The organism is Streptomyces sp. ISL-10 (genome assembly GCF_018614575.1).
Classification (GTDB): Bacteria; Actinomycetota; Actinomycetes; order Streptomycetales; family Streptomycetaceae; genus Streptomyces.
Genome location: NZ_JAGGOJ010000011.1, coordinates 452,390 through 567,732, shown reverse-complemented (window position 1 = coordinate 567,732; position 115,343 = coordinate 452,390). Strand labels below are relative to the sequence as shown.

Annotated in this window: 101 protein-coding genes, 1 pseudogene and 1 riboswitch (1 of these 103 cut by a window edge); of the genes and pseudogenes, 37 read left to right on the top strand and 65 right to left on the bottom strand. The window is 71.9% G+C overall.

The window, feature by feature from the left end:
• A protein-coding gene (locus J7E88_RS15200; RefSeq protein ID WP_308307502.1) for an SDR family oxidoreductase crosses the window boundary here: on the bottom strand, positions 1-369 show its 5' end (the start). Its footprint begins 447 nt before the window's first position; the window shows 369 of its 816 coding nt (coding positions 1-369); it begins with the start codon at positions 367-369; the stop codon falls past the left edge of the window.
• 44 nt (positions 370-413) lie between these two features.
• On the opposite strand from J7E88_RS15200, the gene J7E88_RS15195 reads away from it, so the two are divergent.
• A complete protein-coding gene (locus J7E88_RS15195; RefSeq protein WP_215181129.1) occupies positions 414-1,559 on the top strand; it encodes an acyl-CoA dehydrogenase family protein in 1,146 nt (381 codons plus the stop codon).
• Positions 1,559-2,542 carry an acyl-CoA dehydrogenase family protein gene (locus J7E88_RS15190; RefSeq protein ID WP_215181127.1) on the top strand — a complete coding sequence of 328 codons (984 nt, stop codon included), beginning with the start codon at positions 1,559-1,561 and terminating at the stop codon, positions 2,540-2,542. Before J7E88_RS15195 ends, J7E88_RS15190 begins: the two co-directional genes overlap by 1 nt.
• An 8-nt stretch (positions 2,543-2,550) precedes the next feature.
• Here the strand turns inward: J7E88_RS15190 and J7E88_RS15185 are convergent, their stop codons facing one another.
• The 6 genes from J7E88_RS15185 to J7E88_RS15160 all read right to left on the bottom strand — a co-directional run bounded on the left by J7E88_RS15185 (position 2,551) and on the right by J7E88_RS15160 (position 12,115).
• Complete coding sequence (locus J7E88_RS15185; RefSeq protein WP_215181125.1) at positions 2,551-3,024, bottom strand: pyridoxamine 5'-phosphate oxidase family protein; 474 nt, start codon at positions 3,022-3,024, stop codon at positions 2,551-2,553.
• Positions 3,025-3,195: 171 nt separating this feature from the next.
• Positions 3,196-3,771 (bottom strand): HutD family protein, encoded by a 576-nt coding sequence (locus J7E88_RS15180; protein ID WP_251022698.1) that lies wholly within the window; start codon positions 3,769-3,771, stop codon positions 3,196-3,198.
• A 2-nt stretch (positions 3,772-3,773) separates the two neighbouring features.
• The gene (locus tag J7E88_RS15175) at positions 3,774-4,490 is read right to left on the bottom strand and encodes a VWA domain-containing protein (RefSeq protein ID WP_215181121.1); all 717 of its coding nucleotides are present in this window, start codon (positions 4,488-4,490) and stop codon (positions 3,774-3,776) included.
• 373 nt (positions 4,491-4,863) lie between these two features.
• Complete coding sequence (locus tag J7E88_RS15170) at positions 4,864-6,324, bottom strand: glutamate synthase subunit beta (RefSeq protein ID WP_215181119.1); 1,461 nt, start codon at positions 6,322-6,324, stop codon at positions 4,864-4,866.
• Positions 6,317-10,876: a glutamate synthase large subunit gene (gene gltB, locus J7E88_RS15165; RefSeq protein WP_215181117.1), complete on the bottom strand. Its 4,560-nt coding sequence runs from the start codon at positions 10,874-10,876 to the stop codon at positions 6,317-6,319. Before gltB ends, J7E88_RS15170 begins: the two co-directional genes overlap by 8 nt.
• Before the next feature lie 510 nt (positions 10,877-11,386).
• The gene (locus J7E88_RS15160) at positions 11,387-12,115 is read right to left on the bottom strand and encodes a VIT1/CCC1 transporter family protein (RefSeq protein ID WP_215181115.1); all 729 of its coding nucleotides are present in this window, start codon (positions 12,113-12,115) and stop codon (positions 11,387-11,389) included.
• Positions 12,116-12,332: 217 nt separating this feature from the next.
• Between J7E88_RS15160 and J7E88_RS15155 the strand changes: the two genes are divergently transcribed.
• The 7 genes from J7E88_RS15155 (at position 12,333) to J7E88_RS15125 (ending at position 20,409) form a co-directional block, all read left to right on the top strand.
• Positions 12,333-13,385 (top strand): ADP-ribosylglycohydrolase family protein, encoded by a 1,053-nt coding sequence (locus tag J7E88_RS15155; protein ID WP_251022582.1) that lies wholly within the window; start codon positions 12,333-12,335, stop codon positions 13,383-13,385.
• The gene (locus J7E88_RS15150) at positions 13,382-14,593 is read left to right on the top strand and encodes an ADP-ribosylglycohydrolase family protein (protein ID WP_215181113.1); all 1,212 of its coding nucleotides are present in this window, start codon (positions 13,382-13,384) and stop codon (positions 14,591-14,593) included. The genes J7E88_RS15155 and J7E88_RS15150 overlap by 4 nt, the downstream gene beginning before the upstream one ends.
• A 75-nt stretch (positions 14,594-14,668) precedes the next feature.
• Positions 14,669-15,895 carry an ADP-ribosylglycohydrolase family protein gene (locus tag J7E88_RS15145; RefSeq protein WP_215181111.1) on the top strand — a complete coding sequence of 409 codons (1,227 nt, stop codon included), beginning with the start codon at positions 14,669-14,671 and terminating at the stop codon, positions 15,893-15,895.
• Complete coding sequence (locus tag J7E88_RS15140) at positions 15,892-17,514, top strand: ADP-ribosylglycohydrolase family protein (protein ID WP_215181109.1); 1,623 nt, start codon at positions 15,892-15,894, stop codon at positions 17,512-17,514. Before J7E88_RS15145 ends, J7E88_RS15140 begins: the two co-directional genes overlap by 4 nt.
• Positions 17,511-18,398, top strand: a complete 888-nt coding sequence (gene rbsK, locus J7E88_RS15135; protein WP_215181107.1) for a ribokinase — start codon at positions 17,511-17,513, stop codon at positions 18,396-18,398. Before J7E88_RS15140 ends, rbsK begins: the two co-directional genes overlap by 4 nt.
• Complete coding sequence (locus tag J7E88_RS15130) at positions 18,395-19,609, top strand: CaiB/BaiF CoA-transferase family protein (protein WP_215181105.1); 1,215 nt, start codon at positions 18,395-18,397, stop codon at positions 19,607-19,609. The genes rbsK and J7E88_RS15130 overlap by 4 nt, the downstream gene beginning before the upstream one ends.
• The gene (locus tag J7E88_RS15125) at positions 19,606-20,409 is read left to right on the top strand and encodes a CoA ester lyase (protein ID WP_215181103.1); all 804 of its coding nucleotides are present in this window, start codon (positions 19,606-19,608) and stop codon (positions 20,407-20,409) included. Before J7E88_RS15130 ends, J7E88_RS15125 begins: the two co-directional genes overlap by 4 nt.
• Positions 20,410-20,626: 217 nt before the next feature.
• Here J7E88_RS15125 and lgt read toward each other — a convergent pair whose 3' ends face one another.
• The 11 genes from lgt to hisI form a co-directional block, all read right to left on the bottom strand.
• Positions 20,627-21,595: a prolipoprotein diacylglyceryl transferase gene (gene lgt, locus J7E88_RS15120; protein ID WP_215181101.1), complete on the bottom strand. Its 969-nt coding sequence runs from the start codon at positions 21,593-21,595 to the stop codon at positions 20,627-20,629.
• A 126-nt stretch (positions 21,596-21,721) separates the two neighbouring features.
• Entirely contained in the window at positions 21,722-22,570 is an 849-nt protein-coding gene (locus tag J7E88_RS15115; RefSeq protein ID WP_308307501.1) for a thioredoxin domain-containing protein, read from the bottom strand.
• A gap of 63 nt (positions 22,571-22,633) precedes the next feature.
• On the bottom strand, positions 22,634-23,449 hold the full coding sequence (gene trpA, locus J7E88_RS15110; RefSeq protein WP_215181097.1) for a tryptophan synthase subunit alpha: 816 nt from the start codon (positions 23,447-23,449) through the stop codon (positions 22,634-22,636).
• The gene (gene trpB / locus J7E88_RS15105; RefSeq protein ID WP_215181095.1) at positions 23,446-24,738 is read right to left on the bottom strand and encodes a tryptophan synthase subunit beta; all 1,293 of its coding nucleotides are present in this window, start codon (positions 24,736-24,738) and stop codon (positions 23,446-23,448) included. Before trpB ends, trpA begins: the two co-directional genes overlap by 4 nt.
• A gap of 228 nt (positions 24,739-24,966) precedes the next feature.
• The gene (gene trpM, locus J7E88_RS37055; protein WP_308307500.1) at positions 24,967-25,206 is read right to left on the bottom strand and encodes a tryptophan biosynthesis modulator TrpM; all 240 of its coding nucleotides are present in this window, start codon (positions 25,204-25,206) and stop codon (positions 24,967-24,969) included.
• Positions 25,207-25,213: 7 nt separating this feature from the next.
• Complete coding sequence (gene trpC, locus J7E88_RS15100) at positions 25,214-26,023, bottom strand: indole-3-glycerol phosphate synthase TrpC (RefSeq protein ID WP_215181093.1); 810 nt, start codon at positions 26,021-26,023, stop codon at positions 25,214-25,216.
• Between the two features lie 112 nt (positions 26,024-26,135).
• Positions 26,136-26,570, bottom strand: a complete 435-nt coding sequence (locus J7E88_RS35900) for a DUF2752 domain-containing protein (protein ID WP_308307499.1) — start codon at positions 26,568-26,570, stop codon at positions 26,136-26,138.
• 844 nt (positions 26,571-27,414) lie between these two features.
• Positions 27,415-27,669 carry an HGxxPAAW family protein gene (locus tag J7E88_RS15090; protein WP_215181089.1) on the bottom strand — a complete coding sequence of 85 codons (255 nt, stop codon included), beginning with the start codon at positions 27,667-27,669 and terminating at the stop codon, positions 27,415-27,417.
• A gap of 103 nt (positions 27,670-27,772) precedes the next feature.
• Positions 27,773-28,414 (bottom strand): TIGR02234 family membrane protein, encoded by a 642-nt coding sequence (locus tag J7E88_RS15085; RefSeq protein WP_215181087.1) that lies wholly within the window; start codon positions 28,412-28,414, stop codon positions 27,773-27,775.
• A 14-nt stretch (positions 28,415-28,428) separates the two neighbouring features.
• The gene (locus J7E88_RS15080; protein ID WP_215181085.1) at positions 28,429-29,925 is read right to left on the bottom strand and encodes an anthranilate synthase component I; all 1,497 of its coding nucleotides are present in this window, start codon (positions 29,923-29,925) and stop codon (positions 28,429-28,431) included.
• 11 nt (positions 29,926-29,936) lie between these two features.
• Positions 29,937-30,320, bottom strand: a complete 384-nt coding sequence (hisI, locus tag J7E88_RS15075; RefSeq protein ID WP_215181547.1) for a phosphoribosyl-AMP cyclohydrolase — start codon at positions 30,318-30,320, stop codon at positions 29,937-29,939.
• Between the two features lie 117 nt (positions 30,321-30,437).
• On the opposite strand from hisI, the gene J7E88_RS15070 reads away from it, so the two are divergent.
• Positions 30,438-31,070 (top strand): TIGR03085 family metal-binding protein, encoded by a 633-nt coding sequence (locus J7E88_RS15070; protein ID WP_215181083.1) that lies wholly within the window; start codon positions 30,438-30,440, stop codon positions 31,068-31,070.
• A 408-nt stretch (positions 31,071-31,478) separates the two neighbouring features.
• Here the strand turns inward: J7E88_RS15070 and J7E88_RS35895 are convergent.
• The 11 genes and pseudogenes from J7E88_RS35895 to hisD all read right to left on the bottom strand — a co-directional run.
• A pseudogene (locus J7E88_RS35895) lies at positions 31,479-31,577 on the bottom strand (hypothetical protein); the annotation flags it as partial.
• Positions 31,577-31,879 carry a hypothetical protein gene (locus J7E88_RS15065; protein WP_251022580.1) on the bottom strand — a complete coding sequence of 101 codons (303 nt, stop codon included), beginning with the start codon at positions 31,877-31,879 and terminating at the stop codon, positions 31,577-31,579. The gene J7E88_RS15065 and the pseudogene J7E88_RS35895, both read right to left, overlap by 1 nt.
• A 111-nt stretch (positions 31,880-31,990) precedes the next feature.
• Positions 31,991-33,511, bottom strand: coding sequence for a PucR family transcriptional regulator (locus J7E88_RS15060; RefSeq protein WP_215181081.1), 1,521 nt, complete (start codon positions 33,509-33,511; stop codon positions 31,991-31,993).
• Between the two features lie 603 nt (positions 33,512-34,114).
• Positions 34,115-34,870, bottom strand: coding sequence for an imidazole glycerol phosphate synthase subunit HisF (gene hisF / locus J7E88_RS15055; protein WP_215181079.1), 756 nt, complete (start codon positions 34,868-34,870; stop codon positions 34,115-34,117).
• Positions 34,867-35,265: a RidA family protein gene (locus tag J7E88_RS15050; RefSeq protein ID WP_215181077.1), complete on the bottom strand. Its 399-nt coding sequence runs from the start codon at positions 35,263-35,265 to the stop codon at positions 34,867-34,869. The genes hisF and J7E88_RS15050 overlap by 4 nt, the downstream gene beginning before the upstream one ends.
• Positions 35,262-35,987 (bottom strand): bifunctional 1-(5-phosphoribosyl)-5-((5-phosphoribosylamino)methylideneamino)imidazole-4-carboxamide isomerase/phosphoribosylanthranilate isomerase PriA, encoded by a 726-nt coding sequence (priA, locus tag J7E88_RS15045; protein WP_215181075.1) that lies wholly within the window; start codon positions 35,985-35,987, stop codon positions 35,262-35,264. Before priA ends, J7E88_RS15050 begins: the two co-directional genes overlap by 4 nt.
• Positions 35,987-36,628, bottom strand: a complete 642-nt coding sequence (hisH, locus tag J7E88_RS15040) for an imidazole glycerol phosphate synthase subunit HisH (RefSeq protein ID WP_215181074.1) — start codon at positions 36,626-36,628, stop codon at positions 35,987-35,989. Before hisH ends, priA begins: the two co-directional genes overlap by 1 nt.
• Complete coding sequence (locus tag J7E88_RS15035) at positions 36,625-36,792, bottom strand: hypothetical protein (RefSeq protein ID WP_215181072.1); 168 nt, start codon at positions 36,790-36,792, stop codon at positions 36,625-36,627. Before J7E88_RS15035 ends, hisH begins: the two co-directional genes overlap by 4 nt.
• 2 nt (positions 36,793-36,794) lie before the next feature.
• A complete protein-coding gene (gene hisB / locus J7E88_RS15030) occupies positions 36,795-37,388 on the bottom strand; it encodes an imidazoleglycerol-phosphate dehydratase HisB (protein WP_177148749.1) in 594 nt (197 codons plus the stop codon).
• Positions 37,385-38,500 (bottom strand): histidinol-phosphate transaminase, encoded by a 1,116-nt coding sequence (locus tag J7E88_RS15025; RefSeq protein WP_215181070.1) that lies wholly within the window; start codon positions 38,498-38,500, stop codon positions 37,385-37,387. Before J7E88_RS15025 ends, hisB begins: the two co-directional genes overlap by 4 nt.
• Entirely contained in the window at positions 38,497-39,819 is a 1,323-nt protein-coding gene (gene hisD / locus J7E88_RS15020; RefSeq protein ID WP_215181068.1) for a histidinol dehydrogenase, read from the bottom strand. The genes J7E88_RS15025 and hisD overlap by 4 nt, the downstream gene beginning before the upstream one ends.
• Before the next feature lie 203 nt (positions 39,820-40,022).
• On the opposite strand from hisD, the gene J7E88_RS15015 reads away from it, so the two are divergent.
• The 4 genes from J7E88_RS15015 (at position 40,023) to ybaK (ending at position 44,041) form a co-directional block, all read left to right on the top strand.
• Positions 40,023-41,624, top strand: a complete 1,602-nt coding sequence (locus J7E88_RS15015; protein WP_215181066.1) for an oxidoreductase — start codon at positions 40,023-40,025, stop codon at positions 41,622-41,624.
• A gap of 130 nt (positions 41,625-41,754) precedes the next feature.
• The gene (locus tag J7E88_RS15010) at positions 41,755-42,780 is read left to right on the top strand and encodes a hypothetical protein (protein WP_215181064.1); all 1,026 of its coding nucleotides are present in this window, start codon (positions 41,755-41,757) and stop codon (positions 42,778-42,780) included.
• A 5-nt stretch (positions 42,781-42,785) separates the two neighbouring features.
• Positions 42,786-43,526 carry an LON peptidase substrate-binding domain-containing protein gene (locus J7E88_RS15005; RefSeq protein WP_215181061.1) on the top strand — a complete coding sequence of 247 codons (741 nt, stop codon included), beginning with the start codon at positions 42,786-42,788 and terminating at the stop codon, positions 43,524-43,526.
• A gap of 17 nt (positions 43,527-43,543) precedes the next feature.
• Positions 43,544-44,041 carry a Cys-tRNA(Pro) deacylase gene (ybaK, locus tag J7E88_RS15000; protein ID WP_215181059.1) on the top strand — a complete coding sequence of 166 codons (498 nt, stop codon included), beginning with the start codon at positions 43,544-43,546 and terminating at the stop codon, positions 44,039-44,041.
• Positions 44,042-44,452: 411 nt separating this feature from the next.
• Here ybaK and J7E88_RS14995 read toward each other — a convergent pair whose 3' ends face one another.
• The 4 genes from J7E88_RS14995 to J7E88_RS14980 are packed head-to-tail and all read right to left on the bottom strand — an operon-like array spanning position 44,453 to position 48,258.
• Positions 44,453-45,124 (bottom strand): ABC transporter permease, encoded by a 672-nt coding sequence (locus J7E88_RS14995; protein ID WP_215181057.1) that lies wholly within the window; start codon positions 45,122-45,124, stop codon positions 44,453-44,455.
• A 34-nt stretch (positions 45,125-45,158) separates the two neighbouring features.
• Positions 45,159-45,980, bottom strand: a complete 822-nt coding sequence (locus J7E88_RS14990; RefSeq protein WP_215181055.1) for an ABC transporter permease — start codon at positions 45,978-45,980, stop codon at positions 45,159-45,161.
• Complete coding sequence (locus tag J7E88_RS14985; protein ID WP_215181545.1) at positions 45,977-46,951, bottom strand: ABC transporter ATP-binding protein; 975 nt, start codon at positions 46,949-46,951, stop codon at positions 45,977-45,979. The genes J7E88_RS14990 and J7E88_RS14985 overlap by 4 nt, the downstream gene beginning before the upstream one ends.
• A 20-nt stretch (positions 46,952-46,971) precedes the next feature.
• A complete protein-coding gene (locus J7E88_RS14980; protein WP_215181053.1) occupies positions 46,972-48,258 on the bottom strand; it encodes an NYN domain-containing protein in 1,287 nt (428 codons plus the stop codon).
• A gap of 304 nt (positions 48,259-48,562) precedes the next feature.
• Between J7E88_RS14980 and J7E88_RS14975 the strand changes: the two genes are divergently transcribed.
• Complete coding sequence (locus J7E88_RS14975) at positions 48,563-48,733, top strand: hypothetical protein (RefSeq protein WP_215181051.1); 171 nt, start codon at positions 48,563-48,565, stop codon at positions 48,731-48,733.
• A 108-nt stretch (positions 48,734-48,841) separates the two neighbouring features.
• Here the strand turns inward: J7E88_RS14975 and dnaE are convergent, their stop codons facing one another.
• On the bottom strand, positions 48,842-52,381 hold the full coding sequence (gene dnaE, locus J7E88_RS14970; RefSeq protein ID WP_215181049.1) for a DNA polymerase III subunit alpha: 3,540 nt from the start codon (positions 52,379-52,381) through the stop codon (positions 48,842-48,844).
• A 221-nt stretch (positions 52,382-52,602) separates the two neighbouring features.
• Between dnaE and J7E88_RS14965 the strand changes: the two genes are divergently transcribed.
• The 5 genes from J7E88_RS14965 to J7E88_RS14945 all read left to right on the top strand — a co-directional run bounded on the left by J7E88_RS14965 (position 52,603) and on the right by J7E88_RS14945 (position 58,679).
• Positions 52,603-53,967 carry a DUF2252 domain-containing protein gene (locus J7E88_RS14965; RefSeq protein WP_215181047.1) on the top strand — a complete coding sequence of 455 codons (1,365 nt, stop codon included), beginning with the start codon at positions 52,603-52,605 and terminating at the stop codon, positions 53,965-53,967.
• 86 nt (positions 53,968-54,053) lie between these two features.
• Entirely contained in the window at positions 54,054-54,746 is a 693-nt protein-coding gene (locus tag J7E88_RS14960; protein ID WP_215181045.1) for a hypothetical protein, read from the top strand.
• A gap of 65 nt (positions 54,747-54,811) precedes the next feature.
• Entirely contained in the window at positions 54,812-55,627 is an 816-nt protein-coding gene (locus J7E88_RS14955) for a DsbA family protein (protein ID WP_215181043.1), read from the top strand.
• 101 nt (positions 55,628-55,728) lie between these two features.
• Complete coding sequence (locus J7E88_RS14950; protein ID WP_215181041.1) at positions 55,729-57,375, top strand: alkaline phosphatase; 1,647 nt, start codon at positions 55,729-55,731, stop codon at positions 57,373-57,375.
• A 296-nt stretch (positions 57,376-57,671) separates the two neighbouring features.
• Positions 57,672-58,679: a zinc metalloprotease gene (locus J7E88_RS14945; RefSeq protein WP_251022578.1), complete on the top strand. Its 1,008-nt coding sequence runs from the start codon at positions 57,672-57,674 to the stop codon at positions 58,677-58,679.
• A gap of 183 nt (positions 58,680-58,862) precedes the next feature.
• Here the strand turns inward: J7E88_RS14945 and J7E88_RS14940 are convergent, their stop codons facing one another.
• A complete protein-coding gene (locus J7E88_RS14940) occupies positions 58,863-59,432 on the bottom strand; it encodes a dienelactone hydrolase family protein (RefSeq protein WP_215181038.1) in 570 nt (189 codons plus the stop codon).
• Positions 59,433-59,505: 73 nt separating this feature from the next.
• On the opposite strand from J7E88_RS14940, the gene J7E88_RS14935 reads away from it, so the two are divergent.
• Positions 59,506-60,636, top strand: a complete 1,131-nt coding sequence (locus tag J7E88_RS14935) for a mechanosensitive ion channel family protein (RefSeq protein ID WP_215181036.1) — start codon at positions 59,506-59,508, stop codon at positions 60,634-60,636.
• A 58-nt stretch (positions 60,637-60,694) separates the two neighbouring features.
• Positions 60,695-61,213, top strand: coding sequence for a cyclopropane-fatty-acyl-phospholipid synthase family protein (locus J7E88_RS14930; protein WP_215181034.1), 519 nt, complete (start codon positions 60,695-60,697; stop codon positions 61,211-61,213).
• 253 nt (positions 61,214-61,466) lie between these two features.
• Here J7E88_RS14930 and J7E88_RS14925 read toward each other — a convergent pair whose 3' ends face one another.
• The 5 genes from J7E88_RS14925 to J7E88_RS14905 all read right to left on the bottom strand — a co-directional run bounded on the left by J7E88_RS14925 (position 61,467) and on the right by J7E88_RS14905 (position 66,649).
• Positions 61,467-63,053: a Na+/H+ antiporter gene (locus J7E88_RS14925; RefSeq protein WP_215181032.1), complete on the bottom strand. Its 1,587-nt coding sequence runs from the start codon at positions 63,051-63,053 to the stop codon at positions 61,467-61,469.
• Between the two features lie 122 nt (positions 63,054-63,175).
• A complete protein-coding gene (locus tag J7E88_RS14920) occupies positions 63,176-63,655 on the bottom strand; it encodes a GNAT family N-acetyltransferase (RefSeq protein ID WP_215181030.1) in 480 nt (159 codons plus the stop codon).
• Positions 63,652-64,593 carry an RluA family pseudouridine synthase gene (locus J7E88_RS14915; protein WP_215181028.1) on the bottom strand — a complete coding sequence of 314 codons (942 nt, stop codon included), beginning with the start codon at positions 64,591-64,593 and terminating at the stop codon, positions 63,652-63,654. The genes J7E88_RS14920 and J7E88_RS14915 overlap by 4 nt, the downstream gene beginning before the upstream one ends.
• A 17-nt stretch (positions 64,594-64,610) precedes the next feature.
• Complete coding sequence (lspA, locus tag J7E88_RS14910) at positions 64,611-65,171, bottom strand: signal peptidase II (protein ID WP_215181026.1); 561 nt, start codon at positions 65,169-65,171, stop codon at positions 64,611-64,613.
• Positions 65,172-65,230: 59 nt separating this feature from the next.
• A complete protein-coding gene (locus J7E88_RS14905) occupies positions 65,231-66,649 on the bottom strand; it encodes a TraR/DksA family transcriptional regulator (RefSeq protein ID WP_215181024.1) in 1,419 nt (472 codons plus the stop codon).
• Positions 66,650-67,206: 557 nt separating this feature from the next.
• Here J7E88_RS14905 and ileS point away from each other — a divergent pair.
• On the top strand, positions 67,207-70,350 hold the full coding sequence (gene ileS, locus J7E88_RS14900; protein ID WP_215181022.1) for an isoleucine--tRNA ligase: 3,144 nt from the start codon (positions 67,207-67,209) through the stop codon (positions 70,348-70,350).
• Between the two features lie 816 nt (positions 70,351-71,166).
• Here ileS and J7E88_RS14895 read toward each other — a convergent pair.
• The 16 genes from J7E88_RS14895 to rsmH all read right to left on the bottom strand — a co-directional run bounded on the left by J7E88_RS14895 (position 71,167) and on the right by rsmH (position 89,410).
• Entirely contained in the window at positions 71,167-72,252 is a 1,086-nt protein-coding gene (locus tag J7E88_RS14895) for a DivIVA domain-containing protein (RefSeq protein WP_215181019.1), read from the bottom strand.
• 49 nt (positions 72,253-72,301) lie between these two features.
• The gene (locus J7E88_RS14890; RefSeq protein WP_215181017.1) at positions 72,302-72,598 is read right to left on the bottom strand and encodes a YggT family protein; all 297 of its coding nucleotides are present in this window, start codon (positions 72,596-72,598) and stop codon (positions 72,302-72,304) included.
• Positions 72,599-72,666: 68 nt separating this feature from the next.
• Positions 72,667-73,272 (bottom strand): cell division protein SepF, encoded by a 606-nt coding sequence (locus J7E88_RS14885; RefSeq protein WP_215181015.1) that lies wholly within the window; start codon positions 73,270-73,272, stop codon positions 72,667-72,669.
• A 124-nt stretch (positions 73,273-73,396) separates the two neighbouring features.
• Positions 73,397-74,116 (bottom strand): YggS family pyridoxal phosphate-dependent enzyme, encoded by a 720-nt coding sequence (locus J7E88_RS14880; protein WP_215181013.1) that lies wholly within the window; start codon positions 74,114-74,116, stop codon positions 73,397-73,399.
• A complete protein-coding gene (pgeF, locus tag J7E88_RS14875) occupies positions 74,113-74,895 on the bottom strand; it encodes a peptidoglycan editing factor PgeF (protein WP_215181003.1) in 783 nt (260 codons plus the stop codon). The genes J7E88_RS14880 and pgeF overlap by 4 nt, the downstream gene beginning before the upstream one ends.
• On the bottom strand, positions 74,892-76,097 hold the full coding sequence (gene ftsZ, locus J7E88_RS14870; protein ID WP_215181001.1) for a cell division protein FtsZ: 1,206 nt from the start codon (positions 76,095-76,097) through the stop codon (positions 74,892-74,894). Before ftsZ ends, pgeF begins: the two co-directional genes overlap by 4 nt.
• Before the next feature lie 285 nt (positions 76,098-76,382).
• A complete protein-coding gene (locus tag J7E88_RS14865) occupies positions 76,383-77,198 on the bottom strand; it encodes an FtsQ-type POTRA domain-containing protein (protein ID WP_215180998.1) in 816 nt (271 codons plus the stop codon).
• 13 nt (positions 77,199-77,211) lie between these two features.
• The gene (murG, locus tag J7E88_RS14860; protein WP_215180997.1) at positions 77,212-78,306 is read right to left on the bottom strand and encodes an undecaprenyldiphospho-muramoylpentapeptide beta-N-acetylglucosaminyltransferase; all 1,095 of its coding nucleotides are present in this window, start codon (positions 78,304-78,306) and stop codon (positions 77,212-77,214) included.
• Positions 78,307-78,312: 6 nt separating this feature from the next.
• On the bottom strand, positions 78,313-79,632 hold the full coding sequence (gene ftsW, locus J7E88_RS14855) for a putative lipid II flippase FtsW (RefSeq protein ID WP_374196281.1): 1,320 nt from the start codon (positions 79,630-79,632) through the stop codon (positions 78,313-78,315).
• A 449-nt stretch (positions 79,633-80,081) separates the two neighbouring features.
• Positions 80,082-81,494: a UDP-N-acetylmuramoyl-L-alanine--D-glutamate ligase gene (gene murD, locus J7E88_RS14850; protein ID WP_215180995.1), complete on the bottom strand. Its 1,413-nt coding sequence runs from the start codon at positions 81,492-81,494 to the stop codon at positions 80,082-80,084.
• On the bottom strand, positions 81,491-82,561 hold the full coding sequence (gene mraY, locus J7E88_RS14845; RefSeq protein ID WP_215180993.1) for a phospho-N-acetylmuramoyl-pentapeptide-transferase: 1,071 nt from the start codon (positions 82,559-82,561) through the stop codon (positions 81,491-81,493). The genes murD and mraY overlap by 4 nt, the downstream gene beginning before the upstream one ends.
• Positions 82,558-83,985 carry a UDP-N-acetylmuramoyl-tripeptide--D-alanyl-D-alanine ligase gene (gene murF, locus J7E88_RS14840; RefSeq protein ID WP_215180991.1) on the bottom strand — a complete coding sequence of 476 codons (1,428 nt, stop codon included), beginning with the start codon at positions 83,983-83,985 and terminating at the stop codon, positions 82,558-82,560. The genes mraY and murF overlap by 4 nt, the downstream gene beginning before the upstream one ends.
• A gap of 4 nt (positions 83,986-83,989) precedes the next feature.
• Positions 83,990-85,693, bottom strand: coding sequence for a UDP-N-acetylmuramoyl-L-alanyl-D-glutamate--2,6-diaminopimelate ligase (locus J7E88_RS14835; RefSeq protein WP_215180989.1), 1,704 nt, complete (start codon positions 85,691-85,693; stop codon positions 83,990-83,992).
• Between the two features lie 15 nt (positions 85,694-85,708).
• Positions 85,709-87,676 (bottom strand): penicillin-binding protein 2, encoded by a 1,968-nt coding sequence (locus J7E88_RS14830; RefSeq protein ID WP_215180987.1) that lies wholly within the window; start codon positions 87,674-87,676, stop codon positions 85,709-85,711.
• Positions 87,677-87,680: 4 nt separating this feature from the next.
• A complete protein-coding gene (locus J7E88_RS14825) occupies positions 87,681-88,292 on the bottom strand; it encodes a septum formation initiator family protein (protein ID WP_251022577.1) in 612 nt (203 codons plus the stop codon).
• A gap of 161 nt (positions 88,293-88,453) precedes the next feature.
• Positions 88,454-89,410, bottom strand: a complete 957-nt coding sequence (rsmH, locus tag J7E88_RS14820; RefSeq protein WP_215180985.1) for a 16S rRNA (cytosine(1402)-N(4))-methyltransferase RsmH — start codon at positions 89,408-89,410, stop codon at positions 88,454-88,456.
• A gap of 281 nt (positions 89,411-89,691) precedes the next feature.
• On the opposite strand from rsmH, the gene J7E88_RS14815 reads away from it, so the two are divergent.
• The 4 genes from J7E88_RS14815 (at position 89,692) to J7E88_RS14800 (ending at position 95,400) form a co-directional block, all read left to right on the top strand.
• Complete coding sequence (locus J7E88_RS14815; protein WP_215180982.1) at positions 89,692-90,237, top strand: carbonic anhydrase; 546 nt, start codon at positions 89,692-89,694, stop codon at positions 90,235-90,237.
• A gap of 200 nt (positions 90,238-90,437) precedes the next feature.
• Positions 90,438-91,484 carry a MoxR family ATPase gene (locus J7E88_RS14810; protein ID WP_215180981.1) on the top strand — a complete coding sequence of 349 codons (1,047 nt, stop codon included), beginning with the start codon at positions 90,438-90,440 and terminating at the stop codon, positions 91,482-91,484.
• Complete coding sequence (locus tag J7E88_RS14805) at positions 91,484-92,857, top strand: DUF58 domain-containing protein (RefSeq protein ID WP_215180979.1); 1,374 nt, start codon at positions 91,484-91,486, stop codon at positions 92,855-92,857. Before J7E88_RS14810 ends, J7E88_RS14805 begins: the two co-directional genes overlap by 1 nt.
• The gene (locus tag J7E88_RS14800) at positions 92,854-95,400 is read left to right on the top strand and encodes a DUF3488 and transglutaminase-like domain-containing protein (RefSeq protein WP_215180977.1); all 2,547 of its coding nucleotides are present in this window, start codon (positions 92,854-92,856) and stop codon (positions 95,398-95,400) included. Before J7E88_RS14805 ends, J7E88_RS14800 begins: the two co-directional genes overlap by 4 nt.
• Positions 95,401-96,299: 899 nt before the next feature.
• On the opposite strand, the gene J7E88_RS14795 is transcribed toward J7E88_RS14800, so the two are convergent.
• The 3 genes from J7E88_RS14795 to J7E88_RS14785 all read right to left on the bottom strand — a co-directional run bounded on the left by J7E88_RS14795 (position 96,300) and on the right by J7E88_RS14785 (position 98,386).
• Entirely contained in the window at positions 96,300-96,701 is a 402-nt protein-coding gene (locus J7E88_RS14795) for a DUF3040 domain-containing protein (protein WP_215180975.1), read from the bottom strand.
• Positions 96,702-96,948: 247 nt separating this feature from the next.
• The gene (locus tag J7E88_RS14790) at positions 96,949-97,737 is read right to left on the bottom strand and encodes a class I SAM-dependent methyltransferase (RefSeq protein ID WP_374196275.1); all 789 of its coding nucleotides are present in this window, start codon (positions 97,735-97,737) and stop codon (positions 96,949-96,951) included.
• A gap of 79 nt (positions 97,738-97,816) precedes the next feature.
• Positions 97,817-98,386, bottom strand: a complete 570-nt coding sequence (locus tag J7E88_RS14785) for an SAV_6107 family HEPN domain-containing protein (protein WP_215180973.1) — start codon at positions 98,384-98,386, stop codon at positions 97,817-97,819.
• Between the two features lie 201 nt (positions 98,387-98,587).
• On the opposite strand from J7E88_RS14785, the gene J7E88_RS14780 reads away from it, so the two are divergent.
• The 5 genes from J7E88_RS14780 (at position 98,588) to J7E88_RS14760 (ending at position 104,813) form a co-directional block, all read left to right on the top strand.
• Positions 98,588-99,568, top strand: a complete 981-nt coding sequence (locus J7E88_RS14780) for an ATP-binding cassette domain-containing protein (RefSeq protein ID WP_308307498.1) — start codon at positions 98,588-98,590, stop codon at positions 99,566-99,568.
• Entirely contained in the window at positions 99,540-101,627 is a 2,088-nt protein-coding gene (locus J7E88_RS14775; protein WP_215180971.1) for a YhgE/Pip domain-containing protein, read from the top strand. The genes J7E88_RS14780 and J7E88_RS14775 overlap by 29 nt, the downstream gene beginning before the upstream one ends.
• Positions 101,628-101,655: 28 nt before the next feature.
• Positions 101,656-102,270, top strand: a complete 615-nt coding sequence (locus J7E88_RS14770) for a TetR/AcrR family transcriptional regulator (protein WP_215180969.1) — start codon at positions 101,656-101,658, stop codon at positions 102,268-102,270.
• Between the two features lie 383 nt (positions 102,271-102,653).
• A complete protein-coding gene (locus J7E88_RS14765; RefSeq protein ID WP_215180967.1) occupies positions 102,654-103,286 on the top strand; it encodes a DUF4126 domain-containing protein in 633 nt (210 codons plus the stop codon).
• Between the two features lie 30 nt (positions 103,287-103,316).
• Positions 103,317-104,813, top strand: coding sequence for an NAD(P)/FAD-dependent oxidoreductase (locus J7E88_RS14760; protein WP_215180965.1), 1,497 nt, complete (start codon positions 103,317-103,319; stop codon positions 104,811-104,813).
• Positions 104,814-105,036: 223 nt separating this feature from the next.
• Here J7E88_RS14760 and J7E88_RS14755 read toward each other — a convergent pair whose 3' ends face one another.
• From J7E88_RS14755 to J7E88_RS14730, 6 genes are all read right to left on the bottom strand, one after another.
• Positions 105,037-105,927 (bottom strand): hypothetical protein, encoded by an 891-nt coding sequence (locus tag J7E88_RS14755; protein ID WP_215180963.1) that lies wholly within the window; start codon positions 105,925-105,927, stop codon positions 105,037-105,039.
• A 51-nt stretch (positions 105,928-105,978) separates the two neighbouring features.
• Positions 105,979-106,896 carry a methylenetetrahydrofolate reductase [NAD(P)H] gene (gene metF, locus J7E88_RS14750; protein WP_215180961.1) on the bottom strand — a complete coding sequence of 306 codons (918 nt, stop codon included), beginning with the start codon at positions 106,894-106,896 and terminating at the stop codon, positions 105,979-105,981.
• Positions 106,897-107,043: 147 nt separating this feature from the next.
• Positions 107,044-107,694 (bottom strand): thiamine phosphate synthase, encoded by a 651-nt coding sequence (thiE, locus tag J7E88_RS14745; protein WP_215180959.1) that lies wholly within the window; start codon positions 107,692-107,694, stop codon positions 107,044-107,046.
• A 103-nt stretch (positions 107,695-107,797) separates the two neighbouring features.
• Positions 107,798-108,163 (bottom strand): Rv2175c family DNA-binding protein, encoded by a 366-nt coding sequence (locus tag J7E88_RS14740; RefSeq protein ID WP_177152789.1) that lies wholly within the window; start codon positions 108,161-108,163, stop codon positions 107,798-107,800.
• Positions 108,164-108,207: 44 nt separating this feature from the next.
• Complete coding sequence (locus J7E88_RS14735) at positions 108,208-109,446, bottom strand: FAD-dependent oxidoreductase (RefSeq protein ID WP_215180957.1); 1,239 nt, start codon at positions 109,444-109,446, stop codon at positions 108,208-108,210.
• Between the two features lie 9 nt (positions 109,447-109,455).
• Positions 109,456-109,815, bottom strand: coding sequence for a hypothetical protein (locus tag J7E88_RS14730; protein ID WP_215180955.1), 360 nt, complete (start codon positions 109,813-109,815; stop codon positions 109,456-109,458).
• An 84-nt stretch (positions 109,816-109,899) separates the two neighbouring features.
• A riboswitch (TPP riboswitch) is annotated at positions 109,900-110,012 on the top strand.
• Here J7E88_RS14730 and thiO point away from each other — a divergent pair.
• From thiO to J7E88_RS14705, 5 genes are all read left to right on the top strand, one after another.
• On the top strand, positions 110,010-111,194 hold the full coding sequence (gene thiO / locus J7E88_RS14725) for a glycine oxidase ThiO (protein WP_215180953.1): 1,185 nt from the start codon (positions 110,010-110,012) through the stop codon (positions 111,192-111,194). Its footprint overlaps the riboswitch before it by 3 nt.
• On the top strand, positions 111,191-111,391 hold the full coding sequence (thiS, locus tag J7E88_RS14720) for a sulfur carrier protein ThiS (RefSeq protein ID WP_215180951.1): 201 nt from the start codon (positions 111,191-111,193) through the stop codon (positions 111,389-111,391). Before thiO ends, thiS begins: the two co-directional genes overlap by 4 nt.
• Before the next feature lie 5 nt (positions 111,392-111,396).
• On the top strand, positions 111,397-112,191 hold the full coding sequence (locus J7E88_RS14715) for a thiazole synthase (RefSeq protein ID WP_215180949.1): 795 nt from the start codon (positions 111,397-111,399) through the stop codon (positions 112,189-112,191).
• A gap of 309 nt (positions 112,192-112,500) precedes the next feature.
• A complete protein-coding gene (pknB, locus tag J7E88_RS14710) occupies positions 112,501-114,435 on the top strand; it encodes a Stk1 family PASTA domain-containing Ser/Thr kinase (RefSeq protein ID WP_215180947.1) in 1,935 nt (644 codons plus the stop codon).
• A gap of 5 nt (positions 114,436-114,440) precedes the next feature.
• Positions 114,441-115,319 (top strand): deoxyribonuclease IV, encoded by an 879-nt coding sequence (locus J7E88_RS14705; protein ID WP_215180945.1) that lies wholly within the window; start codon positions 114,441-114,443, stop codon positions 115,317-115,319.
• Positions 115,320-115,343: the final 24 nt, after the last annotated feature.

Here is a 115,343-nt window from a genome sequence, read left to right as displayed (position 1 = left end):
GGCGAGCGTGGCGGTGCCGCCGAGCCCGGCGTTGTTGACGACGACGTCGAGCCCGCCGTGCAGCCGGACCGCGGTGTCGAACAGTTGCCGGACCTGGTCCTCCCGGGTGACGTCGCAGGGCAGCGCGGCGACCGCACCCGGGCCGAACTCGGCGGCGAGGGCGGCCTCGGTCTCCTCCAGGCGGCGGGCGTGGGCGTCGGAGAGAAGGACGCGGGCGCCCTCCTCCAGGAATCTGCGCGCGGCAGCCCCGCCGATCCCGGCGCCCGCGGCGGCCGTGATGACGGCGGTACGCCCCTTCAGCAGGCCGTGACCGGGTTCGTACCGCGGCCGGGAGGCGTCGATCCGCGCCTGTGCCCTGTTGTCCGTCACATCCGCACGTTAACCTACCAAACACTTGTTAGGGAAGGAGTCCGATGGATCTCGATCTCTCCCCGGCCGACGCGGAGTTGCGCGCCGAGGCACGAGCGTGGCTCGCCGAGCACGTCCCCGCCTCGCCCCTTCCCTCGCTGGAGACGCGGGAGGGTTTCGCGGCGCATCGCGCATGGGAGACACGGCTCGCGGAGGGCCGCTGGTCGGCGGTCTCCTGGCCCGAGCGGTACGGCGGGCGCGGCGCGGACGTCACCGGCTGGCTGCTCTTCGAGGAGGAGTACTGGGCAGCGGGCGCGCCGGGCCGGGTCTCGCAGAACGGCATCGCGCTGCTCGCCCCCACCCTCCTCGCCCACGGCACCGAGGAGCAGCGGGCCCGCGTCCTGCCGCCGACAGCACGCGGCGAGATCGTGTGGGCGCAGGCCTGGTCCGAGCCCGAGGCGGGCTCGGACCTCGCCTCCCTCCGGGCTCGCGCGGTGCGCACGGACGGCGGCTGGCTGCTCTCGGGCACCAAGACGTGGTCGTCGCGGGCCGCGTTCGCGGACCGCGCGTTCGGCCTCTTCCGCACCGATCCGGCCGCGGCGAGGCCTCATCAGGGCATGACGTATCTGATGTTCGACCTGTCGGCGCCCGGGGTGGGCGTCCGGCCGATCGGGCGCCTCGACGGCAAGCCCGCCTTCGCGGAACTCCTCCTCGACGACGTCTTCGTCCCGGACGAGGACGTGATCGGCGAGCCGGGCCGGGGGTGGCGGATCGCGATGTCCACGACGGGCGACGAGCGCGGTCTGACGTTGCGCTCACCGGGCCGTTTCCTCGCCGCCGCCGACCGGCTGGTGCGGCAGTGGCGCGCGTCGGCCGACCCGGCGGACACGGCGCTGCGGGACCGGGTCGCGGATGCGGTCATCGGCGCACGCGCCTACCAGCTCTTCGCCTTCGCCGCCGCGTCCCGCCTCGCCGAGGGCGGCGGACTCGGGGCGGAGTCCAGCCTGAACAAGGTCTTCTGGTCGCAGTACGACATCGCCCTGCACGAGACGGCGCTCGACCTCCTCGGCCCCGACGGGGAACTGCGCGACACCCCATGGGCCGAGGGCCATGTCTTCTCACTGGCCGGCCCGATCTACGCCGGTACGAACGAGATCCAGCGCGACATCATCGCCGAGCGGCTGCTCGGCCTGCCGAAGGGCCGCCGCTGATGCGTTTTCTGCCGACCGCCGAGCAGCAGGCCTTCACCCGGTCGCTGGACGCCCTGCTGTCGGCCGCCGACGTGCCCGCCGTCGCCCGCGCGTGGGCGGCGGGCGACAGCACGCCGGGCACGGCGCTCTGGGCACGGCTCGCGGAGGCGGGCGTGTTCGGGCTCGCGGCACCGCAGGCGTACGACGGTGCCGGCCCGCTGACCGCCGAACTCGCTCTGGTATTCGTCGAGTTGGGCAGGCACGCGATGCCCGGTCCGGTGGTCGAGACGGTGGCGGCGGCCGCGTTGCTCGGCAGGCTCGCCGACCTGGGTGACGCCTCGGCCGCGAAGCTGCTGCTGCCCCGGCTGGTGTCGGGTGAGGAGATCGCCACGCTCGTGCTCGCCGGTCACGGCCCGTACGCCCTGGACCCGGACGCGGCGTCCGTGCTCCTGACCGTCGACGGCGCCGGTGTGCTGCGCACCGCAGGCCGGCACGGTCCGCTGCGGATCTCCGCGGACCCCGTACGGCGACTCGCCCTGCCCGAGGCCGGCGGTGCGGTGCTCGCCGAGGGCCCGCAGGTCACGCGGGCAGCGGCGTACGCGGCCGATGTCGCCGCCCTCGTGACCGCGGCCCAGTCACTCGGCACCGGGCTGGCGCTGCTGGAACGCACCGTGGCGTATGTGAAGCAGCGCAGGCAGTTCGGGGTGGCGGTCGGGTCCTTCCAGGCGGTGGGCCACCGGCTCGCGGACACCCTGATCGGGCTGGAGTTCGCGCGTCCTGTGCTCTTCGGGGCCGCGCTGTCGATGAGCCGGGCGGACATCGCGGCGGCGAAGGTGGCAGCGGGTGAGGCCGCGTACGCCGCGGCGCTCGCCGCGCTGCACCTGCACGGCGCGATCGGATACACCGACGAGCCGGACCTCGCGCTGTGGCTGCGCAAGGCCCGCCCGCTGCGGGACGCGTGGGGCAGCCCGTCGCTCTGCCGGGCCCGGCTGCTGTCCGGCTGAGTCGCCGGTCAGCGTCGCCGGACGGTTCTGACCTCCGTGCCCGGACGCCAGGACCGCACGACCAGCTCATCGCCTTCGACGCAGGTCCTCACCACCTCGGCCGGCTCGGTCCGGAAAAGGTGGAAGGGCTCGGGCGGCTCGACGGCGGCCACGAAACGCGCGAGTTCCTCGGGGTCGGTCACCTCGATCGCGCGCCCGGAGACGCGTACGTCACCACCGTCCATGGAATCGTCCGCGCCCGGATTCGTGTGCAGGGCGAAGCGCGGATCGCGCCGGAGGTCCCGGGCCTTGAGGGAGTTCGGCATCATGCCGAGCCACAGCTCACCGAAGCGGAAATTCACCTCCAGGCCGGTCAGGCGGGGCGACCCGTCCTTGCGGAGGGTCGCGAGGACGTGGTGCCTGTACCGCTCGAAGCGGTGCTGGACGATCTCGGCGAAGGCGGGCTCTGCGGTCCGGAACGCGGACCATGGGGCGAAGGTCATGACACCAGCCAATCGCGAAAGCCGGACATCCGCTGTCGGGCTTCCTCGGATGGCGCCGGCCGGCGGACATGATCCGGTGGACAGCAGCGCAGGCCGCCGGCGCCTCGCCATCGGCCGGGGTCCTCGCAGACGCCCGCTCGCGAAGAGGGGCGGGCTCGGGGCCGCCGCGGCTCAGGCCTCCCGGAGGCGGATCGTGACCAGAGCCGCGTCTCCGTCGGTCGCCAGCACGACCGCGTGGCCGTCCAGCACCGCCGCGTCGTACCGCTCGAGCGTGACGCGCCCGGCGCCGGGGCTCATCGCCTCCAGCACCGTCGTGCCCCGCAGGGCGACGGCCACGACGACCGAGCGGTCGGGAACGACCACGGGCAGTCGGCCGCGTACGACCGAGGTCATGACGACGGCGCGGTCCCGGTTGTGCATGACGTTGAAGTTGACCACCGGGCCGCCGAGCAGCCGGCCTTCGGTGGCGCGGTCGCCGGGGAAGTCGCGCGGCACGAAGCGCTCGTCGACGACGAGCCGCTCGCCGCCCACGGTGAGTTCCATGCCGCGCCCCTCCACCACGGTGAGAGTGCGGTCCACGGCGGGGAACGCGGAGAAGGGCCCGTCATCGGCGACTTCGGCGAGACTGATCCGCCAGTCGAAGGCATCCATCGGCGCGCCCTCGGGCGAGGCGGCGATCTCCCTGGTCACACCGCCGCCGTTCTTCCACGGCACCGCCACCCGGCCGGCCGCCCGCAACAGCCGCATCGTCACCGGACGATGCCCTGGGCGCGTGCGGCGGCGAGCCACTGGGGGAACTCCCCGAGCAGCCGGTCGTACAGCTCGGCATCCGGCACCTGGCGCGGGTCGAGCCCGGCGTGGAAGAAACCGGCGTTGTCGACGGGACGCCTGGCGGGTACGGCGAGTTCGTCGAGCTTGCGCAGGAAGTCGAACTGCGAGCTGCGCTTGTTTCCGAAGCCGACGAACTGCCAGAAGAGCGGCAGCTTCGCCGCCTTGCAGAGGTAGCGTTCCGCGGCGAGCTTGTTGATGGGGCCGCCGTCCGTCTGGAAGACGACAAGAGCGGGGGCGGTCGAGCCGCTGTCCGTGTAGTGGTCGATGACGGCGTCCATCGCCAGGTGATAGCTGGTCTTCCCCATGTGCCCGAGGCCCGAGACGATCTCGTCGATCCGGCCGTGGTGGTTCTCCAGCGCGATGTCGGTGACCGCGTCGACGTCGGTGGAGAAGAACACGACGGGCACGGTGCCGTCGTCGTCGAGGTTGGCCGACAGCCCGAGGACACGATCGGCGAGTGCCTGGACGCTGCCGTCCTTGTAGTAGTCCTTCATCGACCCGGAGTAGTCGACGACGAGATAGACGGCGGCGCGCTGCCCGTGCAGTCCATGCTTTTGAAGGGAGACGCCCGCGGTCTTGTAGAGGCTCACGAGCGCGGGGGCGCTGCGCTCGAGCTTCTGGAGGCTGACGGGCATGCGGGCTCCGTTTCGTCGGACCGGGTGGGCGCCGGTTTGAACGATATCCCGCGGCGGCAGTCACGAACGGGCCGCTGCGGCGGGTGCGAACCGGCCGATGCGCGGGGCTTGTTCCCCGCCCCGCCCCTTCCCGAAACCGGGCTTCGCCCCGGATCCCGGGTACCGCGCACCGCGCGGTGTCCTCAATCTCCGGACGGGCTGCAAAGCAGACTCGCCGGCGTGTGAGGCGTGGGGGTGCGGGGGCCGGAACCCCCGGAACACCGCGTGCAACGCCCGCACCCGAACGCACCACGGCGCCTGCCATGGTCCGGTCGGGGACAAGGCAGGCGCCGTGTTCAGTTCCGTACGCCGTTGTACGGGACGTATCAGGGGGTCAGACCGTCAGTGCGCGGTCCGTCGGGCGGATCGGGGCCGGCAGTTCGCTGGCGCCCGTCAGGTAGCGGTCCACTCCTCGCGCCGCCGAGCGGCCCTCGGCGATCGCCCACACGATGAGCGACTGGCCGCGGCCGGCGTCGCCCGCGACGAACACGCCGTCGACGTTCGTCGCGTAGTCCGCGTCCCGCGCGATGTTGCCGCGCTCGTCGAGCTCCAGGCCGAACTGGTCGACCAGGCCGTTGGACCGGTCCGTGCCCGTGAAGCCCATCGCGAGCGTGACCAGCTGCGCGGGGATCTTCCGCTCGGTCCCGGGCTTCTGGGTCAGCTTGCCGTCGACGAACTCCACCTCCACGAGGTGGAGGAACTGGACGTTGCCGTCCTCGTCGCCCTCGAAGTGGGTGGTGGAGACCGAGTAGACCCGCTCGCCGCCCTCCTCGTGCGCGGAGGTGACCTTGTAGAGCATCGGGAACGTCGGCCACGGCTGGCCGGCGGACCGCTCCTCGCCCGGACGCGGCATGATCTCCAGCTGCGTGACGGAGGCGGCGCCCTGGCGGTGGGCCGTGCCGACGCAGTCCGCGCCGGTGTCACCGCCGCCGATGACGACGACGTGCTTGCCCTCGGCGGTGATCGGAGGCGCGATGAAGTCGCCCTCCTGCACCTTGTTGGCGAGCGGCAGGTACTCCATCGCGAAGTGGATGCCCTTGAGCTCGCGGCCCGGGACCGGCAGGTCGCGCGAGATCGTCGCACCGGCGGCGATGACCACCGCGTCGTACCGGCGCCGCAGCTTCGCGGCGTCGATGTCGCGGCCGATCTCGACCTCCGTACGGAACTTGGTGCCCTCCGCGCGCATCTGCTCGATGCGCCGGTTGATGTGCACCTTCTCCATCTTGAACTCGGGGATGCCGTAGCGCAGCAGACCGCCGATGCGGTCGGCGCGCTCGTACACGGCGACCGTGTGGCCGGCCCGGGTCAGCTGCTGGGCGGCGGCGAGACCGGCCGGACCCGAGCCGATGACGGCGACGGTCTTGCCGGACAGGCGCTCGGGCGGCTGCGGGGTGACGTCACCGGTCTCCCACGCCTTGTCGATGATGGAGACCTCGACGTTCTTGATGGTGACGGCGGGCTGGTTGATGCCCAGCACGCACGCCGCCTCACAGGGAGCGGGGCACAGGCGGCCGGTGAACTCCGGGAAGTTGTTGGTCGCGTGCAGCCGCTCGGACGCCGCCGACCAGTCCTCGCGGTAGGCGTAGTCGTTCCACTCGGGAATGAGGTTTCCGAGCGGGCAGCCGTTGTGGCAGAACGGGATGCCGCAGTCCATGCACCGGCCGGCCTGCTTGCTGATGATCGGCAGCAGGGAGCCGGGCTGGTAGACCTCGTTCCAGTCCTTGACGCGCTCCTCGACGGGACGGGTCTTGGCGACCTCGCGCCCGGTGGTCAGGAAGCCCTTGGGGTCAGCCATTGGTCGCCGCCTCCATCATCTTCTCGGTGGTCTCCTGCTCGGAGAGACCGGCGAGCTCAGCGGCGTCCTTGGCGGCGAGCACTGCCTTGTACGTGGTCGGGATGATCTTGCTGAAACGGGCCGCGTTCACGGACCAGTCGGCGAGAAGCTTCTCGGCGACGGTGGAGCCGGTCTCCTCGTGGTGGCGGCGCACGACATCGTGCAGCCACTGCTCGTCGGCGTCGGACAGGGCCTCGATCGCCTCCAGGTTGCCGGAGTTGACGTTGTCCCGGTCGAGGTCGATCACGTACGCGATGCCGCCGGACATACCGGCCGCGAAGTTGCGGCCCGTCTCGCCGAGGACGACCGCGTGGCCGCCGGTCATGTACTCGCAGCCGTGGTCGCCCACGCCTTCGGAGACGACGGTGGCACCCGAGTTGCGGACGCAGAAGCGTTCGCCGGTGCGGCCGCGCAGGAAGATCTCGCCGCCGGTCGCGCCGTAGGCGATCGTGTTGCCGGCGATGGTCGAGTACTCGGCGAGGTGGTCGGCGCCGCGGTCCGGGCGGACGACGATCCGGCCGCCGGACAGGCCCTTGCCGACGTAGTCGTTGGCGTCGCCCTCCAGGCGGAGCGTGATGCCGCGCGGCACGAAGGCGCCGAAGGACTGGCCGGCGGAGCCGGTGAAGGTGATGTCGATGGTGTCGTCCGACAGTCCGGCGCCGCCGAACTTCTTCGTCACCTCGTGGCCCAGCATCGTGCCGACGGTGCGGTTGATGTTGCGGATCGCGACCTGGGCGCGCACGGGCTGTGCGTCCTCGGCGGTGGCCGCGCCCAGCGCCTCGGCGGCGAGCTCGATGAGCTCGTTGTCGAGGGCCTTCTCCAGACCGTGGTCCTGCTCGACGACCTGGTGGCGCACGGCGCCCTCGGGCAGCTCGGGCACGTGGAAGAGCGGGGCGAGGTCGAGGCCCTGGGCCTTCCAGTGACCGACGGCCCGCTCGGTGTCGAGGAGCTCGGCGTGGCCGACGGCCTCCTCGATACTGCGGAAGCCCAGCTCGGCGAGGATCTCGCGGACCTCCTCGGCGATGAACTGGAAGAAGTTCACGACGAACTCGGCCTTGCCGGAGAACCGCTCCCGCAGCACCGGGTTCTGCGTGGCGATGCCGACCGGGCAGGTGTCCAGGTGGCAGACACGCATCATGACGCAGCCGGAGACGACGAGCGGCGCGGTCGCGAAACCGAACTCCTCGGCGCCCAGCAGCGCCGCGATGACGACGTCGCGGCCGGTCTTCAGCTGCCCGTCCGTCTGCACGACGATCCGGTCGCGCAGGCCGTTGAGCAGCAGCGTCTGCTGGGTCTCGGCGAGACCGAGCTCCCACGGGCCGCCCGCGTGCTTGAGCGACGTGAGCGGGGACGCGCCCGTTCCGCCGTCGTGGCCGGAGATGAGGACGACATCGGCGTGCGCCTTGGAGACACCCGCGGCGACCGTGCCGACTCCGACCTCGGACACCAGCTTCACGTGGATACGCGCGGCCGGGTTCGCGTTCTTGAGGTCGTGGATCAGCTGGGCCAGGTCCTCGATGGAGTAGATGTCGTGGTGCGGCGGCGGGGAGATCAGGCCCACGCCCGGCGTCGAGTGACGCGTCTTGGCCACCCACGGGTAGACCTTGTGGCCGGGCAGCTGGCCGCCCTCGCCGGGCTTGGCGCCCTGGGCCATCTTGATCTGGATGTCGTCCGCGTTGACCAGGTACTCGCTGGTGACGCCGAAGCGGCCGGAGGCGACCTGCTTGATGGAGGAGCGGCGCTCGGGGTCGTAGAGACGCTCCGGGTCCTCGCCGCCCTCACCGGTGTTGGACTTGGCGCCCAGCTGGTTCATGGCGATCGCGAGGGTCTCGTGCGCCTCCTTGGAGATGGAGCCGTACGACATGGCGCCGGTGGAGAAGCGCTTGACGATCTCGGAGACGGGCTCGACCTCGTCGATGGAGATCGGCTCGCGGCCGGACTTGAAGCCGAAGAGGCCGCGCAGGGTCATCAGCCGCTCGGACTGCTCGTTCACGCGGTCCGTGTACTTCTTGAAGATGTCGTACCGCTTGGAGCGCGTGGCGTGCTGCAGGCGGAAGACCGTCTCGGGGTCGAACAGGTGCGGCTCGCCCTCGCGGCGCCACTGGTACTCGCCGCCGATCTCCAGCGCACGGTGCGCGGAGGGGACGCCGGAGGCCGGGTAGGCCTTGGCGTGACGGGCGGCGACTTCCTTGGCGACGACGTCGAGACCGGCGCCGCCGATCTTGGTGGCGGTGCCGTTGAAGTACTTCTCGACGAACGCCTCGTCCAGGCCGACGGCCTCGAAGACCTGCGCGCCGCGGTAGGAGGCGACCGTGGAGATGCCCATCTTGGACATGACCTTGAGGACGCCCTTGCCGAGGGCGTAGATCAGGTTGCGGATGGCCTGCTCGGGCTCCAGGCCCTCGATGAACGTGCCGGCGCGGACCAGGTCCTCGACGGACTCCATCGCCAGGTACGGGTTGACGGCGGCGGCGCCGTAGCCGATGAGCAGCGCGACGTGGTGGACCTCGCGCACGTCACCGGCCTCGACCAGCAGGCCCACCTGGGTGCGCTGCTTGGTGCGGATGAGGTGGTGGTGCACGGCCGAGGTGAGCAGCAGCGACGGGATCGGCGCGTGTTCGGCGTCCGAGTGCCGGTCGGAGAGCACGATCAGGCGCGCGCCGTTCTCGATGGCGGCGTCGGCCTCGGCGCAGATCTCCTCGATCCGGGCGGCCAGCGCGTCGCCGCCGCCGGAGACCCGGTAGAGGCCGGCGAGCGTGGCGGCCGTCATGCCGGGCATGTCGCCGTCGGCGTTGATGTGGATGAGCTTGGCCAGCTCGTCGTTGTCGATCACCGGGAAGGGCAGGGTGACGCTGCGGCAGGACGCGGCGGTCGGCTCCAGCAGGTTGCCCTGGGGGCCGAGCGAGGAGTGCAGCGAGGTGACGAGCTCCTCGCGGATGGCGTCCAGCGGCGGGTTGGTGACCTGCGCGAACAGCTGGGTGAAGTAGTCGAAGAGCAGCCGCGGCCGCTCGGAGAGCGCGGCGATCGGCGAGTCGGTGCCCATCGAGCCGAGCGGCTCGCCACCGGTGCGGGCCATCGGCGCCAGGATGACGCGCAGCTCCTCCTCGGTGTAGCCGAAGGTCTGCTGGCGGCGGGTGACCGAGGCGTGGGTGTGGACGATGTGCTCGCGCTCGGGCAGGTCCTCGAGCTCGATCTCGCCGGTCTCCAGCCACTCGGCGTACGGAGCCTCGGCGGCGAGGGCGGACTTGATCTCGTCGTCCTCGATGATGCGGTGCTCGGCGGTGTCGACGAGGAACATCTTGCCGGGCTGGAGCCGGCCCTTGCGGACGACCTTGGCGGGGTCGATGTCGAGGACGCCGACCTCGGAGGAGAGGACGACGAGACCGTCGTCGGTGACCCAGTAGCGGCCGGGGCGCAGTCCGTTGCGGTCGAGGACCGCGCCGACCTGGGTGCCGTCGGTGAAGGTGACGCAGGCCGGGCCGTCCCAGGGCTCCATCATCGTGGAGTGGTACTGGTAGAAAGCGCGCCGGGCCGGGTCCATCGAGTCGTGGTTCTCCCACGCCTCGGGGACCATCATCAGCACGGAGTGCGGCAGCGAACGCCCGCCGAGGTGCAGCAGCTCCAGGACCTCGTCGAAGGAGGCGGAGTCGGACGCGTCGGGGGTGCAGACCGGGAAGATCCGGTCCAAGGCGCCCTCGCCGAAGAGTCCGGTCGCGAGCTGGGACTCACGGGCGCGCATCCAGTTGCGGTTGCCCTTGACCGTGTTGATCTCGCCGTTGTGCGCGACGAACCGGTACGGGTGGGCCAGCGGCCAGCTCGGGAACGTGTTCGTGGAGAACCGGGAGTGCACGAGCGCGACGGCGGTGGCGCAGCGGCGGTCGGACAGGTCCGGGAAGAAGGGCTCCAGCTGTCCGGTGGTCAGCATGCCCTTGTAGACAATCGTGCGGGCGGAGAGGGAGGGGAAGTACACCCCTGCCTCGCGCTCGGAGCGCTTGCGCAGCACGAAGGCCTTGCGGTCCAGCGCGATGCCGCGGCTCCTGCCGTCGGCCACGAAGAGCTGGCGGAAGGCGGGCATGGTGGCCCGGGCGCCGTTGCCGAGGAGGTCGGGCGTGACGGGGACCTCGCGCCAGCCGAGGACGTTCAGGCCCTCTTCGGCGGCGATCGTCTCGATCCGCGAGACGGCCTGTGCGGAGCCGTCGGCGGGAAGGAAGGCGATGCCGACGGCGTACGAACCGGCGTCGGGAAGGTCGAATCCGGCGACCTCGCGCAGGAACGCGTCCGGCACCTGCATCAGGATGCCGGCGCCGTCGCCGGAGTCGGGCTCGGAGCCGGTGGCGCCGCGGTGTTCGAGGTTCCGCAGTACGGTCAGCGCCTGCTCGACCAGCTCATGGCTGGCTACACCGGTGAGGGTGGCCACGAACCCGACACCGCAGGCGTCGTGTTCGTTACGGGGGTCGTACATCCCCTGGGGGGCGGGGCGACCGTCCATGGGCGACCAGGCGTCGGAACGCATCGGCTCTCCCGTCGTCGTCGTGGCATGTGCAGTGCCGAGGGACGACGTTGGCCCTCCGCGAAATTTCGTGCAGGTTACATGATGGAGTGCTTCTCGGAAAGCGGATAGCTCATTCCAGCATGCGGACACCGCGCCAAGCGGTGAAGGGTGGGTCACAGCCGAACAGACCGGCGGATCGGGATTCGGAGGACCATCGCAGGAGCGGGCTTCGTTGCCCGCAGCGCCTACGGCTCATGCCCGGTGATTACGGCGTCGAAACCGCCGGGTAACGGCTACTTATGTTGTGCCTTGCATAGTGTCTCATCCCGACCCCGATCCGAGGAGAGGACGTACGTCACAGGGTCGCCGACACAGCCCCGAAACGCCAGCGCGGGTCTTCGAAACGTCCCCGCACCGGCCCTGGACGCGCGTCCCCGCACCGGCCCTGGACGCGCGACCGCACCCGCCCTCGACGCGCCACCGCACCGGCCCTGGACCAGGACCGGTGCGGAATCCGGGGCAGAGTCCCCGTCAGACGGCGGCGCCGATGAGCATGCCCAGACCGTACGTGACGGCCGCCGCGGCCCCGCCCAGCGCGAACTGACGCAGCCCGCTGAACCACCAGCTGCGAGCCGTGACCCTGGCCACCAGCGCGCCGCAGGCGAAAAGACCGACCAGGGCGAGCAGCACGGCCGGCCACAGGGCGGTGGCGCCCAGGAGGTACGGCAGGACCGGCAGCAGCGCGCCGAGCGCGAACGAACCGAAGGAGGAGACGGCGGCGACGGCGGGCGAAGGCAGATCGTCGGGATCGATGCCGAGCTCCTCGCGGGCGTGGATCTCCAGCGCCTGCTCCGGATCCCGGGAGAGCTGCATGGCCACCTCACGGGCGAGCGGGGGCTCGACGCCACGGGCGACGTAGAGCGCGGCGAGCTCCTCCATCTCGTCCACCGGGTGCTTGCGCAACTCCCGCCGCTCGACGTCCAGTTCGGCTTGGACGAGCTCGCGCTGCGAGGCGACGGAGGTGTACTCGCCCGCCGCCATGGAGAACGCGCCGGCCGCGAGTCCCGCCAGTCCCGTGATCACGACGGTCTGCGGCGAGACGGCACCGCCCGCAACGCCGGTCATCAGGGCGAGGTTGGAAACGAGCCCGTCCATCGCACCGAACACCGCAGGGCGCAGCCAGCCGCCGTTCACATCACGGTGGGTGTGGTTGTCACGGTGCGCCTCGTGAAGCGCGGCCTCGGTTTCGATGATGGACACAGCTATCCCCTTTCCAGCAGCGGCACCCGGCGGGCCCGCTCCCCCTCGATCCCTCGAAAATACGCACCACGTAAGGGGCGCGCCAGCAAGGCAGGCCGTACTTACCTACCAGGGAGCGGTGCAGCGAGCCGGGTGACAGAAACGTTTCTTTGGCTGTTTCGCGGGCGGCGCGTGGCACATATCCGGGAACAGGCTCGCGCGCGCGAAAGGGCCCCTCATGGAGTTGCTGACCGAGACGTCCACAGCCTCGGCGTCCGGGGAACGGACGCCCGCCGCCGACGCCCTCCCCCGCGCCGCGGACGTCCACGACCGGGCGAGGGGCGCGCTGCTCGGCCTCGCGGTCGGCGACGCGCTCGGCGCGCCCGCCGAGAACCTGCGGCCCTCCGAGATCCGCCGCCGCTGGGGCCGTATCGAGGGCTTCGTCAGCGACGATCCCGCGGGGACGGACGACACCGAGTACGCGATCTTCTCGGGCCTGCTCCTCGCCCGGCACGGTTCAAAGCTGACCGTCGCGCATGTCGAGTCGGCGTGGCACGAGTGGATCGCGGACCTGGACGAGGGCCCCTTCCGCGGCGCGGGCTTCAGCGAGCGCGGCACGCTGGAGAACCTCCGCCGCGGCCTCGCCGCCCCGATCTCGGCGCAGCACCGGCACGCATGGAGCGACGGCCTGGCGATGCGGGCGGCCCCGTTCGGCGTCTTCGCGGCCGGGCAGCCGGAGGAGGCAGCCCGGCTGGTGACGATCGACGGCAGCGTCAGCCACGACGGCGAGGGCATCTACGGCGGCCGCGCGGTCGCGGCCGGGGTCGCGGCGGCGATGGGCGGCGCGGGGCCGGCCGGGGTGATCGGCGCGGCGCTGTCGGTGGTGCCGATGGACTCGTGGACGGCCCGCTCGATGCGCCGCGCGGTGGTGGCGGCGGGCCGCGCCTACCCGGACGTCCTCACCATGGAACGCGCGATCCGCTCGACCGTGGTGATCGGCGGCTATCCCTGGACGGACCTGGCACCGGAGGCGGTGGGTCTGGCCTTCGGCGCGTTCGCGGCGGCCCGCGGAGACTTCCGCGGCTCGGTGCTCACGGCGGTGAACATGGGCCGCGACGCGGACACGACCGCGGCGGTGGCGGGGGCGCTGTCGGGAGCGGTGTCCGGGGCGCGGGCGATCCCGGACGCATGGGCGTCGGCGATCGGCCCGGTCCGCGGCAGCTGCCTCCCGTCGATGCGCGGCCACCACGTCCTGGACGTGGCCACGCTCCTGACCCCCATCCCGCGATGACGCCCCCACCCCCCGAGGGCCTGCCCACGACCGACGCGACCCCTCCCCACGCGCCCCCGCCCCAGGAGACCGGGGCCGGGCCTCCTGCCCGTACGAAGGCGACGCCACCGGGCCCGGAACGGGCGGTCGAGGGGCTGCTGCTCGGGCTCGCCGCAGGCGACGCCGCCGGCTGGCCCGCCGCGCGGCATCGCGCCGGCCGCATGCCCGAGTGGACCCGGCGGCTCACCCGGGAGCTCGACACCTTCGCCGAGCACAACGCCACCACCACCCTCCCCGTGCCCATCGCCCTCAACCAGCCCCCGGAACCCCTCCGGCTCGGTCCGTCCGACGACGCCGAGTGGGCCGCGTTCGCCGCCGGGACCGTGCTCACCGCCTCCGGCGACCACTTCCGCGGCCTCGCACCCGGCCGCCGGGTGCGCGCCGCCGTGGACCTGGCCTGGAACTCCCTCGCCAGCCAGGTCGCCGCGGCCGCCGACCGCGCCCCCGAGGTCGAGTCCGCCGTGCTCCCCCTGCGCGCCCGCATCTCCGTACGCGCCGGACTGGGCAACCTCGCGACCGGGCTGCGCCCGCCCGCCACCGGCCACGACAATCCGCACTACTTCGACGACGCGGCCTGCGTACGGGCCGCCGTACTCGCCGTCGTGCATCCCGGCGACCCGGCCGCGGCCGCCGAACTCGCCGAGTTCGACGCCCGCTACACCCAGGACGGCGACGGAGTGCACGGCGCGCGTGCCATGGCCGCCGCCGTGGCCGCGGCGCTCGGCGGCGCGTCCGTCGACGACACCGTCGAGACCGCACTGGCCCAGCTTCCCGAGTCCACGGAGATCGGCCGCAACGCGCGCCACGCCGTCGCACTCGCCCGCGGCGCCGAAGGGGCGTTCGAGCTTGTGCCCCTGCTGGAGCATCAGATCGTCGACCACGTGTACAGCTACGGCATCGCCGCAGCCGAGACCGTCCCCATCGCACTCGCCGTCACCATCGCCGCCCGCGGCCGGGTCGCCGAGGCGGTGCCCGCGGCCGCGTGTCTCTCCCGGGTCGCCGACTCCGCGCCCGCGCTGGCCGGCGCGCTGACCGGCGTCCTCGGCGGCGGCGACGCCGTGCCCGGCACCTGGCGCGAGTCCTGCCGCATCCTCGCGGGCTGCGCCCTGCCCCATCTCGCCGGGACGGACCTCGTCGACCTCGCCGGCCTGCTCGCGGACACGCTGTAGGGCAGCCGAGGGGCCACGGTCGAATCCGGGCGCGCGGTACGCCGTCAACCGCCACCCCAAGGGAACAATCGGGGCATGACGACAGCGACGGCGAACACGGCGGCGAGCGCGGCGAGCACGACGAACACGTCGACGGCAGAGCGTACGACTCCCCCGCCCCCCTCACTCGACGACCGCTTCCGGGGCAGCCTCGTGGGCGCCGCCGTCGGCGACGCTCTCGGCGGCCCCGTCGAGGGCTACACACCGGAACAGATCGTCGAGCGGCACGGCGGCCGCGTCGAAGGCATCGTCGGCCCCTGGAACGGCGACGAATGGCGCACCGCGCGCCCGCTCGCCCCTTACCACAAGGGCAACGGCCACATCACCGACGACACGTTGATGACCCATGCCCTGGTCCGCGTCTACGCCACCGTCCGCGACCATCTGGACGCCTACGCCGTCGCCGACCACCTCGTCCCGGACCTGATCTCCAACACCCGCTGGATCCCCGAACTGGAGGCAGAGGCCCTCCCCCTGCACCGGGTCTTCCTGGCCGAGAAGTGGATCGTCCACCGCCTGTACTACGGGCACAACGACCCGCGCGAGGCGGGCGTCGGCAACATCGTCAACTGCGGTGCCGCGATGTACATGGCACCGGTCGGCCTCGTCAACGCCGCCGACCCGACGGCCGCGTACCACGAGGCCCTCGACATCGCCGGCGCGCACCAGTCCTCGTACGGCCGCGAGGCGGCCGGCGTCTTCGCGGCGGCGGTCGCCGCGGCCTGCCTTCCTCAGTCGACGCCCGCCACCGTGGTGGACGCGGCGCTCGCCCTCGCCAAGGACGGCACACAGGCCGCGATCGAGGCCGTCGCCGAAGCGGCCGCCCATCACTCGGACTTCGAGTCCGCGCTCGGCCCGCTGCGGGCCGCGGTGGCACCGTTCGACACGGTCGGTCCCGACTACCGCGCCCCGTCGCTGGGGGCGCGGCGGCCCTCGCGACTGCACTCGATCGAGGAGTTGCCCATCGCCCTCGGCATGCTGCTGGTCGGTGACGGCGACTTCCGGCGTACGGTCCTGTCCTGCGTCAACTACGGGCGCGACTGCGACTCGATCGCGACGATGGCCGGAGCGATCGTGGGAGCCCTGCACGGCGAGGGGGCCGTACCGCAGGAGTGGACGGAGCGGGTTGCCGAGGCGAGCCGGGTCGATCTGCGCGCGCCCGCCGTGGAGCTGACGGCCGTGGCGCGGGAGATCCACGCCCGGGACCTGGCGCGCCGCCGCGCCCACGAGGCGGCGTTCGCCGAGCTGACGGACGCCCGATGACCAGCCTGTTGCGCCTGACCTGGGTGCAGCCGGAGGACCTCGTCGGCCACGAGCTCCGGCAGGCGGAGCAGGACGGCCGCGACGCTACGGCCGTGCGCGACCGCTGGCTGGCCGCCGGCGGCAGATACGCCCCGCCCCGCGCGGGCGCTTCCCCGGATCCGCCGCGCCCGGAGCTGCGGGCGCTCGCCGAAGAGCTGCTCGACGAACTGGCCGCGCTGTCCTCCCCGTTGGCAGCCGACGAGCCGACGGACTGGCCGTCGATCGTCGCGGCCTGCCCTCAGTGGCCGTCGCCCCCGCGGCACGGCCCTGACCGCCACCGGGCCCCGGCCGCCGACCCGGGCCCCGGGGCCCGGGACAGCGCGCCCCCTGCCGCGAGCGCCGTGCGGTCGGCGCCGGCCGTCGCACACGGCCGTCCGGGCGACCCGGCGCCCGCCGAACGCCTGTCGTCGCCCGCGGAGCCGCATTCCCCGCAGTGGGAACCGGATGTCCACGCTCACGGCACGCGGCTCGCGGCCGCCGGGCCCGAGGGGCGCATTCCCGGCGCGTCCCGGCCCCCTGACGAGTCCCTGCTGCACGCCCTGCATGCCGCATGGCTCGGCCGTGCCGTCGGGTGCCTGCTCGGCAAGCCCGTCGAGAAGCTGCCCCTCCAGGCCATCCGCGCCATCGGCCGCGCCACCGGGAACTGGCCCCCCACCGCCTACTTCACGGCCAAGGGCCTGCCTGCCGAACTCGCCGCCGCCCACCCGTGGAACCGGCGCAGCGCAGCCACGTCGCTCGCCGAGAACATCGACGGCATGCCCGAGGACGACGACCTGAACTATCCCCTCCTCGCCCTCGTCCTCCTCCAGCGCCACGGCCGTGCGTTCACCACAGCGCAGGTCGGCGCCCTGTGGCTGGACGAACTCCCCGCCGGGCGGACCTTCACCGCCGAACGCATCGCCTACCGCAACCTCCTCTCCGGCATCGAGCCCCCGCTCACCGCCACCCATCGCAACCCCTTCCGCGAATGGATCGGCGCCTCGATCCGGGCCGACCTGCACGGCTGGACCAACCCCGGCGATCCGGCCGCCGCGGCCGAGCAGGCTTACCGCGACGCCGTGCTCACCCACACCGCGAACGGCGTCTACAGCGCGATGTTCACCGCCGGCGCCATCGCGACGGCGGCCGGCGGCACCACCGATGTGCACGAGGCGATCGCCACCGGCCTGACCGTCGTACCGACCGGCTCCCGCCTCGCCCGCGCCGTACGCTTCGGCGTCGAAGCGGCCCGCTCGGAGGCCGACTTCGACCGCGCCGTCGACCGCGTGCACGCCGCCTACGGCGCGTACCACTGGGTGCACGCCCTGCCCAACGCCGCCCTGCTCGCCGCCGCACTCACCCATGCCGACGGCGACTTCACCGGCACCGTCTGCCGTGCCGTCTCCGGCGGGCTCGACACCGACTCGGGCGGTGCGACGGCCGGTTCGCTCGCCGGGCTGCTGGCCGGCCACCCCGGGAGGCTGCCGGACCACTGGACGGCCCCGCTGAAGAACCGGCTGTCCACCTCCGTCGCCGGATTCGACGGCGCCGGCTTCGACACCCTGGCCCGTCTCACGCTGAAGGAGGCACTCCGCCCATGACCGGCATCGTGGTGCTCGGCAGCACCAACATGGACCTCGTCGCCTATGTCGCGCACGCCCCCGAGCGCGGAGAGACCGTCACGGGACGGGAGTTCCGTACGGTCCCCGGTGGCAAGGGCGCGAACCAGGCCGTGGCCGCCGCCCGCGCGGGCGGTGACGTCACCATGATCGGCGCCGTGGGGTCCGACGACTTCGGCGCCGTGCTCCGTCACACCCTCGACGCGTCGGGCGTCGACACCGATCTGCTGCGCACCGCGGAAGGCCCCTCCGGCACCGCGCACATCGTCGTCGACGACGAGGGCGGGAACTCCATCGTCGTCATCCCCGGCGCCAACGGCACCGTGACCGGTCTGTCACCCGGCGACGAAGCCCTCATCGCCACCGCCGACCTCCTCCTGCTACAGCTCGAACTGCCGCTCAGCGCCGTGCTCAACGGCGCCGAGGCCGCTCACCGGCATGCCGTACGCACCGTGCTCACCCCCTCTCCCGCGCAGCCACTGCCGCCCGAACTCCTCGCCGTCACCGGCCTGCTGGTCCCCAACGAGCACGAGGCGGCCACCCTCACCGGAGTCGCCGACCCGCACGGCGCGGCCGAAGCCCTGCTGCGACAGGTCCCCGAAGTCGTCATCACCCTCGGCGCCGCGGGCTGTCTGTACGCCGCCCGCGACACCGAACCCGTCACCGTGCCCGCACCCCAGGTCGCCGCCGTGGACACCACCGCGGCCGGCGACACCTTCGTCGGCACCCTCGCCGTCGCCCTCGGGGAAGGAAAACCGGTCCCCGAGGCCCTGGCGTGGGCCTCCACCGCCGCCGCCCTGTCCGTCCAACGCCCAGGAGCGTCCACCTCCATGCCCTACCGCCCCGAGATCGACGCCGCCTCATGACCCCCTCTCCCACGCCGGACACCCCGCCCGCCCCCCTGACCGGACTCCGCGTCCTCGACCTCGCGACCCTCTTCGCCGGTCCGCTGTGCGCCACCCTGCTCGGCGACTTCGGCGCCGAGGTCATCAAGGTCGAGCACCCCACCCGCCCCGATCCGTCCCGCGGCCACGGGCCCGCCAAGGACGGCGTCGGGCTGTGGTGGAAGGTCCTCGGCCGCAACAAGCGCAATGTCACCCTCGATCTGTCCACACCCGGCGGCCGGGCCACGCTGCTGCGCCTCGCGACGACGGCCGACGTGGTCGTCGAGAACTTCCGCCCGGGCACCCTGGAGAAGTGGGGCCTCGGCTGGGAGGAGCTGAGCGCGGCCAACCCCCGTCTCGTCCTCACCCGGATCACGGGCTTCGGCCAGTTCGGGCCGTACTCGCAGCGGCCCGGGTTCGGGACGCTCGCGGAGGCGATGAGCGGATTCGCCGCCGCCACCGGCGAGCCCGAAGGCCCGCCCACCCTGCCGCCCTTCGGTCTCGCCGACTCCGTCGCCGCGCTCGCCACCGCCTACGCCGTGATGACCGCGCTCGCCGCCCGCACCACCACCGGCCGGGGCCAGGTGGTCGACATGGCGATCATCGAACCCATCCTCGCCGTACTCGGACCGCAACTGCTCTGGTACGACCAGCTCGGCTACGTCCAGCCGCGCACCGGCAACCGGTCCCGCAACAACGCTCCCCGCAACATCTACCGCACGGCCGACGGCAGTTGGCTCGCCGTCTCCACCTCCGCCCAGTCCGTCGCCGAACGGGTGATGCACCTGGTCGGCCGCCCCGAGCTGATCGACGAGCCCTGGTTCGCCACCGGCCACGGCCGCGCCGAGCACGCCGACCTGCTCGACGAGGCGGTCGGCGGATGGATCGCACAGCACACCCGCACCGACGCCGTGGCCGCGTTCGAAAAAGCCGAGGCGGCGATCGCTCCGGTCTACGACGTCCGCGACATCGTCGCCGACCCCCAGTACCAGGCGCTCGGGACGATCACCGAGGTCCCCGACCCCGAGCTGGGCCCGCTGCGCATGCAGAACGTCCTCTTCCGGCTCTCCGAGACTCCTGGCGCCATCCGCTGGGCCGGCCGCCCGCACGGCGCCGACACCGAAGAGGTGCTCTCCGAACTGGGTCTCACCCCGGCCGACATCGCCGCACTGCGCACCGAAGGAGCTCTATGACCTTCCCCCTGACCTGGCTCTATGCCCCCGGTGACCGCCCCGACGTCGTGCACAAGGCCATTGCCTCCGGCGCCGACGTCGTCATCGTCGACCTCGAGGACGCGGTGGCCCAGGGCCGCAAGGAATACGCTCTTGCCGCCACGGCCGAACTGCTCTCCTCCCACCTGCCCCTGCCGGTCCATGTCCGCATCAACTCCCCCCTGGACATCGAGACCCTCACAGGGCTGCCAGGTCTGACAGCGCTGCGTGTTCCCAAGGTCGCATACGCCACTGACATTCAGCAGATCGCGGCCGCGGCACCGGGCGTCCCCTTGTACGCGCTGCTGGAGTCGGCGCTCGCGGTCGAGCACGCTTACGCCATCGCCACCGCCCACAACGCCGTCCGAGGCATCGCCCTCGGCGAGTCCGATCTCCGCGCCGACCTGGGCGTGCGCGGCGACACCGGTCTCGACTGGCCGCGCACCCGCACGGTGGTCGCGGCCCGTGCGGCCGGGCTGGCGCCGCCGACGCAGTCCGTGTTCCCCGACATCCTCGACCTCGACGCGCTGCACGCGTCGTGCGCCCACGGCCGCTCCATCGGCTTCCTCGGCCGCGCGGCCATCCATCCCCGTCAGCTGCCGGTCATCGAGCGCGCCTACCGGCCGACTCCGCAGGAGATCGAAGCCGCCGAGGAGATCGTGAAGGCGGCCGCCGAGGACGAGGGCGCGATGGCCCTGCCGGACGGACGGTTCGTCGATGCGGCGGTCGTGGCGGCCGCACAGCGCACGCTCGACCTCGCCGCACGGGACTGGGAGCCCTGACACCCACCGCGCCCCGCCCGCTGCGCCCGCCACGCGGTGCGGCCGCACCGGGCAGCCGGCCCGGCAGGTGCGGACTCTGCGGCCCGCACGAGCCGGGCCCCCGGGAGTCGGAGCCTCAGGAGTCCGAGGCCGGTGCTTCGGGCCCGGGGACTCCGCTCCCGATACGCGAAGACCGCCGGAGGCGTCGCCTCCGGCGGTCTTCGCCACGGTTCTGCCCTCAGCCCTTGTCTGCCGATCTGGCGTCCCCGTCGGCGTCGGTGGCCGCATCGGGGTCGTGGGCCGCATCGGCAGCCGCGGCGCCGACGTCGTCGGTGTTCTCGGAGCTCTCCGCCTTCTCGGCGCTCTCGTCCCCGGCCTTCTTGGCGAGGTCCACCGCCGCGGGCTCCACGATCGCCTCACGGCCCGGGCGCAGCCGGGCCGAGACGACCATGTACACCACGGCCAGCAGGAAGACCACGATCGAGGTCCATACGTTCAGCCGCAGGCCCAGCACGTGATGCGCCTCGTCGACCCGCATGTACTCGATCCAGCCGCGGCCCACGCAGTAGGCGGCGACGTAGAGCGCGAACGCCCGGCCGTGGCCCAGCTTGAAGCGGCGGTCGGCCCAGATCACGAGCAGCGCGACGCCGATGCACCACAGGGACTCGTAGAGGAACGTCGGGTGGTAGAGGCCGGCCTCCCGGTTCGGGCCCTCGGTGATCTTCAGGGCCCAGGGCAGGTCGGTGGGCTTGCCGTAGAGCTCCTGGTTGAACCAGTTGCCCCAGCGGCCGATGGCCTGGGCGAAGGCGACCGCGGGGGCGAGGGCGTCGGCCCAGGCCGGAAGCGGAATACCCCGGCGGCGGCAGCCGATCCAGGCACCGACCGCGCCCAGCGCGATCGCCCCCCAGATACCGAGGCCGCCCTCCCAGATCTTGAATGCGTCGACCCAGTTCTCACCCTCGCTGAAGTACAGCTGGTAGTCGGTGATCACGTGGTAGAGCCGGCCGCCGACGAGGCCGAAGGGCACGGCCCAGACAGCGATGTCGGCGACGGTGCCGGCCTTGCCGCCCCGGGCGACCCAGCGCTTGTTGCCGTACCAGACGGCTACGAAGACGCCGATGATGATGCAGAAGGCATAGCCGCGCAGCGGGAGCGGTCCAAGATGGATCACTCCGGTCGACGGGCTGGGAATGTAGGCGATGTCCATGGCAGCCCCGACGCTACCGTGCCGGGTGGGACGTACGACAACCCACCCGGCAACGTCTGGGTAACAGGCCCCGGCCCCCGGCCGTCGCGCAACAAAGCGGACGCCGTGCCGGGGAAGCGGCGGTTGTCAGGACGACGACGCGCCCGCGGACCCGCCGACGCCCGCCGCGGGCCGCTGGGTGCCGGGCTTCTTGCCCTTGTTGGCCTCCTCGACCCACTTCTTGAAGTTGGCCACGGAGATCTGCTCCTTGCCCTTCGCCGGGAAGATCGACTCGCCGTTGAGCTGCACCGTCGGCGTGCCACCGAAGCCGCCTTTCTGGAACGCCTCGTTGGACTTCTTGACCCAGCCGTCGTGCCTGCCGCCCTCGACGCAGCTGCGGAAGGCGGGCGTGTCGAGGCCCTCGACCTCGCCGGCGAGGTCGATGAGTCTGTTGTTGTCCGCGAAGGCGTCGTCCGGCTCGGGCGGCTGATTCATGAAGAGCACGTCGTGGTATTCGGGGAACTTGCCGGCGTCCTGGGCGCAGGCCGCCGCGTTCGCCGCGCGCAGGGAGCCGCTGCCGCCCATGTTGCCGTCGATGAGGGTGGCGAGGTGGTACTCGGTCTTGATCTTGCCGGCCTTCTCCAGCTCGTGGATCGTCTCCCGCAGGGCGTTCTCGAACTGGGCGCAGGCCGGGCAGCGGAAGTCCTCCCACACCGTGAGGGTGGAGGGCGCATCGCTCGCGCCGACCGGGATCGCGAGCTGCTCCTCGCCCTCCGCCCCGCTCGGCGCCGAGAGCGGTCCGGTCTCCGACGCGCCGTCCCCGTCCTTGCCGGTGTTCGCCGCGATCAGGCCGACCACGGCGGCCAGGCCGAGGACTCCGACGACGGCCGCCGCCACGATCAGGGTCCGCCGGCGCTTCTCGCGCGCCTGGTCCCGCTTCCGTTCCTGCTGGAGCCGCTCGCGTGCGGTCCGCTTTCGTTCTTCGTTCTCGCTCACAATCCGCAAACGAACCGGGGAGGCGTCAGCACGCCTCCCCGGTCCCACATCCACCCGTACGAGCTACGCGCCGCCGCGCACACCCCGGGCAAGATCGCCCGCCAGTTCCCGTACGGCGTCGACGGCCGCGGCCTCGTCCGGGGCGTCGAGCATGCGCTTGACGAAGGCGGAGCCGACGATCACGCCGTCGGCGAACGAGGCGACCTCGGCCGCCTGGGCCGGGTTGGACACACCGAGTCCGACGCACACGGGCAGGTCCGTGGTGGCACGCGTGCGCGCCACCAGGTCCTGGGCCTGGGCGCCGACCGACTCACGCGTGCCCGTGACGCCCATCAGGGAGGCCGCGTAGACGAAGCCGGAACCGGCGGCCGTGATCTTGGCGAGCCGCTCGTCCCTGCTGCTCGGAGCGACGACGAAGACGGTGGCGAGACCGTGCTTCTCGGCGTGCTCCCTCCACAGGCCCGCCTCCTCGAACGGCAGGTCGGGCAGGATGCACCCGGCGCCGCCCGCGTCGGCGAGCTCGGCGGTGAACCGCTCGACGCCGTACCGGTCGATCGGATTCCAGTACGTCATCACCAGCACCGGCTTGCCCGTGGCCGCATGGGCCTCGCGGACCGTGCGCATCACATCGGCGATCCGGACGCCGCCGCGCAGGGCGATGTCGTCGGCGGTCTGGATGACCGGCCCGTCGAGGACGGGGTCGCTGTGCGGCAGTCCGACCTCGACGACGTCGGCGCCGCCGTCGAAGGCTGCCTTGACGGCCTCGATACCGAGGTCGACGGTCGGGAAACCGGCGGGCAGGTAGGCGATGAGCGCGGCCCGGCCCTCGTTCCTCGCCGCCGCGAGCGTGTCGCTCAGAAGCTGGATGGTGCCGCTCACTTCGCGTCCCCCTGGATCTCGGCGGCGCCGTCGTCGGCGGAGGCGTCGGCCTCGACCCGGGCGTCGGTGTCGTACAGCCCGAAGTAACGGGCGGCGGTGTCCATGTCCTTGTCGCCGCGGCCGGACAGATTGACCACGATCAGTCCGTCCTTGCCGAGCTCGCGGCCGACCTCGAGTGCACCGGCCAGCGCGTGCGCCGACTCGATGGCCGGGATGATGCCCTCGGTGCGGGACAGCAGGCGCAGCGCCTGCATGGCGGCGTCGTCGGTGACCGCGCGGTACTCGCCGCGGCCGGTGTCCTTGAGGTACGAGTGCTCGGGGCCGATGCCCGGGTAGTCGAGCCCGGCCGAGATGGAGTACGGCTCGGTGATCTGGCCCTCGTCGTCCTGGAGGACGTAGGAACGCGAGCCGTGCAGGATGCCGGGCTCGCCCGCGGTGAGGGTGGCCGCGTGCTCCCCGGTCTCGATGCCGTGTCCGGCGGGCTCGCAGCCGATCAGGCGGACGCCCGTGTCCGGGATGAAGGCGTGGAAGAGCCCGATCGCGTTCGACCCGCCGCCGACGCAGGCGACGGCGGCGTCCGGGAGGCGCCCGGCGCGCTCCAGGATCTGGCGCCTGGTCTCGACGCCGATGACGCGGTGGAAGTCGCGGACCATGGCGGGGAAGGGGTGCGGGCCGGCGACGGTGCCGAAGAGGTAGTGGGTGTGGTCGACGTTGGCGACCCAGTCGCGGAACGCCTCGTTGATGGCGTCCTTGAGGGTACGGCTGCCGGACTGCACGGCGACGACCTCGGCGCCGAGCATCCGCATGCGGGCGACGTTGAGTGCCTGCCGCCGGGTGTCGATCTCACCCATGTAGATGGTGCATTCGAGCCCGAACAGCGCGCAGGCGGTGGCCGTGGCCACACCGTGCTGACCGGCGCCGGTCTCGGCGATGACCCGCGTCTTGCCCATGCGCTTGGTGAGAAGGGCCTGGCCCAGCACATTGTTGATCTTGTGCGAGCCGGTGTGGTTGAGGTCCTCGCGCTTGAGGAAGAGGCGCGCTCCGCCGGCGTGCTCGGCGAACCGGGACACCTCGGTGAGGGCGCTGGGGCGGCCGGTGTAGTTGACCATGAGTTCGCCGAGTTCGGCGGCGAAGGCGGGATCCGACTTGGCCTTCTCGTACTCGACCGCGACCTCGTCGACGGCGGCGACGAGGGCTTCGGGGATGAACTTTCCGCCGAAGTCACCGAAGTAGCCCGCGGGGCTGGGGACCTGACCCTCGGGGTCGGGGATGAAGTAGTCGCTGGACATGGCGACGATGCTCCTTGTTTCAGGGCGTTTCAGGGCGGGGCCCCGGATGTGGGTGTGCAGGACGTCGGGCGTGCCGCGCACCGTCGCAGACCTTCCCACCCCGCACCTTCCGGCTGCCCTCGAGTGCCGGCGGGGCTCCGGCAGGGAGCCCGTCCGGTGATCGAGAACCGGCCGGTGGCGGTACGGGTCCGGGGCGAGGCCCCGGGAAGAGCATGGGAGGGAAACGGCCTAGCGGCCGGCGCGCGCCGCGGCGCGCCATCGCATCCCGTTGACCTGTCCCGGCTCGTCGCCGATGACGTAACGCACCCGCCGCCCGTGCACCCGCCGCGCCGGCGCCCGGCAGCCGCGCGGTCGGCAGCCGCGGGCCAGGCGTGCGTACGGGCCGCACGCCGGTGTGGCCGTCGCCGCGGGCACGCCGACGGGACCCGGGCGCGAGCCCGGGGTGGGTCCGCGGCGGACGGCGGTCATGCTGTGGTCAGCCCCGCCCGTGCCGCAGCGCGGGATGGGCACCCGCCGCCACCAGGTCGGCGACCGCCGATTTGGGGTCGCGGCCGGTGACGAGGGACTCGCCGACGAGCACGGCGTCCGCGCCCGCGTTGGCGTAGGCGATCAGGTCGTGCGGGCCGCGCACACCCGACTCGGCGACCTTGACGATGTGCGCCGGGATCTCGGGGGCGACCCGCTCGAACGTGGAGCGGTCGACCTTGAGCGTCTTCAGGTCCCGGGCGTTGACACCGATGATCTTCGCGCCCGCGTCCACGGCGCGCTCGACCTCGTCCTCGTCGTGCACCTCGACCAGCGGGGTGAGGCCGATGGACTCGGCACGCTCGATCAGGGAGACCAGGGCCTCCTGCTCCAGCGCGGCGACGATCAAAAGCGCCAGGTCGGCGCCGTACGCGCGCGCCTCCCACAACTGGTACGCGGAGACGATGAAGTCCTTGCGCAGCACCGGGATGTCGACCCTGGCCCGGACGGCCTCGAGGTCGGCGAGCGATCCGCCGAAGCGGCGCTGCTCGGTGAGCACGGAGATGACGGCCGCGCCGCCCGCCTCGTAGTCGGCGGCGAGCCCCGCCGGGTCGGCGATCGCGGCGAGCGCGCCCTTGGAGGGGCTGGAGCGCTTCACCTCGCAGATCACCGTGACGCCCTCACCGCGCAGTGCGGCGACGCCGTCCTTGGCCGCGGGAGCCTTGGCGGCGCGCTCCTTGAGCTCGTCGAGGCTGACGCGCGCCTGCCGCTCTTCCATGTCGGCGCGCACACCTTCGATGATCTCGTCGAGCACACTCACGCGAGCGGCCCCCTTCCGGGAGGGTGATGGTTGAGGATCAGCCAACTCGATGGTATCCGCAGGAGCGCCCAGGGTGCTCATCCGGTCGGCCGCTGTCCCACTACCTGGGACTTCATGGGGCGAGCGCGGATCCGAACGGCAGGTTCCGCACCACGCTGAAGGCGAGCAGGACGCTGCCCACGGCCCACCACCAGCCGGGGGTGAGACCGATGCGCAGCGGGCGGCTCTGTACGGAGCGAGCCAGCCACACGACCCATACGACGGCGAAAACGGCGTAGCCGGCGACGGCGGCGGCGTTGGCTCCGAGGGCGGTGGCCAGATCGCCGTGGATGAAGGCGTGGGCGCTGCGGAGGCCGCCGCAGCCGGGGCAGTAGATGCCGGTGAAGCGGAGGAGGGGGCAGACGGGGTAATGGCCGGGCTCGTTGGGGTCGATGGTGCCGACGTAGGCGAAGGCGGCGGCGACGCCACCGAGCGCCGCGAGGGGCGCGGCGACCCGCCGCGCGATCCCACGGTGTCGCGCGCCGCCGCCCACGCCCGCTGCGTCCACCCCGTCCCGGACGGCCCACCCACGCGCCGACCCATCAGGCGCTGCGCCCCTGTGCGGTGTGGCGGGCGCGTGTGGCGTGTCGGTGGCTGCGCATGCCCGCGGCGGGGAGGGCGTGTGTGGCGTGTCGGTCGCTGCGGCTGCCCGCGGCGTACCGGGCTCAGCAGCCGGCTGCGGCGGCGCGGCGATCTCCTGGCCCTCCGGCCCCTGGGTGGCCGAATGGGCGTGCGGGGCGCCCGGCGCAGCGGCGCTCCCGACCGGGGTACCTGCGCTCCTCTGCGGCATGCCCGGCGCTGGGGCCGCCTGTCGCGTGGCGGCGACAGCGCCCTGGAGCGGCGTGCCCGGCGCAGCGGCCGCCTGCGGCGTCGCAGGCCGCCGGACCGGCGTGGCGATCTCCTGGCCCTTGGGCCCCCGCGGGGCCGAATGGGCGGGCGGCGGCATGGGCCGGTCGGAAGCAGTCGGACCGACGGGGGCCGCGGGCGTGCCCGGCGGCGCAGCGGCCGCGGGCGGCGAGCCGGACATAGCGCCCGCCTGCGGCGTCGCAGGCCGCCGGACCGGCGTGGCGATCTCCTGGCCCTTGGGCCCCCGCGGGGCCGAATGGGCGGGCGGCGGCATGGGCCGGTCGGAAGCGGTCGGACCGACGGGGGCCGCGGGCGTGACCGGCGGCGCAGCGGCCGCGGGCGGCGGGGCAGACGCAGCGGCGGCCCCGTGCAGCGGCCCCGGCTCGGCAGGGCGGGGCGTGGGGCGGGGCATGGCGGTCATGGCGTGATTCTGCACCGTTGCAGCAGAACGGCGCAGCCCGGTCGTGTCCGTGCTGCGCCGTCTCGTGGGTCGGGTCGTCACCGCGTCACGCGGTCGCCCTCTCCCGTGCGGCGGCACGCTCCCGGGCCTCGACCACGTCCTGCGGCTCCTTCGGCGTGCCGAAGCCGGCCATCTTCATGGCGCCGCCCGCGATCGCGCCGATCACGATCAGGGCCGAACCGGCCCAGAAGCCGACCGGGCTGTTCGCCACCATGAAGACGCCTGCGACGCAGAAGCCGATGAACGAGATGGTGACACCGGTCCAGGCGGCCGGGGTGTGTCCGTGGCTGCTGCCCGCCATGAGTTGCTCCTCGTTTCTGATGCGCTGTCGTGAGCTGGTGCTCGTGCTGAGCCGGACGCTCGCTGTCATTGTCCCGTACGGCAACAGGCGTGATGAGCTGGGGTCACCCTTCGCGCGTCGGGTCCTCGCCGCGGTCCAGGGCCTTCCAGAGGTCCTCGGGCCGGTCGGGGTCCACCACGGCCGCCTTGCGGGGACGGGGCGTCCCGTCGCGCTCGTAGCGGCCGGACATGGTCGGCCACTGCCTGCCGTACCGCAGGGCCAGGGCTCCCGCGAGCAGGATCAACACCCCGCCGGCGACGGTGACATACGGCCAGGCCGTGTGTGTGAGCGCCTCGACCGTCGCGCCGGCGTCGCCCGTGGTCCGCGCCGCCTTCTCGTCGAGCGCGGCGCTGTCGGACGCACCCAGCAGCGCGGCCAGCGTCGCACCCGCGCCGCTGAGGGCCAGCAGCCCGGAGACGACGACGCGACCGCCGTTGCGCACGGCGAAGACGGCGACGAGCGCGGCGAGGCCGACGATCGCGAGGGCGGTGGGCACGCCCGTGACGTCCCCGCCCTTCGCGTCGAGCGCGACGGTTCCGCCGCCGACCGAGGCGTGCCCCTCGGCCCAGATCCGGCCGGCGGCGAGCAGGACGACGGTCGCTCCGGCGGCGCCGAGGAGCAGGGCCGCGGCGAGGCTGCGGCGGCCGCCGCTCGTGGCGGCCGGCGGGGCCGCCGCGCGGGACTGGGGTACGGGTACGGCACTCACGCGTCCACTATCCCTTACCGCCCCGCGGCGTCGTTCAGGCGGTTGGCGGTGTGGACGGCACGCAGCACCGCCGCCGCCTTGTTGCGGCACTCGGTGTCCTCGGCGACCGGGTCGGAGTCGGCGACGACACCCGCTCCGGCCTGGACGTACGCCGTGCCGTCGCGCAGCAGCGCCGTCCTGATGGCGATGGCGGTGTCGGAGTCTCCGGCGAAGTCCAGGTAGCCGACGGCACCGCCGTACAGTCCGCGCCGCGAAGGCTCCAGCTCGTCGATGATCTGCATCGCGCGGGGCTTGGGCGCACCGGACAGGGTTCCCGCGGGGAAGCAGGCGGTGAGGACGTCGAAGGCGGTCCGGCCTTCGGCGACCCTGCCGGTCACCGTGGAGACGATGTGCATGACGTGGGAGTACCGCTCGATCGACATGAAGTCGACGACCTCGACGCTGCCGGGTTCGCAGACACGGCCGAGGTCGTTGCGGCCGAGGTCGACGAGCATCAGGTGCTCGGCGCGTTCCTTGGGGTCGGCGAGCAGTTCCTCGGCGAGGTCGTGGTCCTCCTGCGGGGTGGCACCGCGCGGGCGGGTGCCGGCGATCGGGTGGAGCATGGCCTGCCCGTCCTCGACCTTGACCAGCGCCTCGGGGCTGGAGCCGACGACGTCGAAGCCGTCGAAGCGGAAGAGGTACATGTACGGCGAGGGGTTGGTGGCCCGCAGCACCCGGTAGACGTCCAGCGCGCCGGCCGTGCACGGCGTCTCGAACCGCTGCGAGGGCACGACCTGGAACGCCTCGCCGGCCCGGATGCGCTCCTTGATGTCCTCGACGGCGTCCTGATAGTCCCGGCCTCCCCACAGCGCGGAGAACTCGGGCAGCTCCGAGGGCGGCAGTGCGGCGGGCGCGGAGACGAGCGGCCGGGCGAGGTCCGCCTCCATGGCGTCGAGGCGGGCGACGGCGTCCGCGTACGCCTCGTCGACCCCGGTGTCGAGGCAGTTGTGGTTGATCGCGTTGGCGATCAGCAGGACGCTGCCGTCCCAGTGGTCCATGACCGCGAGGTCCGAGGTGAGCAGCATGGTGAGCTCGGGCAGCCGCAGGTCGTCGCGTTCGCCGGGGCCGATCTTCTCGAGCCTGCGGACGATGTCGTACCCGAGGTAGCCGACCATGCCGCCGGTGAAGGGGGGCATGGCGGATGCGAGGTCACGCGGAGTGTGCAGGGTCTGGACAGTCTCGCGCAGGGCGGTGAGCGGGTCACCGCTGGTGGGGACGCCGACGGGCGGGCCCCCGAGCCAGTGCGCCTCGCCGTCGCGCACGGTCAGTGTGGCGTCGGAGCGCACGCCGATGAACGAGTAGCGCGACCAGGAGCGGCCGTTCTCCGCCGACTCCAGGAGGAACGTGCCGGGGCGCTCGGCGGCGAGCTTGCGGTAGAGCCCGACCGGCGTGTCGCCGTCCGCCAGCAGGCGGCGGCTGACGGGGATGACACGACGGTCGGCGGCCAGCTTGCGGAAGGTCTCGAGATCCATGGCGGCAGACCCTACTCGCCGAGCGACAGGGCATCGGCGTCGAACAGGACGTCGGCGTCGAAGCAGGTCCGGGCGCCGGTGTGGCAGGCGGCGCCGACCTGGTCGACCTTGACGAGCACGGTGTCGGCGTCGCAGTCCAGGGCGACCGACTTCACGTGCTGCACATGGCCGGAGGTGTCACCCTTGACCCAGTACTCCTGGCGGCTGCGGGACCAGTAGGTGCAGCGGCCGGTGGTCAGGGTGCGGTGCAGTGCCTCGTCGTCCATCCAGCCGAGCATCAGCACCTCACCGGTGTCGTACTGCTGGGCGATGGCGGGCAGGAGGCCGTCGGCGCTGCGCTTGAGGCGGGCGGCGACGGCGGGATCGAGGGCACTCGCGGGGACACTGCTGGTCATGCGCCCATTGTGCCGTGCCGGGGGACGGCCCGGACGGTGCGTCCACTGTGCGGACCCGGCCGGGCGGTGGGTGTCTCCACTGGGCGGACCCGGCTGAGCGGCCGTACGCTGGCGGGCATGTCGACCCATGCGAAGCGTGAACGACTTCTCCTCGCCGATCTGTTGGAGGCCGCGGGGCCTGATGCTCCGACCCTGTGCGACGGCTGGACGACGCGAGAGCTGGCGGCGCACGTGGTGATGCGCGAGCACCGGCCCGACGCCGCGGGCGGGATTCTGCTCAGGGCGCTCAGGGACCGTGCGGAGCGGATCCAGGCGGAGTTCGCCGCGAAGCCGTACGAGGAGCTGGTCCAGCTGATCCGTACGGGACCGCCGCGGATGTCCCCGTACGCCATCAAGCAGGTCGACGAGGCGGCGAACACGATCGAGTTCTTCGTCCACGCCGAGGACGTGCGGCGGGCGCAGCCCGACTGGGCGCCGCGCGATCTGGACAAGGTGTTCGAGAACGTCCTGTGGTCGCGTCTGGAGAAGGGCGCGCGGCTGCTGGGGCGCAGGTCGCCGGTGGGCCTGGTGCTGCGCAGGCCGAATGGGCAGACGGCGGTGGCGCACCGCGGGACGCCGGTGGTGACGGTGACCGGGGAGCCCGGCGAGCTGACGTTCTTCGCCTTCGGACGCCAGGACGCGTCGCGGGTGGACCTGGAGGGCGACAAGGACGCGATCGCGCGGGCGCGTGAGGCGAAGCTGGGGATCTGAGGTCCGGGGGCGGCAGGGACGATGAACATCGTGCGCACCCTGGAGCGCGTGCAGAGCCCGCGCTCCAGGGTGAGGTCGTCGTAGAGGGCAGGCACGACGTCCGCGATCTGGGGGGGCGCGCATCCGGGCCGTGGCCGCCAGGTGGCCGGGTCGGTTGCGTGCAGCACGGCCAGGGCCTCGGCGACATCCTCGGCGCACACCGCCCTGGCGGACGGGGCCAGCAGGCGCCAGGTGCGGAGGCGGCCCTCCGTTCCGAGCGGCCGAGATCGTCCGGGTGGTACCGGGCCCGCGCATCGTCCCCTCGTGGCCGTCGGCCGCCGCGCGGCATACACCGCACGGCTCCGGGCGCCCGGCGGTGGCCAGTTGGACCACCAGCAACGGGAGGAGGACGACCAGGGTGGCGACGCCGAGGGCCCGGCGCACGGACGCGTCGCCGAGGCGGGCGGAGACGAAGTCGCCCAGCGTGTACACGCCGTCCTGGCGCAGTGGACGTGCCAGGAGCAGCATCACCAGGGCGAGAGAGGCCACGGTCGCGCACGCGAAGAGGACGCCGTCCTGCCCGTGAGGGCCACCGAGCCGGTGGTGCTGAGCAGCGTCGCCGCCGAGACGTAGTCACCGGAGACGGCCAGCCCGCCGCCGACCGGGCCGAGGGCCGCCCCGCCGGCGTAGAAGTGGTCGGGGTCGTCCTCGTCGGCGGCCGCCAGGCTGCACAGCAGAAGCGAGACGGCGACGAAGGCGAGAAAGACGACAAGGGCGAGGGAGGGGCCTTCGCCGCCCGGAGCGAGGGCCAGAGGTACGAGGGAATGCATGACGCCCAGGCCACCAGGGCCACGGCGGCGCGTACAGCGGTCCGCGGATCTCCGGTGCCGGAGCACAGGCGGAAGCGGCGCGGGCCTGTGCCCCGGCACAGGGCGGATCTGTCAGGTCGTCAGCAGGCGTGCGGCCGTGAGCGCGAGAGACACTTCGACCGCGTCGGACGGCCGGGACAGCGACCGGCCGGTGAGCTGCTCGAAGCGCCGCAGCCGGTTGAGCACCGTGTTGCGGTGGCAGTACAGGAGCTTCGCGGCGCGCTGCGCGGAGCCGTCGGACCTTAACCACGCGGTGAGGGTCTCGACGAGGAGTTGGCGGTCGGCGGGGTCGATGCCGCCGAGCGGACCCAGTACGCGGTCGGCCAGTGCCCTGCCGAGGTTCGGCGAGGTGACGACGAGCGCGGCGGGCAGGTGCTCGTCGAGGAGGACGACACCGCCGTCACGCGGACAGGCGCGCAGCGCGATCTCCGCGTAGCCGCGGGCCTCCCCCACGGCGGCGAGACCGGTGACGGCCGGACTGATGCCGACCCGGACGCCGGGCGGCACGTCCAGGCGCGCGGCCAGCTCGGCGGGTGTGGTGGGCGCGCCCGTCCCGGTGCGACGCGGCGGCTCCGGACGGGCGAGTTCGCCGTGCTCCGCCTCCGCGCCCAGGCGCCTGTCCATGTGCCGGCGCCCGTCCGGGTGCGGGTGGCTGCCCGTGTCCGGGTGCCCGTCCGGGTCCGGGCGGGTGTCCCTGCGCGCGGGGCTGTCCGTGTCCGGGTGCCCGTCCGCGGCCCAGGGCCCGTCCGTGCACACGCTCGCGTCCACGGCCGGGTGTCCATGCCCGCCCAGATGCCGGTCCGTGTCGGAGTCCGCGTCCAGGAGGACGATCGCCAGTTCGCCGTCCTCCGACGCGTGCCACAGGGCGCGGGTGCCGGCCGGCAGCGCCGGCGGGGCGTGGACGGCCGGCGCGCCGGGAGAGACGGCGACCACCGCGTACCGACCGGCCTCCGGCAGGGCCAGGGTCGCGGCGACCTCGGGGAGGTCGGTGATGCGGGTGGCGCCCTCCAGCAGTGCCTCGGTCATCAGCCGCACCCTGTTCTCCCTCCGCCATGCCAGCTGCCGTTCCGTCTGGTGGTACGCCTCGGCGACCAGGCGGCAGTGCTCGTCGACGAAGGTCCACACGTCCGCCGCCACGTGCACGAGCAGCCGCATGTCCTCCGGGTGACGGCGCGCGGTCTCGTCCACGAGCCCCTGCCACACCATGGCGCCGCCGAGGCGGAAGGCGTGCAGCAGCGCGTCGAGCGGCATGCCCTGCTCGGCCCGCGATGCGCCGATCCGCCGGGAGATCAGCCGCGCCGCCTCCCGCATCTCGCGTGGCCGGATCATCGACTCGATGCTGTGCCGCAGCGACAGGTGGACCTCCTGCCACACCCCCGAGGCATCGGCATCGATCATCGCGCGGTACGCCGGTTCCTGCTCGCGCAGCTCCGCCACCAGGCTGCTGGTGAGGCCGGCCAGGTCGTCGAGGAGGACCTGCGCGGCCCGGTGCAGGGCGGCGAGTGCCTCGGCGTCGACGAGCGAGCGTGAACGCTGCGGTGCGGCGGAGGGCGCGGGCAGGGCTCTGACGCGCGAACGCAGGACGTGCGGCATGGCGGCCTCCAGGGGAGTCGGTTGGCTCCGGTGCGGCGGTCGGGGGCAGGCCGTGCCCCGGATCTTCCTGACGTCCGCAGAATGACATACCGCCCGGTCGGTACCCCAGGGGTATGCGACATTTTCCGCATCACGGTCTAGCAACGCATCTGCGTCGATCGCCCCCATCGGAGATGCCGCGCCTCCCCGGCGACGGTCTCGCGCCCGATGCCTGCCAGGTCACGCCTGACAGGCCGGGCAGGCCGTGACAGGCCGGGTGGGCCGGGCAGGCCGGGCAGGCCGTGACAGGCCGGGTGGGCCGGGGCAGCGGACCACGGGGGTCGTGGCGCCCGCCGGATGGGCCAGGCGCGGCAGGCTCCCGCACGGCCCCTCGATCACCGCCGCCGGGCACCGCCGCCGGCAGTCCGTGCACGGCGGCGGCTCGGTGCGCGGGGGCCGTTCCCACCGCGCGTGCGGTGCAGGAAGGGCGGCACGCAGCAGCGGGCGAGGGAAGCGGACCCGTCCACCCGGGGCGCACACGTCGCCCGCCCGCTCCGCGGGGCCGATGCTCTCCGGGTCGACACCGACCCGAGCAGCGGCCCTCGGGAGCAGGGAGCCGCTGCCTCAGCGCACCGGGTGGCCCGCCGCCCGCAGTGTTTCCTTGACCTGCGAGATCCGCAGATCGCCGAAGTGGAACACGGAGGCGGCGAGCACCGCGTCCGCGCCCGCCTCGACGGCCGGCGGGAAGTGGGCCAGCCTGCCGGCGCCGCCGGAGGCGATCACCGGGACCGTGACGTGCTTGCGCACGGCCGCGATCATCTCGGTGTCGTAGCCGTCCTTGGTGCCGTCGGCGTCCATCGAGTTGAGCAGGATCTCGCCGGCGCCCAGCTCGGCGGCCCGGTGCGCCCACTCGACGGCGTCGATGCCGGTGCCCTTGCGGCCGCCGTGCGTCGTGACCTCGAACGAGCCCGACGCGGTCCGCCGGGCGTCGACCGAGAGCACCAGCACCTGGCGGCCGAACCGCTCGGCGATCTCGCGGATCAGCTCCGGCCGGGCGATCGCCGCGGTGTTGACGCCGACCTTGTCGGCGCCTGCCCGCAGCAGCTTGTCGACGTCCTCGGCGCTGCGCACGCCACCGCCGACGGTGAGCGGGATGAAGACCTGCTCGGCGGTGCGGCGCACCACGTCGTATGTCGTCTCCCGGTTCCCGGACGAGGCGGTGATGTCGAGGAATGTGAGCTCGTCGGCGCCCTCGGCGTCGTACAGCTTGGCCATCTCGACAGGGTCGCCCGCGTCGCGCAGGTTCTGGAAGTTGACGCCCTTGACGACCCGGCCGGCGTCGACGTCCAGGCAGGGGATCACTCGGACCGCGAGGGTCATTCCGCACCTCCTCGGTACGCCTCGACCTCCACCTCGACGACCAGCGAGGGGTCGACGAAGCCGGAGACGATCAGCATCGACGCGGCCGGACGGACCTCGCCGAACCACTCCTTGTGTGCGCGGCCCACTTCATCTATATCCCGGGCGTGAGTGATGTACATACGTGTGCGGACCACGTCCTCGGCTCCGAGGCCGAGTTCTTTGAGTGCGTCGACGGCCACCCCGAAGGCGGTCATCGTCTGCTCGAACGGGCCGCCCGCGGAGATCTCGCCGCCGACGATGGATGTGCAGCCGGAGACCAGGACCAGGCCGTTCGGCAGCTGGACGGCGCGGGAGTAGCCGAAGGACTCCTCCCACGGACCGCCCGAGCCGACCCGGCGTACGGCGTCGGTCATGCGGACACCGCCGCGAGTGCCTCTTCGAGGGTGAACGCCTTGGCGTAGAGCGCCTTTCCGACGATCGCGCCCTCGACGCCCTCGGGCACCAGCGAGGCCAGCGCCCGCAGGTCGTCGAGGGAGGAGACGCCGCCGGAGGCGACGACGGGCTTGTCGGTCGCGGCGCACACGTTGCGCAGCAGCTCCAGGTTGGGGCCCTGGAGCGTGCCGTCCTTGGCGATGTCGGTGACGACGTACCGGGCGCAGCCCTCGGAGTCGAGGCGGGCCAGGGTCTCGTACAGGTCGCCGCCGTCGCGGGTCCAGCCGCGGCCGCGCAGCGTGGTGCCCCGCACGTCGAGGCCGACGGCGATCCGGTCGCCGTACCGGGCGATGACCTTGGCGACCCACTCGGGGGTCTCCAGCGCGGCGGTGCCCAGGTTGACGCGGCGGCAGCCGGTGGCGAGCGCGGCCTCGAGCGAGGCGTCGTCGCGGATGCCGCCGGACAGCTCGACCTTGATGTCCATGGCCCCGGCGACCTCGGCGATCAGGTCACGGTTGTCGCCGGTGCCGAAGGCGGCGTCCAGGTCGACGAGGTGCAACCACTCGGCGCCCGCGCGCTGCCAGGTGAGGGCGGCCTCCAGCGGGGAGCCGTACGAGGTCTCCGTACCGGACTCGCCATGCACGAGCCGGACGGCCTGGCCGTCGCGGACGTCGACTGCGGGGAGGAGTTCAAGCTTCGGCATCAGAGCGTCTCGATCCAGTTGGTCAGCAGCTGGGCGCCGGCGTCGCCGGACTTCTCGGGGTGGAACTGGGTGGCCCACAGCGCGCCGTTCTCGACGGCGGCGACGAAGGGCTCGCCGTGCGTGGCCCAGGTCACCTTCGGTGCGCGCAGGGCGGCGTTGGTGACCTCGAAGTTCCACTCGTTCACCGCGTAGGAGTGCACGAAGTAGAACCGCTCGTCGGCACCGACTCCGGCGAAGAGCTCGCTGTCCGCGGGCGCGTCGACGGTGTTCCAGCCCATGTGGGGAACGACCGGGGCCTTCAGCGGGCCGACGGTGCCGGGCCACTCGTCGAGACCCTCGGTCTCGACGCCGTGCTCGATGCCACGGGCGAACAGGATCTGCATGCCGACGCAGATGCCCATGACGGGCCGGCCGCCGGACAGTCTGCGGTCGACGACCCATTCGCCGCGGGCCTTCTTCAGCCCGTCCATGCAGGCGGAGAAGGCGCCGACGCCGGGGACGAGCAGTCCGTCGGCGTTCATGGCCTTGTCGTAGTCACGCGTGATCTCGACGTCGGCGCCGACCCGCGCGAGCGCGCGCTCGGCGGAGCGGACGTTGCCGAAGCCGTAGTCGAAGACGACGACCTTCTTCTGTGGGCTCATACCCAGATCCCCTGAATCCGCAGGACGCCGGCTACCAGGCACATCGCGGAGGCTGAGGCCAGCAGCACGATGGGACCCTTGGGCATCTTCTGCTTGGAGAAGGAGTAGACACCGCCGGCGAGGAACAGCCCGACGACGATGAGGATGGTGGACAGGCCGGTCATGCTCAGAGGGCGCCCTTCGTGGACGGCAGGATGCCGGCGGCGCGCGGGTCGCGCTCCGAGGCGTAGCGCAGGGCGCGGGCGAGGGCCTTGAACTGGCACTCGACGATGTGGTGCGCGTTGCGCCCGTACGGGACGTGGACGTGCAGAGCTATCTGCGCCTGGGCGACGAAGGACTCCAGGATGTGACGGGTCATCGTCGTGTCGTAGGTGCCGATCATCGGCGCCATGTTCTCCGGCTCGGTGTGCACCAGGTACGGGCGGCCGGAGAGGTCCACCGTGACCTGCGCGAGGGACTCGTCCAGGGGCACGGTGCAGTTGCCGAAGCGGTAGATGCCGACCTTGTCGCCGAGGGCCTGCTTGAAGGCGGCGCCGAGCGCGAGCGCGGTGTCCTCGATGGTGTGGTGGGTGTCGATGTGCAGGTCGCCGTCGGTCTTGACGGTCAGGTCGAACAGGCCGTGCCTGCCGAGCTGGTCCAGCATGTGGTCGAAGAAGCCGACGCCGGTGGCGACGTCGACCTTGCCGGTGCCGTCGAGGTCGATCTCGACGACGACCGAGGTCTCCTTGGTGGTGCGCTCGACCCGTCCAGTGCGGCTCATGAGCTCTGCTCCTTCTTCAGTGCGCGAACCGCATCGAGGAACGCGTCGTTCTCTTCGGGCGTGCCGGCGGTGACCCGCAGCCAGCCCGGTACGCCGTTGTCACGGACCAGGACACCCCGGTCGAGGATCTGCTGCCACATCGCAGGGGCATCGTCGAAGCGTCCGAACTGCACGAAGTTGGCGTCGGACTCCGTGACCTCGTAGCCGATGGCGCGCAGTTCGTCGACCAGCCGGTCCCGTTCGGTCTTCAGCTGCTCGACGTACCCGAGCAGCGTATCGGTGTGCTCCAGGGCGGCCAGCGCGGTGGCCTGGGTGACGGCCGACAGGTGGTACGGCAGGCGTACCAGCTGGACGGCGTCGACCACGGCGGGGTGCGCGGCCAGGTAGCCGAGGCGCAGCCCGGCGGCGCCGAATGCCTTCGACATGGTCCGCGAGACCACAAGGTTGGGCCGGCCCTCGATCAGCGGCAGCAGCGAGGGGTGGTGGCTGAACTCCACGTACGCCTCGTCCACCACGACCAGGGACGGCTTGGCCGCCTGCGCGGCCTCGTACAGCGCGATGACGGTGCCCGCGTCGACGGCGGTGCCCGTCGGGTTGTTGGGCGTGGTGACGAACACGACGTCCGGGCGGAGCTCGGCGACGGCTGCCTCGGCCGCGGCGACGTCGACGGTGAAGTCGGCGTTGCGCGGGCCGGAGATCCAGCCGGTGCCGGTGCTGCGGGAGATCAGGCCGTGCATGGAGTACGACGGCTCGAAGCCGATGGCGGTCCTGCCCGGTCCGGCGAAGGTCTGCAGCAACTGCTGGATGACCTCGTTGGAACCGTTGGCGGCCCAGACGTTGGCGGCCGACACCTGGTGGCCGGTCGTCCGGGTGAGGTAGGCGGCGAGCTCGGTGCGCAGCTCGACCGCGTCCCGGTCGGGGTAGCGGTTGAGGCCCCGTGCGGCGTCGCGCACGCGCTCCGCGATGCGCTCGACGAGCGGCTCGGGCAGCGGATAGGGGTTCTCGTTGGTGTTCAGCCGGACGGGGACGTCGAGCTGGGGCGCCCCGTAAGGGGACTTGCCGCGCAGCTCGTCCCGGATCGGCAGGTCGTCGATTCCGATGTCCCCGGTCACTGTCCCGGCACCTTCCAGCCGAACCGTGCCTTCATCGCGGCGCCGTGCGCGGGGAGGTCCTCCGCCTCGGCGAGCGTGACGACGTGGTGGGTGACCTCGGCGAGCGCGTCGCGTGTGTAGTCCACGATGTGGATGCCGCGCAGGAACGACTGCACGGACAGACCCGAGGAGTGGCAGGCGCAGCCGCCGGTCGGCAGGACGTGGTTGGAGCCGGCGGCGTAGTCGCCGAGGGACACCGGCGCCCAGGGGCCGACGAAGATCGCGCCGGCGTTGCGGACCCGGGCCGCGACATCGGCGGCGTCGGCGGTCTGGATCTCCAGGTGCTCGGCGCCGTAGGCGTCGACGACCTTGAGGCCGTCGTCCAGGCCGCCTACCAGGACGATCGCGGACTGCCGGCCGGCGAGGGCGGGCTTGATCCGGTCCTCGACATGCTTGGTGGCGGCGACCTGCGGCACCAGCTCGCGCTCGACCGCGGCGGCGAGCTCCTCGGAGTCGGTGACGAGCACGGCCGCGGCCAGCGGGTCGTGCTCGGCCTGGCTGATCAGGTCGGCGGCCACATGTACGGGGTCGGCGGTCGAGTCGGCGAGGATCGCGATCTCGGTGGGGCCGGCTTCCGCGTCGATGCCGATGCGGCCGGTGAAGTACCGCTTGGCGGCGGCGACCCAGATGTTGCCGGGGCCGGTGACCATGTTCGCCGGGGGGCAGGACTCGGTGCCGTACGCGAACATCGCGACGGCGGTGGCGCCGCCGACCGCGTACACCTCGTGGACGCCGAGCAGGGCGCAGGCCGCGAGGATCGTGGGGTGCGGAAGGCCGTTGAACTCCTTCTGCGCGGGGGACGCGAGCGCGATGGAGACGACACCGGCCTCCTGCGCGGGCACCACGTTCATGATCACGGAGGACGGGTAGACGGAGCGGCCGCCGGGTGCGTAGAGCCCGACCCGGTCGACGGGGACCCACTTCTCGGTGACGGTGCCGCCGGGGACGACCTGGGTGGTGTGATCCTTGCGGCGCTGCGCGCGGTGGACGATCCTGGCGCGCCGGATCGACTCCTCCAGCGCGGCCCTGACCTCGGCGTCGAGCTCGTCCAGCGCCCTGGTCAGGGCTGCGGCGGGCACGCGCACCTGGTCGAGGGTGACGCCGTCGAATTTCTCCGTGTACTCGATCAGCGCCGCGTCGCCACGATGATGCACGTCCTCGCAGATCGGCCGCACCTTCTCCAGGGCGGCCGCCACGTCGAATTCGGCACGGGGCAGCAGGTCGCGCAGAGCGCCACCCTCGGGGAGGGTGTCGCCGCGCAGATCGATTCGAGAGATCACGTGGTCAATTCTCTCAGACCGGATCCGGCGGTTGTGTTCTGTATCAGTGGCTGATACAGACGCGGCCGTCACCAGGCCCCCACCCCTCCCGGAGGCCGAAAACAGCCACCTCAGATCATCTCCGGCCGACTATCACCACTAGCGTTCAGGCCGTCACGCAGCGGGAAGAACAGCTGTACGAGCCAATGAGCGGAGGGGCGGCAGTGACGGAGCCGCTTGACGACGGGCCTCCGGAGGGACTGAGCCCGACCGAACTGCACATGTGGAACGCCTTCAGAAATGGAAGCACGCACGACCTCAGCGACATCGATCCCCTGCTGAACGATCCTTTCTCGCCCCGCCCCTGGGGTCCCGAGCGCAGCGTCCGAGCCTCCATCCTGGCGCGGCTGCTGCTGAACGGGCCCTCGGCGCGGCCCGGCCGTGTCGCGGCGCTCAAGCTGCGCGGCGTCCAGATCACCGGCACCCTCAAGCTCGCCGGCGGCAGCATCGGCCCCTACGTCGAGCTCAACAGCTGCCGATTCGAGAACGAGCTGCTGATGCCGGAGGCGCACTTCACGACCGTGCGCCTGGTCAGCTGCGCGATTCCGCGCATCGAGGCGGCCCGGCTGCGCACGGAGGGCGATCTGCACCTGCCGCGCTGCCGGGTGGAGCACGGCATCCGGCTCACCGACGCGCAGATCGGCACGGACCTGCTGATCAACCAGATCCATGTGCGGCCGGACCGCCGCGGGCGCGCCATCACCGCGGACGGCATGTCGGTCGCCCAGGACTTACAGGCCGAACTGATCGAGACCTACGGCGAGTTCAGTCTGCGCGGCGCGAAGATCGGGGTCTCGCTCAGTCTGCGCGGCAGCCGGCTGCGGGCCGCGGCGGAGCGGCGCGCGCTGAACGCCCCGCAGCTGAGCGTGGAGCGCACGCTGTACATGACGGGCGCATGGGTGAGCGTCGCCACCGGCAACCAGGGCGCCACTCCCCCGTTCGGGATCACCGCCCAAGGGGTGCCGGTGCGCGGCTCGCGGCTGCAGCCCTTCGAGTGCTACGGCGGGGTGCGCCTGGACGACGGGCGGTTCGGTGACGCGGTCGATCTCAACGGCGCGCGGTTCGGCTTGAGTCCGCACGAGGAGCTGTCGCTGCGCCGGATCACGACACCGGAACTGCGGTTCAACGCGGAGCGTCCCGAGGAGGGCCGGGTCGTGCTGAACGGCGCCAAGGTGGTGACGCTGATCGACCTGGCGGCGAGCTGGCCGGGGCCGGGCGGCCTGGCGATGGGCGGCTTCGTCTACGAGAACCTTGTCCCTTACGAGGAGTTCCCGCTGTCGCGCCGGCTGGAGTGGGTGGCATCGGCGACGCCGGAGTACTCCCCGGAGCCGTACGAACGTCTCGCGATGGTGCTGCGCAACAGCGGTGAGGACGCGGACGCGCGTGAGGTGCTGCTGGCCAAGCAGCGCAGGCGGCGCGAGACGCTGCCGCTGGCCGCGAAGCTGTGGGGGTATCTCCAGGACTGGACCGTGGCGTACGGCTACCGGCCGGGGCGGGCGGCGCTGTGGATGGCCGTGCTGTGGGCGGCGGGCACGATCGCCTTCTCCCAGGTCGGTCCGGATCCGATCAAGAAGGACGAGCATCCGGAATGGAATCCCGCTCTGTATGCGCTGGATCTGCTCATTCCGGTGATCAATCTCGGCCAGGACGGCTACTGGCGACTTGACGGGCACTGGCAATGGGCTTCGGCGGCACTGGTGCTTCTCGGGTGGATTCTGGCGACCACGGTGGCAGCGGGCGCGTCGCGTCTGCTGCGCCGCGGCTGAGGCGCCGAGCTCTCTTTGCGACGCGCCTCGACTCGCCTTTACGATCTCTTGACCCGCGCACGGACAACCTTTCCGCCGCTACCAAAGATTCACAGGTGGCTACTGGCGCGGCGCTCACCTGCGGTTTTCAATGGTCCGCACCATGTCTTTCCTTCGCGCCCTGACCCGTACCGCGCGCATGATCCGTCATACGCCCCGGCTGTCCGAAGGCCTTGTGCCCGATGACGCGGTACTGCTCGACGCCCCCGACGAGCGGCTCGGTCCCGCGCTCGTCGCGGCCGCCGAGGGCGAGTACGAGGGAGCGGCGAAACTGCTGGCGACCACCCGGGAATCGGCCGAATGGGAGAACCGCGACCGATACGTGTCGCGGCTCGCGGCCTTCGCCCGCAATCGCGACGAGTGGCTCGCCGGCTGGCTCGGCGCCGCGCCCCGCGACGCGGACGCGCTGCTCGTGAAGGCGCAGCTCGCGCTCGCGCGGGCGTGGGAGTCGCCGGCGCGCGCCGAGCGGCTGCGGGAGGTCGGTCCGCTGATCGACGCGGCGGCGGACGCCGAACCGAGCGACCCGGTGCCGTGGCGCATCGCACTGGACCACGCGCGGGGAACCCATGCCACGCACACGGCCTTCGAGTCCCTGTGGGAACGGGCCATCCGCCGGTCGTCGCACCACTACGGCTGCCATGTGGCGGCCCTGCAGTATCTGTCCGCCCAGTGGTACGGCTCGCACCGCGAGTGCTTCGACTTCGCCGAGCAGGCGGCCGCCGACGCGCTGCCCGGTTCGCTGATCCAGGCGCTCCCCGTCCGGGCGGCGTTCGCCCAGCTGCTCGCCTCTGAGCCGACGACGTCGGTGCAGGACGACCGGATCGACGCGGCGGCGGACCTCGCGATCTCGCTGTCCGCCGACTACGCGGCGGGCGACCCCTGGCCGGCCGAGGTCCGCAACACGCTCACCTACGTGCTCATGGCGCGAGGGCGATGGGCGGACGCGCTGGCGCAGTTCCGGCTGATCGGCCCGTACGCCACCTCCTTCCCCTGGACCTCGGTGACGGACGACCCGCTGGGGCAGTTCCTGCGGGCCCGCGACGGGGCGTGCGTAGAGGTCGCGTACACGATGCCGCTGTGCGGGCGCGGGGGCCGATCCGGCGCCCATTACTCTTGACCCCTGTGACCACCGCTCGCCTCCCCCTCTTCCCGCTGAACTCGGTGCTGTTCCCTGGGCTCGTACTGCCCCTGAACATCTTCGAGGAGCGTTACCGCGCCATGATGCGCGAACTGTTGAAGACGGACGAGGAGGAGCCGAGGCGCTTCGCCGTCGTCGCCATCCGGGACGGACGGGAGGTCGCGCCCACCGCGCCCGGCATGCCGGACCCGACGACCGTCATGGAGCGCGGCCCCGCGGCCGGCTTCGGACCCGACCCGATCCAGGCGTTCCACCAGGTGGGCTGCATCGCCGACGCGGCAACGATCCGGGAGCGGGCGGACGGCAGCTTCGAGGTCCTGGCGACCGGGACGACGCGGGTGAAGCTGCTGTCCGTGGACGCGAGCGGCCCGTTCCTGACGGCGGAGTTCGAGGAGATCCCCGAGGAGCCGGGTGACGGGGCCGGCGCGCTCGCGGAGGGTGTGCTGCGGGCCTTCCGCACCTACCAGCAGCGACTGGCGGGCGCGCGCGAGCGGACGCTGTCGACGGGCACGGAGCTGCCGGACGAGCCGTCGGTGGTCTCCTATCTGGTCGCCGCGGCGGCGGTGCTGGACACCCCCGCGAAGCAGCGGCTGCTCCAGGCGCCGGACACGGCGACGCGGCTGCGAGAGGAACTGAAGCTGCTGCGAACGGAGACGGCTGTACTGCGCCATCTCCCGTCGCTGCCGATGGTCGACCTGACCCGGCAGCCGACGAGCCCCAACTGACGGGAGGGACCGCCCACATGGCGAAGAAGCAGAAGAAGCAGTCGGGAGGCACGCCCGCGACGGTGGCCCTGACGGCCGCGGGCACGCCGTTCACGCTGCACGCGTACGACCACGATCCGTCGACGCCGTCGTACGGCGAGGAGGCGGCGGAGGCACTCGGCGTCTCGCCCGACCGCGTCTTCAAGACCCTCGTCGCGGACGTGGACGGCACCCTGACGGTGGCGGTGGTCCCGGTCGCGGGCCAGCTCGACCTGAAGGCACTGGCGGCGGCGGTGGGCGGCAAGCGGGCGACGATGGCGGACCCGGCGGCGGCGGAACGCACGACGGGCTACGTACGCGGCGGCATCTCGCCCCTCGGCCAGCGCAAGCGCCTGCCGACGGTCCTGGACGCGTCGGCGGCGCAGCACGACTCGATCTGCATCTCGGCGGGCCGCCGCGGCCTGGAGGTCGAACTGTCCCCGGAGTCCCTCGCCGCCCTGACATCGGCGACCATGGCCCCGATCGGCCGCGCGTAGCGCCCGGGGGCCGCGGTTACCAGGGGCGGGGTTGCCGGGGGCGCGCTCCGATGGACCGCGCGCAGCGGCTGGAGGCCGCGGTTACCGGCAGCTCGCTGCGATCGACCGCGCCAAGCGGCTGCGGGCCGCTGCTACCGACAACTCACTCCCATCAGCCGCACCCAGCGGCCGGAGGGCCGCCGGTACCGGGATGCTCCGCTCCGGCCGTGCCCGGAGAGCGCAACGCCCCCGTCGGGGCTCCGCCCCGAACCCCGCGCCTCAATCGCCGGCGGGGCTGGATTCCGCGCAGCGAAAATCCAGCCCGTCCGGCGATTGAGGACACCGCGCGAACCGCGGTACGGAGCCCGGTACGGGGCCGGAGGTACGGGGCCGGGCAGAGCCCGGTACGGGAAGGGGCGGGGTGGGGGAAGGTCACGCCTGCCAGGGACCGTGCGACTCCCACTCCGGCTCCGGGTCCCGCGGCCCGAACAGGGCCGTCAGACCCAGGTGGACCGCCGACGCCGACAGCGGCCACGCCAACAGCGCGTTCTTCGCGCCCAGTTCCAGGTACGCGTCGAACGTGACGCCCTCGCCCACCTCGCGCGCGTGTTCCACCACGTCGGTCGTCGGGCCGAACCAGACGCCGACGCCCCAGCCGAGCAGCGAAGCCAGCACGCCGCCGAGCGCGAGCGCCACCACCAGGACGATGCCGCCGGTGCGGCGGTACAGGAAAACGGCCGCCGCGCTCAGCGCGCCCAGCCCGGCCGCCAGCAGAGCAAACGTTCCGTCTGCGCCGATGGCCTCCTCGCCCTCCGTGTCCTTGAGGAAGACCCCGTTGTCGTGGGAGACGAGCGGCACCCGCGGCGCCAGCCACAGCCACAGCAGCCCGAGCGCCACACCGAGCACCGTCACGGCCACCAGCACCACGGCGCCGTCCCGGAGGTCCTTGCGCAGCTCGTCCGTGTTCCGGCCGTCCTTCTCGCCCGGTCCGTCGCCGGTCCAGGTCGCACCCGCGGGGACAGGGCCCGAGGACGGCGACTGCCAGGGGTTGTCGCCCGAGGGCTGCTCGTTCGGCTGGTGGGGAGGCGTCAGCGGTGCGGTCACACCGCCATCGTGCCAGGCCCGCCCGAGTGACGCCTCACCGGACTGCCGCCCGCCGGTACGCCCACGTCGCCGCGGCCAGCGACACCACTCCGACGACCGCGCAGACCGCGAGATCGAGGCCGACCGCGGCCCAGTCGGGACGCGCGTCGAAGGTACGGGCCAGCGCTTCGACCCCGTAGGTGGAGGGCAGCAGGTCGCGGGCGTACCCGATCGGTGCCGGCAGCCGGTCCGCCGGGAGCACGCCGAGCAGCAGCGCCGCCGACATGCCCAGCTGGCCGAGCAGCGTCGCCAGCTCCTGGCGCGGCGCGAGCAGGCCGAGGGCCGCGCCCAGTCCGGCCAGGGCCGCGCCGGACAGCGGGATCACCGCGGCGAGGACCCACAGGTGCGTCAGCGGCAGCTGGAAGAGCACGCTGCCCGCGACCGCCGTCACCACGGTGCCCGGCACGGTGAAGGAGGCGTACGCCGCTGCCGCGCCCAGCACCACGGCGGCGGGCGGCACCGGCAGCGTGGCGTAGTGGTCGAGGCCGCCGCCGGCGCGCAGCTGCCCGAAGTACTGGGCGAGCAGATTCAGCGCGACGAAGGCGACGACGAGCACGCTCGCGCCGGCGACGACCGCCTTCGCCTCCGTTCCGCCGTCGACGACCCCGCGCATCAGGACCATGATCCCGACGGACTGGAAGGTCGCCACGAACAGCAGCGGGATCCGGGCGACCCGCGCCCGGGACAGCTGCGCCCGGTACACGGCGGCGAGCGCCGGCAGCAGCCGTGCCCGCGGCGCGAGCGGTGCGGGCGCGTGCCCGGTGACGGGCGCCGCCCCGCTCGTGGTCCTCGCCGACTCGGCGGAGATGATGCTCACGCCTTGACCAGCCCCTTCGTCGTGTTCCCGCCGAGTGCCAAGTACACGTCCTCCAGACTCGGGGTGGCCAGCGTGAAGTCGTCGAGCGCAGCGAACGCCGCACCGCCCGTCACCGCGGCGACCGCCGCCCGCGCCTCCTCCGGCCCCAGCCGCAGCACCCACCGACGGCCGGACTCCTGGGCGACACCGCGCAGTGCCGCGACCTCGGGGACGTCCAGCGGCGCCCGCTCGCGCCACACCAGTTCCACGCGGACCTCGCCTGCGACCCGCTCCTTCAGTCCGGAGGGCGAGTCGCAGGCGATGACACGGCCGCGGTCGAGCACGGCGACACGGTCGAGGACGGTCTCGGCCTCGATGACGTTGTGGGTGACGAGGAGCACGGTCGCGCCGTGCTCGGCGCGCCTGCGGTCGACCGCCGCCCACACGGCACGCCGCGCGACGGGGTCCATACCGGTCGTCGGTTCGTCCAGGATCAGGACCGGCCGCTCGCCCACGAGGGTCGCCGCGAAACAGGCGAGCCGCCGCTGACCGCCGGACAGTTTCTTGAGGGGGCGCGCGGCGAGTGCGGTGAGTCCGAGCTCGTCCAGGACTGCGTCCCGTTCGTGCCGCGCCTGCCGGACGGTCAGCCCGCGCAGCCGCCCGGTGGTCTCGGCGGCGAGGGCGACGGTCAGTTCGTCGAGGGCGGTGGACTCCTGGCCGAGGTAGCCGATCAGCCGGGCCGCCCGCTCGGGATGGCGCACCAGGTCGTGGCCGAGGAGCTCGACGGCGCCGGAGTCGGGGCGCATGAGCCCGGTGAGCTGGCGCACCAGGGTGGACTTGCCCGCGCCGTTGGGCCCGAGCAGGCCGAAGACCTCGCCGCGCCGGACATCGAGGCTGATCCCGTCGGTGGCACGCACCTCGGGTGTCCCGGGCGTGCCCCTCCTGCCGCGCGCGGCGGGGTACGTCTTGACCAGATCCCGCACCACGCACACCGTACTCACGAGGTACGAGACTACGGGGTCCGGCCGCCCCGAATGCCCTCGGGCCCCGACTGCTCCCCCGCAGGGGCGTGCTCGGTGGCCGTCCGCACATCGATCTCGCGCCAGAATCCGGCCCGGATCGCATAGCGGTCGTGCTCGTCGATCTGGTCGTCCTTGTGGGCGAGAAGTCCGAAACGCGCCGCGTAACGCAGCAGTTCGCCGTCGATGCGGTGCGGGATGCGCGGATACAGGCCGGACAGCTTCTGCACGTGGCCGGTCTCCGGCAGCCGTTCCATCCAGCGGCGGGCGAAGACCTGGCCCACCTCGAAGGGGTCGCCGCCGACGGTGGTGATGTCCTCCTCCCGGTCGGCCCAGCGCTGCTCGGCGCTGGTGAGCTGCGCGAGGGTGGGCAGGGACGCGCTCTCCGGCGGTTCGCCGAGCGCTCCCTGTCCCGACCGGTCGATCCAGCCCTTGTCGGAGGACCAGCGCAGGGTGGCGTTCACGGGGTGGGCCGCGGGCTGCTGGCCGGGGGCGCGCAGTCCGGCGAGGTCCTTGGGCGTGGGCACGCCCTTGGCCGGGGCGGCGGGGGCGGGTGTGGTGTCGGGGGCGTCGTCGGCGGGTGCGGGTGGTGCGCCGTTGCACGCGGCGGACTCGGCCGCGCGCTCGGCCGAGTCGGCGAGCGCCGACTCGGGCAGCGGCGCGGACAGGATGGCGGCGATCTCGGGGCGCGGCACGGGAGCCGGGGCGCAGACGCCGGTGAGTTCCCTGGCCCGTACCGCGCGGGTGATCCAGACCCGGTCGAGGACGCGGCGTTCGTCGGCCTCGGCGACCAGGTCCTCGGATTGGTTGTAGTCGCCGTCGGCGGCCTGGACGGCCCACAGGTGGACGGCGACGCCGTGCTCCTTGGCGGACATCAGGCCGGGCAGCAGATCGCCGTCGCCGGTGACGAGCACCACGTCGGAACAGGCCCGGTTCCTGGCCAGTTCGGTGAGCTCGGCGTGCATGGCCGCGTCGACGCCCTTCTGGGCCCAGCGGCCGTCGCTTCGGGTCAGGGCGCCGAGGCGGACCGTGACCCTGGGCATCACCCGCAGCCTGCGGTGCTCGGGCTGGGGCACCCGGTCGGGGGCGCCGTCGAACCAGTAGATGCGCAGCAGCGGGCGTTCGGTGTCGGCCTCGGCGAGGTCGCGCAGGCCATGGATCAGGGCGGAGTGGTCGACGGTGATCCGCGACCGCGCCGGTTCTCCCGCGAGAAGGCTCGCGGCGGCGCCCAGCAGATATCCGGCGTCCACCAGGACGACGCAGCGGTCCACGCGTTCCACCCTCTTTCGGGGACTCTTTCGGCGACGTTCCCGTCAGCTGTGCGCGAGCGCCGGGCAGGTCCGGTGATCGCGGGAACTCGGAGGCCGGGAAAGGTCCGGATCGGGGATTCTTCCGGGTTTCCTTCGAGTCTGCCCGACTGCCGCAGTGTTGACGGCCGGAACTCGATCATCGGCGTGGCGGATCGACCGGTCCAGGCCCCTGACGGGCGACTACGGTCCGCAATGATCCAAAATGCGCCGGTTATTCACCTATGTGAGCCTGACAGCGGCTCTGGCACCCAGACCCTCACAGGAGGCAACCACCATGGCCAAGAACAAGAACCGTGAACGCAGACAGAAGTCCTCTCCGGCGGAGCGCGGCCGTCAGGAGGCCACCAAGTCCTCGATGGAGGCGCAGGCGGAGCAGCGCGCGGCGCAGGTGACGCCGTCCGACGTGGCCCACAAGGGCCGGCAGAAGCGCTTCGGCCACAACTGACGGACGTAAGCGGCAAGAAGGGGCGCGCCCGTGACAACGGGTGCGCCCCTTCTGCGTGAACTGCTTCCGCGTGGCTGCTTCCGCGTGACTGCGCCGCGCGGCGAAGGGTCAGCCGGCCAGGCAGGACGGGCCGAGCAGCACCTTCAGGTCGCCGAACAGCGCGGGGTCGGGCTGGACGCGGTGCCGGTCGAGCCGGAGCACCGTCGTCTTGCGCGGGCCCTGGAGTTTGATCCGTACCTCGGTGTTGCCCTTGTGATGGCTGAGGATCTCGCCGAGGCGGCTGACCATGGGCGGGGTGACCTTGACCGTCGGGATGGTCACGACGACCGGCGCGTTGGTGCCGGCCGACGACAGGTCCGGGACCATCAGCTCCATGGCGACGAGCCTGGGCACGTCCTCTCGCTTGTCGAGGCGCCCCTTGACGAAGACCACGGTGTCCTCGACGAGCTGGGTGGACACGAGCTGGTACGTCGCCGGGAAGAACATGCACTCGATCGAACCGGCGAGGTCCTCGACGGTGGCGATCGCCCAGGCGTTGCCCTGCTTGGTCATCTTGCGCTGCAGGCCGGAGATGATGCCGCCGATGGTGACGACCGCGCCGTCCGCGTGCTCGCCGCCCGTCAGCTGGGAGATCGCCGCGTCCGTCTTGTCGGACAGGACGTGCTCGATGCCGAAGAGCGGGTGGTCGGAGACGTACAGGCCGAGCATCTCGCGCTCCTGGGCGAGCAGATACGACTTCTCCCACTCGACGTCGGAGAACTCGACGTCGAGGCCGAAGCCGGGCTCACTGCTCTCCTCCTCGCCCATGCCGCCGAAGAGATCGAACTGCCCCTCGGCTTCCTTGCGCTTGACCGCGACCACGTTGTCGATCATCGGCTCGTGGTGGGCGACCAGGCCCTTGCGGGTGTGGCCCATCTCGTCGAAGGCGCCGGCCTTGATGAGGGACTCGACGGTGCGCTTGTTGCAGACGACGGCCTCGACCTTGTCGAGGAAGTCGGGGAAGGAGCTGTACTTCCCCTTCGCCTTGCGGGTCCTGATGATCGACTCCACGACGTTCTGCCCGACGTTGCGCACGGCGGTGAGGCCGAAGAGGATCACGTCGTCGCCCTGGGCGGCGAAGTTCGACATGGACTCGTTGACGTTGGGCGGGAGCACCTTGATGCCCATGCGCCGGCACTCGTTCAGATAGACGGCCGACTTGTCCTTGTCGTCCTTGACCGAGGTGAGCAGCGCCGCCATGTACTCCGCGGGGTGGTTGGCCTTGAGGTACGCCGTCCAGTAGGAGACGAGGCCGTACGCGGCGGAGTGCGCCTTGTTGAAGGCGTATCCGGCGAAGGGGACCAGCACGTCCCACAGCGCCTGGATGGCCTCGTCGCTGTAGCCCTTCTCCCGGGCGCCCTTCTGGAAGAGGACGAAGTTCTTCGCCAGTTCGTCGGGCTTCTTCTTGCCCATCACGCGGCGGAGGATGTCGGCCTCGCCGAGCGAGTACCCGGCGATGATCTGGGCGGCCTTCTGCACCTGCTCCTGGTAGACGATCAGGCCGTAGGTGACGTCCAGGACCTCCCTGAGGGGCTCCTCCAGCTCCGGGTGGATCGGCGTGATCTCCTGCTGCTTGTTCTTGCGCAGGGCGTAGTTCGTGTGGGAGTTCATGCCCATCGGGCCCGGGCGGTAGAGCGCGGACACGGCGGAGATGTCTTCGAAGTTGTCGGGCTTCATCAGCCGCAGCAGGGAGCGCATGGGCCCGCCGTCGAACTGGAAGACGCCGAGGGTGTCACCGCGCTGGAGCAGCTCGAAGGTCTTGGGGTCGTCGAGCGGGAGGGAGAGCATCTCCAGGTCGATGCCCTTGTTGGACTTCACCATCTTGATGGCGTCGTCCATGATCGTGAGGTTGCGCAGGCCCAGGAAGTCCATCTTCAGCAGGCCGAGCGACTCGCACTGCGGGTAGTCCCACTGGGTGATGGTCACGCCGTCGGTGTGCCTGACCCACACGGGGACATGCTCGGTGATGGTCTCGCTGGACATGATCACGCCGGCGGCGTGCACGCCCATCTGCCGGACCAGGCCCTCGACGCCCTTGGCGGTGTCGATGACCTTCTTCACGTCCGGCTCGTTCTCGTACATCGCGCGGATCTCGCCGGCCTCGCTGTAGCGCGGGTGGGAGGGATCGGTGATGCCGTTGAGGTCGATGCCCTTGCCGAGGACGTCGGCGGGCATGGCCTTGGTGAGCCGGTCTCCCATCGCGTACGGATAGCCCAGCACGCGGGCGGAGTCCTTGATCGCGTTCTTCGCCTTGATCTTGCCGTACGTGCCGATCATGGCGACCTTGTCGGCGCCGTACTTCTCCGTCACATACCTGATCACTTCGACGCGCCTGCGCTCGTCGAAGTCGATGTCGACGTCGGGCATGGAGACGCGCTCGGGGTTGAGGAACCGCTCGAAGATCAGACCGTGCGGGATCGGGTCGAGGTCGGTGATGCCCAGGGCGTACGCCACGATCGAACCGGCCGCGGAGCCACGGCCGGGGCCCACCGCGATGCCCTGGTTCTTCGCCCACATGATGAAGTCGGCGACGACGAGGAAGTACCCCGGGAACCCCATCTGGATGATGACGTCCATCTCGTACTCGGCCTGCCGCTGGCGGTCCTCGGGGATGCCTCCCGGATAGCGGCGCTCCATGCCGCGCCGGACCTCCTCCTTGAACCAGGTGACCTCGGTGTGCCCCTCGGGGATGTCGAACTTCGGCATCAGGTCGCGCTTCTCGAACATCCCCTCCGTCTCGACCTGCTGGGCGACCAGGAGGGTGTTGCGGCACCCCTCCTGCCAGGCGTCGGAGGAGTCGATCGCATACATCTCGTCGGTCGACTTGAGGTAGTAGCCGGTGCCGTCGAACTTGAAGCGGTCGGGGTCGGAGAGGTTCTTGCCGGTCTGGATGCACAGCAGCGCGTCGTGGGCGGTCGCCTCGTGCGCATACGTGTAGTGGGAGTCGTTGGTCACCAGCGGCGGGATGCCGAGCTTCTTGCCGATCTCCAGCAGTCCGTCGCGGACGCGGCGCTCGATCTCGATGCCGTGGTCCATCAGCTCCAGGAAGTAGCGGTCCTTGCCGAAGATGTCCTGGTACTCGGAGGCGGACTTCAGGGCCTCGTCGAACTGGCCGAGGCGCAGTCGGGTCTGGAGCTCGCCGGAGGGGCAGCCGGTGGAGGCGATCAGCCCCTCGGACCACTGGGCGATGGTCTCCTTGTCCATCCGCGGCCACTTCTGCAGCCAGCCCTCCGCGTACGCGTCGGAGGAGAGCCGGAAGAGGTTGTGCAGGCCCGTCGCATTGGCCGCCCAGATGGTCTTGTGGGTGTAACCACCGGAACCGGAGACGTCATCGCGCTTCTGGTGCGGCTGGCCCCACTGGATCTTGCGCTTGTTGCGCCGGGACTCGGGCGCGACATACGCCTCGATGCCGATGATCGGAGTGACGCCGGCCTTCTGCGCGGAGTGGAAGAAGTCGTACGCCCCGTGGAGATTGCCGTGGTCGGACATGGCGATATGGGTCATGCCCATCTCGTTGCACGCGTCGAACATGTCCTTGAGCCGCGCAGCACCGTCCAGCAGCGAGTACTGGGTGTGGACGTGCAGGTGCGTGAAGGGCGGCTTGGTCACGGCGGATGGCCTCCGGGCTGCAGTCTTCCGGGGGGCACACCCCCGGACCCCCGCTTTGGGGGACAGCCTGGAAGTCTACGGCGAGGGACTGACACCCGGTGGGAAACCGCGGGGCGAAACCCCCTCGACGAGGGGTGGCGTGCGGGCACTCCTGCGCACCGTCACGCGTTGGACGGGGCGGAAACGCCTGTCCTTTTTCCTGCACCAGGAGGCACCCCGCGATGCCGGTCCCGCAGCCCACCGCCGAGCAGCGCGGCGAGGAGATCCTCGCCGTCTTCGACACCGCTTTCGGCGAGCTCCTGGCCGCCGACCCGGCCGCCTTCCGGGTCAAGTTCCGCAAGATGGCGGCCTCGGCCTTCGCGTTCTACCGGGGCACGGCATGCCTGTTCTACAGCGACCTGGAGCGGGAGCGGCACGGCGGCCCCTTCCTGGACGAGCGCACCGGCCGGGTGTGGATCCACGGCGATCTCCACGCGGAGAACTTCGGCACCTACATGGACGCCAACGGCCGCCTGATATTCAACGTCAACGACTTCGACGAGGCCTATGTCGGTCCCTTCACCTGGGACGTCAAGCGCCTGGCCGCCTCGATCGCCCTGATCGGCTACACCAAGGCGCTGAGCGACGACCAGATCACCGATCTCGTACGGATCTGCGCCGCCGCCTACCGCGAGCGCGTCCACGCCCTCGCGGCCGGGGCGAAGAACGACGAGCTGCCGCCGTTCACGCTGGACACCGCCGAGGGCCCCCTGCTGGGCGCCCTGCGCACGGCCCGCTCCCTGACCCGGTTCTCGCTGCTGGACTCGATGACCGAGATCCGTGACTTCGAGCGGCGGTTCGCCTCGGGCGCCGGCTCGATCGAGCTGGACGCGGCCACGCGCTACAAGGTGCTCGCCGCCTTCGACGGCTATCTGGAGACGCTGCCGGAGTCGAGCCTGACCCGCCCCGACTCCTACCGGGTCAAGGACGTGGTGGGCCGACGGGGCATCGGTATCGGCTCGGCCGGCCTCCCCTCGTACAACATCCTCCTGGAGGGCAACAGCGACGCCCTGGAGAACGATGTCGTGATCTACATGAAGCAGGCGCAGACGCCGGCCGTCTCCCGCCACATCACCGACCCGGAGATCCGCGACTACTTCCGGCACGAGGGCCACCGCACGGTGATCTCGCAGCGCGCGCTCCAGGACCACGCCGACCCGTGGCTGGGCTGGACCGAGCTGGACGGCTCCGGCCAGCTGGTCGCCGAGGTCTCCCCGTACGCGGTGGACCTTGACTGGTCGGACATCGACGACCCGGCTCAGATAGCGGCCGTCGTCGCCGACCTCGGCCGGGCGACGGCGACGATGCACGCGGCGGCGGACGACGAGAGCGGGCACTCACTGGTGCCGTTCTCCACCGAGCGCGCCATCGACGCGGCGATCGCGGCGGACGAGGACGGCTTCGGCGAGCTGCTGGTCGACTTCGCGCACGGCTACGGCGCCCGGGCCCGGGCGGACCACCAGATCTTCGTGGACCTGTTCCGCAACGGCAGGATCCCCGGCCTGGGGGCGACGGATGCCTACAGGTCGGCGGCCCCGGGCCTGTAAGCGCGTGCCCGGAGGCCGGCGGAGCAAGGCCGGCCGCCCCGGGCCTTTAGGGATCCCTTACGGGAGGGCGTGACAAACTCACGGCGATGGACATATCCGGGATGCGGCTCAGGGCGCTGCGGGCGGCGGTCTTCACGGCACTGGTCGTGACGCTGTCCGCCGCCTCCCATGTGCTGCTCTCGCAGGCTCCGTTGCCGCTGACGACGGTCGCCGCGCTGACCGCCGCCGTCTTCGCCGTCGCCTGCGCGCTGTCGGGCGGGGAGCGCGGTTTCCCGCGGATCGCCGGTCTGCTGATCCCGCTGGAGCTGGCGGCCGACACGGTCTTCACCGCGGGCCAGCACGCCTGTTACGGGGCGGCCGGCGGCCCGGTCACCGGGTCGCTGCGTGCGGTCGGTCTCGATGTGCTGTGCGGTGGCAGCATCGGCGCCCAGTTGCCCGGCGTGGCGGCGGCCGCGCACACCGGGGGCCTCGGCGCCCTGCTGCAGTCCCCCGACCCCGCCGTGCCCTGGCTGCTGCTCGCCGCGCATGTCTCGGTGGGCCTGGTCGCGGCCGCCTGGCTGCGGCGCGGCGAGGCGGCGCTGGCGTCGCTGCTGCGCTCGGTGGGCGTGTTCGCCTTCCGACCGCTGCTGCTCGCGGTCGCCGCGCTGCGCGGCACGCGCGGCGCCCCGCGTACGACGGGCCGCCGGGAACATCGCGAGCCCCGCCCCTCCCGTGCGCTCCAGCTGGTGCACTCCGTGGGACGGAGGGGGCCTCCGCGTCCGGTCGCGCCCTGCGCGTGACGCCGCGCTCTGCGCGCCCGGCCGGAAGTCCCCTTCTCCCCGTTGTCCCCATGGAGTGAATGATCATGAGCAAGCGCAACAGCCAGGCCAACAAGGCAGCGGCCCGTGAGCGGCTGCGTCTGGAACGCGAGCGCCAGGCCAAGAAGGACAAGCTGCGCCGTCAGCTGATCGTCGCCGGTACCGGCGTCCTGGTCCTGGCGATCGCCGGTGGTGTCGGCTTCGGCATCATGCAGGCCAACAAGCCGTCCCACTGGGAGTCGGTGGCCGACGAGAGCAGCGTCACCGCCCCGAAGAACACCGAGGGCGAGAACGGCACGACCGTCGTCATCGGCAAGACGGACGCGAAGAAGACGCTGGAGCTGTACGAGGACTCCCGCTGCCCGGTCTGCGGGGTGTTCGAGCAGGCCGTGGGCGAGACGGTCGACAAGGACGTCGAGGCCGGGAAGTACAAGATCAAGTACATCGGCGCCACGTTCATCGACAACGCCGACAACGGCGAGGGCTCCAAGAACGCGCTGAGCGCGCTGGGTGCGGCGCTGAACGTGAGCCCCGACGCCTTCATGGCGTACAAGTCGGCGCTCTACTCGGAGAAGTTCCACCCCGAGGAGAGCGACGACAAGTTCGCCGAGGACGCGTATCTGCTCGAGGTCGCCGACTCGGTGCCCGCCCTGAAGAACAACAGCGAGTTCAAGAAGAACGTCGAGGACGGGACCTTCGACGCCTGGGCGATGAAGATGTCGAAGATGTTCGACGACAGCGGGGTGGGCGGTACGCCGACGCTGAAGATGGACGGCAAGAAGATCACGGCCGAGGGCAGCGACAACGCGCCCATGACGGTGGAGCAGTTCACCACGGCGATCGACAAGGCCCTCAAGGGCTGAGCGCACCCGCGGCCGGCCGCGGCTGACCGTCTCCGAACGGGCGGGCGAACTTTCCTGGTTCGCCCGCCCGTTCGGCTTACCGATCAGTAGTCTGATCGGCCGTGACCAGTCGATTCCGCACAACTCCCAGTCGCCGCACGGTCGTCAAGGCCGCTGCCGCCACCGCTGTCGCCGCCCCCCTTCTCGCGGCCCAGACCGTCCCCGCCACCGCGGCGGACCAGAGCCCCTCCTTCGACCACGGCGTCGCGTCGGGCGACCCACTGCCCGACGGCGTCCTGCTGTGGACGCGCCTCACGCCGAGCGACGACGCCGTGCCGGGCTCCGGCAAAGGCGCGGACACGACCGTGGGCTGGGAGGTCGCGGAGGACAGGGACTTCGCCCGGGTCGTCGCCCGCGGCAGCGCCACCTCCCGGGCCGCCACCGACCACACCGTCAAGGCGGACGTCCGGGGTCTGCGCCCGGCGAGCACCTACTGGTACCGCTTCACGGCCGGTACGGCCGTCTCCCCGGTCGGCCGCGCCCGGACCGCTCCGGCCACCGACGCCGCCGCGACCGGTGTGCGTTTCGGCGTGGTCTCGTGCGCCAACTGGGAGGCCGGCTGGTTCTCCGCGTACCGCCATCTGGCCACCCGCACGGACCTCGACGCGGTCCTGCATCTCGGCGACTACATCTACGAGTACGCCACGGGCGGCTACCCGGCCGAGGAATACGCCGTACGGCGGCACGAGCCGGGACACGAGATCGCGAGTCTCGCCGACTACCGCCTGAGGCACGCCACCTACAAGACGGACGCCGACCTGCAGGCGCTGCACGCCGCGCATCCGGTGATCGCCATATGGGACGACCACGAGTTCGCCAACGACACCTGGTCGGGCGGCGCGGAGAACCACACGCCGGAGACCGAGGGCGACTGGACCGCGCGCGTGGCGGCGGCCAAGCAGGCGTACTTCGAGTGGATGCCGGTCCGCGCGTCCACCGAGGGCACCGTGTACCGCCGGCTGCGCTTCGGCAGGCTGGCCGATCTGCATCTGCTGGACCTGCGCTCGTTCCGGTCGCAGCAGTCCGGCATAGGCAACGGCGACGTCGACGACCCGGACCGCACGCTCACCGGCCGGGCCCAGCTGGACTGGCTGAAGGCGGGCCTCGCGTCGTCCGACGCCTCCTGGCAGCTGGTCGGCACCTCGGTGATGATCTCGCCGGTCGCCTTCGGCTCGCTGCCCGCGCATCTGCTGGGCCCGCTCGCCGAGCTGCTGGGGCTGCCGCAGGAGGGGCTGGCGGTCAACGTCGACCAGTGGGACGGCTACACGGACGACCGCAAGGAGTTGCTGACCCATCTGACGCAGCGCGGTATCCGCAACACGGTGTTCCTCACGGGCGACATCCACATGGCGTGGGCCAACGACGTGCCGGTCAGGGCCGCCACGTATCCGCTGTCGGCGTCCGCCGCGACCGAGTTCGTCGTGACGTCGGTGACCTCCGACAACCTGGACGACCTCCTCCATGTCGCTCCCGGGACCGTCTCGCTGGTCGCCCAGGCCGCGATCCGCGCCGCCAACCGCCATGTGAAGTGGGTGGACATGGACAACCACGGCTACGGCGTCCTGGATGTGACGGCCGAGCGGACGCAGATGGACTACTACACCGTCTCGGACCGGACGAACCCGGACGCAACGTCCGCGTGGTCGCGCTCGTACCGCACCGTGAGCGGAACGCAAAAGGTCGAGCGAGTGAATCAGCCGGTGCGCTAGCAGGAACAGAGGGGCGATTTTCAGCCACTCACCGAACGGTTAACGGAAGATCACATCGCTACGACGGGTGGCGTGTTCCGCACCATGAATGCGGACACACCACCCGTCGTCGTCACGTCCTGCGTTACGTGCAGATCTCACGTGCCGGACATGGCCAAAACTTTTCTCCCTGATGTCCGTAATCACCCCACGATTGATTGGGCTTGATCGATCCTCATCAAGATCTGACATGCACCCGTAATCTCCCCGCGGTGGCCAGGAACGGCCCCCTCTACAACCCCCCGCGAGGAGACGTCATGCGTGCTCTTGCCCGTATATCCCCCCGTCTGCGCCACCGCGCAGTCGGTACGGCGATCATGGCCGGAACCCTGGCCATCGCGCCGCTCTCCGCTCCCGGCAGCGTCGCCGCCCCCCAGTCCTCCCTCTCCGCGGCCTCGTCCGCCGAGGAGTGCGTGGAGGACACGCACGAGCACGAAAGCGCCACGGCCCGCGAGACGCGCCCCGGCGCCGGCCACGTCAACGAGCCCAACGAGATCACCGCGACCAAGGCGAAGGCCATGGACGCGGATCTGAAGAAGAGACTGGAGGCGGCGCGCACCAACGCCCGCGGCCTGTCCACCACCGCCGCGGTGAGCATCCCGGTCTACTTCCACGTCATCCACGACGGTGACAAGGGCAAGCTCACGAGCGCCCAGATCAGCAGCCAGATGGCGGTTCTCAACTCCGCCTTCGCCGGCCAGGGCACCGGAAACGTCGACTCCGGCTTCCAGTTCACACTGGCCGGCACCGACTACTCCAACAACCCGACCTGGTACAACCTGGCCTCCGGCTCCACCGCGGAGAAGCAGATGAAGTCCACCCTCCGCCAGGGCGGCGCCGGCGCGCTCAACTTCTACACCGCCAACCTCAGCGGCGGCCTGCTCGGCTGGGCGACCTTCCCCTCCTCGTACAACTCCAACCCGTCGATGGACGGTGTCGTCGTCCTCGACGCCTCGCTGCCCGGCGGCACGGCCACCAACTACGACGAGGGCGACACCGCCACCCACGAGGTCGGCCACTGGATGGGCCTCTACCACACCTTCCAGGGCGGCTGTAACGGCAACGGCGACTACGTGACGGACACCCCCGCCGAGAAGAGCCCCGCCTACCAGTGCCCGACCGGCCGTGACAGCTGCGCCAGCAAGACCGGGGCGGACCCGATCCACAACTTCATGGACTACACGTACGACGCGTGCATGTTCCAGTTCACCTCGGGCCAGGTACAGCGCATGAAGGACCACTGGACCGCGTACCGCGCGAGCTGACACATCGGATCCCCGGCGTCCCGAACACGCCGGGGACGTGAAGGAACGGCCGCTGCCGAGCTGCTCAAGCAGCTCGGCAGCGTGCGTATGTCCCGGTGTCCGGCCTGGTCCCGCCTGATCCGTCCTGTCCGGCCGGATCAGGCGGGACCAGGCGGGACCAGGCGGGACCAGGCAGACAAGGTCCTACAGCGTGTCGAGGAACGCGAGCGCGACCCGCCACGTCTGCTCGGCCGCGTCCTCGTCGTGGTCCGGCAGCTCGGGATCGGTGTAGAGGTGCCCGGCTCCCGCGTAGCGGTGGACCTCCACGTCCGCGCCGGCCCGCTGCATCCGCAGGTACCAGCTGTTCAGCCAGTCGTCCGGCTCGAAGGGGTCCGGGTCGGCGACATGCAACTGGACGGGAAGGCCGTCCACCGCCGTCCCCTCGGCGATGTCCGAGGTCCCGTGCAGGAGCAGCAGCCCGCGGGCCTTGTCGTCGGCGAGCGCGAGGTTCTGCGCGATCGCGCCGCCGAGGGAGAACCCGGCGTACACCAGACCCGCGTCGGAATACGGCGCCGCCGCGCCGATCGCACGGCGCAGCAGCTCTTCCTGGCCGATACGGTCCTTGATGTCCCGGCCCTCCTCCGTCGAATCGGCGGTTTGTCCGTCGAAGAGGTCGGGCACGCGAACCTCGTGCCCGGCGGCCCGCAGCCGGTCGGCCGCGGCGTGCACCGCGGGCCGCAGACCGAAGGCGGAGTGGAAAAGCATGATGTCCATCCGGCCATCCTGCCAGCCGCCTCCGCCGTGCGACGCGCCAGCGAAGGCACACGAGCCACGGAGTCAGGGAGACATGGAGAACGTACTGCGCCCGTTGACCGTCGTCGGTGGATCGGTGGTGGTGATGCTGCTCGTCGGCTGGGCCGTCGACCGGCTGCTGCGCCGAGTCGACGACCGCCACCCGGAGACCCCGCTGTGGGGCATGCTGCGCCGCTGCCGCCTGCCGTTGCAGGTCGTGCTGCTCTCAGCGCTGCTGCGGGCGTCGTACGGCGAGATACACCAGCCGCTCGTGCGGGACCGCGGCGCGGGCATCGGACACGTCCTGTCCCTGGTGCTGATCGGGGCGAGCGCCTGGCTGGTGACCCGTATCGTGTCGGCCGCGGTGGAGTCGACGTACGCCCGCTACGCCTCCTCGACGCGGGACCCGGCCCGCGTCCGCCGGGTGCGCACGCAGGTCACCCTGATCATGCGCATCGTCACCGCGGTCGTGGCCGTCGTCGCGGCCGCCGCGATGCTGCTCACCTTCCCCGGCATGGAGAAGGTCGGCACCTCGATGCTGGCGTCCGCGGGCATCCTCGGCATCGTCGCGGGTGTGGCCGCGCAGTCGACACTCGGCAATCTCTTCGCCGGCTTCCAGATCGCGTTCGGCGACATGGTGCGCATCGGCGACACCGTGGTGGTCGACGGCGAGTGGGGCGTGGTCGAGGAGGTGACGCTCACCTTCCTCGCCGTACGGACCTGGGACGAGCGGCGGATCACGATGCCCGTGTCGTACTTCACCAGCAAGCCGTTCGAGAACTGGTCCCGCGGCGGCGCGCAGATGACGGGCAGCGTCTTCTTCCACCTGGACCACTCGGCTCCGGTGGCGCTGATGCGGGAGAAGCTGCGGGAGATCCTCGAGGACTGCCCCGCCTGGGACCGCCGCGACTGGAGCCTCGCGGTGACGGACACCACACCGAGCACGATCCAGGTGCGGGCGGTGGTGACCGCGAAAGACGCCGACGACGTCTGGACGGCACGCTGCACGGTACGCGAGCGGATGGTGGCTTGGCTGTGCGAGAAGCATCCCTACGCGCTGCCGCGCATCGCGACGTCGGCCGCCTCGGTGCCGCCGTCGGGCCAGTGGCCCGCGTCCTCGTCCGCACCGGTGCCCAGCCCCCTCGCCGCGCCCGACGACAACGGCCCCCGCACCGGCCGCGGCTGATGCCCTGCCCCATGGCGCGGCGGCGACCAGCGGGGGCGGGACGTCCTACCCTGGACGCGTGACCTCCGTGCCGCAGCGCCTCGCCTGGGCCGTCGAACAGCTGGACGTACGGCCCGATGACCGGGTGCTGGAGATCGGCTGCGGCCCCGGTGTCGCGGTCGGTCTGGTCGCAGCGCGCCTGACCACCGGCACCGTGACCGCGATCGACCGCTCGGCGCACGCCGTCGACACTGCCCGCCGGCGCAACCACGCACACATCTCGGCGGGGCGGGCCGAGGTGCGCCGGCTGGACCTCACCGAACTGCCGCGCGGCGGCGACCGGTTCGACAAGATCTTCGCCGTGAACGTCAACGTCTTCTGGACGTCCGCCGCCGACCGCGAAGTGGCCCTGCTCCGCGGCCTGCTGGCCCCCGGCGGAACGCTGTCGCTGTTCTACGAGCCTCCGGCGCCCGCCATGGTGCGCGAGATGAAGGACATTCTGCTGCCCAAGCTCACCTGGCCCGGTGCCACCACGGTGGTCTCGACGGGCCTGACGGAACGTGCCGCGCTGCTCGGCGTGCAGGTCACCGTGGCGTGACCGGCGGCGGTTGACCGGGCTGCCCACCCTGATCCGACGCGGCGGCGCTTCACCACAGGCAGCGCAGGCGACGCGGCCCTGCCCGGCGGCGGCTCATCACTGGCCACGCAGGCGCCGCGGCCCGACCCGGCGGCTCACCACAGACTCGTAGTCGACGGGCCGACGGGGCGGCCGCTCGCCACAAGCAGCGCAGGCGCCGCGGCCCGACCCGGCCGCCGCTCACGACAGGCCTCGTGGTCGACGGCGCGGCGGCTCACCGCAGGCTGTGCACGTCCAAGTGACGCAGCACCCGGTCCACGATCTCGGGGTCCGCGCCCGGTTCGCTGCGCGCCGACAGCACCGCGTGGCGCGCAGCCGACATCATCTCCCGCTGGATGCGCCGCACCGTCGCCATCCGCTGGGCCCGCTTCGCGAACCAGTCCCGCCGCTCCTCGTCCACGATGTCCGGACTGATGCGGGCTCCCATGTCGAACGCGCCCCGCTGGAGCCGCTCGCTGACCTCCTCGGACAGCTCCTCCTCCGCCTCGATCTCCTTGAGCCGGGCCTTGGCGGCCTTCGCCGCCCGGATCGCGAGCATGCGCTCCAGCTCGCGCTCGGCGTCGGTGTCCGCGCGGACCCCGAGCCGCCGCACCAGCCACGGCAGCGTCATGCCCTGGCAGACCAGGGTCGCCACAATGACGGCGAACGCGATGAAGATGATCACCTCGCGTCCGGGGAAGCCCGCACCGTCGTCCGTCTCCAGCGGAATCGCGAGGGCCAGCGCGACCGACGCCACGCCCCGCATCCCCGCCCACCACAGGACGACGGTCTCCCGCCAGGTGGTGGGCACGTCCTCGTCGTAGTCGCGCAGGTGGTGCAGCCGTTTGGCGAGCCATGCGGCGGGCAGCAGCCACAGCAGCCGTACGCCCACGACGACCGCGACGACTGCTGCGCTCCAGCCGAGCAGCCGGCCGAGCCGGTCGTCGGCGGTGCCGAAGACATGGTGCAGTTCGAGGCCGATGAGCCCGAAGGCGACGCCGGTGACCAGGGTGTCGACGATCTGCCAGAACGTGTTCCCCGCGAGCCGCCCCATCACGTCGTCCGCGTCCGCGGTGTACTCGGCGAGGAACAGTGCGGTGGTGAGGACGGCGAGGACCCCCGAGCCCATAAGCTGCTCGGCCAGCACGTAGCTGGCGAACGGCACCATGAGCGTCAGACCGACCTGCAGGGTCGCGTCGCCGAGCACCCCCATCAGCCTGTTGGAGACCCAGCCGAGCGCGAGGCCCACCGCCACGGCGACGACCGCCGACAGCACCAGTTCCCCCGCGGCGGCCCCCCAGGAGAACTCGCCGCTCACGGCCGCCACGATCGCCACGTGGTAGAGCACGATGGCCGTCACGTCGTTGAACAGCCCTTCGCCCTCCATGATCGACACCAATCGCCGCGGCAGCCCCAGCGAACCGGCGACCGCGGTCGCCGCCACCGGATCGGGTGGTGCGACCAGCGCGCCGAGCGCGACCGCGGCGGCGATCGGCAGGCCGGGGACGACGGCGTGGGCGACCGCGCCGACCGCGGCGGTCGTGACGAACACGAGCGCGACGGCGAGCAGCAGGATGGGCCGGGCGTTGGCCGTGAACTGCCGCCAGGAGGTGCGCTGCACGGCCGCGTACAGCAACGGCGGCAGCAGCAGCGGCAGGATGAGTTCGGGCGGTACGTCGACGTTGGGCACGAAGGGCAGGAAGGCCAGTACGATCCCGGCGAGTGTCATCAGCACCGGCGCGGGCAGCCCCAGCCGCTGACCGAGCGGCACGGTCACGACGGCGCCGAACAACAGGGCGAACAGCAGCGCCAATTGGTCCACGAGCGTCCTCCGCCGGCCGGGAGCCTCAAGGGATCAAGGTCTCAACCCTGCCACGGGGACCGGCCGAACCGCGTAAACGCCTCCGCCGTCGCGTACACGCCCGCGCTGCGGCGCCGGTGCGCTCAGGGACGCAGGGCGCGCCGCATGGACCGGTGCGGGATGCCTGCGTCCAGGAACTCGGCCCCGTACGCCGCGTACCCGAGGCGCTCGTAGAAGCCCGTCGCATGGGTCTGCGCATGCAGGTCGACCGCCGCCAGACCCCGCTCGCGCGCCGCGTCCTCGATGGCGCGCACCAGGGCCACGCCCACCCCGAGTCCGCGCGCGTCCTTGGTCACCGCGAGCCGTCCGAGCGAGCCGATGGCGAGGTCGCCGCCGGTCCGGTGCACGGCGGCCGCGCCGTGCAGCAGCCGGCCCGTGCCCAGCGGCACACCGTCCGCGCGGACCGCGAGGACGTGCACGGTGTCCGTCTCCTCGGCGTCGTACGCGTCGTACTCGATGTCCTCCGGCACCCGCTGCTCGGCGACGAAGACCGCCTTGCGGACCGCGAAGCACGCCTCCCGGTCGTCGGGGCCGACCGCGACCCGCACGGTGTACGCGCTCATGCGCTCTCCGCTGCGATCTTGTCCAGGGCCTGCTGGAGGTCGTCGGGGTACTCGCTCGCGAACTCCACCCACTGCCCGTCCGCCGGGTGCTCGAATCCGAGCCGCACCGCGTGCAGCCACTGCCGGGTCAGCCCGAGCCTCTTGGCCATCGTGGGGTCGGCGCCGTACGTCAGGTCGCCCACGCAGGGATGGCGGTGGGCCGCCATGTGCACCCGGATCTGGTGCGTGCGGCCGGTCTCCAGCTTGATGTCCAGCAGCGACGCCGCGCGGAACGCCTCGATCAGGTCGTAGTGCGTCACCGACGGCTTGCCCTCGGCCGTGACCGCCCACTTGTAGTCGAGGCTGGGGTGCCGGCCGATGGGGGCGTCGATCGTGCCGCTCAGCGGATCCGGGTGGCCCTGAACGAGCGCGTGGTAGCGCTTGTCGACCGTACGCTCGCGGAACTGCTGCTTCAGCAGGGTGTACGCCCGCTCCGACTTGGCGACCACCATCAGCCCGGACGTACCGACGTCGAGCCGGTGCACGATGCCCTGGCGCTCGGCGGCTCCCGAGGTGGAGATGCGGTAGCCCGCCGCGGCGAGCCCGCCGATCACGGTGGTCCCGGTCCAGCCGGGGCTGGGGTGAGCCGCCACGCCGACCGGCTTCATGATCACGACGATGTCGTCGTCGTCGTGCACGATCTCCATGCCCTCGACGGGCTCGGCCACGATCTGCACCGGCGCGGGCGCCTGGGGCATCTCGACCTCGAGCCAGGCGCCGCCGCGCACCCGCTCGGACTTGCCGACGACCGAGCCGTCGACCTGCACCTTCCCGGCAGCGGCAAGCTCGGCCGCCTTCGTACGGGAGAACCCGAACATACGGGAGATGGCGGCGTCGACGCGCTCGCCCTCCAGGCCATCGGGTACGGGCAGGGTGCGGATCTCGGGAAGGGTACTCACCCGTCGAGTATGCCTTGTCAGTCCTTGTGGACGGTCCCGTCGGGATCCAGGCCCTTGAACGACAGCAGCACGATGAGCACTCCGCCGCAGACGATGGCGGAGTCCGCGAGGTTGAACACGGCGAAGTGCGCGGGCGCGATGAAGTCCACGACCGCGCCCTCGAAGACGCCGGGCGACCGGAAGATCCGGTCCGTGAGATTGCCGAGAGCACCGCCGAGCAGCAGGCCGAGCGCGATCGCCCAGGGCAGGCTGTACAGCTTGCGTGCCAGCCGGATGATCACGACGATCACGCTCGCCGCGATGAAGGTGAAGATGATGGTGAAGGCCTCGCCCATGCCGAAGGCGGCACCCGGATTGCGCACCGCCTCGAACTTCAGCAGATCACCGATGATCTCGATCGGCTCGTGGTGCTCCAGCTTCTCCACCACGATGATCTTGCTGACGAGGTCCAGCAGATAGGCCACGAGGGCCACCACGAAGAGCGCGACGACCCTGCGCCTGCCCTGAGGCCGCTCGGCAGGTGCCGCAGCCTCGTCGTCAACATCTGGCGTACCGATGATGCGCTCCGCCTCTGCCACGTGAGTCCCTCAACCTAGGTGCCTGACTGTGCACGAGGGTACGGCACCGGCGTATGCCCTCAGCCCCTCCGCTCCTGCTTCTGCTTGCACTCCACGCACAGGGTCGCGCGAGGGAACGCCTGCATCCGGGCCTTGCCGATCGGGTTGCCGCAGCTCTCGCAGAGACCGTAGGTCCCCGCGTCGAGTCGTAGCAGTGCCCGCTCGGTCTGTTCCAGCATCTCCCGGGCGTTCGCGGCCAGCGCCATCTCGTGCTCGCGTGTGATGTTCTTCGTGCCGGTGTCGGCCTCGTCGTCGCCGGCTCCGTCGCCGGAGTCCCGCATGAGGCCGACGAGCGCCGTCTCCGACGAGGTGATCTCCGCGGTGAGGCGGGCCGCCTCGCCCGCGAGCTCCGCCCTCGCCTCGGCGACCTCCTTTGTGGTCCAGGGGTCCTCGCCGGGCCGTACCGCCAGCTCACCGGGCGGGGTCGCGGCCACCGTACGTGCGGTGGGCACCGCCACCGCGCTCCCGGCTCCGCCCGACACCTTGCCCGCGGTCTTCTTCGCTGCCACCGTCCTGGCTCCTGTCTGCTGTGCGGCCCCGGCCGCGGATGCGGCTTTCCTCGTGGCCTTCCTGGCCGCCGACCTCTTGGCGGCGGCCTGCTCCCCCGGCGCGGCCGTGGTCGCGTCCGCCCTGACGACGGTGCCCTCACCGACCGCGCGGTCCTCGCTCCCCGCCCCCGCCCGGGCGGCGCGCATGCCCCGCCGGGCGGGGATCTGCTTCTCCCCCACCGCCTTCTTCGCTCCTCGCTCGGGCGTGGGGGCTCCCGGGGCGAGGGCTTCGGCGCGCGCGGCCTTCTTGGGCGGGAGCTCCTCGACGCCCGCCGCCACCCGGGACGCGGCAGCCGCGGTCCTGGCGTCTGCCTTCTTGACGGGCGCGGCCTTCTTCGCGGGCGCCTTCTTCGCGGGCGCGGCCTTCTTCCCGGCTGCCTCCTTCGAAGGCGCGGCCTTCTTCCCGGCTGCCTCCTTCGCACGCGCGGCCTTCTTCCCGGGCGCCTTCTTCGGAGCCGCCTTCTTCGCCGGCGCGACCGGCCGACCTGCCTCCGCCGCGTCCGCCCCCACCGCCTTCTTCGCCCCATGCGCGGCAGCGGTCTTCTTGGCAGGCGCGTCCTTCTTCCCAGGTGCCTTCTTCGCGGAGGCCTTCTTCGGGGCCGCCTTCTTCGCGGGCTCGCTCTTCTTCGCCGATGCGGCCGGCTGACGCGCCTCCGTCGCATCCGCCCCCACCGCCTTCTTCGCCCCACGCGCGGCAGCGCGAGCCCCGCCGACGGCCTTGCCGCCCACGGTCGTCCTCGCTGTGCGACCCGCCGCGGTGTCCGGGTGCTCGTCCGCCGGCGCCGCCCGTTCGGGGGGCTTCCTGCGGGGCGCGGCCCTGTAGCGCGCCGCCCTCGACACGGCGGCGGAACGATCTGACGCCGTCTTCTCGGCGGTCTTCTTCGCCACCATCACCGCGGCCCCTTCACATTTTGTGATCTTGCTCGCGAATCGTGCTGGGACGATAAATCGACACCAGCCCCGCGGCAACGGGGCACGCCGCCGGTTCGGCCCGTCCCGGGCTGCGAGGAGCCGGGCCTGCATCCGTTGTGCCCAGCTCGCCGCCCGGTAATCCGCCTGACGCACCACGCCCGGCCGCGGCGGCGGCCGTATGGCATTCGGGTCAACGGCACCAGGGCGTGGCGGCCCCGCGAAAAGCGGTCGGCCGCCCCTCACCGGGGCCCTTACACTGGGCGGAGCGAAAGGCGTGGATGGGGACGAGTAGCGGCGTACGCAGCCATGAGCGACCCGGGGACGGTGAGAGCCCGGGGGCGAGCGCGACGTGAAGCATCACCCCGGAGCCGCCGGAAGAAAGCCACGGACCTCCGTGGCCGGTAGAACCGGCGTCGCGACCCCAATGAGGGGGCGGTGACCTGTGCACCGCCAAGGAGGGTGGTACCGCGGAGGCCGCGCGAGCATCGGCTTTCGTCCCTCCGGACGGAACGACGAACAGTCCGCCGGAGGAGACGATGACACCGCCGCAGTACCGCCAGGTGCCCGCTCAGGTAGATCTGCCCGCGCTCGAGCACGCCGTGCTCGACTTCTGGCGCGAGAGCAAGATCTTCGCGAAGAGCCTGGACCAGTCCGAGGGCCGCCCCGAATGGGTGTTCTACGAGGGCCCGCCCACGGCCAACGGCATGCCCGGTGCCCACCACATCGAGGCTCGCGTCTTCAAGGACGTCTTCCCCCGCTTCCGCACCATGCGCGGCTACCACGTCGCCCGCAAGGCCGGCTGGGACTGCCACGGCCTGCCGGTCGAGCTCGCCGTCGAGAAGGAGCTCGGTTTCTCCGGCAAGAAGGACATCGAGGCGTACGGCATCGCGGAGTTCAACGCCAAGTGCCGCGAGTCGGTGACCCGCCACACGGACGCGTTCGCCGAGCTCACGACCCGTATGGGTTACTGGGTCGACCTAGACGACGCGTACCGCACGATGGACCCGGACTACGTCCAGTCGGTGTGGTGGTCGCTGAAGGAGATCTTCGGCAAGGGTCTGCTGGTCCAGGACCACCGCGTCGCGCCGTGGTGCCCGCGCTGCGGCACGGGACTGTCGGACCACGAGCTGGCGCAGGGCTACGAGACGGTCGTCGACCCCTCGGTCTTCGTGCGCTTCCCGCTGACCTCCGGCCCTCTCGCCGGCGAGGCCGCGCTGCTGGTCTGGACGACGACGCCGTGGACCCTGGTGTCCAACACGGCCGTCGCCGCGCATCCCTCCGTCCGTTACATCGTCGCGACGAACGGCGAGGAGAAGCTCGTCGTCGCCGAGCCGTTGCTTCAGAAGGCGCTCGGTGAGGGCTGGGAGGCCACCGGGCAGACGTTCACCGGCGCCGAGATGGAGCGCTGGACGTACGACCGTCCCTTCCAACTCGTCGAGTTCCCGGCGGAGGCGCACTACGTCGTCAACGCCGACTATGTGACGACCGAGGACGGTACGGGTCTGGTCCACCAGTCCCCCGCCTTCGGTGAGGACGACCTCAAGGTCTGCCGCGCCTATGGTCTGCCGGTCGTCAACCCCGTCCGTCCCGACGGGACCTTCCAGGAGGACGTCCCGCTGGTCGGCGGCGTCTTCTTCAAGAAGGCCGACGAGGCGCTCACTGCGGACCTCCAGGCCCGCGGGATGCTGTTCCGGCACATCCCCTACGAGCACAGCTACCCGCACTGCTGGCGCTGCCACACCGCGCTGCTCTACTACGCACAGCCGTCCTGGTACATCCGCACCACGGCCGTCAAGGACCGGCTGCTCGCGGAGAACGAGGCGACCAACTGGTTCCCGGACTCCGTCAAGCAGGGACGCTACGGGGACTGGCTCAACAACAACATCGACTGGGCGCTGTCCCGCAACCGGTACTGGGGCACCCCGCTGCCGATCTGGCGCTGCGAGGACAACCACCTCACCTGCGTCGGCTCGCTCGCGGAGCTGTCCGAGCTGACCGGCACCGACCAGTCGGGACTGGACCCGCACCGCCCGTTCATCGACGAGGTCACCTTCGCCTGCCCGCAGGACGGCTGCGGGCACACCGCGACGCGCGTGCCGGAGGTGATCGACGCCTGGTACGACTCGGGCTCGATGCCGTTCGCGCAGTGGGGCTACCCGTACAAGAACAAGGAGATCTTCGAGAAGCGCTACCCGGCGCAGTTCATCTCGGAGGCGATCGACCAGACGCGCGGGTGGTTCTACACGCTGATGGCCGTCGGGACGCTGGTCTTCGACAAGTCGTCGTACGAGAACGTGGTGTGCCTCGGCCACATCCTCGCCGAGGACGGCCGCAAGATGTCCAAGCATCTGGGCAACATCCTCCAGCCGATCCCGTTGATGGACCAGCACGGCGCCGACGCGGTGCGCTGGTTCATGGCGGCCGGCGGCTCGCCTTGGGCGGCGCGCCGGGTGGGCCACGGCACGATCCAGGAGGTCGTCCGCAAGACGCTGCTGACGTACTGGAACACGGTCGCCTTCCAAGCGCTGTACGCCCGTACGTCGAACTGGGCGCCGTCGGCGGCCGATCCGGCACCGGCCGAGCGTACGGTCCTGGACCGCTGGCTGCTGTCCGAGCTGCACGCGCTGGTGGACCAGGTCACCCAGGCCATGGAGGCGTACGACACCCAGCGCGCCGGCAAGCTGCTGTCCGCGTTCGTGGACGACCTGTCGAACTGGTACGTGCGCCGGTCGCGCCGCCGCTTCTGGCAGGGCGACAAGGCCGCGCTGCGCACGCTGCACGACGTGGTCGAGACCGTGACCCGGCTGATGGCGCCGCTGACCCCGTTCATCACCGAGCGGGTGTGGCAGGACATGATCGTCCCGGTGACACCGGACGCCCCCGAGTCGGTGCACCTGTCCTCGTGGCCGGCCGCCGACCTGGACGCGATCGACCCGACGCTGTCGTCCCAGATGGCGCTGGTGCGCCGGCTGGTCGAACTGGGCCGCGCGACGCGTGCGGAGTCGGGCGTGAAGACCCGCCAGCCGCTGTCCCGTGCCCTGGTGGCGGCGACCGGCTTCTCCTCGCTCTCCGACGAGCTCCAGGCCCAGATCACGGAGGAGCTGAACGTCTCCTCGCTCGCGTCGCTGTCGGAGGTCGGAGGCTCGCTGGTCGACACGACGGCGAAGGCGAACTTCCGCGCGCTGGGCAAGCGTTTCGGCAAGGGCGTCCAGGACGTGGCGAAGGCGGTGGCGGCGGCGGACGCGGCGGCGCTGTCCCTGGCGCTGCGCTCGGGCGAGGCCACGCTGGAGGTGGGCGGCGAGACGATCACGCTGTCCCCGGAGGAGGTCATCATCACGGAGACGCCGCGTGAGGGCTGGTCGGTGGCGTCCGACTCGGGCGCGACGGTCGCCCTGGACCTGGAGATCACTCCGGAGCTGCGGCGGGCGGGCCTGGCCCGTGACGCGATCCGCCTGATCCAGGAGGCGCGCAAGAACAGCGGCCTGGACGTCGCGGACCGGATCGCACTGCGGTGGGTCTCGACGGACGCGGAGGTGTCCTCGGCGCTGGCGGACCACGCGTCGCTGATCGCGGAGGAGGTGCTGGCGACGGACTTCGCGGAGGGTGAGGCGGACGAGTCGTACGGCTCGCCCTTCGAGGACGAGGGCCTGTCGCTGACGTTCCGCCTCCGCAAGGCGTAGCGCGGGGCGCGCGAAGCGCGCGCTGACGGCCCGGCCACGGTAGGTGGCCGGGCCGTCAGCCTTTCCCCTCCCCGCCCCCTTCCCGAAACCGGGGCAAGCCCCGGACCCCGTACCGCCTTCGCGCGGTGTTTCGGGGGCTCCGCCCCGCGCCCCGCGCCTCGATCTCCCCCTACGGCCTGGCGGCCGTGGGAGGTGCCCCCAGCGGGGCTGGATTTCGCTGCGTGATGTCAGCTCGTCCGGAAGCTCCCCGCCCACGGCCGCAAGGCCGTAGCGGAGTTTTGAGGACACCACCCGAAGCCCGCTACGAGGTCCGGGAGCGCAGCCCCCGAGCAACCCCGAAGCCCAGCACAAGGTCCGGCAGCACAGCCCCCGAACAACCACCGAAGCTGACTACGAGGTCCGGGAGCGCAGCCCCCGAACGACCCCGAAGCCCAGCACAAGGTCCGGCAGCACAGCCCCCGAACAACCACCGAAGCTGACTACGAGGTCCGGGAGCACAGCCCCCGAACGACCCCGAAGCCCAGCACAAGGTCCGGCAGCACAGCCCCCGAACAACCACCGAAGCCAGCACAAGGTCCGGCAGCACAACCCCGGAGCAACCCCCGAAGGGCGCTGCAGGGTCCGGGGCGAGCCTGGTTCGGAAAGGGACGGGGAGGGTAACCGCTCCGCGCAGCGGCCACGCGGCCACGCGGCCACGCCGCTACCCGCAGCGCGGGCGCGCCGGCGCGCGCAAAAGGCCGGGCCCGGAGTGCTAGTGCACTCCGGGCCCGGCCTCGCAGTCTGCCGACGGCTACGCGCGCTTGGCGCGCAGCCCCGTCAGTTGTCGTCCTCGTCGATCAGGAAGCCACGCATCGGCGACGGCGCCTGCTGCATCGGCTGCGGCGCCTGCGGCCGCACCGGTGCCATCGGCTGGGTCATCGCCGGCGACATCTGCTGCTGGCCTCCGTACGACGGACCCGACGGCGAAGGACCGTGGCCGCCCATCGTCTGGTTGCCGCCGTAGGACGGCGCGCTCGCACCGGCCGGGGCCATGGAGGGCGCCGGGGACGGCGGCAGCGACGCGGCCGCCGGATTGCGCGGCGGTGCCAGCGAGTCATCGGACTGGGTCTCCAGCTGACGCAGCTGGCTCTCCAGGTACGACTTCAGACGCGTGCGGTACTCGCGCTCGAAGCCCCGCAGGTCCTCGACCTTGCGCTCCAGCGTGGCGCGCGCGGACTCCAGCGAACCCATCGCGACGCGGTGCTTCTCCTGGGCGTCCCGCTCAAGCGCGTCGGCCTTGGCCCGGGCGTCGCGCTCGAGGCCTTCGGCGCGCGAACGCGCCTCGCCGACGATCTTGTTGGCCTCGGAACGGGCCTCGGCGATCGCCTGGTCGGCGGTCTGCTGGGCGAGCGAGAGCACACGCGCGGCGCTGTCGCCGCCGGGGCCCTGACCCATCGGGCCGCCCTGCGGGCCGCCGTGACCGCCCATGGGGCCGCCCATCGGGCCACCCATGGGACCGCCCTGCATCGGGCCGTGGCCCATCGGGCCGCCGGGACCCTGGGGACCGCCGTGGCTCGGACCGGCCGGCAGCTGAGGCGCACCACCGGGCAGCTGGGGGGGACCCATCTGCGGGGGCTGCTGCTGGACCGGCGGTCCGGATATGGCGGCGGGCACGGGTGCGCCGGGACCGCGGCCGTCCTGCGGCTCCGGCGGCTTGCGCATGCCCTGCTGCTGCTGGTTCTGCGCCGCCGCACGGGTCGCCGCGGCCAGCTTGGCGCGCAGGTCCTCGTTCTCGCGGAGCAGGCGGGTCAGTTCGGCCTCGACCTCGTCAAGGAAGGCATCGACCTCGTCCTCGTCATAGCCTTCTCGGAGGCGGACGGTCGTGAACTGCTTGTTCCGCACGTCCTCGGGGGTCAGCGGCATCTCTTCTTCACCTCTACGTAGTCGTCGGCAGTCGGCAGGACCGTATCGCTCACATCGAGTTCCCCACTCCACGAACGATGGAGATCAGGATGTAGACGATGATCATCAGAACGAAGAAGGACAGGTCGAGTGCCACGCCCCCGAGACGCAACGGCGGGATGAACCGCCGCAGAAGCTTGAGCGGTGGATCGGTGACAGTGTAGGTGGCCTCCAGAACGACCACCATCGCCTTACCGGGTTGCCATGAACGGGCGAACTGGAAGACGTAGTCCATGACCAGCCGGAAGATCAGCACGACGAGGAAGCACATCAGCACGATGTAGACCACATCCAATGCGACGCCCATCCCGCGCTTCCCTCTCCCCTGGCTCTCGTGGTACCGGCCTTGCGGCCGGCTCGTTCCCGGTGTCGTTCTCAGCTCTGGTTGAAGAATCCGCCCTCTGCGATGCGGGCCTTGTCCTCCGCCGTGACATCGACGTTAGCAGGAGACAACAGGAACACCTTCTGCGTAACTCTCTCAATGCTGCCATGCAGACCGAAGACGAGACCCGCGGCAAAGTCGACAAGTCGCTTCGCATCGGTGTCGTCCATCTCCGTGAGGTTCATGATCACAGGGGTGCCCTCGCGGAAGTGTTCCCCGATGGTACGGGCCTCGTTGTAGGTCCGCGGGTGCAACGTGGTGATGCGGTAAGGCTCCCGCTCGGACACGACCTTGGGCATGATCACCGGTGCGTTCTTCTCCAGGCTCGGACGTTCAGGTGTGATGGATGCCACGGGCGCGATGCGCGCCGGGCGCCCGCTCTCGACGGACAGGGGGGCCGGCTCGCGCTGCGGGGGCGGCGCCACCGCCCGGACGGGCTCTTCCCGCTCGACCTGGTGCGGGGGCTGGTGCCGCCGGTGCTCCCGCTCCGGCTCCGGCTCGGGTTCGAAGTCGTCATCGGGGTCGAAGCCCCGGCCGTCGTACCCATCGTCCTCCACGAGGCCGAGGTAGACCGCCATCTTGCGCATCGCGCCGGCCATTCTCTGAGTCCTCCGCTCTGTGGTGGATCGGCATTCGTCACCAAGTGCCCGCGATCCACTCGGTCTGCCCGCTTTGCGCGGAAATGACCATATTTTCTGCTGTGGTCCGACTTGCTTCGCGACGTTACCCGAGCCTGGGTCGGACTCCGAGTACCGCGGTACCGACGCGCACATGTGTCGCCCCGGCCGCCACGGCCTGCTCAAGGTCCGCACTCATCCCTGCTGACACCATGTTCGCAGCCGGATGGGCCACGCGCAGGCCGGATGAGAATTCCATCAGTCGCTCGAACGCCGCCTGTTGCCGTCCCGCGTACGGTCCGGCGAGTGGCGCGACGGTCATCAGCCCGTCGAGCCGCAGTCCTGGTGAGTCCGCGATCGCCGCCGCCAACTCCTCGATGCCGTCCGGCGCGACGCCGCCGCGCGCGCCCTGCTGCCCCGACTCGGCGTCCAGGGCCACCTGCACGAGGCAGCCGAGTTCGCGTTCGGCGCGCTCGGCGGCCGCCGACAGTGCGGAAACGAGCCTGAGCCGATCGACAGACTGCACAATATCGACATAACTCGCCACAGAACGGACCTTGTTGGTCTGCAACTGACCCACGAAGTGCCACGTGAGATCCAGATCCGAGCAGGCGGCGGCCTTCGGGGCCGCGTCCTGGTCGCGGTTCTCCGCCACATGCCGCACCCCCAGATCATGGAGGAGGCGAACATCGTCGGCCGGGTAGGTCTTGGTGACCACGACGAGGGTCACCTCCTCCCGCGCGCGGCCGGCGGCCTCGCAGGCGGCGGCGATCCGTTCCTCCACCTTCGCCAGATTCTCGGCGAGTTCGGTTCTGCGGTCCCTCATGCCTCTTCCCGGTCCTTGTCTTCCCGGCCTTCGAGGTCTTCCCGGCCCTCGAGCCAGACGTATCCGGCGAGCCGTCCGGTGGTGCGGTCGCGGCGATACGAGTAGTGGTCGCGCGACTCGCGTGTGCAGACCGGCGATCCGCGCAGGTCCGTCACGCCGAGTGCGGTCAGTTGGGCGTGCACCGCCGCGGTGACGTCGACCGCAGGGGTGCCCCAGCTGGTCTCGGACCAGGCGGCGGGTTCCGCTTGGGCCACTTCCGCCCGCATCTGCTCGGGTACTTCGTAGCAGCGACCGCAAATGGCGGGTCCCGTACGAGCAATGATCCGCTCCGGTTCGGCGCCGAGCGACCTCATGGCCTCGACGGTCGCCGGGACGATGCCGGCGATCGTTCCGGCGCGGCCGGCGTGCGCCGCACCCACGACGCCGGCAACCGGGTCGGCGAGCAGAACGGGCGTGCAGTCGGCGGTGAGCACCGCGAGCGCGAGTCCGCGCCGGGCGGTCACCACCCCGTCGAGGGACGGGATCGGCGCGTCCCCCCACGGTCCGTCGACCTCGGCCACGTCCCTGCCGTGGACCTGATTCATCCAGACGACCCCGGCCGGGTCGAGCCCGAGTGCCTCGGCGGCGATCGCGCGGTTGGTCCGCACGGCCTCGGCGTCGTCGCCGACGGCGCCACCGAGGTTGAGCTCCTCGTACGGAACGGCGCTCACCCCACCCCACCTGTCGGTGAAGGCGAAGTGCGCGCCGCTCTCGTCTATCGCGTCGTGCTGCACTGTCACTTCAGGAAGTCCGGAACATCCAGCTCTTCGGCCTGGGTGTCGTACGGACGGGCCGAGGGCACCTGCGGCGAGGCGGCCGACTGGTTGAGGTCGCCGGCGACCGGGGCCGGCTCGGCGGGGGCCTGGGGCTCCTCGCGTACGGGCACGGTGCCGAGGCCGCTCGTCGAACGGGAGCTCTCGGTCCGCTGCGGGGCCGCGGGCTCCTCGCGCTTGGCGGAGGCGGAGCCGATCACGTTCTCCCGGCGGGTCGGAGGCTGGCCGCCGTCGAAACCGGCTGCGATGACGGTGACGCGCACCTCGTCGCCGAGCGCGTCGTCGATGACCGCACCGAAGATGATGTTCGCCTCGGGGTGTGCGGCCTCGCTGACCAGCTGGGCCGCCTCGTTGATCTCGAAGAGGCCGAGGTCGCTGCCGCCGGAGATGGACAGCAGCACGCCGCGGGCGCCGTCGATGGACGCCTCCAGCAGCGGCGAGGAGATCGCCATCTCGGCCGCCGCCACCGCGCGGTCGTCGCCGCGGGCGGAGCCGATGCCCATGAGCGCCGATCCGGCCTCGGACATCACGGACTTGACGTCGGCGAAGTCGAGGTTGATCAGACCGGGGGTGGTGATGAGGTCGGTGATGCCCTGGACACCCGACAGCAGCACCTGGTCCGCCGACTTGAAGGCGTCGAGGACGCTCACCTGGCGGTCCGAGATGGACAGCAGCCGGTCGTTGGGGATGACGATGAGGGTGTCGACCTCTTCGCGGAGCTCGGCGATTCCGTCCTCCGCCTGGTTCGCGCGCCTGCGGCCCTCGAACGTGAAGGGGCGGGTGACGACGCCGATGGTCAGGGCGCCCAGCGAGCGGGCGATGTTGGCGACGACGGGTGCGCCGCCGGTGCCGGTGCCGCCGCCTTCGCCTGCGGTGACGAAGACCATGTCGGCCCCCTTGAGGACCTCCTCGATCTCCTCGCGGTGGTCCTCTGCCGCCTTGCGACCGACTGCCGGGTTGGCTCCGGCGCCGAGGCCTCGGGTGAGTTCACGGCCCACGTCGAGCTTGACGTCGGCGTCGCTCATCAACAGCGCTTGCGCGTCCGTGTTGATCGCGATGAACTCGACGCCCTTGAGACCGACCTCGATCATTCGGTTGATGGCATTGACACCACCGCCGCCGACACCGATGACCTTGATGACTGCGAGGTAGTTCTGCGGTGCTGCCACGTCGAAGGCCTCTCGCCTCGATTTACGTGTCGCCGCCTCGCGGGGCTGCGCTGCGACGACTGATGTCGAATGGGGACGGCTCGACCAATCTGACGGCCGACCCGAACCCTAACGGTGAAGTTTAGGGTTACCAGTGTGTCTGTTCCCTTGACTCTTCCGAACAGGACACTAAGTCGACAAGTGGCGCACGTTCAACGAACACGCCGAGCCTCCCGTTTTTCTTTTCACCCTATGTGATCACGCCCAGCCATGCCCAACCAGGGTGCTGGCCTGGGCATATGTGCGTCAACTCCCCGATACCGCAGGGGCGGTGGGGGCACTTACGTCGAAGTGGCGTGCGACGGGCGCGGCTTTCATCAGCGCCGTGAGTGTGCGAGCCTTCGCCTCCCCCTCCTCGGAGCTGCCCCACAGCACGGTGCGACCGCCCTTCAGCTCAAGGGAGATGCGGTCGTACGACCGCACGTCGACGGTGGTCAGATCGCGGACGATCCGGGCGGGCAGATCGCCCCGGACCCGGACGGCCTCGGCGACCAGCCGGCCGGCGCCGAAGCGCTTCGCGCTCGGGGAGCCGGCGGTCGTCAACTCCAGCCGCGGGACGCCTTTCGGGGCGGTCTCGACGGTCGCGAACCGGACGCTCTTGGCATCCACTTCGATGAACTTTCCGCTCTTTTCGAGCACCAGGACCGGCTTGCGCTCGGTCACCTCAAGACCGATTCCGTGCGGCCACGACCGTACGACGTCGACCGAGTCGATGCGGGGCAGCTTCTGACGCAGCCGCGCCTCGATGGCGTCCGTGTCGACGGCGATCAGCGGGGCGCCGATCGGCACCGCCGCCACCTCTTGGACCTGCTGGGGGGTGAGCACCTCGGTCCCGCTGATCCTCACGTGCTCGGCGCGCAGCCACTGGGAGCCGTACAGGACCCAGATCGCTCCCGCGGCCAGGAGGACGGCCGCGACGGCGACGGCCAGCACGCGCGAGCCAGGACGGCGGCGGCGGCCGCCGCCGTCGTCCTGGCGGGGCGGCCGGACCGATCCGTCGGATCCTGCGGATCCGTCACGGGGGTTTCGTGCACCGCGCTCGGCGGTGGTCGGTCCGGCCACGCTCCCTGCCTTCTCACGCCTGGCGGCGTGCAGCAATCGCCTCGTACACCATGCCGACGAGGAGCTCGTCGGCGTCCCGGCGGCCGAACTCGGCGGCCGCGCGCGACATCTCGTAGAGCCGGTGCGGATCGGCGAGCACCGGAAGGACGTTGCCCTGGACCCACTCGGGGGTCAGCTCGGCGTCGTCGACCAGCAGTCCACCGCCCGCCTTGACCACCGGCTGGGCGTTCAGCCGCTGTTCGCCGTTGCCGATCGGCAGCGGGACGTACGCGGCGGGCAGGCCCACGGCGGAGAGTTCGGCGACGGTCATCGCGCCCGCGCGGCAGAGCATCATGTCGGCCGCGGCGTACGCGAGATCCATCCGGTCCACGTACGGTACCGGCACATAGGGCGGCATCCCGGGCATGTTGTCCACATGCGGCATTTCGTTCTTGGGGCCGACCGCGTGCAGGATCTGGATGCCGGAGCGCTGGAGCACCGGGGCGATCTGCTGGATGACCTCGTTGAGGCGGCGGGCGCCCTGCGAGCCGCCGGACACCAGCAGCGTCGGCAGGTTGGGGTCGAGGCCGAAGGCCGCGCGGGCCTCGGGCCGCACCCGGGCGCGGTCGAGCGTCGCGATGGAGTGACGCAGCGGGATGCCGATGTAGCGGGAGTTGCGCAGCTTGCTGTCGGGGGTGGCGACGGCCACCCCGGCGGCGTACCGCGAACCGATCTTGTTGGCCAGGCCGGGGCGGGCGTTGGCCTCGTGGACGACGATCGGCACACCGAGGCGCTTGGCGGCGAGGTAGCCGGGCAGGGCGACGTAGCCGCCGAAGCCGACGACACAGTCGGCCTTGGTGCGCTCCAGGATCTGCTCGGCGGCCTTGATGGTGCCGCGCAGCCGTCCGGGAACGGTGATCAGCTCGGGCGTGGGCTTGCGTGGCAGGGGTACGGCGGGGATGAGCGCCAGCTCGTAGCCGCGTTCGGGAACGAGCCTGGTCTCCAGTCCGCGCTCCGTGCCGAGGGCCGTGATTCCCACGGCCGGGTCCTGCCTGCGCAGGGCGTCCGCGAGGGCGAGCGCTGGCTCGATGTGGCCGGCGGTCCCCCCGCCGGCGAGTACGACATGCACCGAAATTCACCGCTCTCCGGACGGACGCTTCTTGACGCGCCGTCTCATCGACTTCCATCTCACCCCAGGCCTCCGCGTGGCCAGGGCCGCTTTCGCGGCGGGATCCTGTCGCGCGAAGGCGATCAGCAGCCCGACGGCGAACATCGTCGGCAGCAGGGCCGACCCACCGTAGGAGAACAGCGGAAGCGGGACGCCGGCGATCGGCAGCAGACCGAGCACCGCACCGATGTTGATCACGGCCTGGGCCGTGATCCAGGTGGTCACACCTCCCGCTGCGTACCTCACGAAGGGGTCCTCCGTGCGTCCGGCAACGCGGATACCCGCATAGCCTAGAGCCGCGAACAACGCGACCACCGACAGCGTCCCCGCGAGGCCCAGTTCCTCCCCGGCGACGGCGAAGATGAAGTCGGTGTGCGGTTCGGGTAGTTGGCCCCATTTTTCCACACTTGCGCCAAGACCGGAACCGAACCATCCGCCGGAGGCAAGAGCATAGATGCCGTGCACGGCCTGCCAGCACTCGCCTTTGGGTCCAAGGTCGGTGGCGCCCATGCACTCGAGCCGGGACATGCGGTTCTCGTTGGTCCTGATCAGCAGCAGACCGACGAACCCGGCGATGCCGAGGACCCCGGCGAACAGGCGGGTGGGAGCTCCCGCCAGCCACAGCAGACCGAAGAGGATGGCGGCGAGGATGATCGCCGTGCCCATGTCCCCGCCGAGCATGATGAGCCCGAGGAGCAGGAACGCGACGGGGACGAGCGGGACGAGCAGGTGTTTCCACTGGGTCAGCAGCCGCTTGTCCTGCTTGCGGGCGAGCAGATCGGCGCCCCAGAGGATCAGCGCGAGCTTGCCGAATTCACTGGGCTGGAGCTGGAAGGGTCCGCCGAGGTAGATCCAGTTCTGGTTGCCGTTGACCGCATGCCCTATCCCCGGGACCTGCACGAGGACCATCAGGAACACCGCGCCGACGAGCAGCGGGTAGGACAGGGCACGGTGCAGCTTGACCGGCATCCGGGAGGCGAGGAACAGCAGCCCGGCGCCGATGAGGGCCGCGAGGAACTGCTTGCGGAAGAAGTACGAGGCGGGGAGGGAGTACTCCAGCGCCTGGATCATGGACGCGGAGTAGACCATGACGAGGCCGAGCACGGTGACCAGCAGGCTGCTGCCCAGGATGAGGTAGTACGCGGTGAGGGGCCGGTCCCAGGCCCTGCGCGCCTGCTCGTACAGCCGCCGGGGGCCGCGGGGTGCGCGAGGCGCCTTGGGGGCGCGGGAGCTCCCGCCCCGCAGCGCGCTCGGCCGTGGCACGTCGGCCCCGATCCGGTTGCGCAGGGCGAGCTGCCCGCCGTACCCGGTGGGGGCGGCGGAGCCGGCCGCGCCGGCAAAGGCGGGGACGGGCCCGGCGGGAAGCCCTGGCCCCAGGCTCCACGTGGTGGCCCGCCACACCGCAGCGATGTGCCGGACCCGCTCCAGCGCCACAGGCCGGGCATCGCCGGGCGAGGACGAGACAGCGTGGACGTGGGCGACGTGGCCGTCGGTGACGGGGGCTGCGACGGGCGGAGCCGTGGGGTCGTCGGCCACGGGGGCGGCGGGCGGCGGAGACGGCCTGCGCCGGCCTGCGGCCCCGGCGTCACCCTGCGGAGCCGGGCGAGCCCCCGGGGCCGATGCGGTGGGCGGGGGCGGCGCGGCGTTCCCCGTAGGGGTCGCGTTCCCGGTCGTGCTGGGCGGCATCGTCGCTGTCCCCTCCAGTCGTGCCCGGCGGCAGCCGGACCTGGCGGCTGTCAGCCCTGCTCGGCGGCGAGTGCGCGGACCGCTTCCGCGAAGGCCTCGCCTCGCTCGTTGTAGTTGGTGAACATGTCCATCGAGGCGCAGGCCGGGGCCAGCAGAACCGTGTCGCCGGGCCGGGCGAGCGAGGCAGCCTCGGCCACCGCTGCGGACATCGCCCCAGTGTCGGTCCGCTCGAGGTCGACGACCGGGACCTCGGGGGCGTGTCGCGCGAGGGCTTCCCGTACGAGGGCGCGGTCGGCGCCGATCAGGACCACACCCCGAAGCCGCTCCGCCGACGTGGCGACCAGTTCGTCGAACGTGGCACCCTTCGCCAGGCCTCCGGCGATCCAGACGATCGGGTCGTACGCGGCCAGAGAGGCTTGTGCGGCATGGGTGTTGGTGGCCTTGGAGTCGTCGATGTACGCGACACCGCCGACGTCCGCCACGTGCTCGATGCGGTGCGCGTCGGGGCGGAAGGCGCGCAGGCCGTCCCGTACGGCCGCGGGCGGGACGCCGAAGGCGCGGGCGAGCGCCGCGGCCGCCAGCGCGTTGGCGATGTTGTGCGGCGCGGGCGGGTTGACGTCGGACACCTCGGCGAGCTCCTGCGCCTGCTTCTGCCGGTTCTCGACGAAGGCGCGGTCGACGAGGATGCCTTCCACGATGCCGAGTTGGGACGGTCCGGGGGTGCCCAGCGTGAAGCCGATGGCCCGGCAGCCCTCCTCCACGTCCGCCTCGCGCACCAGGGCCTCGGTCGCGGGGTCGGCCACGTTGTAGACACAGGCGACCGTGTTGCCCTCGTAGATCCGGCCCTTGTCGGCGGCGTACGCCTGCATGGAGCCGTGCCAGTCGAGGTGGTCCGGTGCGAGGTTGAGGACCACGGCGGAGTGGGCGCGCAGCGAGGGTGCCCAGTGGAGCTGGTAGCTGGAGAGTTCGACGGCGAGCACGTCGTACGGCTCGTCGCCGAGCACGACATCGATGATCGGCGTGCCGATGTTCCCGATGGCGGCGGTCCGCAGGCCGGCTGCGGTGAGGATGGAGGCGAGCATCCGCGTCGTGGTCGTCTTGCCGTTGGTGCCGGTGACGGCGAGCCACGGCGCCGCGTCGGGACCGCGCAGCCGCCAGGCGATCTCGACGTCGCCGACGACGTCCACACCCGCCTTCGCCGCCGCCTCGAAGAGCGGGCTGGAGGGCTTCCAGCCGGGCGAGGTGACCACCAGGTCGGTGCCCTCGGGCAGCGTCTCGGCGTCGCCGAGACGCACCGCGACGCCCAGCTCGGCCAGTTCCGCGGCGCGTGTACGGAGCGCGTCGCTGTCACCGCCGTCCACGACGGTGACGGCCGCGCCGAGGCCGGCCAGGGCGCGCGCGGCACTGATGCCGCTCACGCCGAGGCCGGCGACGGTGATGTTCCTGCCCTGCCAGTCGCTCACTTGTCAGCTGCCCATCCCGCGTAGAAGAGGCCCAGACCCACGATCACGCACATGCCCTGAATGATCCAGAAGCGGACCACCACCAGGACTTCGGACCACCCCTTGAGCTCGAAGTGGTGCTGCAGAGGTGCCATGCGGAAGACGCGCCTACCGGTCATCTTGAACGAACCGACCTGGATCACCACGGACATGGTGATGAGGACGAACAGTCCGCCGAGGAGGGCGAGCAGGAACTCCGTACGGGAGCAGATCGCCAGGCCGGCGAGCGCGCCGCCGAGCGCGAGAGAGCCGGTGTCGCCCATGAAGATCTTGGCGGGTGAGGTGTTCCACCACAGGAAGCCGAAGCAGGAGCCCATCAGCGCGGAGGCGACGACCGCGAGGTCGAGCGGATCTCGTACCTCGAAGCAGGCGTTGGGATTGGTCAGGGTCACCGCGTTGGCGCAGGACTCCTGGAACTGCCACAGGCCGATGAAGGTGTACGCGCCGAAGACCATCACCGAGGCGCCGGTGGCGAGGCCGTCGAGGCCGTCGGTCAGGTTCACGCCGTTGGACATGGCGAGGATCATGAACAGCGCCCAGACGACGAACAGCACCGGGCCGATGGACCAGCCGAAGTCGGTGATGAACGACAGCTTCGTGGAGGCCGGGGTGTTGCCGCGGCTGTCGGCGAACTGCAGTGACAGCACGGCGAAGGCGATGCCGACGATCAGCTGTCCGGCCATCTTCGCCTTGGCGCGCAGACCGAGCGAGCGCTGCTTGACGATCTTGATGTAGTCGTCGAGGAAGCCGACGAGGCCCATGCCGGCCATGAGGAACAGCACCAGCACGCCCGAGAACGTCGGGTCCTCACCCGTGATGACCTTGGCGAGGGCGTACGCGATGAGCGTGGCCAGGATGAAGGAGATGCCGCCCATGGTGGGCGTGCCCTTCTTGCTGCCGTGCGTGCGCGGGCCGTCGTCGCGGATGAACTGCCCGTATCCCTTGCGGGCCAGCAGTTTGATCAGCAGCGGGGTACCGATCAGGGTCAGGAAGAGACCGATGGCTCCCGCGAACAGGATCTGCCTCATCGGACGGCACCCTCACCCTCGAAGCTGTCGAAGCCCTCGAGCAGAGCCTGTGCGATCCGCTCCAGACCGACCGACCTGGAAGCCTTCACCAGCACGACGTCTCCCGGGCGCAACTCCTTGCGCAACAGGTCGACCGCCGCCTGCGCGTCGGACACGTGCACCGACTCCTCACCCCACGAACCCTCGTTGTATGCGCCCAGTTGCAACCAGGACGCTTCCCTGCCCCCGACCGCGACGAGCTTGCCGACATTGAGCCGGACGGCGAGCCGTCCGACCGCGTCGTGCTCGGCGAGCGCCTCGTCCCCGAGCTCGGCCATCTGACCGAGCACCGCCCACGTACGGCCTCCCTTTGCCCGTGCGGCTTCGCCCATGGCCGCCAGTGCGCGGAGCGCGGCTCGCATGGACTCCGGGTTCGCGTTGTAGGCGTCGTTGACGATCGTCACGCCGTCCGGACGCTCGGTGACCTCCATGCGCCAGCGGGAGAGGGTGCCCGCCTCGGAGAGCGCGAGGGCGATCTCGTCCACAGGCATGCCCAGCTCATGGGCGACGGCGGCCGCGGCGAGCGCGTTCGACACGTGGTGCTCACCGTACAGCCGCATGGTCACTTCGCTGCACCCGGTGGGTGTGTGGAGCGTGAAGGAGGGCTGTCCGTGCTCCGTGAGCCGGACATTCTCGGCGCGCACCGCGGCGTCGGCCGCCTCGCCGAAGAGGAGCACGCGGGCTCGGGTGCGCGACGCCATGGCCCGCACCAGCGGGTCGTCGGCGTTGAGCACGGCCACGCCGTCGTCCGGCAGGGCCTCCACGAGCTCGCCCTTGGCCTGGGCGATCTGCTCGCGGCCGCCGAACTCGCCGATGTGCGCGGTGCCGACGTTGAGCACCAGGCCGATCCGGGGCGGGGTGAGGCCGGTGAGGTACCGGATGTGGCCGATTCCGCGCGCGCCCATCTCCAGCACGAGGTGCTCGGTGTCCTCGGTCGCGGTCAGGGCCGTGAGGGGGAGGCCGATCTCGTTGTTGAGGGAGCCGGGGGTCCAGACCGTGGGCGCCTTGCGCTGGAGCACCTGGGCGATCAGGTCCTTGGTGCTGGTCTTGCCGGCCGACCCGGTCAGTGCGACGACGTGGGCGCCGAGCCGTTCGACGACGGCGCGTGCCAGGCGGCCGAGCGCGGCCTGGACGTCGTCGACGACGATCGCGGGTACGCCGACGGGCCGGGCGGCGAGGACGGCGGCCGCGCCCGCGGCCACCGCTCGCTCGGCGTAGTCGTGGCCGTCGGCGTTCTCGCCCTGGAAGGCGGCGAACAGGCCGCCGGGTTCCACGGCCCGGGAGTCGATGACGACGGAGCCGGTCACCGGGGTGGCCGGATCCGGTATGTCGTACGACTGCCCGCCGACGATTTCGGCGATCTCGGCGAGGGAGAGGGCGATCACTGGGTCATCCCTGACTGTTCTCGTTTTCGGCGGCGCTGTGCTCCGGGCGCTCGACGGCGCCCTGCGCCACGATGGCGGCATGCAGTACCTGGCGGTCGTCGAACGGGCGGACCACTCCGGCGATGTCCTGCCCCTGTTCGTGGCCCTTGCCGGCGACGAGGACGGTGTCACCGGGGAGGGCGCGGGCGACGGCGGCGGCGATCGCCGCGGCGCGGTCGGCCTCGATCAGGACGTCGCCGCGCTCGTGGATCGGCACCTCGGCGGCGCCCGCGAGCATGGCGGCGAGGATCGCGAGGGGGTCCTCGGAGCGCGGGTTGTCGGAGGTCAGTACGGCGGTGTCGGCCAGGCGCGCGACCGCGGCGCCCATCGGTTTGCGCTTGGTCACATCGCGTTCGCCGCCGCAGCCGAGGACGACGTGGAGGCGGCCCTCGGTGACCTTGCGCAGGGAGCGCAGCACCGATTCGACGGCGTCGGTCTTGTGGGCGTAGTCGACGACGGCGAGGTACGGCTGGCCCGCGTCGACGCGCTCGAGACGGCCGGGCACGCCGGGCACGGCGGCGATGCCGTCGGCGGCGGTCTGGGGTTCGATTCCGGCCACGGCGAGCGTGACGATCGCCGCCAGCGTGTTGGCGACGTTGAACGTCCCGGGCAGCGGCGCCTCGGCCCGCACCCGCTCGCCCTTGGGGCCGACGGCGGTGAACGTCGATCCGGTCGCGCCGACTTCGACGTCCTCGGCCCGCCAGTCGGCGTCCGGGTGGCCCTCGGCGGAGAAGGTGGTGACCGGCACGGTCGCCTCCGCCACGAGCCTGCGGCCGTACTCGTCGTCGAAGTTCACGACCGCTTCCCGGCTGCGGCGCGGCGTGAACAGCTGCGCCTTGGCCTGGAAATAGTCCTCCATGCCGGAGTGGAACTCCATGTGCTCGGGGCTGAGGTTGTTGAAGACGGCCACGTCGAAGACGCAGCCGTCGACCCGGCCGAGCACCAGGGCGTGGCTGGAGACCTCCATGGCGACCGAGTCCACGCCGCGTTCGCGCATGACGGCGAACAGGGCCTGCAGGTCGGTCGCTTCGGGGGTGGTCCGCTCGGACTTGATGCGCTCGTCGCCGATGCGCATCTCGACGGTGCCGATCAGCCCGGTGGCGCGGCCGGCCGCGCGAAGGCCGCCCTCGACGAGGTAGGCCGTGGTGGTCTTGCCCGAGGTGCCGGTGATGCCGATCTGCAGGAGGTCCTCGCCGGGCCGTCCGTAGATCTCGGCGGCGAGTTCGCCCATCCGGCCGCGCGGGTTGTCGGTGACCAGGACCGGCAGTCCGGTGGCCGCGGCGCGTTCGGCGCCCGCTTCGTCGGTGAGGACGGCGGCGGCCCCGAGGTCGGCGGCCTGCGGCGCGAAGTCGGCTCCGTGGAAACGGGCGCCGGGCAGGGCGGCGTACACATCACCGGGACGTACCGCCCGCGAGTCGTGGGTGATACCGGTGATCGCTCCCCGGGCCCCCGTCTGCACCCCCAGCCGGGCGGCCAGCTCCCCGAGGTCGGTCGGGCGGGGCCGGGCTGGGCGGGGCGCTCCCGGGTGTTTCGCGGGCTCGTCCTGCTGGGCGGTTCGGTACTGATCAGCGTGTGGCACGGCGGTGAGCGTACCGGGCGCAGGCGGCCCGGGGAAAAAAGAGGGGGTGCCTGCGGCCCGGTTCCCGGGATCGGGGGTGATCGTTGTCACTGCTGGGTCCTCCGGTCACTCGCCGGGTTCGAAGGTCACCGGCAGGCGGGCGGGTGCCTTGCCGGTCGGTGCGACCTGCAGGGTCTTCAGCGCGAACGCCATGACCTGCTGATAGACGGGGCCGCAGATCTGGCCGCCGAAGTAGCTGCCCCTGGTCGGATTCTGGATGGCGCAGTAGACGGTGATCTCCGGGTTGTCGGCGGGGGCGAAACCGGCGAATGAGGCGGTGTAGCCCTTGTAGCGGCCGAGTTCGGGGTCGACCCGGTTGGCCGTTCCGGTCTTTCCGGCGACGCGGTATCCGGGGATGCGGGCCTTGGTGCCGGTGCCCTCCTCGTCATCGACGACGGATTCCAGCATGGTGGCGACCGTCTTCGCGGTCTGCTCGCTGACCACGCGGTTCTTCTTGGGCGGGGGTGCCGCGGTGAACTGCCCGTCCGGTCCCTTGGTGCCGCGGACGAGCGTGGGCTCGATGCGTACGCCGCCGTTGGCGATGGTCGAGTAGACGGACGCCGCCTGCATCGCGTTGATCGACAGTCCCTGGCCGAAGGGGATCGTGAACTGCTGCGAGGTGGACCAGTCGGCCGGCTCGGCGAGGATGCCGGGGGTCTCGCCCGGGTAGCCGAGCCCGCTGGTGCTGCCGAGGCCGAACTTGCGCAGGTAGGAGTGGAGCACGCCGTTGGCCTGGCGCTGGGTCTTCCCCAGCTGTCCGGTCGCGAGGATGGTGCCGATGTTGCTGGACTTGGCCAGAACCCCGTTGAGCGTGAGGTACCAGGTGGGGTGGTCGATGTCGTCCTTGAAGAGGCGGTCGCCGCGGTGCAGGCGGTTGGGGACGACGACATGCGTGCCGGGGGTGGCCTTCTTCTCCTCCAGCACGGCGGCGATGGACATGACCTTGGCGGTGGAGCCCGGCTCGTACGCGTCCTGGAGCGCGGCGTTGCCCATGGCGGCGGCGTTGGCCTGGCTGAGATCGTTCGGGTCGAAGCCGGGGGCGTTGGCCATGGCGAGGATCTCTCCGGTGCGGGTGTTCTGCACGATCACATAGCCGCGGTCCGCCCGGGACTTGCCGACCTGGTCCTCGATCGCCTTCTGGGCGGCCCACTGGATGTCCCGGTCGATCGTCAGCTCGATGTCGGAGCCGGGGACGGCGGGCACCTCGCGGGAACCGGCGGTCGGGACGCGCCGGCCGCCGGACTGTGCGTAGGTGACCATGCCGTTCTTGCCGGCGAGCGTCTTGTCGAGCATGGACTCGATGCCGCCGCCGCCGCGGCCCTCGGCGTTGACGTATCCCAGTATCCCGGCGGCGAGATCGCCGTTCGGATAGACGCGCTTGCTGCTTGGCTCCTGGAAGACGCCCGCGAGGACATTGGAGCCGGGGCCGCCGCTGCGCTTGTCGGCGGCGGCCTTGCGGGCGTAGACGCTCTTGAGGTCCTTGATCTGGTTCCACACCTGCGGGGTCTGGCGGCGGGCCAGCACGGCGTAGCGGGACCCGGGCTTCTTGAGCTTCTCGGCCAGCACGGCGGCGTCGGCGCCGAGGATGGGGGCGAGCAGCGCGGCCGCCTGTTCGGGCGCGTCCGGGGCCTTGCTCTCCTTGGGGGTGAACATCTTCGGGTCGGCGGTGATGTCGTGCGCGTCGACGGAGGTGGCGAGCGCGATCCCCGCCCGGTCGGTGATCTCTCCCCGCTCGGCGGCGAGTGTGTAGCTGAAGTAGCGGTTCTTGTCGGCCTTGGTCGCGTACGCGCTGGCATCGACGGCCTGCACCTGGAGCAGCCGTACGACGAAGGCCAGCATCACGAGGGTGAGGCCCAGGCTGACCAGCCGCAGCCGGGGCCGGGGGCTGCCGAGCGTGATCGTGCGCGGAGCGGGGCGCTGGGCCGGGCGTGCGCTGCGGGGCGCGGGTCGCCGGCCCGGCCTGCCGGAGGGCGGCACGGACGGACGCCGGGCGGGGCCCGGCACGCGCCGCCGCGGGGGCTGCTGGGAGGGCACTGCGTCACCTGCCGGTGGTCGTCGGGGTCGGCTGCGGGGACGTACGGAAGGGCTCGCCGGGTGGATCGGCGCTCTCGGGGACCGTTTGCGGCGAGGGCGCGGAGGAGGACGCGCCCGGATTCGGGGCCGAGGCGGAGGCGGAGGGGGCCGGGAGCGCCGGCTGCGAGGCGGTGGCGGACGCCGAGGGCGTGGCGGAGGGGGCTGCGGTGCCTTGGGCCTGCTGCGGTTCCTGGTCGGGCGAGGGCAGGGCGGTGGCCTTGCCGGGGACGCCGCGGACCGTGCCGTCCGGGCCGAGGAAGGCGGGGCTGCCCCCGGGGACCATGCCCAGTTCGCGGGCGCGGCGCTCGAGGGCGTCGGGGGCGGAGTAGCTGTCGACGTCGCGCTGCAGCGCCTGCTGCTGGTCGGTGAGCTCGGTGGTCCTCTTCTTCAGCTCGCTGAGCTCGAAGGAGCCCTGGCTGAGGGCGGAGTTGAGGAGGAGGAGGGTGATCAGCCCGCCGGACAGGAGCAGCACGACCAGCAGGACGAAGGGGGTGCGGGCGGCGGTGCTCGGTCCCGACGGCATCAGCCGCGCGAGCCGGGCGGCCCTTCCCTTCAACTGCTTGGCCGCTGTGCTCAAGGTGTCCTCCGCATCGTCGCCGTGCCGCCGTTCACCCGCGTGTGCCGCTCACCCGCGCCCGTGGGCCGCCCTCGTCCGACGACCTCGCGGATACGCCCCGCTCATGCGACGCCCGCACCGACGCGCCCCGCTCACGCCACGTCCTCGCGGATGCGCCCCGCTCACGCGACGTCCTCGCGGATGCGCTCTGCCGCTCTCAGACGCGCCGGAGCCGCGCGGCGGTTCTGGGCGACCTCTTCGTCGGTGGGCAGCTCGGCGCCGCGGGTGAGCAGCTTCAGCCGGGGCTGGTACGCCTCCGGGACAACGGGCAGCCCGGGAGGCGCGGTGTTGGTGGCGCCCGCCGCCAACACCTGCTTGACCAGCCGGTCCTCCAGCGAGTGGTACGACAGGACCGCGATGCGGCCGCCGACGGCGAGCGCGGCGACGGCGGCGGGAACCGCGCGCTCCAGCACGGACAGCTCCCCGTTGACCTCGATGCGCAGTGCCTGGAAGGTGCGCTTGGCCGGGTTGCCGCCGGTGCGCTTGGCCGCCTGGGGCAGTGCGTCCCGGATGAGCTCGACCAGCCGGGCGCTGTTGCTGAACGGCTCCTTCTCCCGCTCGCGCACGACCGCCGAGACGATCCGCTTGGCCTGCTTCTCCTCGCCGTAGGAGCGCAGGATGCGCACGAGCTCACCGGCCGGGTAGGTGTTGAGGACCTCGGCGGCGCTCATCCCGGTCGTCTGGTCCATACGCATGTCGAGCGGGGCGTCCTGGGCGTAGGCGAAGCCGCGGTCGGCCTCGTCCAGCTGCATGGAGGAGACGCCCAGGTCGAACAGGACACCCTCGACGCGCGGGACGCCGAGCCGGTCGAGGACGGCGGGGAGCTCGTCGTAGACGGCGTGCACGAGCGTGGCGCGGTCGCCGAAGGGGGCGAGCCGCTCACCGGACAGGCGCAGCGCCTCCGTGTCCCGGTCGAGCGCGATCAGCCGCACTTCGGGGAACTGCGTCAGCAGGGCCTCGCTGTGTCCGCCGAGGCCGAGGGTGCAGTCGACGACGACCGCGCCGGGCCGCCGCAGGGCCGGGGCCAACAGGTCCAGGCACCGCTGGAGCATCACCGGGACGTGTCGGGTCTGGCTCATGCGCCCTCTCAGGTCCGGCGCGCGCGGTTCAGGGCCGGGCCGTGCGTACGCCGCGCACGCGGGGAGTGTGGGGAAATGTGCGGGATGCCACCGAATGTGCTGGTGACGCCCATGAACTTCGCGCCACTTTAGTCCACTGGTGCGGCCGGTCAATCAACCGGCCAGCGCGTCGCACCAGCCTCGACGCCACGCTTGTGGGTTAGCTCACAACAAGGGACGTTGACGTTCTTTGTCCGCCCTCACAGCGGGCCTACACCTCGTGTGACCGTTACCTTCGAGCCATGTCGACTTCTGCCCAGCAGTCCCCTTCCGATGCCGTCCGCAGCGGCGGAACAGTCACCGATCGCCTCGTCGAGGCGAATCAGCGCTACGCCGCCGACTTCAGTGACCCTGGGATGGACGCGCGCCCGGTCCTCCAGGTCGCGGTCGTCGCCTGCATGGACGCCCGCCTCGACCTGCACGCCGCGCTCGGCCTGGAGCTCGGCGACTGTCACACCATCCGCAACGCCGGCGGTGTCGTCACCGACGACGTCATCCGCTCGCTCACCATCAGCCAGCGCGCCCTCGGCACCCGCAGCGTGATACTCGTCCACCACACCGGCTGCGGCCTGGAAAGCCTCACCGAGGACTTCCGGATCGAGCTGGAGGAGGAGGTCGGCCAGCGGCCGGCCTGGGCCGTCGAGGCGTTCCGCGACGTCGACAAGGACGTACGGCAGTCGATGCAGCGGGTGCGCACCTCGCCGTTCCTGCTGCACACGGACGACGTCCGGGGCTTCGTCTTCGACGTCACCACGGGTCTGCTGAGGGAGATCGACCCTGCTGAGTGACCCGCCGGCCACCCAATAAATGGGTCAACCCCGGCATATCACTCTCAGTTGTCCGCAGGCGAGTGACATGACGTGGTGACGCCAACAAGAATGCGGGTGTGACGCCATCCGGAACCTCTCCGGGGACTGGTGTCCGTGTTTCGGGGTGGGCCGTGCCGTGTGATGCGCACAGGCCCTATGAAAGGGCCGAGGAGGGCCGGGTGACGACCTATGACGATCGAGCGAGCCTCACGGATCTGACCACGACTGCGGAGCGAGTCCGCAGGTCGGTGGAGAGCGTGATCGAGGGCAAGCCTGAGGTCGTACGGCTTTCGCTGACAGTGCTGCTCGCCGAGGGACATCTGCTCATCGAGGATGTTCCGGGCGTCGGCAAGACCATGCTGGCCAAGGCGCTGGCGCGTTCCATCGACTGCTCTGTGCGGCGCATCCAGTTCACGCCGGACCTGCTGCCCTCGGACATCACCGGTGTGTCGATCTTCGACCAGCAGCGGCGCGAGTTCGAGTTCAAGCCGGGCGCGATATTCGCGCAGATCGTGATCGGCGACGAGATCAACCGCGCTTCGCCCAAGACCCAGTCCGCGCTGCTGGAGTCCATGGAGGAGCGGCAGGTCACCATCGACGGGCACAGCTATGAGCTGCCGGACCCCTTCATGGTGGTCGCCACGCAGAACCCGGTGGAGATGGAGGGCACGTATCCGCTGCCGGAGGCACAGCGCGACCGCTTCATGGCGCGGGTGTCCATCGGCTACCCGAGCGCCGCCGCCGAGCTGCAGATGCTCGATGTGCACGGCGGGGTCTCGCCACTGGACGACCTCCAGCCGGTGGCGCACGCCCACGACATCGTGAAGCTGATCGAGGCCGTGCGCTCGGTGCATGTCGCCGAGTCCGTCCGCAGGTACGCGGTGGACCTCGTCGCGGCCACCCGCAGCCATCCCGATCTCAGACTGGGCGCGTCCCCGCGTGCCACGCTGCACCTGCTGCGTGCCGCCAAGGCGTCCGCCGCCCTCAGCGGCCGCGAGTACGCCCTGCCCGACGACGTCCAGGGGCTCGCCGTGCAGGTGCTGGCCCACCGTCTGCTGCCCACCGCCCAGGCCCAGCTGAACCGGCGCACCGCCGAGCAGGTAGTCCTGGACATCGTGCAGCGCACTCCCGTGCCCACGACCGGCAGCGCCGACGGCGCCTACCTGACGGGCCCGCAGGGTCAGCAGCCGCTGTACGGGCAGCAGCCCGGCGCCCGGCGGCTGTGATGTCCGCCGCACGGCCCGCCGCTCCCCCGGGCCCGGAGGGCGAGGACAAGGGCGGAGTACGGGCCGCGCTCGGCGGGCTCACGACGCGCGGCCGCTCCTTCCTCGCCGCCGGAGTGGCCGCAGCGGCCTGTGCGTACGTCCTGGGCCAGAGCGATCTGCTGCGCGTCGGGCTGCTCCTCGCCGTCCTGCCGCTTATTTGCGTCGCCGTGCTCTACCGCACCCGCTACCGGGTCGCCGCCAGCCGCCGGCTGTCCCCCTCGCGGGTGCCGGCCGGCGCGGAGGCGCGCGTGCACCTGCGCATGGACAACGTCTCCCGGATGCCCACCGGGCTGCTGATGCTCCAGGACCACGTGCCCTATGTGCTCGGTCCCCGGCCCCGGTTCGTGCTGGACCGGGTGGAGGCGGGCGGCCGCCGGGAGGTGTCGTACCGGGTGCGGTCCGACCTTCGGGGCCGGTATCCGCTGGGACCGCTGCAACTGCGCCTGAACGACCCGTTCGGCATGTGCGAGCTGACCCGTTCCTTCAGCGCGCACGACATCCTCACCGTCATCCCCCGCACCGAGGTGCTGCCGGCCGTCCGGCTGGCCGGCGAGGCGTCCGGCTACGGCGACGGCAGCCGGCGCGCCCTGGCGCTGGCCGGAGACGACGACATCATCCCGCGCGCCTACCGGTACGGGGACGACCTGCGCCGGGTCCACTGGCGCTCGACCGCGCGCTACGGCGAACTGATGGTCCGGCGCGAGGAGCAACCGCAGCGGGCCAGGTGCACGGTCCTGCTGGACACCCGACGGATCGCCTACCAGGGCGCCGGTCCGGACTCGGCCTTCGAGTGGGCCGTCTCGGGTGCGGCGTCGGCTCTGGTGCATCTGCTGGAGCACGGCTTCGCGGTGCGGCTGCTGACGGATACGGGCAGCTCGGTGCCCGGCACGGGAGCCGACGGTTTCGCCGGCTCCACCCAGGAGTCAGCGGACTCCGCCGGGCTGATGCTCGACACGCTCGCGGTCGTCGACCACTCCGACGGGGCCGGCCTGTCCCGCGCGATCGACGTCCTGCGCGGCGGCAACAGCGGCGGCGGCGAAGGGCTGCTCGTCGCCTTCTTCGGTGACCTGGACGAGGAACAGGCGGCGCTCGCCGCCAGGATGCGGCAGCGCAGCGGGGCCGCGGTCGCCTTCGTGCTGGACTCGGGGACGTGGGTGACGGGCGGCGCGGTGACGGGCGCGGTCGACGAGCGGCTGCGGCTGCTGCGGGAGGCGGGCTGGACGGCGCTGTCCGTACGGCCGGGCACACCGTTGACCGAGCTGTGGCAGCAGGCGGGCCGGGAGCGCACCCAGTCGCCCGGCGGTACGAACGGTTTCTCGGGGGGTTGGTCATGAGCGGTCGGGCGAGACTCGCCCTGTGCTCCTACGCCGCCACGCTGATGGCGGCCGGGGCGCTGCTGCCGCTGGTCGATCCGGCGGGCTGGATGCTGCAGGCGGCGTTCCTGATGGCTCTGCAGAGCGGCGTCGGGGCGCTGGCCCGGCGGGTTCCGCTGGCCGGAGCACTGACGATCGCCGTGCAGGCGCTGGTCAGCCTGCTGGCGATCACCGTGGTGTTCGTCCATGACTCGGCGATCCTCTGGCTGCTGCCGGGACCGGAGGCGTTCGCGCAGTTCGGCCAGCTGTTCGGCGCGGGCTACGACGATGTGAGCCGGTACGCGATCCCGGCCCCGGCGACCGACGGCATCCGGCTGATGCTCATCGGCGGGGTGCTGGTGATCGGCCTCGCGGTGGACGCGCTTGCCGTCACCTACCGCAGCGCGGCACCTGCCGGTCTGCCGCTGCTTGCGCTGTACACGGTCGCCGCGGGTCTTGGCGACGGCGGGGCGGGCTGGCTCTGGTTCCTGCTGGCCGCCTCCGGCTATCTGCTGCTCCTGCTGGCGGAGGGCCGCGACCGGCTCTCCGCCTGGGGACGTGTGTTCGGCGGCGCGCCGCCGAACCGGTCACGTCCGGGTGCCGGGTTCGAGCCGGGCGGGGCGGCCCATGCCCCGGTCCGCACCGGCCGGCGCATCGGTGTGGTCGCGCTCGGCGTGGCACTGGCCGTGCCGGCGGCGCTGCCCGCCCTGGACGGCGGCCTCTTCGACGGCCCGGGCAGGGGTCCCGGCCGGGGCGGGGGCGGCGGTGGCACGATCGCCGCTGTCAACCCGCTGGTCTCGCTGCAGGACAGCCTCAACCAGCCGCAGGACCGCGAGGTCCTGCGCTACCGCACCAACGCGCCGGACACCCAGGGCATGTATCTGCGCATCGTCGCCCTGGACCGCTTCGACGGCACCGCATGGCGCTCCTCCGAGCGCAAGGTGCAGGGCGTGCCGGACCGGCTGCCCGAGCCGGACGGGCTCAGCCCGGCGGTCGGTGTCACCGAGGTCAGGACGAACCTCTCGTCGGCGGGCTCGTACAAGCAGAGTTGGCTGCCGATGCCCTACCCGGCGACCAAGGTGGCCATCGACGGCCGCTGGCGTTACGAACCGGCCGGCCGGACCCTGGTCGGCGACCGCGGTCAGACCACGGGCGGCGTGCAGTACTCGGTGAACAGCCTGGTCGTCCGGCCCACCCGGGAGCAGCTCGCCCAGGCGATGGCGCCGCAGTCCGAACTGAAGCGTGAGTACACCCAGGTGCCCGACATCCTGCCGGGGTCGGTCAAGGAGACCGCCCTGCAGGTGACCAAGGGCTCAGCGAACGACTTCGAGCGGGCGACGAAGCTCCAGGAGTGGTTCGCCGAGGACGGCGGCTTCACGTACAACACCCAGGCCCGTTCGGGCACGGGCGTCGCCGCGATCAGCCGCTTCCTGAAGCAGAAGGAGGGCTTCTGCGTCCACTTCTCGTTCTCGATGGCCGCGATGGCCCGGACGCTGGGCATCCCGGCGCGGGTCGCGGTGGGCTTCACGCCGGGCAGTCCGCAGTCCGACGGCACCATGTCGGTCGGTCTACGCGACGCGCACGCCTGGCCCGAGCTGTACTTCGAGGGCGTGGGCTGGACCAGGTTCGAGCCCACCCCGAGCCGCGGCTCGGTGCCGGAGTACGCGCAGGACGAGGTGCCGTCGGGCGGCGCCACCGACCCGGCGCGGCCGGAGACCGGTGCCTCGGCCCAGCCGTCGACGCAGCCGGTCGCGCCGGACGCCTGCCCGGAGCACGAGCGTCGGCTGGGCGAGTGCGGGGCGGCGGCACCGCGTGACATCGGACAGCAGACGGACGAGGGCTTCCCGTGGCAGACCGTGCTCTTCACGGGCCTGAGCGTGGTCGCCGGCCTGCTCCTGCTCCTGCTGCCGCTGCTGTGGCGGATCAGCGCACGTACGCGGCGACTGAGCGCGATGGGCCAGGCCCCGCCGGAGCCCGGCGCGAAATCTACGCCGAAGGGCTCGAAGAGGGGGGCGGGGAAGGGCCCCGGGGCCGTCGATCCCACCCGTGATGGTGCGCTCGCTCCGGTCGGTGCCGACGGCATGACGCTCGTCGACGATCCGGCGGGAACCCTGGCGGTCTGGCAGGAGATCACGGACACGGCGTGGGACCTCGGCATCCTGCCCGACGAGTCGCAGACGCCGAGGAAGACCGCGGCACGCATCGTCAGGCTCGGCAAGCTGACGGACGATCCGGCGGCGGCGATGCACCGCACGGCCCGGGCGGTCGAACAGGTCCTGTACGCCCCGGTCCCGAAGGCGGCCACGGGCCTGGCGGACGACGCCCACCTGATCCGTGCGGGCCTGCGGGACGGCGTGAACCTGCGCACCCGCGTGCGGGCCCTGCTGCTGCCCCGGTCATCGGTCCGGGTGATCTGGGCGCTGTCGGCCCGCTGGGAGTCGCTCACCACCCGCTGGACACCACGCCGCCTGCCCTTCGACCGCTGGTCCGCACTGCTCCGCCGCCCGACGAGGCAACGGGGCTGAGGACGCCCACTGTTGGGGCCGCCTGGGCATGAGCCCGGGCGGCCCTCTTGGGTAGGGCTGCCCGGCTGGGGCCGGTCGGGGCGGGGCGTGTCTTGCCGGAGAGACGCTGTGTGCCGCCCGGGCGCGGCGCTGTGTGCCGCGCCCCAGGCCCAAGTCGCCCGAGGGGTACCGGATCCTGGGCGCAGGTCGCCCGAGTGTCGCCGGATCCGGGCACGGCCCGCCGGGCTGCCCCACCGGGAGGCCTGGTGGACCGGGCCGGGAGCCATGTAGCCGCCCGAGCGGCGGCCCGCCCCAGACGCGCGTCCCCGAGGGACCACGGGCCCTCGGCGCTGGTCGCGCGTGGGAAACCGGATCTGGGGGGCGCCCGCCAGGCCGCCCCACCGGGAGGCATGGGCAGCTTGGGGGCCATGCGGCCACCGAGGCGCGCACGCCCCAGACGCGAGTCCCCGCGGTGTACGGATCCTGGGCGCGGCCCGCCGGGGCCGCCAGGCCGGGAGGCCGGGAGGCCGAGGCAGACGCGGCCGGACGCAATGTGGCCACCCGAGGCACAGCGCGCCCCCAAGCACCATGGCCTCAGCGCAAGTCGCCCGCGGTACACCGGATCCAGGGCTGGGCCCGCCAGGCCGGGAGGCCGAGGCAGACGCGGCCGGACGCAATGTGGCCACCCGAGGCACAGCGCGCCCCCAAGCACCACCGCCCTCGGCGCAAGTCGCCCGCGGTGTACGGATCCTGGGCGCGGGCCGCCGGGGACGAGGGCCGACGGCCCGCTGCCGGCACTGGCCCGGGAGACCGGCGCCGTCGTGCTGAGGCGCACATACGGGTGAGGGGCGACGCTTCGAGCGTCGCCCCTCACCTCTATGTCTACGTCCGGCCCGCGCGCTCGCGCGCACGATCGCCGGTCACTGGCCCTGTTGCTCGTCCCGGCGGCGCTGCCACCTCTGCTCGATCCGGTCCATCATCGACCTTCGCGGATGGGACTGGCGACGCCCGGCCGAGCCGCCGGATCCGGAGGCCTGCTGCTCGCCCGGCTTCGGCGCCTTGCGCCACCCGGTGACCGCGAGAACCGCGCAGCCGAGCATCACAAGGAAGCCCACGACGCTGACCCAGATCTGCTGCGCGACCATTCCGGCCATGAGGAGCGCGATACCCACCAGGAAGCCTGCCACTGCCTGGTAGACCCGTCGCCGGGTGTACGTACGCAGCCCGCTTCCCTCGAGCGCTGTCGCGAACTTGGGATCTTCGGCGTACAGCGCTCGCTCCATCTGCTCGAGCATTCGCTGCTCGTGCTCCGAGAGCGGCACGGAGTCCTCCTCGTCGTCGGTCGCGGGGGCGACCGGTATGCGGCCCTTTCAGGATAGGCAGGGATTCGCCCCCGTGAAACCCGCCCTCTCGCCAAACCAGTCCGGGCCGCCATGCCCGATCGAAGTTACTGAGGCGTTGATTCCCCATCCTCCGATCCGTCATGCCGGACGGTGTCCCCCGATCATACGGGGCGCAGGCCACGATCGGGGGGTCTGTGGCGTACTCCATCTGCGGTTGCGCCCCTGATCAGCCCCGCTTCTCACCCAGTACGTGCAGCTGGGTGGCGACGGAATGGAAGGCGGCGAGTTCGGCGGCCGCCTCCTCCAGCTTCAGCAGTGCCTCCAGGGCGCCCGGCTCGGTGTCGACGAGGACGCCGGGAACGAGGTCGGCGAAGATCCGCACGCCGTGGACGGCCGAGACCTCCACTCCGGCCCCGGCGACCAGCTCGGTGAGCTGTTCCGCGGTGAACCGGCGAGGCACCGGGTCACCCGCGCCCCAGCGCCCGTCGGGGTCGGCCAGCGCCTGACGTGCCTCCGAGAAGTGACCGGCCAGCGCCCGGGCCAGGACCGCACCGCCGAGCCCGGCGGCGAGCAGGCTGATCGCGCCGCCCGGACGCAGCGCGTCCACCGCGTTGCGCACGCCCTCGGCCGGGTCGTCCACGTACTCCAGGACTCCGTGGCACAGCACCGCGTCGAAGCTGCCTCGGTCGACGACGTCGAACACGCCGTGGATGTCTCCCTGGACGCCCCGCACGCGGTCGGCGACACCGGCCTCGGCGGCCCGGCGCTCCAGGGCGAACAGGGCGTTGGGGCTGGGGTCGACGACGGTGACGCGGTGGCCCAGGCGGGCGACGGGCACGGCGAACTTACCGGTGCCGCCGCCGGTGTCGAGGACGTCCAGGGAGTCGACACCGGCCGCCTTGACCCGGCGGTCGATGGCGTCCCTGAGGACTTCCCAGACCACGGCGGTGCGGAGCGAGGCGCGGGAGGGTCGCGGTGGGGTCTCCCCACCGGAGGCAGGGGAAGGGTCCGGCACGGCAGTTGACTCCTCGGGCGATGTGCTGGTGAGACGCCGTCCACCCTATTGCCTCCGCCGACGCGCATCGCTTCGTGTCTCATCCCACGGCGTCCTCCTCCCGGCCGGTCCCACCCGCATGGGGCGTCCGGGGCGGATGCTCGCCCCTCGGCTGGGGCAGCACCGGCTGCAGCACGAGCAGCCGCTCGACGAGGCGGAGGAACATCGCGGCGTCGCGGAGCAGGTCGTCGGCGTCCCGGGTGGTGGCCGCGCCCCGGATGCCCGCCTCGGCACGGGCCCGGCGCTCGGCGCCCGAGGCGAAGAGCAGGCTCCACTCGGCGAGCTCCGGTGCTATCTCGGGCAGGACCTCCCAGGCACTGCGTATGCGCTGCCGACGCCGGGGGTTGGTCTCGGGACGGCCACGTGCGGCGAGCACGGCGGCGGCGGTGCGCAGCGCGGCGAGGTGGGCCGTGGCGTAGCGCTCGTTCGGCAGGTCCAGAGCGGCGGCCTCCTCCAGACCGGCCCGCGCCTGGGCGAGCAGGTCGAGGGCGGCGGGCGGCGCCGAGGCTCGTCGCAGGACGGGGTGGACGTCGTGGGCGGGACCGGTCAGTGAGGGGGCAGGGCCGGTGGCGCGGCGCCGGGACGCGGCAGCTGCGGAGTGGGTGGCCATGACGAGCCTCCTGTCGTCGTGTGACGGCGCTGTGTCCGTATGTGTCCATCGTGAAGGCCACCACTGACAATCCGGCTGACCTGCCGTTTCCGGGGTGAACTGGTCCGTCTCGGAAACGCTTCTGACGGAGCCGTGATACTTTCTGTACTGACCAGTCAGTTCAAAGAATGGGTGGCAGTGCGGAATCAGGGGGTGGGGGCCGTGGAGAGCCCGCACGGGGCGGCCGTGGTCGCCAAGGGCTTGGGACTCAAGGGGCCGCGCGGCTGGGCCTTCCGCTCGGTCGACATGACCGCCGAGCCGGGCTCGCTCGTCGCGATCGAGGGGCCTTCGGGGTCCGGGCGTACGTGTCTGCTGCTCGCGCTCACCGGCCGGATGCGCGTGTCCGAGGGCCACGCCGAGGTCGGCGGGCTGCCACTGCCGCACAAGATGGCCGCCGTGCGCCGGATCAGCGCGCTCGGGCCCGTGCCGGGCGTCAGCGATCTCGATCCGGCCCTGACCGTGGCCGAGCATCTTCGGGAACGCGCGCTGCTGCAGCGGCGCTTCGACGGCTCACTGCGCGCGCTGCTGCGGCCCCGCACCGAGCGCACCGCCGAGGCGCGCGCCCGGATCGACGGCGCGCTCGAGCTCGCCGGACTCGACCTGGCGGCGTTGCCCAAACGGGAGCGGACGGCGGTACGCGACCTGGAGCGGCTGGAGGAGCTGCGCCTGTCCGTGGCACTCGCCCTGATCGGCGGTCCCCGGCTGCTCGCCGTCGACGACACGGACCTGAAGCTCTCCGACGCCGACCGCGACGAGGCCTGGGCACTGCTTCGCGCGATCGCCGCGGGCGGCACGACGGTGCTGGCGGTGTGCAGCCAGGCCCCTGAGGGCGCGACCGTCGTGCACACGACGGAGGAGACACCGGCGGGTACCCCCGCGGACACCACCGAGCTCGCCGGTGCGGCCGATGACGCCGACGACACCGACGCCCCGGAAGAGGTCCGCTCAGCGCAGGCCCCGGAGCACGCCGACGAGGCCGAGCCGGACGACCAGGCCGATGCCGACGAGCCGGCCGAGCAGGCTGATGCGCACGAGCGCACCGACCAGGCCGAGCTCACCGGCCGAGATGCCGAGCAGAGCAACCACAAGGACACCACCGAGGAGGGGGCGGCCGATGCGCTCGCCGAAACTGGCCGCGCTTGAGCTGAGGCGCTTCGGCAGGGGAAAACTGCCACGCGCCGCGCTCGTCGCCGTACTGCTGCTGCCGCTGCTGTACGGAGCGCTGTACCTGTGGTCCTTCTGGGACCCCTACAGCAGGCTCGACAGGATCCCCGTCGCCCTCGTCAACGACGACAGGGGCGCCACGGCCGCCGGCAAGAAGATCAGCGCGGGTGACGAGATAGCCGACGGTCTGCGCGACAGCAAGGTCTTCGAGTGGCACGAGGTGAGCGACGCCGAGGCGCGCAAGGGCGTCGAGGAGGGCACGTACTACCTGTCGCTGACCATGCCGGAGGACTTCAGCAAGCGCATCGCCTCCAGTTCGGGCGACTCCCCGGAGACAGGCGCGCTCCGGGTCCGTACGAACGACGCCAACAACTACATCGTCGGCCAGATCTCCCGGACGGTGTTCTCCGAGGTGCGTACGGCCGCGTCGACGAACGCCTCACAGGGCTTCCTCGACCGCATCTTCATCTCGTTCTCCGACATCCACGACGCCACCGAGAAGGCGGCCAAGGGCGCCGACAAGCTCAAGGACGGTGTCGGAAAGGCCAAGAAGGGGTCGCAGGACCTCGCGGACGGACTGGGGGACGCCAAGGACGGCAGCGGGAAGCTGGCCGGCGGCATCAGCAAGCTGCACAAGGGGGCCGGTGAGCTGGAGACCGGTTCCCGGCAGGTCGCCGACGGGACCCAGGTGCTCGCCGACAAGGTCAACGGCATCGCCGCCGACGTCCGTCCCTACCTCAAGGACAACGGCAGGACGATCGGCGACACGGCCCGTCTGGTGGCGGACTCCTCGCGCTTGGTGCGCCACAACCTGGACATCCTGGCGAAGAACGCCCCGGCGAAGGCCCGGCTCGCCCACGCGTCGGCCGACGAGCTGAGCGAGATGCACCGCACGCGCTGTGAGGAGAACGTGCTCCCGGATCCCGACTTCTGCCCGGCCCTCAAGCGCGCCAAGGTCACCGCGGCCGATGTGGCGGCCATCGCCGACGACGTCAGCGCACTCGTCGCCGACAACAACGGCGACCTGAAGGCGATGACTCGCCACCTCAAGAAGCTCGAGAAGCAGGCGGACGAGCTGGCCAAGCGCTCACCGCGCCTGGACGAGGATCTGGAGTACGTCGTCGGAAAGATCAACGAGCTCAACACCGGCGCGCACAAGGTCGCGCGCGGCGCCGACAAGCTGCACACCGGCCTGACGACCGCGAAGACCGGTTCCACGGACCTCGACGCGGGCGTCGGCAGGCTGAAGAAGGGCGCGGGCGATCTGGACGGCGGCCTGTTCCGGCTGTCCGGCGGCTCCAAGGAGCTGGCGGGCGGACTGAACGACGGCGTCTCCAAGATCCCGGACTACGACAAGAAGGACCGGGACCGGCGTACGGAGGTCATGGCCGACCCCGTCCAGCTGGCCGCCCAGTCCCTGCACAAGGCGCCCAACTACGGCACCGGCTTCGCCCCTTACTTCATCCCGCTGTCCCTCTGGGTCGGTTCGATGGTCGCCTACATGATCATCCAGCCGCTGAACCGGCGGGCGCTCGCCGCCGGCGCATCCGCCTGGCGGATCGCGCTGGCCGGCTGGCTGCCGGTGGCCACGATCGGTCTGCTCCAGGTGGCCGCGCTCATGTCCGTTCTGCACTGGGGCGTTGGACTCAGGGCGACCCAGGCCGCGGGCACCGTCGCCTTCCTGGCACTGGTCACCTGCTGCTTCGCCGCGATCATCCAGTGGCTCAACGCCCGCTTCGGCGCGGCCGGCCGGATTCTCGTCCTCGCGGTGCTGATGCTTCAGCTGACCAGCGCGGGCGGCACGTATCCGGTCCAGACGAGCCCGGCGTTCTTCAACGCCGTCCACCCCTTCCTGCCGATGAGCCATGTCGTGGAGGCGCTGCGCAGGCTCATCACGGGCGGGGGCCTCGCACCGGTCTGGGAGGCGAGCGTCGTGCTCGCGGCCTTCACCGCGGGCGCCCTCGCGCTCACCGCCGTCTCCGCCCGGCGCAAGCAGGTGTGGACACTCGACCGGCTGCACCCCGAGCTGAGTCTGTGACGGGGTGCGACCTGTGAGAATCGACGCCATGGACAGCAGCAGCACCAGACGCCGGGCCACGCGTGCCAAGCTCTACGAGGCCGCGGTGACCCTCATCGCCGAACAGGGCTTCTCCGCCACCACGGTGGACGAGATCGCCGAGCGGGCCGGTGTCGCCAAGGGCACGGTGTACTACAACTTCAAGAGCAAGACCGAGCTCTTCGAGGAGCTGCTCCGCTTCGGCGTCGGCCTGCTGACCTCCTCGTTGCAGCGGGCGGCGGACGAGACGGCCGAGCGCGGCGGCACCAGGGTCGAGGCGCTGGACGCGATGATCAGGGCCGGTCTGGTGTTCATCGACCGGTATCCGGCCTTCACCCAGCTGTACGTCGCCGAGCTGTGGCGCACCAACCGTGCCTGGCAGTCGACGCTGCTCGTCGTCCGGCAGGAGGCGGTGGCCGTCGTGGAGAGGGTGCTGCGGGAGGGCGTCGACGCGGGCGAGTTGAGCGAGGAGATCGACGTCCCGCTCACCGCCGCCGCCCTGGTCGGGATGGTGCTGGTGGCGGCGCTGGACTGGCAGGCGTTCCAGCGGGAGCGGTCGCTCGACGATGTGCACGGGGCGCTGTCGCTGCTGCTGCACGGGCGGGTGAGCGGACGCCGCGACTGAACACGAGGGCCCGAGCCGGATGTTCCGGCCCGGGCCCTCGTGTGTGTCCCCCGTGTCCCCCCGTTCCCCCGTTCCTCCCCCGTTTCCCCCGTGGTCTCCCCGTTCCCCCGCTTTCCCCCGTGGTCCGGAGAGCCCGTCCCCCGTTGTTCCCCCGTGGTCGTGGGCTCTCCGGTGTTCTCCCCGTTCCGGCAGGGGTGCCGCGCCGTTCCGAAGCCCCGTGTCGTCGGTGCCGGCGCCGCGCCCCTTCCTTGGCCTCCACTCTTCCGTCCGCGCAGGTGGAACCCCATCCGCCCGCGTACTCATCTCGGCACCTAGGTACGGATACTCAGCCGTGCGTGCTCAACCCCATCCCGCGCGGCCGAGGGCTGGTTACGATCGCGTCCGTGTCCGTACTCCCCCTCGTCTTCACCAGCGGCTGGGCCAGCGGGATCAACGCCTATGCGGTGGTCCTGCTGTTCGGCGTCTTCGGCGCGACCGGACTGAGCGAGGAGGTGCCCGAGGCACTGCAGCGCACCGACGTGCTCGTCGCCGCGGGCGTGCTCTTCCTGTGCGAGGCGGTGGCGGACAAGATCCCGTACGTCGACTCGATATGGGACTCCGTCCACACCGTGGTCAGGCCCGTCGCCGGCGCGGTGGTGGCCGCGCTGCTGGCCGGTGAGAGCGGGTCGCTGCCGGAGCTCGCGGCCGGCGCGGTCGGAGGTTCCACGGCGCTGCTGAGCCATCTCGTCAAGGCCGGGACACGGATGGCGATCAACACATCGCCGGAGCCGTTCAGCAACGTCGGAGTGAGCCTCGCCGAGGACCTCGGGGTCGCGGGGGTCATCACGTTCGCCGTCTTCCATCCGGTCGCCGCCGCCGTCGTGGCGGGGACACTGCTCGTGCTGGGCATCGCCGTAGTGGCCTTCCTCGCGACGAGGATCCGCCGCTTCCTGCGGCGCAGGGCGCAGCGCAGCAAGGAGCGCAGGGAGAGCAAGCGCCTGGCGACCGCGGGGTTTGTCCACAGGCCACAGGAGTGAGTGTCGGCGGCGGTCGATAAAGTCAGCCGCATGGCACGAATTGCGGTGATCGGCGCCGGGATGGGCGCCATGGCGGCTGCTGCCCGGCTGGCCACGGCAGGCCACCGGGTGACGGTGTACGAGCGTTCGGCGACCCACGGCGGTTCGGTGGGCCGCTTGGAGCGCGACGGTTTCGCCTTCGACACCGGCCCCGGTCTGCTCCATCTTCCCGCCGTCTGGCGCGACGTGTTCGTCAAGACGGGCAAGGAGCCGCTGGAGCGGTGCGTCGAGCTGGTCCAGGTTGACCCGGCGAGCCGGCACGTCTTCCCCGACGGCACGGACGTGTCCCTGCCGAACGCCTCGCGTTCCGGAATCATCTCGGCGCTCGACGCGGCGCTGGGATCCGGTGCGGGTGAGCGCTGGGGCGACTTCCTCGGGCGGGCCCGCGAGACCTGGGAGTGCTCGCGGCGGCCGCTCCTGGAGGAGCCGCTGCCCGCCGACCGCTCGCCCCTGTCCAAGGACCCGTATCCGGCGCTGCGGCAGGGCCTGTTCCGTCGCCCGGCCCGCACGCTCGGCGAGATCGGCGAGCGGGAGCTGCGCGACCCGCGCCTCGCGGCACTGCTGAACAGCCATGCCGTGGCGTACGGGCTGGACCCGCGCACCGCGCCCGCGTCCGCCGCCGTCCTGCCGTACATGGAGCAGACCTTCGGCTCGTGGTACGTGAAGGGCGGCCTGCGCGCGCTCGCGGACGCGGTGTACGGGCGCTGCCTGGCCCGGAAGGTGGAGTTCGTCTTCGGGGCGGACGTGACGGGCGTGCGGGAGAAGGACGGCCGGGCGGCAGGCCTGGATCTGGCGCAGGGCGGCCCCGTCGGGGCCGACGTCGTGGTCTGCGGCGCCCTGCTGCCGTCCCTCTTCGAGGAGCACATCGGGGAGCCGAGCCGCCGGGAGGAGTGGCCGCACTGGCAGCCGAAGGTGCGGACGGGGCGGCTGACGGTGCATCTCGCCCTGCGGGGCGGCCGGGGAGCGGATGCCGTGCACCGCACCGTGGTGCACGCGGCGGACCCCGCGGCCGAGTGGGAGGCGATCCACGCCGGGCGCGCCGCCCGTCGGCCGACGGTGACGGTGTTGCGCCCCGACGACCCGCTGCTGCGGCCGGACGACGACCACGAGGCGGTCACGCTCGTCTCCACGGTGGCGAGCGACGTGCACGGCGGTCAGTCCTGGCCGGACACCGCCGAGTGGGCCGCGGACCGGATGGTGGAGGCGGCACAGGCGGCGGTCCCGGGGCTGCGCGAGCGGATCCTGTGGCGTGAGATACGCAGTCCCGAGGACATCCGCCGCGAGACGGGCACGGGCCGGGTCCCGGCCCCGGCGCTGGCGGGGGCGGCCGGCGCCTTCCTGCCCGCGTCCAACGCCGGCGGCCTGTCCGGTCTGTACGTCGCGGGCGGCTGGGCGCATCCTGGCGGCGGGCTCGCGCATGCGGGGATGTCGGGGGCGCTGGTGGCGGGGCTGATCGTGGAGGGCGCGGAGTTCCGCGGCTCGCAGTGAGGGTGCGGGCGGCGTGGACGGCCTGAGGCTGCCGCGACCGGCCTCAGCGCCGTTCCGCCGACCGGTCCTCGCAGCAGCGTGTCCCGACGACCGACCGGTCTCACAGCGTGTCCCGACGACCGGTCCTCGCAGCGTGTCCCCCGGCGGCAGGTCCTCACAGCATGTCCCGCCGACCGGTCCTCACCGCATGGCCGGCGAAGCCCCTCCGGCGGTCTTCGCCGCCTCAGTAGCGGTACTGCTGCTCGGTGTGGCCCGCTCCCGTGTCGTAGCCGTACGGTGTCGGCTCTTCCTGGGGCATCGGCGGGAACTGGTCGCCGTCGCGCTGCTGGGGGACCTGGGGGGCCCAGACGCCGCCCGGCGGGGTGTCGCCGTACTGCTGCGCGTACGGGTCGGCGTACTGCTGCGGGCCGCCGTAGGCGTCGTAGCTCCCGTACGAAGCCGCGTACTGCTGGCCGCCGGCGTACGGGTCCGCGTACGCCGCGTACTGCTGCTGGCCGGCGTCGTAGGCGTACTGGCTCTCGTGGCCCGGCTGCTGCGGCTGCCCGTAGTCGCCGTAGGCGTCGTACGCGCCGTAGCCGGTGTGGTCGGCGCCGTACTGCGCGTAGGCCTGGCTCTGCTCCTGGTCCGGCACCTGCTGCGATGCGTGTTGCGGCGCCGCGTACGCGTCGTCGGTGTAGATGCCGTACTGGCCTGTGTCGTCAGGCAGCGGCTGGGGCTCGTAGACCGCGGGGGCTTCGGGGCCGCGCCGTTCCGTGTCCGCGGGCGGCTCGTAGGACTCGTAGGAGAGCTCCGTGACCTCCAGCGTCGGCTCCCGTTCGGCGGCGGGCCCGGCTGACCTGCGGCGCCTGCTGACCCCCGGGCTGCCGCCCAGCGCCCAGCCCGTGGAGAAGCCGCGCCGGAAGGAGAGGGTGACGTACGTCTGGCCGACGGCGAACGCCGCGGTGCCGAGCGCGATCACCACGACGGAGGGCAGCAGCACGCCCACGACGACACCGAGGAACCCGGTGAAGGCGAGCACGCGCCAGCGCAGTCGGGCCTTGTACTGCAGCAGCACCTCACCGAGCAGCCACAGCGCGACGATGCCGAACGCGATGTAGAGGACCGTCCAGCCCATGCCCGCCCCTCTCCTGCGGCCGACGGCCAGGGTACTGGCGGGTGCGGCCGGTTACGACTGCTGGTGCAGTCCGAGATTCTCGTGGATTTCGAGCGTCGCAGTGGAGTTGTTGAGCGTGATGAAGTGCAGTCCCGGAACGTCCTCGGCAAGCAGCCTCGCGCAGAACTCCGTCGCGAACTCGATGCCAATGGAGCGTACAGCGGCCGGATCGTCCTTGACCGCGAGGATCCGGTTACGGAGTTCGCCGGGGAAGACCGCGGTGCTCAGCTGAGGCAGCCTCTCCAGCTGCTTCACGCTGGTCACGGGCATGACCTCGGGGATGATCGGGGTCTCACAGCCTGCCGCCCGGAGGCGGTCGCGGAGCCGGAAATAGTTCTCGGGCTCGAAGAACATCTGCGTGATCGCGTAGTCGGCGCCCGCCCGGCACTTGTCCGCGAAGTGCCGGATGTCCGAGTCCCAGTCGGTGGAGCGGGGGTGCATCTCGGGGAAGGCGGCAACGCCGACGCAGAAGTCGCCGGACTCCTTGATCAGCCTGACCAGGTCCGCGGCGTAGTCCACGCCGTCCGGGTGCCTGACCCACTCGCCCATCGGGTCGCCCGGCGGGTCGCCGCGCAGCGCGAGGATGTTACGGATGCCGGCGTCGGCGAACTGGCCGATCATATTGCGCAGTTCGGCGATCGAGTGGCCGACGGCGGTGAGGTGGGCGACCGGCGTGAGCGTGGAGTCGGCGGCGATCTTCTGGGTCGCCTTCACGGTGCCGGCACGGGTGGAGCCACCGGCACCGTAGGTGACGGAGACGAAAGCGGGCGCGACGGCCTCGACCCTGCGCAGCGCGTTCCAGAGGTTCCGCTCACCCTTGTCACTCTTGGGCGAGAAGAACTCGAAGGAATACGTCGTCTCGCCTGTCGCGAGCATGTCGCGCACGGTGCGTGCGCGATCCGTCCTGGTGGAAGCAGTGCCGAGGGCCATACGGGCAGGTTAGCCAGGCCGGGCGGGTCACCCAACCAGATCAGGGGAATTTGTTGCCTTTTGCCTGTCTCCTGTCCACGCCTTGGACACATGTGAGACACCTGGGGGCGGCCGGCGCACTCGGCGCCGGCGCCTCTGCGGGCCTGGTCAGGCGCTGCGCTCCCTGATCCGCTTCGCGAGATCGGCGGCGGCCGCGCCCGGATCACCGGCCTCCGTGATCGCCCGTACGACGACGATCCTGCGGGCTCCCGCGTCCAGCACCTCGTCCAGATTGGCCGCGTCGATGCCGCCGATCGCGAACCAGGGGCGGTCGCTCGCGAGCGCGGCCGCATGGCGCACCAGGCCCAGCCCCGGGGCGAAGCGGCCGGGCTTGGTCGGGGTGGGCCAGCAGGGGCCGGTGCAGAAGTAGTCGACGCCGGGCTCGGCGGCGGCCGCGTCCACCTCGGCCTCGGCATGCGTCGAGCGGCCGATGAGCACCTCGTCGCCGAGGACGGCCCGCGCGGCCGGGACGGGCAGGTCGCCCTGGCCCAGGTGCAGCACGTCCGAGCCGATGGCGTGAGCCACGTCCGCCCGGTCGTTGACGGCCAGGAGCTTGCCATGGCGCCGGCAGGCGTCGGCGAAGACCTGGAGGTGGTCCAGCTCCTCGCCGGCCTCCATGCCCTTGTCGCGCAGCTGGACGATGTCGACCCCGCCGGCGAGCGCCGCGTCCAGGAACTCTGCCAGGTCACCCTGGCTCTTCCGGGCGTCGGTGCACAGATAGAGCCGGGCGTCGCCGAGCTGTTCGCGAGCCGTGGACATGGTGCTTCCCCCCGAGGGATGGGTGATGGGCGCCGCGTGGTGCGGGCCGGGGCCGTGCGGCTCCCGCCCGCACCACGCGCTGCGATGGATCAGGGCACGGATGTCAGACGGCGAGCGCCTGCGCCCGGCGCTTCACCTCCGTGCCGCGATTCTCGCTCAGCGCCTGTGCCGGGGTGCCCGGCAGGGTCGGGTCCGGAGTGAACAACCACTCCAGCATTTCTTCGTCGGTGAAGCCGTCGTCCCGCAGGAGCGTCAGGGTCCCGGAGAGGCCCTTGACCACCTTGTTGCCGTCGATGAAGGCGGCAGGCACCTGCAGCGTCCTGTTCTCACCGCGGCGGACGGCGATCAGCTGGCCCTCCTTGACCAGCTGCCGCACGCGCGTCACCTCGACATCGAGCATTTCCGCGATGTCGGGCAGGTGGAGCCAGGCGGGGACGAGAGCATCGATTTTTGCGTCAATCTCGGTCACAGGAACAAGCCTGCCATCTGTGACTGACACTCGGTAGCCGACGCCTACGCCGTCGCGCCCTTCAGGGGGACGGACGGGTCGGCGGCACGGTCGGCGTCCAGGCGTGCGCCGGCCGCCACGAGCCGCCGGCCCTGGGCCAGGTCACGCGGCCGGTCGACGGCGAGCAGGGCGACGAGCACGCCCTCGCGCAGCCACAGCACCGTCCAGGCCCGATCCGTGGCCGGATCGCCCCGCCACACCAGCGTGTCGCCCGCCGGGTGGTGGCCCGCGTACTGCACGAAGCGGCCGAACTGCTCGGACCAGAAGTAGGGCACGGGGTCGTACACCTGCGGCTCGGGGCCGGTGCCCAGGACATTGGCGGCGACCGTGCGCGGCCCCTGGAGGGCGTTGTCCCAGTGGTGGACGAGCAGCCGCTCGCCGTAGCGGCCGGAGGGGTAGGAGGCGCAGTCCCCCACGGCGTACACATCGGGCGCGGAGGTGCGCAGATGGTGGTCGGCGACGACGGCGCCGTCCGGGCCGAGCTCGATGCCGCTGCCGGCGAGCGCGGCGGTCGCGGGCCGGGCCCCGATGCCGACGACGACGGCGCCGGCCGCGAGCCTGCGCCCCGATCCCGCCAGCACGACCGCGCCCGGCTCGACGGCGGCCACGCGCGCGCCCGTGAGCAGCTCGGCGCCCGCCTCGGCGTACCAGTCGGCCATGGACGCCGCGACCTCGGCGGGCATGGACCCGGCCAGCGGCCGGTCGGCGGCCTCGACGACGGTCACCGCGCAGCCCGCCTCGCGCGCGGCGGTCGCGAATTCCGCGCCGATCCAGCCCGCTCCGACGACCACGATGTCGTGCTGCCGCGCGAGCACGGGCCGCAGCCGGTCCGCGTCGTCGAGCGTGCGCAGCAGATGGACGCCCGGGATGCCCGTCGTTCCGGGCAGGGTGACGGGTTCGGCCCCGGTGGCGAGGACGAGCGCGTCGTAGGGAACGGGGCCGGCCTCGGTGTCCACCTCGTGCGCCGCCGGGCGTACGCCGGTCACCTCGCAGCCGAGCCGCAGGTCGACGTCCAGCGCGTCGAAGTCGATGTCGAAGGCCGAGCCCTCGGCCGTGCCGAGGAGGATCGCCTTGGACAGCGGCGGCCGGTCGTACGGCTGGTGCGGTTCGGCGCCGATGAGGGTGACCGCTCCGGTGAAGCCCTGTTCGCGCAGGGCGACCGCGGTCTGCACGCCGGCCATCCCGGCGCCGACCACGACGACCCGCCGCCCGTCCCTCTCCTGGTGCTGCGTCTGCTCGCTCACCCGGCCACCCTAAGCTCCTGACGAACCGTCAGGGAGCAGCTGCTCGACCACACTGGTCCCGCTGCCCTCCTGCGACTCCCACTCCCAGGTCTCCTCCAGCCGCACCCGGCCGTCGGGCAGTTCGACGACGGTGGACCGGCAGTGGCCGCAGGAGGTCCCGCCGTCCGTCTTCAGCTGCACGTAGCGGAAGTCCAGCCGATCTCCCTCGCGGGTGCCCACGAGGTGGCCGCGGACCACGTCACCGCCTTCGTACTCGGCCCAGATCCGCCCGTCCTCCTCGTGGTACAGGAACCGGGTGCGGGTACCGACCTGGCCCGGGGCCTGGTCGGCGACCGGCGCCAGCACCAGCCCGTCGAGCGATCTCGCCACTTCGGTCACCTCCTGCGCCCCCTGCGCCGGGGGGACGGCGGCTCCCTTACTGCACGCCTGGGCGTGGGGTTAGGGTGGCCACCGTAAGGCACTCGCGGGAGCCCGGACGCACCGGGCTGAGAGGGAGGCTGGCCGGCCTCCGACCGTACGAACCTGATCCGGGTCATGCCGGCGAAGGGAGGGGCTGGACGCCCATGTCTCGTACACCAGACGCACCCGACGTCCTCGTCGTCGGGGGCGGAATCATCGGCATGGTCACGGCCTGGCGCACCGCGCAGCGCGGACTGCGCGTCGCCGTCGCCGATCCCGAGCCCGGCGGCGGAGCGGCGCGGGTCGCGGCAGGCATGCTGGCCGCCGTCACCGAACTCCACTACGGCGAGCAGACGCTGCTCGGCCTCAACCTCGAATCGGCCCGGCGCTACCCGGTGTTCGCCGCCGAGCTGGAAGAGGCGAGCGGGCAGAAGGTCGGCTACCGCGCATGCGGCACCCTCGCCGTCGCCCTCGACGCCGACGACCGCGCGCACCTGCGGGACCTGCATGCTCTGCAACGCCGTTCGGGCCTCGAGTCCGAGTGGCTGACCGGTCGCGAATGCCGCCGCCTCGAGCCCCTGCTCGCGCCGGGCGTCCGCGGGGGCCTGCGTGTCGACGGGGACCACCAGGTCGATCCGCGGCGGCTGGCCGCCGCTCTGGTCGTCGCCTGTGAGCGGGCCGGTGTCGATTTCCGCCGCGCCTGGGCGGAGCGGCTGCTCGTCGTGCACGACCGCGCCGCCGGTGCGGTGCTGGCCGACGGCACCGAGGTGGCCGCGGACCAGGTGGTGCTGGCGGGCGGCAGCCTGAGCGGCCGGCTCGGCGGGGTCCCGGACGACGTCCTGCCTCCGGTGCGGCCGGTGAAGGGCCAGGTACTGCGACTGACGGTGCCGGGCCCGTACGCGCCGTTCCTGTCCCGCACGGTGCGGGCGGTGGTGCGCGGCAGCCATGTGTACCTGGTGCCGCGCGAGAACGGCGAACTGGTGGTCGGCGCGACCAGCGAGGAACAGGGCTGGGACACGACCGTCACCGCCGGCGGCGTCTACGAACTGCTGCGCGACGCGCACGAGCTGCTCCCCGGCATCACGGAACTGCCGCTCATCGAGACGCGCGCCGGACTGCGCCCCGGCTCCCCCGACAACGCGCCGATGCTCGGATTCACCGAGCTGCCGGGGCTGTTGCTGGCCACCGGCCACTACCGCAACGGGGTACTGCTCACACCGGTGACCGGTGATGTGCTCGCCGCCGCGCTCACCACGGGCGAACTGCCCGATGAGGCCCGCCCGTTCAGCCCTCGCCGGTTCTCCCCCGCAGGCGCGCGCGTACCCGTACGACAGGAGCAGCCCGCATGAACGTCTCCGTCAACGGCGAGGACCGCGAGCTTGCCGACAGCACCACCCTGGACGCGGTGGTGGCCGCGCTGACGACGGCCCCCTCGGGTGTGGCGGCCGCCGTCAACGAGTCCGTCGTCCCGCGCAGCCAGTGGGCGGGCACCCGGCTCGGCGAGGGTGACCGCGTCGAGATCCTCACCGCCGTGCAGGGAGGCTGAGCACCATGGCCGACGACCGTCTCACCATCGGCGGCACCCCATTCACCTCACGGCTGATCATGGGTACGGGCGGGGCGCCGAGCCTCGACGTGCTGGAGCGGTCGCTGCTCGCGAGCGGCACGGAGCTCACCACGGTCGCCATGCGCCGTCTCGATCCGACAGTGCAGGGGTCCGTCCTGTCCGTCCTGACCCGGCTGGGCATCCAGGTCCTGCCGAATACGGCCGGCTGCTTCACCGCGGGCGAGGCCGTGCTGACGGCACGGCTCGCGCGGGAGGCGCTGGGCACGGACTGGATCAAGCTGGAGGTCGTCGCCGACGAGCGCACGCTGCTGCCGGACGGGGTGGAACTGCTGGAGGCGGCCGAGACGCTGGTCGACGACGGCTTCACGGTCCTGCCGTACACCAACGACGACCCGGTGCTGGCGCGCAAGCTCCAGGACGTGGGCTGCGCGGCGATCATGCCGCTGGGCTCGCCGATCGGATCCGGTCTCGGCATTCGCAACCCGCACAACTTCCAGCTGATCGTCGAACAGGCGGGCGTGCCGGTGATCCTGGACGCGGGCGCGGGCACGGCCTCGGACGCGGCGCTGGCGATGGAGCTGGGGTGCGCGGCGGTGATGCTGGCATCGGCGGTGACGCGGGCGCAGGAGCCGGTGCTGATGGCCGAGGCGATGCGGCACGCGGTGGAGGCGGGGCGGCTGGCGTACCGGGCGGGCCGCATTCCGCGCCGCCACTTCGCGCAGGCGTCGTCGCCGGTGGAGGGGCGGGCGTCGCTGGACCCGGAACGCCCGGCGTTCTGATCCATCCCCAAACTGGGCTCCGCCCCGGACCCCGTACCTGTTTCCCCACGCCCGCAGGGCGCAGGGCCGGGCCCGGTCCCGGTGGGGCTTCCCCACGCCCGCAAGGCGCAGAGCCCCCGCTTATGGGAAGGCGCGGGGCGGGCCCGCCGTCGCCGGCGTCCCGGAGCGCGGCGACGGCGTGGTGCAGGGCCCCGGCAGCTCCAGGGGCGGAGACCCCGGGGGGTGCGTCCCCGCGTCCCCTGTCACAGCTCCGCTGCAGCCCAGCCCCGGCCCGTAAAGCCGGCTCCCCGTGGCTCGTAGAATCGGCCCGTGGACACGACCCTCAAAGACCCCCTCGTCGGGCAGGTGCTCGACGGCCGCTATCGCGTCGACGCGCGTATCGCCGTCGGCGGCATGGCCACGGTCTACCGGGCCGTCGACACTCGGCTCGACCGGGTGCTCGCCCTGAAGGTGATGCATCCGGGGCTCGCCGCCGACGCGACGTTCGTGGAGCGGTTCATCCGCGAGGCCAAGTCCGTCGCCCGGCTGGCGCATCCCAATGTCGTCGGTGTCTTCGACCAGGGCGCCGAGGGCGCGTACGTGTACCTGGCGATGGAGTACGTCGCCGGGTGCACCCTGCGTGACGTCCTGCGCGAGCGCGGCGCGCTCCGGCCGCGGGCCGCGCTCGACATCCTGGAGCCCGTGCTCGCCGCGCTCGGCGCCGCGCACCGGGCGGGTTTCGTGCACCGGGACATGAAGCCGGAGAACGTGCTGATAGGGGACGACGGCCGGGTCAAGGTCGCCGACTTCGGCCTCGTGCGCGCGGTCGGCTCGGTCACCAACACCTCCGGCACCGTGCTGGGCACCGTCTCGTATCTCGCGCCCGAGCAGATCGAGTACGGCACGGCCGATACCCGCGCCGATGTGTACGCGTGCGGTGTCGTGCTGTACGAGATGCTCACCGGCGGGAAACCGCATTCCGGCGACACCCCCGCCCAGGTTCTCTACCGGCATCTGAACGACGACGTCCCCGCCCCCTCCGCGCTGGTGCCCGGACTCGCCGTCGAGCTCGACGAGCTCGTGGCGAGCGCCACCGCCCGCAATCCCGACATCCGCCCGCACGACGCCGTGGCCCTCCTGGCGCAGGCCCGCGAGGCACGTGCCGCGCTCGGTGACGAGCAGCTGGACGCGATGCCCCCGCAGGCACGGGCCGAGGCCGGCCCCGTGAGCACCGCCGCGGACGACGACGACCGTACGGACGTGATCCCCCGCGCGCTGCCCGCCGAAGAGGCCGAGGTCCACCACACCGCACGGCTGACGATGCCGCCGCCCGTCTCGCAGCCGCCGCAGCGGCGCGCGACCGCGCGGGGCCCGCTCGCCCGCCGCGGTGTGCTCGCCCTGGTGCTCGCGGTCATCGCGGTCCTCGGCGTCGGGGCGGGCGTGTGGTACATCAACTCGGGCCAGTTCACCCGTGTCCCGGCCGTCATCGGCAAGTCCGAGAAGGACGCGCGCCGGCAGCTCGACCAGGCCGGTCTGGACGTCAGGAAGGTCCGCCACGACTTCAGCGAGACCGTCCCCCGGGGATCGGTGATCAACAGTGATCCCGCCACGGGCGAGCGCATCCGCGGCAACGGATCGGTGACGCTGATCGTCTCGCGAGGCCCGCGGATCGTGAAGGTCCCCCAGCTCGTCGGCAAGCCGCTCGCCGAGGCGGAGCGGAAGCTGCGCAAGGCGGGGCTGGCGCCGGGCGTGGTGACGAGGCGGTTCGACGAGAGCGTCGCGCAGGGTGCGGTGATCGGCAGCGACCCCGAGCCGGGCAGCAGCCGCAGCCCCGACAGCGCGGTCTCGCTGGTGGTCAGCAAGGGCGCGCCGATCGAGGTTCCGGACGTCACCGGTGATGCCGTGGCGGACGCGACCGCCGAGCTCGAAGAGGCCGGCCTGAAGGTGAAGGTGGCCGCCCAGCGGATCAACGCGCCGCAGGAGGCCGGCTCGGTGGCCCGGCAGTCGGCGCCCGAGGGCACGAAGCTGGCCGCCGGTGACACCGTCACGCTCACGGTGTCCAAGGGGCCGCGGATGGTCGAGGTGCCCGATGTGGTGGGCGACAACGTCGACGACGCCACCGCGGAGCTCCAGGCGGCGGGCTTCGCGGTGGACGTGGAGAAGAGCTTCCCGTTCCTCGGCGAGACGGTCGAGAGCCAGTCCGTCGCGGGCGGCGACGAAGCTGCGGAGGGCAGCACGATCACCATCAAGATCAAGGGACTGTAGTGCTGATGCGCAACCCCGTCGGCGGCCACATCCCCGTGGCCGGCGGCCTCGCCACCACCGGGCTGCCCTACGCGCGGGAGCTGGAGGCCGAGGCCGTGCAGGTCTTCGTCGCCAATCCGCGGGGCTGGGCCACACCCGCCGGGAACCCGGCACAGGACGAGAGGTTCCGGGCGGAGTGCGCCGCGGACGGGATGTCGGCATGGGTGCACGCCCCGTATCTGATCAACTTCGGCTCGCACACCGAGGCCACCGTCGAACGGTCGGTGATCTCGCTGCGCCACTCGCTGCGCCGGGCCCGTCGGATCGGTGCCCGGGGTGTCGTGGTGCACACGGGTTCGGCGACTGGGGGCACCTCCCGTGCCGGAGGCCACGGGGGAGGACGCAGCCGTGAGGTGGCCCTGGCGCAGGTGCGGGAGCGGATGCTGCCGCTGCTGGACGAGCTGACGCACGAGGACGACCCATATCTGCTGCTGGAGTCCACGGCCGGCCAGGGCTCGTCGCTCTGCTACCGGACGTGGGACTTCGGGCCGTACTTCGAGGCGCTCGACGCGCACCCCAAGCTCGGCGTCTGCCTGGACACCTGTCACATCTTCGCGGCGGGCCACGATCTTGCCGCGCCGGACGGCGTGGCGCGGACGCTGGACGAGCTGGTGGCGACCGTAGGGCCGGGGCGGCTGAAGCTGATCCACGCCAATGATTCGAAAGATGTGGTGGGGGCGCACAAGGACCGTCACGCGAACATCGGCGCGGGACACATCGGCGAGGAGCCGTTCCGCGAGCTCATGTCCCATCCCGCGACCGAAGGCGTGCCGCTGATCATCGAGACGCCGGGCGGCAAGGAGGGACATACGGCGGATGTGGCGCTGCTGAAGAAACTTCGCTGAGTTTCCCTCATTGAGGGAATACCC

What these genes read in the sequence shown, in the direction of transcription:
- J7E88_RS15090 (WP_215181089.1), bottom strand. Translation starts at nt 27,669, where the DNA reads ATGGCGGGCAGCAGCCACGGACACACCCCGGCCGCCTGGACCGGTGTC.
- mraY (WP_215180993.1), bottom strand. Translation starts at nt 82,561, where the DNA reads ATGAGGCAGATCCTGTTCGCGGGAGCCATCGGTCTCTTCCTGACCCTG.
- J7E88_RS14965 (WP_215181047.1), top strand. Translation starts at nt 52,603, where the DNA reads ATGCCGGTCCCGCAGCCCACCGCCGAGCAGCGCGGCGAGGAGATCCTC.
- hisB (WP_177148749.1), bottom strand. Translation starts at nt 37,388, where the DNA reads ATGAGCCGCACTGGACGGGTCGAGCGCACCACCAAGGAGACCTCGGTC.
- trpM (WP_308307500.1), bottom strand. Translation starts at nt 25,206, where the DNA reads ATGACCGCCGTCCGCCGCGGACCCACCCCGGGCTCGCGCCCGGGTCCC.
- J7E88_RS15010 (WP_215181064.1), top strand. Translation starts at nt 41,755, where the DNA reads ATGGTCCGCACCATGTCTTTCCTTCGCGCCCTGACCCGTACCGCGCGC.
- J7E88_RS15065 (WP_251022580.1), bottom strand. Translation starts at nt 31,879, where the DNA reads ATGCATTCCCTCGTACCTCTGGCCCTCGCTCCGGGCGGCGAAGGCCCC.
- J7E88_RS15130 (WP_215181105.1), top strand. Translation starts at nt 18,395, where the DNA reads ATGACCCCCTCTCCCACGCCGGACACCCCGCCCGCCCCCCTGACCGGA.
- gltB (WP_215181117.1), bottom strand. Translation starts at nt 10,876, where the DNA reads ATGCGTTCCGACGCCTGGTCGCCCATGGACGGTCGCCCCGCCCCCCAG.
- trpB (WP_215181095.1), bottom strand. Translation starts at nt 24,738, where the DNA reads ATGTCCAGCGACTACTTCATCCCCGACCCCGAGGGTCAGGTCCCCAGC.
- J7E88_RS14770 (WP_215180969.1), top strand. Translation starts at nt 101,656, where the DNA reads ATGGACAGCAGCAGCACCAGACGCCGGGCCACGCGTGCCAAGCTCTAC.
- J7E88_RS15150 (WP_215181113.1), top strand. Translation starts at nt 13,382, where the DNA reads ATGACGCCCCCACCCCCCGAGGGCCTGCCCACGACCGACGCGACCCCT.
- hisI (WP_215181547.1), bottom strand. Translation starts at nt 30,320, where the DNA reads ATGACCAGCAGTGTCCCCGCGAGTGCCCTCGATCCCGCCGTCGCCGCC.
- J7E88_RS15035 (WP_215181072.1), bottom strand. Translation starts at nt 36,792, where the DNA reads ATGACCGGCCTGTCCACCATCCTCATCGTCGTCGGGCTGTTCCTCGCC.
- thiE (WP_215180959.1), bottom strand. Translation starts at nt 107,694, where the DNA reads ATGTCCACGGCTCGCGAACAGCTCGGCGACGCCCGGCTCTATCTGTGC.
- J7E88_RS14955 (WP_215181043.1), top strand. Translation starts at nt 54,812, where the DNA reads ATGAGCAAGCGCAACAGCCAGGCCAACAAGGCAGCGGCCCGTGAGCGG.
- J7E88_RS15190 (WP_215181127.1), top strand. Translation starts at nt 1,559, where the DNA reads ATGCGTTTTCTGCCGACCGCCGAGCAGCAGGCCTTCACCCGGTCGCTG.
- J7E88_RS14715 (WP_215180949.1), top strand. Translation starts at nt 111,397, where the DNA reads ATGGCCGACGACCGTCTCACCATCGGCGGCACCCCATTCACCTCACGG.
- J7E88_RS14800 (WP_215180977.1), top strand. Translation starts at nt 92,854, where the DNA reads ATGAGCGGTCGGGCGAGACTCGCCCTGTGCTCCTACGCCGCCACGCTG.
- J7E88_RS14775 (WP_215180971.1), top strand. Translation starts at nt 99,540, where the DNA reads ATGCGCTCGCCGAAACTGGCCGCGCTTGAGCTGAGGCGCTTCGGCAGG.
- ybaK (WP_215181059.1), top strand. Translation starts at nt 43,544, where the DNA reads ATGGCGAAGAAGCAGAAGAAGCAGTCGGGAGGCACGCCCGCGACGGTG.
- J7E88_RS15170 (WP_215181119.1), bottom strand. Translation starts at nt 6,324, where the DNA reads ATGGCTGACCCCAAGGGCTTCCTGACCACCGGGCGCGAGGTCGCCAAG.
- J7E88_RS14905 (WP_215181024.1), bottom strand. Translation starts at nt 66,649, where the DNA reads ATGGTGGCGAAGAAGACCGCCGAGAAGACGGCGTCAGATCGTTCCGCC.
- J7E88_RS14785 (WP_215180973.1), bottom strand. Translation starts at nt 98,386, where the DNA reads ATGGCCACCCACTCCGCAGCTGCCGCGTCCCGGCGCCGCGCCACCGGC.
- J7E88_RS15080 (WP_215181085.1), bottom strand. Translation starts at nt 29,925, where the DNA reads ATGGATCTCGAGACCTTCCGCAAGCTGGCCGCCGACCGTCGTGTCATC.
- J7E88_RS14880 (WP_215181013.1), bottom strand. Translation starts at nt 74,116, where the DNA reads ATGAGGGACCGCAGAACCGAACTCGCCGAGAATCTGGCGAAGGTGGAG.
- J7E88_RS15060 (WP_215181081.1), bottom strand. Translation starts at nt 33,511, where the DNA reads ATGCCGCACGTCCTGCGTTCGCGCGTCAGAGCCCTGCCCGCGCCCTCC.
- ileS (WP_215181022.1), top strand. Translation starts at nt 67,207, where the DNA reads ATGACACCGCCGCAGTACCGCCAGGTGCCCGCTCAGGTAGATCTGCCC.
- J7E88_RS15185 (WP_215181125.1), bottom strand. Translation starts at nt 3,024, where the DNA reads ATGACCTTCGCCCCATGGTCCGCGTTCCGGACCGCAGAGCCCGCCTTC.
- J7E88_RS14920 (WP_215181030.1), bottom strand. Translation starts at nt 63,655, where the DNA reads ATGAGCGCGTACACCGTGCGGGTCGCGGTCGGCCCCGACGACCGGGAG.
- J7E88_RS14755 (WP_215180963.1), bottom strand. Translation starts at nt 105,927, where the DNA reads ATGGGCTGGACGGTCCTCTACATCGCGTTCGGCATCGTCGCGCTGTGG.
- J7E88_RS15155 (WP_251022582.1), top strand. Translation starts at nt 12,333, where the DNA reads ATGGAGTTGCTGACCGAGACGTCCACAGCCTCGGCGTCCGGGGAACGG.
- J7E88_RS14945 (WP_251022578.1), top strand. Translation starts at nt 57,672, where the DNA reads ATGCGTGCTCTTGCCCGTATATCCCCCCGTCTGCGCCACCGCGCAGTC.
- J7E88_RS14885 (WP_215181015.1), bottom strand. Translation starts at nt 73,272, where the DNA reads ATGGCCGGCGCGATGCGCAAGATGGCGGTCTACCTCGGCCTCGTGGAG.
- J7E88_RS14960 (WP_215181045.1), top strand. Translation starts at nt 54,054, where the DNA reads ATGGACATATCCGGGATGCGGCTCAGGGCGCTGCGGGCGGCGGTCTTC.
- rsmH (WP_215180985.1), bottom strand. Translation starts at nt 89,410, where the DNA reads ATGAGCCAGACCCGACACGTCCCGGTGATGCTCCAGCGGTGCCTGGAC.
- rbsK (WP_215181107.1), top strand. Translation starts at nt 17,511, where the DNA reads ATGACCGGCATCGTGGTGCTCGGCAGCACCAACATGGACCTCGTCGCC.
- J7E88_RS14935 (WP_215181036.1), top strand. Translation starts at nt 59,506, where the DNA reads ATGGAGAACGTACTGCGCCCGTTGACCGTCGTCGGTGGATCGGTGGTG.
- hisF (WP_215181079.1), bottom strand. Translation starts at nt 34,870, where the DNA reads ATGACCCTCGCGGTCCGAGTGATCCCCTGCCTGGACGTCGACGCCGGC.
- priA (WP_215181075.1), bottom strand. Translation starts at nt 35,987, where the DNA reads ATGCCGAAGCTTGAACTCCTCCCCGCAGTCGACGTCCGCGACGGCCAG.
- J7E88_RS14940 (WP_215181038.1), bottom strand. Translation starts at nt 59,432, where the DNA reads ATGGACATCATGCTTTTCCACTCCGCCTTCGGTCTGCGGCCCGCGGTG.
- J7E88_RS15125 (WP_215181103.1), top strand. Translation starts at nt 19,606, where the DNA reads ATGACCTTCCCCCTGACCTGGCTCTATGCCCCCGGTGACCGCCCCGAC.
- J7E88_RS15175 (WP_215181121.1), bottom strand. Translation starts at nt 4,490, where the DNA reads ATGCCCGTCAGCCTCCAGAAGCTCGAGCGCAGCGCCCCCGCGCTCGTG.
- J7E88_RS14805 (WP_215180979.1), top strand. Translation starts at nt 91,484, where the DNA reads ATGTCCGCCGCACGGCCCGCCGCTCCCCCGGGCCCGGAGGGCGAGGAC.
- lgt (WP_215181101.1), bottom strand. Translation starts at nt 21,595, where the DNA reads ATGGACATCGCCTACATTCCCAGCCCGTCGACCGGAGTGATCCATCTT.
- J7E88_RS15140 (WP_215181109.1), top strand. Translation starts at nt 15,892, where the DNA reads ATGACCAGCCTGTTGCGCCTGACCTGGGTGCAGCCGGAGGACCTCGTC.
- hisH (WP_215181074.1), bottom strand. Translation starts at nt 36,628, where the DNA reads ATGAGCCCACAGAAGAAGGTCGTCGTCTTCGACTACGGCTTCGGCAAC.
- J7E88_RS14975 (WP_215181051.1), top strand. Translation starts at nt 48,563, where the DNA reads ATGGCCAAGAACAAGAACCGTGAACGCAGACAGAAGTCCTCTCCGGCG.
- J7E88_RS15145 (WP_215181111.1), top strand. Translation starts at nt 14,669, where the DNA reads ATGACGACAGCGACGGCGAACACGGCGGCGAGCGCGGCGAGCACGACG.
- J7E88_RS15195 (WP_215181129.1), top strand. Translation starts at nt 414, where the DNA reads ATGGATCTCGATCTCTCCCCGGCCGACGCGGAGTTGCGCGCCGAGGCA.
- J7E88_RS14895 (WP_215181019.1), bottom strand. Translation starts at nt 72,252, where the DNA reads ATGCCGCTGACCCCCGAGGACGTGCGGAACAAGCAGTTCACGACCGTC.
- J7E88_RS15070 (WP_215181083.1), top strand. Translation starts at nt 30,438, where the DNA reads ATGTCGACCCATGCGAAGCGTGAACGACTTCTCCTCGCCGATCTGTTG.
- J7E88_RS15180 (WP_251022698.1), bottom strand. Translation starts at nt 3,771, where the DNA reads ATGCGGCTGTTGCGGGCGGCCGGCCGGGTGGCGGTGCCGTGGAAGAAC.
- J7E88_RS15050 (WP_215181077.1), bottom strand. Translation starts at nt 35,265, where the DNA reads ATGACCGACGCCGTACGCCGGGTCGGCTCGGGCGGTCCGTGGGAGGAG.
- J7E88_RS14890 (WP_215181017.1), bottom strand. Translation starts at nt 72,598, where the DNA reads ATGGGCGTCGCATTGGATGTGGTCTACATCGTGCTGATGTGCTTCCTC.
- J7E88_RS14760 (WP_215180965.1), top strand. Translation starts at nt 103,317, where the DNA reads ATGGCACGAATTGCGGTGATCGGCGCCGGGATGGGCGCCATGGCGGCT.
- J7E88_RS14815 (WP_215180982.1), top strand. Translation starts at nt 89,692, where the DNA reads ATGTCGACTTCTGCCCAGCAGTCCCCTTCCGATGCCGTCCGCAGCGGC.
- thiS (WP_215180951.1), top strand. Translation starts at nt 111,191, where the DNA reads ATGAACGTCTCCGTCAACGGCGAGGACCGCGAGCTTGCCGACAGCACC.
- thiO (WP_215180953.1), top strand. Translation starts at nt 110,010, where the DNA reads ATGTCTCGTACACCAGACGCACCCGACGTCCTCGTCGTCGGGGGCGGA.
- metF (WP_215180961.1), bottom strand. Translation starts at nt 106,896, where the DNA reads ATGGCCCTCGGCACTGCTTCCACCAGGACGGATCGCGCACGCACCGTG.
- J7E88_RS14705 (WP_215180945.1), top strand. Translation starts at nt 114,441, where the DNA reads ATGCGCAACCCCGTCGGCGGCCACATCCCCGTGGCCGGCGGCCTCGCC.